General features: G+C 31.2%; 103 protein-coding genes (1 of these 103 running past the window's edge). 75 read left to right on the top strand and 28 right to left on the bottom strand.

The features are described from left to right. From ACJMLB_RS05565 to ACJMLB_RS05555, 3 genes are all read right to left on the bottom strand, one after another. A protein-coding gene (locus tag ACJMLB_RS05565) for an AMP-binding protein (protein WP_405324368.1) crosses the window boundary here: on the bottom strand, positions 1-1,644 show its 5' portion. It extends 21 nt beyond the left edge of the window; 1,644 of the gene's 1,665 nt are visible here — the first part of the coding sequence; the start codon lies at positions 1,642-1,644; its stop codon lies off the left edge, out of view. A 107-nt stretch (positions 1,645-1,751) separates the two neighbouring features. Next, entirely contained in the window at positions 1,752-2,321 is a 570-nt protein-coding gene (locus ACJMLB_RS05560) for a helix-turn-helix domain-containing protein (protein WP_405324366.1), read from the bottom strand. Positions 2,322-2,513: 192 nt separating this feature from the next. Further along, positions 2,514-2,912, bottom strand: a complete 399-nt coding sequence (locus ACJMLB_RS05555; protein WP_405324364.1) for a hypothetical protein — start codon at positions 2,910-2,912, stop codon at positions 2,514-2,516. Positions 2,913-3,508: 596 nt separating this feature from the next. Here ACJMLB_RS05555 and ACJMLB_RS05550 point away from each other — a divergent pair. The 16 genes from ACJMLB_RS05550 to ACJMLB_RS05475 all read left to right on the top strand — a co-directional run bounded on the left by ACJMLB_RS05550 (position 3,509) and on the right by ACJMLB_RS05475 (position 21,906). Continuing rightward, a complete protein-coding gene (locus tag ACJMLB_RS05550; RefSeq protein ID WP_405324362.1) occupies positions 3,509-4,720 on the top strand; it encodes an ammonium transporter in 1,212 nt (403 codons plus the stop codon). Positions 4,721-4,746: 26 nt separating this feature from the next. After that, positions 4,747-5,085, top strand: a complete 339-nt coding sequence (locus ACJMLB_RS05545) for a P-II family nitrogen regulator (protein WP_298536912.1) — start codon at positions 4,747-4,749, stop codon at positions 5,083-5,085. A 249-nt stretch (positions 5,086-5,334) separates the two neighbouring features. Then, the gene (locus tag ACJMLB_RS05540; RefSeq protein ID WP_405324360.1) at positions 5,335-6,462 is read left to right on the top strand and encodes an adenosylcobinamide amidohydrolase; all 1,128 of its coding nucleotides are present in this window, start codon (positions 5,335-5,337) and stop codon (positions 6,460-6,462) included. A 185-nt stretch (positions 6,463-6,647) separates the two neighbouring features. Beyond that, a complete protein-coding gene (locus ACJMLB_RS05535) occupies positions 6,648-7,478 on the top strand; it encodes an ATP-binding cassette domain-containing protein (RefSeq protein ID WP_405324550.1) in 831 nt (276 codons plus the stop codon). A 202-nt stretch (positions 7,479-7,680) separates the two neighbouring features. Beyond that, a complete protein-coding gene (locus ACJMLB_RS05530; RefSeq protein ID WP_405324358.1) occupies positions 7,681-8,877 on the top strand; it encodes a tetratricopeptide repeat protein in 1,197 nt (398 codons plus the stop codon). Between the two features lie 161 nt (positions 8,878-9,038). Then, positions 9,039-9,497 (top strand): riboflavin synthase, encoded by a 459-nt coding sequence (gene ribC, locus ACJMLB_RS05525; protein ID WP_292788836.1) that lies wholly within the window; start codon positions 9,039-9,041, stop codon positions 9,495-9,497. A 60-nt stretch (positions 9,498-9,557) separates the two neighbouring features. Further along, complete coding sequence (locus tag ACJMLB_RS05520) at positions 9,558-10,265, top strand: glycosyltransferase family 2 protein (protein WP_405324356.1); 708 nt, start codon at positions 9,558-9,560, stop codon at positions 10,263-10,265. A 26-nt stretch (positions 10,266-10,291) separates the two neighbouring features. After that, positions 10,292-10,693, top strand: a complete 402-nt coding sequence (locus ACJMLB_RS05515) for a DUF2304 domain-containing protein (protein ID WP_405324548.1) — start codon at positions 10,292-10,294, stop codon at positions 10,691-10,693. Positions 10,694-10,769: 76 nt separating this feature from the next. After that, positions 10,770-11,510 (top strand): (Fe-S)-binding protein, encoded by a 741-nt coding sequence (locus ACJMLB_RS05510; RefSeq protein ID WP_405324354.1) that lies wholly within the window; start codon positions 10,770-10,772, stop codon positions 11,508-11,510. Then, positions 11,507-12,733 (top strand): LUD domain-containing protein, encoded by a 1,227-nt coding sequence (locus ACJMLB_RS05505; RefSeq protein WP_405324352.1) that lies wholly within the window; start codon positions 11,507-11,509, stop codon positions 12,731-12,733. Before ACJMLB_RS05510 ends, ACJMLB_RS05505 begins: the two co-directional genes overlap by 4 nt. Positions 12,734-13,146: 413 nt before the next feature. Then, positions 13,147-16,986: a hypothetical protein gene (locus ACJMLB_RS05500; protein ID WP_405324350.1), complete on the top strand. Its 3,840-nt coding sequence runs from the start codon at positions 13,147-13,149 to the stop codon at positions 16,984-16,986. Positions 16,987-17,329: 343 nt separating this feature from the next. Then, complete coding sequence (locus tag ACJMLB_RS05495) at positions 17,330-18,049, top strand: (5-formylfuran-3-yl)methyl phosphate synthase (protein WP_405324348.1); 720 nt, start codon at positions 17,330-17,332, stop codon at positions 18,047-18,049. A 129-nt stretch (positions 18,050-18,178) separates the two neighbouring features. After that, entirely contained in the window at positions 18,179-19,672 is a 1,494-nt protein-coding gene (gene guaB, locus ACJMLB_RS05490; RefSeq protein WP_405324346.1) for an IMP dehydrogenase, read from the top strand. A 254-nt stretch (positions 19,673-19,926) separates the two neighbouring features. Then, positions 19,927-20,175 (top strand): hypothetical protein, encoded by a 249-nt coding sequence (locus ACJMLB_RS05485; RefSeq protein WP_405324344.1) that lies wholly within the window; start codon positions 19,927-19,929, stop codon positions 20,173-20,175. A gap of 143 nt (positions 20,176-20,318) precedes the next feature. Next, entirely contained in the window at positions 20,319-21,086 is a 768-nt protein-coding gene (locus ACJMLB_RS05480) for a hypothetical protein (RefSeq protein ID WP_405324342.1), read from the top strand. Between the two features lie 79 nt (positions 21,087-21,165). Then, the gene (locus ACJMLB_RS05475) at positions 21,166-21,906 is read left to right on the top strand and encodes a molybdenum cofactor guanylyltransferase (protein WP_405324340.1); all 741 of its coding nucleotides are present in this window, start codon (positions 21,166-21,168) and stop codon (positions 21,904-21,906) included. A gap of 66 nt (positions 21,907-21,972) precedes the next feature. Here the strand turns inward: ACJMLB_RS05475 and ACJMLB_RS05470 are convergent, their stop codons facing one another. From ACJMLB_RS05470 to ACJMLB_RS05460, 3 genes are all read right to left on the bottom strand, one after another. After that, entirely contained in the window at positions 21,973-22,536 is a 564-nt protein-coding gene (locus ACJMLB_RS05470; protein WP_405324338.1) for a methyltransferase domain-containing protein, read from the bottom strand. A gap of 43 nt (positions 22,537-22,579) precedes the next feature. Then, entirely contained in the window at positions 22,580-23,137 is a 558-nt protein-coding gene (locus ACJMLB_RS05465) for a UbiX family flavin prenyltransferase (RefSeq protein WP_405324336.1), read from the bottom strand. An 89-nt stretch (positions 23,138-23,226) separates the two neighbouring features. Then, positions 23,227-24,447, bottom strand: coding sequence for an HD domain-containing protein (locus tag ACJMLB_RS05460; RefSeq protein ID WP_405324546.1), 1,221 nt, complete (start codon positions 24,445-24,447; stop codon positions 23,227-23,229). 480 nt (positions 24,448-24,927) lie between these two features. Between ACJMLB_RS05460 and ACJMLB_RS05455 the strand changes: the two genes are divergently transcribed. Both ACJMLB_RS05455 and ACJMLB_RS05450 read left to right on the top strand, forming a co-directional pair. After that, on the top strand, positions 24,928-25,134 hold the full coding sequence (locus tag ACJMLB_RS05455) for a molybdopterin-binding protein (RefSeq protein WP_405324334.1): 207 nt from the start codon (positions 24,928-24,930) through the stop codon (positions 25,132-25,134). A 55-nt stretch (positions 25,135-25,189) separates the two neighbouring features. Then, a complete protein-coding gene (locus ACJMLB_RS05450) occupies positions 25,190-25,396 on the top strand; it encodes a molybdopterin-binding protein (RefSeq protein ID WP_295607148.1) in 207 nt (68 codons plus the stop codon). A 286-nt stretch (positions 25,397-25,682) separates the two neighbouring features. Here the strand turns inward: ACJMLB_RS05450 and ACJMLB_RS05445 are convergent, their stop codons facing one another. Further along, complete coding sequence (locus ACJMLB_RS05445; protein ID WP_295607150.1) at positions 25,683-26,120, bottom strand: molybdenum cofactor biosynthesis protein MoaE; 438 nt, start codon at positions 26,118-26,120, stop codon at positions 25,683-25,685. Positions 26,121-26,268: 148 nt separating this feature from the next. Continuing rightward, the gene (locus ACJMLB_RS05440) at positions 26,269-26,805 is read right to left on the bottom strand and encodes a nicotinamide-nucleotide adenylyltransferase (protein WP_405324331.1); all 537 of its coding nucleotides are present in this window, start codon (positions 26,803-26,805) and stop codon (positions 26,269-26,271) included. Between the two features lie 339 nt (positions 26,806-27,144). Here ACJMLB_RS05440 and cofH point away from each other — a divergent pair, with 339 nt between their 5' ends. The 7 genes from cofH (at position 27,145) to ACJMLB_RS05405 (ending at position 34,103) form a co-directional block, all read left to right on the top strand. After that, complete coding sequence (cofH, locus tag ACJMLB_RS05435) at positions 27,145-28,266, top strand: 5-amino-6-(D-ribitylamino)uracil--L-tyrosine 4-hydroxyphenyl transferase CofH (RefSeq protein ID WP_405324329.1); 1,122 nt, start codon at positions 27,145-27,147, stop codon at positions 28,264-28,266. Positions 28,267-29,123: 857 nt separating this feature from the next. Continuing rightward, on the top strand, positions 29,124-30,833 hold the full coding sequence (locus tag ACJMLB_RS05430; RefSeq protein ID WP_405324327.1) for an ATP-binding cassette domain-containing protein: 1,710 nt from the start codon (positions 29,124-29,126) through the stop codon (positions 30,831-30,833). Between the two features lie 119 nt (positions 30,834-30,952). Further along, complete coding sequence (locus ACJMLB_RS05425) at positions 30,953-31,363, top strand: universal stress protein (protein ID WP_405324325.1); 411 nt, start codon at positions 30,953-30,955, stop codon at positions 31,361-31,363. A gap of 101 nt (positions 31,364-31,464) precedes the next feature. Next, the gene (locus ACJMLB_RS05420) at positions 31,465-31,623 is read left to right on the top strand and encodes a rubredoxin (RefSeq protein ID WP_405324323.1); all 159 of its coding nucleotides are present in this window, start codon (positions 31,465-31,467) and stop codon (positions 31,621-31,623) included. Positions 31,624-31,678: 55 nt separating this feature from the next. After that, on the top strand, positions 31,679-31,834 hold the full coding sequence (locus tag ACJMLB_RS05415) for a rubredoxin (RefSeq protein ID WP_295607161.1): 156 nt from the start codon (positions 31,679-31,681) through the stop codon (positions 31,832-31,834). Positions 31,835-31,944: 110 nt separating this feature from the next. Next, a complete protein-coding gene (locus ACJMLB_RS05410; RefSeq protein ID WP_405324321.1) occupies positions 31,945-32,442 on the top strand; it encodes a ferritin in 498 nt (165 codons plus the stop codon). Between the two features lie 707 nt (positions 32,443-33,149). Further along, positions 33,150-34,103 (top strand): malate dehydrogenase, encoded by a 954-nt coding sequence (locus ACJMLB_RS05405; RefSeq protein ID WP_405324319.1) that lies wholly within the window; start codon positions 33,150-33,152, stop codon positions 34,101-34,103. 194 nt (positions 34,104-34,297) lie between these two features. Here the strand turns inward: ACJMLB_RS05405 and ACJMLB_RS05400 are convergent, their stop codons facing one another. The 6 genes from ACJMLB_RS05400 to hisS all read right to left on the bottom strand — a co-directional run bounded on the left by ACJMLB_RS05400 (position 34,298) and on the right by hisS (position 41,035). Further along, positions 34,298-34,732 (bottom strand): acetolactate synthase, encoded by a 435-nt coding sequence (locus ACJMLB_RS05400; protein WP_292789127.1) that lies wholly within the window; start codon positions 34,730-34,732, stop codon positions 34,298-34,300. A gap of 15 nt (positions 34,733-34,747) precedes the next feature. Next, the gene (locus ACJMLB_RS05395; RefSeq protein ID WP_405324316.1) at positions 34,748-36,049 is read right to left on the bottom strand and encodes a phenylacetate--CoA ligase family protein; all 1,302 of its coding nucleotides are present in this window, start codon (positions 36,047-36,049) and stop codon (positions 34,748-34,750) included. Between the two features lie 112 nt (positions 36,050-36,161). After that, complete coding sequence (locus ACJMLB_RS05390) at positions 36,162-36,935, bottom strand: sugar phosphate isomerase/epimerase family protein (protein ID WP_405324314.1); 774 nt, start codon at positions 36,933-36,935, stop codon at positions 36,162-36,164. 40 nt (positions 36,936-36,975) lie between these two features. Continuing rightward, on the bottom strand, positions 36,976-39,105 hold the full coding sequence (locus tag ACJMLB_RS05385; protein ID WP_405324312.1) for a PINc/VapC family ATPase: 2,130 nt from the start codon (positions 39,103-39,105) through the stop codon (positions 36,976-36,978). A 111-nt stretch (positions 39,106-39,216) separates the two neighbouring features. After that, a complete protein-coding gene (gene hisI, locus ACJMLB_RS05380) occupies positions 39,217-39,630 on the bottom strand; it encodes a phosphoribosyl-AMP cyclohydrolase (RefSeq protein ID WP_296855182.1) in 414 nt (137 codons plus the stop codon). 100 nt (positions 39,631-39,730) lie between these two features. Then, the gene (gene hisS / locus ACJMLB_RS05375) at positions 39,731-41,035 is read right to left on the bottom strand and encodes a histidine--tRNA ligase (protein ID WP_405324310.1); all 1,305 of its coding nucleotides are present in this window, start codon (positions 41,033-41,035) and stop codon (positions 39,731-39,733) included. Positions 41,036-41,318: 283 nt separating this feature from the next. Between hisS and ACJMLB_RS05370 the strand changes: the two genes are divergently transcribed. The 15 genes from ACJMLB_RS05370 (at position 41,319) to ACJMLB_RS05300 (ending at position 53,319) form a co-directional block, all read left to right on the top strand. Beyond that, positions 41,319-41,882, top strand: a complete 564-nt coding sequence (locus ACJMLB_RS05370; protein ID WP_405324308.1) for a DUF2115 domain-containing protein — start codon at positions 41,319-41,321, stop codon at positions 41,880-41,882. A gap of 90 nt (positions 41,883-41,972) precedes the next feature. Continuing rightward, positions 41,973-42,503, top strand: a complete 531-nt coding sequence (locus ACJMLB_RS05365) for a DUF2115 family protein (protein ID WP_405324306.1) — start codon at positions 41,973-41,975, stop codon at positions 42,501-42,503. A 95-nt stretch (positions 42,504-42,598) separates the two neighbouring features. Beyond that, positions 42,599-43,504, top strand: coding sequence for a shikimate dehydrogenase (aroE, locus tag ACJMLB_RS05360; protein WP_405324304.1), 906 nt, complete (start codon positions 42,599-42,601; stop codon positions 43,502-43,504). A 65-nt stretch (positions 43,505-43,569) separates the two neighbouring features. Next, a complete protein-coding gene (locus ACJMLB_RS05355) occupies positions 43,570-44,328 on the top strand; it encodes an ATPase (protein WP_405324302.1) in 759 nt (252 codons plus the stop codon). A gap of 237 nt (positions 44,329-44,565) precedes the next feature. After that, entirely contained in the window at positions 44,566-44,799 is a 234-nt protein-coding gene (locus ACJMLB_RS05350; RefSeq protein ID WP_295605334.1) for an AbrB/MazE/SpoVT family DNA-binding domain-containing protein, read from the top strand. Further along, complete coding sequence (locus tag ACJMLB_RS05345; protein WP_405324299.1) at positions 44,800-45,183, top strand: type II toxin-antitoxin system VapC family toxin; 384 nt, start codon at positions 44,800-44,802, stop codon at positions 45,181-45,183. It abuts the gene before it with no gap. 129 nt (positions 45,184-45,312) lie between these two features. Further along, positions 45,313-45,726 (top strand): hypothetical protein, encoded by a 414-nt coding sequence (locus ACJMLB_RS05340; protein ID WP_405324297.1) that lies wholly within the window; start codon positions 45,313-45,315, stop codon positions 45,724-45,726. A 286-nt stretch (positions 45,727-46,012) separates the two neighbouring features. Further along, on the top strand, positions 46,013-47,638 hold the full coding sequence (gene pyrG / locus ACJMLB_RS05335; RefSeq protein WP_405324544.1) for a glutamine hydrolyzing CTP synthase: 1,626 nt from the start codon (positions 46,013-46,015) through the stop codon (positions 47,636-47,638). Between the two features lie 202 nt (positions 47,639-47,840). Further along, positions 47,841-48,419, top strand: coding sequence for a ribbon-helix-helix domain-containing protein (locus ACJMLB_RS05330; protein ID WP_405324295.1), 579 nt, complete (start codon positions 47,841-47,843; stop codon positions 48,417-48,419). A gap of 373 nt (positions 48,420-48,792) precedes the next feature. Then, complete coding sequence (locus ACJMLB_RS05325; RefSeq protein ID WP_405324293.1) at positions 48,793-49,653, top strand: prepilin peptidase; 861 nt, start codon at positions 48,793-48,795, stop codon at positions 49,651-49,653. Positions 49,654-49,711: 58 nt separating this feature from the next. Further along, positions 49,712-50,152: a hypothetical protein gene (locus tag ACJMLB_RS05320; protein ID WP_405324291.1), complete on the top strand. Its 441-nt coding sequence runs from the start codon at positions 49,712-49,714 to the stop codon at positions 50,150-50,152. 282 nt (positions 50,153-50,434) lie between these two features. After that, a complete protein-coding gene (locus ACJMLB_RS05315; RefSeq protein WP_405324289.1) occupies positions 50,435-51,253 on the top strand; it encodes a hypothetical protein in 819 nt (272 codons plus the stop codon). A 25-nt stretch (positions 51,254-51,278) separates the two neighbouring features. After that, positions 51,279-51,884 (top strand): hypothetical protein, encoded by a 606-nt coding sequence (locus tag ACJMLB_RS05310; RefSeq protein ID WP_405324287.1) that lies wholly within the window; start codon positions 51,279-51,281, stop codon positions 51,882-51,884. Positions 51,885-51,928: 44 nt separating this feature from the next. Next, the gene (locus ACJMLB_RS05305; RefSeq protein WP_405324286.1) at positions 51,929-52,612 is read left to right on the top strand and encodes a TIGR00289 family protein; all 684 of its coding nucleotides are present in this window, start codon (positions 51,929-51,931) and stop codon (positions 52,610-52,612) included. Between the two features lie 107 nt (positions 52,613-52,719). Beyond that, entirely contained in the window at positions 52,720-53,319 is a 600-nt protein-coding gene (locus tag ACJMLB_RS05300; protein ID WP_405324284.1) for a hypothetical protein, read from the top strand. 76 nt (positions 53,320-53,395) lie between these two features. Here ACJMLB_RS05300 and ACJMLB_RS05295 read toward each other — a convergent pair whose 3' ends face one another. Further along, the gene (locus ACJMLB_RS05295) at positions 53,396-53,968 is read right to left on the bottom strand and encodes a hypothetical protein (RefSeq protein ID WP_405324282.1); all 573 of its coding nucleotides are present in this window, start codon (positions 53,966-53,968) and stop codon (positions 53,396-53,398) included. Between the two features lie 279 nt (positions 53,969-54,247). On the opposite strand from ACJMLB_RS05295, the gene ACJMLB_RS05290 reads away from it, so the two are divergent. The 3 genes from ACJMLB_RS05290 (at position 54,248) to ACJMLB_RS05280 (ending at position 56,870) form a co-directional block, all read left to right on the top strand. Then, positions 54,248-55,114: a DUF1002 domain-containing protein gene (locus tag ACJMLB_RS05290; protein ID WP_405324280.1), complete on the top strand. Its 867-nt coding sequence runs from the start codon at positions 54,248-54,250 to the stop codon at positions 55,112-55,114. A 261-nt stretch (positions 55,115-55,375) separates the two neighbouring features. Further along, on the top strand, positions 55,376-55,903 hold the full coding sequence (locus ACJMLB_RS05285; RefSeq protein WP_405324279.1) for a hypothetical protein: 528 nt from the start codon (positions 55,376-55,378) through the stop codon (positions 55,901-55,903). 346 nt (positions 55,904-56,249) lie between these two features. Continuing rightward, entirely contained in the window at positions 56,250-56,870 is a 621-nt protein-coding gene (locus ACJMLB_RS05280; RefSeq protein WP_405324277.1) for a thymidylate kinase, read from the top strand. A 67-nt stretch (positions 56,871-56,937) separates the two neighbouring features. Here the strand turns inward: ACJMLB_RS05280 and ACJMLB_RS05275 are convergent, their stop codons facing one another. Both ACJMLB_RS05275 and ACJMLB_RS05270 read right to left on the bottom strand, forming a co-directional pair. After that, entirely contained in the window at positions 56,938-57,480 is a 543-nt protein-coding gene (locus tag ACJMLB_RS05275; RefSeq protein WP_295605306.1) for an AAA family ATPase, read from the bottom strand. Positions 57,481-57,639: 159 nt separating this feature from the next. After that, positions 57,640-58,386: a 4-phosphopantoate--beta-alanine ligase gene (locus tag ACJMLB_RS05270; RefSeq protein ID WP_405324275.1), complete on the bottom strand. Its 747-nt coding sequence runs from the start codon at positions 58,384-58,386 to the stop codon at positions 57,640-57,642. A gap of 218 nt (positions 58,387-58,604) precedes the next feature. Between ACJMLB_RS05270 and ACJMLB_RS05265 the strand changes: the two genes are divergently transcribed. Together ACJMLB_RS05265 and ACJMLB_RS05260 are read left to right on the top strand one after the other, a co-directional pair. Beyond that, entirely contained in the window at positions 58,605-59,099 is a 495-nt protein-coding gene (locus ACJMLB_RS05265; RefSeq protein WP_405324273.1) for an SseB family protein, read from the top strand. Positions 59,100-59,153: 54 nt separating this feature from the next. Next, entirely contained in the window at positions 59,154-59,582 is a 429-nt protein-coding gene (locus ACJMLB_RS05260) for a hypothetical protein (protein ID WP_405324271.1), read from the top strand. A 39-nt stretch (positions 59,583-59,621) separates the two neighbouring features. Here the strand turns inward: ACJMLB_RS05260 and uvrC are convergent, their stop codons facing one another. After that, a complete protein-coding gene (gene uvrC / locus ACJMLB_RS05255; protein ID WP_405324269.1) occupies positions 59,622-61,466 on the bottom strand; it encodes an excinuclease ABC subunit UvrC in 1,845 nt (614 codons plus the stop codon). A 240-nt stretch (positions 61,467-61,706) separates the two neighbouring features. Here uvrC and ACJMLB_RS05250 point away from each other — a divergent pair, with 240 nt between their 5' ends. Then, a complete protein-coding gene (locus tag ACJMLB_RS05250; protein WP_405324267.1) occupies positions 61,707-62,717 on the top strand; it encodes a hypothetical protein in 1,011 nt (336 codons plus the stop codon). A 41-nt stretch (positions 62,718-62,758) separates the two neighbouring features. On the opposite strand, the gene ACJMLB_RS05245 is transcribed toward ACJMLB_RS05250, so the two are convergent. After that, positions 62,759-63,613 carry an ion channel gene (locus ACJMLB_RS05245; protein ID WP_405324265.1) on the bottom strand — a complete coding sequence of 285 codons (855 nt, stop codon included), beginning with the start codon at positions 63,611-63,613 and terminating at the stop codon, positions 62,759-62,761. A 328-nt stretch (positions 63,614-63,941) separates the two neighbouring features. Between ACJMLB_RS05245 and ACJMLB_RS05240 the strand changes: the two genes are divergently transcribed. The 3 genes from ACJMLB_RS05240 to ACJMLB_RS05230 all read left to right on the top strand — a co-directional run bounded on the left by ACJMLB_RS05240 (position 63,942) and on the right by ACJMLB_RS05230 (position 66,279). After that, the gene (locus ACJMLB_RS05240; protein WP_405324263.1) at positions 63,942-65,033 is read left to right on the top strand and encodes a hypothetical protein; all 1,092 of its coding nucleotides are present in this window, start codon (positions 63,942-63,944) and stop codon (positions 65,031-65,033) included. Between the two features lie 178 nt (positions 65,034-65,211). After that, positions 65,212-65,571 (top strand): hypothetical protein, encoded by a 360-nt coding sequence (locus ACJMLB_RS05235; protein WP_405324261.1) that lies wholly within the window; start codon positions 65,212-65,214, stop codon positions 65,569-65,571. Positions 65,572-65,805: 234 nt separating this feature from the next. Next, positions 65,806-66,279 carry a tetratricopeptide repeat protein gene (locus ACJMLB_RS05230; protein WP_405324259.1) on the top strand — a complete coding sequence of 158 codons (474 nt, stop codon included), beginning with the start codon at positions 65,806-65,808 and terminating at the stop codon, positions 66,277-66,279. 131 nt (positions 66,280-66,410) lie between these two features. Here ACJMLB_RS05230 and uvrB read toward each other — a convergent pair whose 3' ends face one another. After that, positions 66,411-68,372 (bottom strand): excinuclease ABC subunit UvrB, encoded by a 1,962-nt coding sequence (gene uvrB, locus ACJMLB_RS05225; protein WP_405324257.1) that lies wholly within the window; start codon positions 68,370-68,372, stop codon positions 66,411-66,413. A gap of 327 nt (positions 68,373-68,699) precedes the next feature. Here uvrB and ACJMLB_RS05220 point away from each other — a divergent pair, with 327 nt between their 5' ends. Next, positions 68,700-71,684, top strand: coding sequence for a hypothetical protein (locus tag ACJMLB_RS05220; protein ID WP_405324255.1), 2,985 nt, complete (start codon positions 68,700-68,702; stop codon positions 71,682-71,684). A gap of 208 nt (positions 71,685-71,892) precedes the next feature. Here the strand turns inward: ACJMLB_RS05220 and aroD are convergent, their stop codons facing one another. Further along, positions 71,893-72,576 carry a type I 3-dehydroquinate dehydratase gene (gene aroD, locus ACJMLB_RS05215; RefSeq protein WP_405324253.1) on the bottom strand — a complete coding sequence of 228 codons (684 nt, stop codon included), beginning with the start codon at positions 72,574-72,576 and terminating at the stop codon, positions 71,893-71,895. 267 nt (positions 72,577-72,843) lie between these two features. Here aroD and ACJMLB_RS05210 point away from each other — a divergent pair, with 267 nt between their 5' ends. The 16 genes from ACJMLB_RS05210 to ACJMLB_RS05135 all read left to right on the top strand — a co-directional run bounded on the left by ACJMLB_RS05210 (position 72,844) and on the right by ACJMLB_RS05135 (position 88,629). Further along, on the top strand, positions 72,844-73,569 hold the full coding sequence (locus ACJMLB_RS05210; RefSeq protein ID WP_405324249.1) for a hypothetical protein: 726 nt from the start codon (positions 72,844-72,846) through the stop codon (positions 73,567-73,569). A 290-nt stretch (positions 73,570-73,859) separates the two neighbouring features. Further along, positions 73,860-74,726, top strand: a complete 867-nt coding sequence (sucD, locus tag ACJMLB_RS05205) for a succinate--CoA ligase subunit alpha (RefSeq protein WP_405324247.1) — start codon at positions 73,860-73,862, stop codon at positions 74,724-74,726. Positions 74,727-74,836: 110 nt separating this feature from the next. Next, positions 74,837-76,039 carry a hydroxymethylglutaryl-CoA reductase (NADPH) gene (gene hmgA, locus ACJMLB_RS05200; RefSeq protein ID WP_405324245.1) on the top strand — a complete coding sequence of 401 codons (1,203 nt, stop codon included), beginning with the start codon at positions 74,837-74,839 and terminating at the stop codon, positions 76,037-76,039. Positions 76,040-76,130: 91 nt separating this feature from the next. Further along, positions 76,131-76,499, top strand: coding sequence for a hypothetical protein (locus ACJMLB_RS05195; protein ID WP_405324243.1), 369 nt, complete (start codon positions 76,131-76,133; stop codon positions 76,497-76,499). A 106-nt stretch (positions 76,500-76,605) separates the two neighbouring features. Further along, entirely contained in the window at positions 76,606-76,761 is a 156-nt protein-coding gene (locus ACJMLB_RS05190; protein WP_295618478.1) for a hypothetical protein, read from the top strand. 175 nt (positions 76,762-76,936) lie between these two features. After that, positions 76,937-77,401: a hypothetical protein gene (locus ACJMLB_RS05185; RefSeq protein ID WP_405324241.1), complete on the top strand. Its 465-nt coding sequence runs from the start codon at positions 76,937-76,939 to the stop codon at positions 77,399-77,401. A gap of 220 nt (positions 77,402-77,621) precedes the next feature. Next, a complete protein-coding gene (locus ACJMLB_RS05180; protein ID WP_405324239.1) occupies positions 77,622-78,284 on the top strand; it encodes a DUF116 domain-containing protein in 663 nt (220 codons plus the stop codon). A gap of 59 nt (positions 78,285-78,343) precedes the next feature. After that, positions 78,344-78,736 carry a hypothetical protein gene (locus ACJMLB_RS05175; protein WP_405324237.1) on the top strand — a complete coding sequence of 131 codons (393 nt, stop codon included), beginning with the start codon at positions 78,344-78,346 and terminating at the stop codon, positions 78,734-78,736. Positions 78,737-78,761: 25 nt separating this feature from the next. Further along, the gene (locus ACJMLB_RS05170; protein WP_405324235.1) at positions 78,762-79,457 is read left to right on the top strand and encodes a hypothetical protein; all 696 of its coding nucleotides are present in this window, start codon (positions 78,762-78,764) and stop codon (positions 79,455-79,457) included. A 94-nt stretch (positions 79,458-79,551) separates the two neighbouring features. Beyond that, a complete protein-coding gene (locus tag ACJMLB_RS05165) occupies positions 79,552-80,070 on the top strand; it encodes a DUF367 family protein (protein WP_405324233.1) in 519 nt (172 codons plus the stop codon). Positions 80,071-80,266: 196 nt separating this feature from the next. After that, positions 80,267-80,413, top strand: coding sequence for a 50S ribosomal protein L40e (locus ACJMLB_RS05160; RefSeq protein WP_048812436.1), 147 nt, complete (start codon positions 80,267-80,269; stop codon positions 80,411-80,413). Between the two features lie 315 nt (positions 80,414-80,728). Next, positions 80,729-81,478: a geranylgeranylglyceryl/heptaprenylglyceryl phosphate synthase gene (locus ACJMLB_RS05155; RefSeq protein WP_405324231.1), complete on the top strand. Its 750-nt coding sequence runs from the start codon at positions 80,729-80,731 to the stop codon at positions 81,476-81,478. A gap of 240 nt (positions 81,479-81,718) precedes the next feature. After that, complete coding sequence (locus ACJMLB_RS05150; protein ID WP_405324229.1) at positions 81,719-82,807, top strand: DNA double-strand break repair nuclease NurA; 1,089 nt, start codon at positions 81,719-81,721, stop codon at positions 82,805-82,807. 107 nt (positions 82,808-82,914) lie between these two features. Further along, positions 82,915-84,423, top strand: a complete 1,509-nt coding sequence (locus tag ACJMLB_RS05145) for a helicase HerA-like domain-containing protein (protein ID WP_405324227.1) — start codon at positions 82,915-82,917, stop codon at positions 84,421-84,423. Positions 84,424-84,546: 123 nt separating this feature from the next. Continuing rightward, positions 84,547-85,842, top strand: coding sequence for an exonuclease SbcCD subunit D (locus ACJMLB_RS05140; RefSeq protein WP_405324225.1), 1,296 nt, complete (start codon positions 84,547-84,549; stop codon positions 85,840-85,842). Positions 85,843-85,851: 9 nt separating this feature from the next. Next, positions 85,852-88,629, top strand: a complete 2,778-nt coding sequence (locus tag ACJMLB_RS05135) for an AAA family ATPase (protein ID WP_405324223.1) — start codon at positions 85,852-85,854, stop codon at positions 88,627-88,629. Positions 88,630-88,769: 140 nt separating this feature from the next. Here ACJMLB_RS05135 and ACJMLB_RS05130 read toward each other — a convergent pair whose 3' ends face one another. From ACJMLB_RS05130 to ACJMLB_RS05115, 4 genes are all read right to left on the bottom strand, one after another. After that, positions 88,770-89,189, bottom strand: a complete 420-nt coding sequence (locus tag ACJMLB_RS05130; RefSeq protein ID WP_405324221.1) for a nuclease — start codon at positions 89,187-89,189, stop codon at positions 88,770-88,772. Positions 89,190-89,815: 626 nt separating this feature from the next. Further along, positions 89,816-90,871, bottom strand: coding sequence for a ribonuclease H-like domain-containing protein (locus ACJMLB_RS05125; protein WP_405324219.1), 1,056 nt, complete (start codon positions 90,869-90,871; stop codon positions 89,816-89,818). Positions 90,872-90,878: 7 nt separating this feature from the next. Then, positions 90,879-91,178, bottom strand: a complete 300-nt coding sequence (locus tag ACJMLB_RS05120; protein WP_405324217.1) for a hypothetical protein — start codon at positions 91,176-91,178, stop codon at positions 90,879-90,881. A gap of 71 nt (positions 91,179-91,249) precedes the next feature. Continuing rightward, complete coding sequence (locus ACJMLB_RS05115; protein ID WP_405324215.1) at positions 91,250-93,958, bottom strand: DEAD/DEAH box helicase; 2,709 nt, start codon at positions 93,956-93,958, stop codon at positions 91,250-91,252. A gap of 283 nt (positions 93,959-94,241) precedes the next feature. On the opposite strand from ACJMLB_RS05115, the gene ACJMLB_RS05110 reads away from it, so the two are divergent. Next, entirely contained in the window at positions 94,242-96,755 is a 2,514-nt protein-coding gene (locus tag ACJMLB_RS05110; protein WP_405324213.1) for a UvrD-helicase domain-containing protein, read from the top strand. An 81-nt stretch (positions 96,756-96,836) separates the two neighbouring features. Beyond that, on the top strand, positions 96,837-98,141 hold the full coding sequence (locus ACJMLB_RS05105; protein WP_405324211.1) for a hypothetical protein: 1,305 nt from the start codon (positions 96,837-96,839) through the stop codon (positions 98,139-98,141). Positions 98,142-98,209: 68 nt separating this feature from the next. On the opposite strand, the gene ACJMLB_RS05100 is transcribed toward ACJMLB_RS05105, so the two are convergent. Continuing rightward, entirely contained in the window at positions 98,210-98,887 is a 678-nt protein-coding gene (locus tag ACJMLB_RS05100; protein WP_405324209.1) for a DUF169 domain-containing protein, read from the bottom strand. Positions 98,888-99,202: 315 nt separating this feature from the next. Here ACJMLB_RS05100 and ACJMLB_RS05095 point away from each other — a divergent pair, with 315 nt between their 5' ends. Both ACJMLB_RS05095 and ACJMLB_RS05090 read left to right on the top strand, forming a co-directional pair. Continuing rightward, a complete protein-coding gene (locus ACJMLB_RS05095) occupies positions 99,203-99,955 on the top strand; it encodes an exodeoxyribonuclease III (protein WP_405324207.1) in 753 nt (250 codons plus the stop codon). A 277-nt stretch (positions 99,956-100,232) separates the two neighbouring features. Next, complete coding sequence (locus ACJMLB_RS05090; protein ID WP_405324205.1) at positions 100,233-101,558, top strand: Mur ligase family protein; 1,326 nt, start codon at positions 100,233-100,235, stop codon at positions 101,556-101,558. Between the two features lie 52 nt (positions 101,559-101,610). Here the strand turns inward: ACJMLB_RS05090 and ACJMLB_RS05085 are convergent, their stop codons facing one another. Next, positions 101,611-101,733, bottom strand: coding sequence for a hypothetical protein (locus tag ACJMLB_RS05085; protein ID WP_405324203.1), 123 nt, complete (start codon positions 101,731-101,733; stop codon positions 101,611-101,613). A 22-nt stretch (positions 101,734-101,755) separates the two neighbouring features. Here ACJMLB_RS05085 and ACJMLB_RS05080 point away from each other — a divergent pair, with 22 nt between their 5' ends. The 4 genes from ACJMLB_RS05080 to ACJMLB_RS05065 all read left to right on the top strand — a co-directional run bounded on the left by ACJMLB_RS05080 (position 101,756) and on the right by ACJMLB_RS05065 (position 106,654). Continuing rightward, positions 101,756-102,883 carry a hypothetical protein gene (locus tag ACJMLB_RS05080; RefSeq protein WP_405324201.1) on the top strand — a complete coding sequence of 376 codons (1,128 nt, stop codon included), beginning with the start codon at positions 101,756-101,758 and terminating at the stop codon, positions 102,881-102,883. A gap of 101 nt (positions 102,884-102,984) precedes the next feature. Beyond that, positions 102,985-103,653 (top strand): NTP transferase domain-containing protein, encoded by a 669-nt coding sequence (locus ACJMLB_RS05075; protein WP_405324199.1) that lies wholly within the window; start codon positions 102,985-102,987, stop codon positions 103,651-103,653. A 38-nt stretch (positions 103,654-103,691) separates the two neighbouring features. After that, positions 103,692-104,741, top strand: a complete 1,050-nt coding sequence (locus tag ACJMLB_RS05070; RefSeq protein ID WP_405324197.1) for a M42 family metallopeptidase — start codon at positions 103,692-103,694, stop codon at positions 104,739-104,741. 164 nt (positions 104,742-104,905) lie between these two features. After that, a complete protein-coding gene (locus tag ACJMLB_RS05065) occupies positions 104,906-106,654 on the top strand; it encodes a GIY-YIG nuclease family protein (protein WP_405324196.1) in 1,749 nt (582 codons plus the stop codon). A gap of 17 nt (positions 106,655-106,671) precedes the next feature. Here ACJMLB_RS05065 and ACJMLB_RS05060 read toward each other — a convergent pair whose 3' ends face one another. Next, complete coding sequence (locus ACJMLB_RS05060) at positions 106,672-107,715, bottom strand: aldo/keto reductase (RefSeq protein ID WP_405324194.1); 1,044 nt, start codon at positions 107,713-107,715, stop codon at positions 106,672-106,674. 464 nt (positions 107,716-108,179) lie between these two features. Here ACJMLB_RS05060 and ACJMLB_RS05055 point away from each other — a divergent pair, with 464 nt between their 5' ends. Next, positions 108,180-115,205, top strand: a complete 7,026-nt coding sequence (locus ACJMLB_RS05055) for a DUF3320 domain-containing protein (protein WP_405324192.1) — start codon at positions 108,180-108,182, stop codon at positions 115,203-115,205. The last annotated feature ends 138 nt before the right edge of the window (positions 115,206-115,343 follow it).

Genomic DNA, 115,343 nt, shown 5'->3' with positions numbered 1-115,343 from the left:
TCTTTCATCAAGAAGCTTCAATCCGATCTCACCTAATTTGTATTTTTGGATTTTACCACTTGTGGTAAGTGGGAACTCATCTACAAAGAATACATATTTAGGAACTTTATATCTGGCAATGCTGCCGATACAGAAGTCTCTGATATCCGCTTCAGTAACATCATCGTATCCAGGTTCCTTGATAATGAATGCACCAACGATTTCACCGTATTTCTCATCAGGAATACCTGCTACCTGAACATCCTGTACACATTCATGAGTGAAGAGATACTCTTCGATTTCTCTTGGATAGATGTTTTCTCCACCACGGATAATCATGTCCTTGATTCTCCCTACAATGGAATAGTATCCTTCCTCATCTACAGTAGCTAAGTCTCCAGAGTGTAACCATCCATCTGGCTCAATGGTTTCAGCGGTTTTTTCAGGCATGTTGTAGTAACCTTTCATTACATTGAAACCTCTGCACATGATTTCTCCAGTTTCTCCAGGTCCAAGTTCCTCACCAGTTTCCGGATCTACGATTTTTACTTCAATATTCGGGAATTTTCTTCCTACAGTATTGATTTTTTTCTCAAATGTATCCGCTGCATTGGTTTGAGTAAAACCAGGTCCTGCTTCTGTAAGACCGTATACACTGGTAATTTCTTTCATGTTCATTTTATTGATTGCATCTTTCATTGTCTCAACTGGACAAGTGGAACCTGCCATGATACCTGTTCTAAGTGAGGACATGTCAAACATCTCAAACATTGGATGGTTCATCATACCAATGAACATTGTAGGCACTCCATAAATGGAAGTGCACTTTTCCTTTTGAATGGATGAGATAGCAAGGAGAGGGTCATACTCTTCAAGGACAACCATGGTTGAACCATGGGTAATTACAGCCATTACACCGAGTACAGTTCCAAAACAGTGGAATAATGGCACTTGCAAGAGAAGCTTGTCCTTTTCAGTATAATTCATGTTTTCTCCAATGTAGTAACCGTCATTTAGAATGTTACGGCTTGTAAGCATTACACCTTTAGGGAATCCTTCAGTACCGCTTGTATATTGCATATTGATTACATCATTTTGGGTAACTGCATCCTTGATCTTTTGATACTTTTCCTCATCATAGTTCATACCTAGAAGTAATAATTCGTTAGTGTTAAACATTCCTCTATGCTTTTCTTGTCCTACATGGATAATGTATTTTAAATAAGGGAATTTTTCACTGTTTAAATTGCCTCTTGCACTTGTTAGCATTTCAGGTACAAGTTCATGAATAATGTCGAAGTAGCTTGTATCTCTAAATCCATCAGTCATACCTATCGCTTTCATTTCAGATTGCCCTAATACATATTCAAGCTCATGTGATTGGTAAGCGGTGTTTACAGTTACAATAGCTGCACCGATTTTAGCGCATGCAAACATAAATGTTAACCATTCAGGCACGTTTTTAGCCCAAATACCTACACGGTCTCCCGGTTCAATTCCAATAGAGAGCATTCCTTTTGCAAGGTTGTCCACTCTTTCATCAAATTCTTTATAAGTAAATCTAAGGTTTCTATCTGGATAAATGATAAACTCATGATCCGGCTGCTTTTCAACCATATTTTCGAAGAATTTACCAATAGGAAGTTCAGTAAATAGTTCACTCATATTTTCACCATTTTCAATAATTATTAGTTGTTTTATATTTTGTTTTTAATTTTTTTCTTTTAATTTGCTTTCCGTATAAAGGTTAGATTATTCAAATTCTAATTTATTTAATAAGGAGTGTATAAAACAGCTAATATTTTAGCTTTGTCACCGCTGGAGTGTAAATGATGAGGTACAACTGAATCATAGAATATGCTGTCTCCTGCAGCTACAGTAAATTTATCTTTACCATATTCCACTTCAATTTCTCCTTCTAATACATAAATGAACTCTTCACCTTCGTGGGAAGATAATTTGTAATCTTCTTCATAGGTAATGTCAATTATATATGGATCGATGTTTCTGTCGATTTTACCTGCACCTAAAGAGTGGAATTCTAAGTTACTTGCATTTGTCACATCTTCTCTTCCGGAGAAGTATAATACATTGTTTGGTTTTCCGCCTCTTACTACAACAGGTCCAAGTTGTGGAGTGTCATCAAGGAAAGTTCCAACTCTAACTCCAAGTGCCTTTGCCATTTTAGTAAGTGGAGTGAGGGAAGGGATGATTTCACCATTTTCCATAGCTTGAAGAACTTCTAATTTAACATCACTTTTTTCTGCAAGCTCTTCAATGCTCATATTTTGTCTTTCTCTAATGCTTTTTACCTTTAAAGCAAATTCTTTGTTTTCTTTCATTGTTTCACCTTTATACATAAAATTTTGTTTACAGTTTTTATTAGTTAGTTTTAATTAGTTTTAAAGTTTTAAATTTGAGTTTTGATTATAAATATTTCATTATATTCCCTATAAACGAGTAATTTTACATTAAATGTTTAAAAAAGAGAATTAAGAAGTAAATAAATTTAATAAAAAAAGATTTCAAGGAGATTATTCATCATCACCAGTATCTGTCTGACCTGAACTTGGTTTTGAGTGTGAATTGTCTCCTCCACCATTTTCATTGTTGTTTGAATTTGAGTTACTGTTTTGATTGTTGTTCCTATTGGAACCATCATCAGTATTATCATCAATAGTGGAATTTGAATCAGTTGAATTATCAGTTTCATTAACTTCTTCTACAACTTTTTTTTCTTCATAAACCGCATTTATGGTTGCTGGAGAAAAATTATCGTCATCCAAGGCAATCATTTTATCAGTATCATTGATCCCTGGCAATGATGTGCTGACAAAATCTCCTGTAAATGCAGCTGCAAAATTACTCAATCCCAAGGCAAGGATTGCAATAACAAAAAATATGCAGAATTTAGCTTTTCGATCAACTTTCAAATTCTCACCTCTTCATAATTATAATATTAATATAAACATAAAAGTTAATTTAATAGTATATTTTTAAATTAATATACATTATTAATTTTTCAATTAAATAGTATTTATATATTATGGTAAATTATTTTTTATTTACTTATTTTTCATTTATTCCATTATTTGTTTAACTTAAAGCATTAAATCATTTATCCTTGTTAATTCTTTCGTTTATTTAGTTTATTTTCCTTATTTTTTCCTATATCCACTTTTTATGGGGAATATTTATATACTTGAAAAACATATAGTATTATGTCGGAAGTCGGAAGCCGTCTTCCGATAGGAAATAAATAATTTTTATTTGGAAGATTGAGTTATGTATTATTCAAAATAAAAACTAATTAAAATTAATATAATCCTTAAATTTAATCTAAAATTAGTCTAAAACATCAAATTTCTTAATTAGTTTATAATCAAAAAAATAGCTGAAATTCTATTAAGGTTCTTTATTAAAGTTCTTTATTAAAGTTCTTTATTGAAGTTCTTTATTAAAAAAATTATTTTAAAATTATTTATTTCCTTAAATTTTTATTATTAATTGATTTATGAGAAATGATAATATGGTTATGTTAAGTACAGGAGATACTGCATGGATACTCATCGCTAGTTTATTAGTTCTTTTAATGAGCATCCCAGGAGTAGCTTTCTTTTATAGTGGTTTAACAAAAAGGAAAAATGTATTGAATACAATGTTTTTAACTTTTATAGCATTCTCCATAGCAAGTGTGATATGGGTAGCTTATGGTTATCCTTTTGCTTTTGGAGATGTAAGTATTAATGGATTGATTTCACAACCAGCCCATTTCTTCATGACTGGAATTGGCATAAATGATTTGACTGGTTCCATTCCAACAATATTATTTATTGTATTCCAGTTGACTTTTGCAGGACTTACTGCAGCTCTTGTATCTGGGGCTATTGTAGGAAGAATGAAAACATCCGCCTGGATGATATTCATCATTGCATGGGTGAGCTTGGTTTACATCCCTATTGCCCATTGGGTATGGGGTGGAGGATGGCTGATGCAAATGGGAGCATTGGACTTTGCAGGAGGTACAGTTGTACATATTAACTCTGGAGTAACAGCTTTAGCATTGGCTCTTGTCCTTGGAAAAAGGAAAAATCCTTCATTATTGCCACATAACTTAGGTTATTCAGTTTTAGGTGCAGGGCTCCTATGGTTTGGATGGATGGGATTCAATGGAGGATCCGCTCTTGCAGCTAATGGACTTGCAGCTTCTGCCATTTTAGTTTCAAATGTTGCTGCAGCAACTGCACTTATCACATGGGTATTGATTGATACAGTTAAAGTAGGAAAACCTACTATGTTAGGTGCAATTACTGGTGGTGTTGCAGGTCTTGTAGCGATTACTCCAGCAGCGGGATTCGTTGATGTTCCAGCAGCAATCATTATAGGATTTGTAACTGCATTTGTATCCTACTATGCTATCTATTATTTGAAATCAAGATTCGGTTACGACGATGCATTGGATGTATTTGGAGTTCATGGTCTCTCAGGTGTATGGGGAGCAATAGCTACTGGTATTTTCGCTTCACCAGCAATCAATGGAGCAGCAGGTTTGCTATTTGGAAATCCTAATCAATTAACAATACAAATCATAAGTATTATTGCAACAGCAGTTTATGCATTTGTTATCAGCATAATTCTTGCAAAAATCCTTGATAAGACAATTGGTATCAGAGTTGAAGAAAAAGAGGAAATCGGAGGACTTGATGCAAACTTACACAATGAATCTGGATACAGATTGTAGAATTTGCTTAATGTGGAGTGATATTTATGAAAAGGATAATTGCAGTTATTCGTCAGGAAAAGTTTGAAAGCGTTAAAAAAGCATTGATTGATGCCGGCTGTGAAGGAATGAATGTTTCAGAGGTTAAAGGAAGAGGAAGGCAAATGGGTATCAGGGAATCATACAGAGGTTCCAGTTACTGTATTGATCTTATTCCTAAAACACGTCTAGAGCTCGTTGTTAATGATGAGGACTTAGAACGCATTTTGGATGTTATTGTAGAAAGTGCACACACCGGTGAAGTTGGAGACGGTAAGATTTTCGTTTCTGATGTAGCTGAAGTGATTAGGATTAGAACTGGTGAACGAGGTTCTGATGCTGTTTAACTCAAGCTTTTTGAGGCTTCGCCTCAAAAACCTTGACCAAAACTTTTTCCTTTAGTTTGGAGTAATATTCAAAAGTTTTTTATTTTTTTATTTTTCTTTTTCTATTTTTTCATTTAATCTAATTTTTTAATTTTCATATTTTTAATTTTTTTATATATTTAAATACTATTTTTAATAAATTATAATTTAGAAAAATAAATTAGCATTTAAATTTATTATTTGTATTTTAACTATTTTTAGAGGAATCTTATGTCAATTGATGATAAAAATCAGGAATTTGAATTGATAATCAAAACAAGTGATGGTGATGAAATACTAAAGAATTCAGACACTGTGCTTGTTAAATTTGGCCCTAAAAGAAATGGGATAGTCACTTCTTGGTTAAATGGGGGATACAATGAGGAGTTATCTGCTGTTTTCAATCATCAACTGTCTCAGGAAAATATTGATAAATACGGTGATGGTGGCATATTGGATTTCCTAAAGGATTTGTCATCTGATTTTTATAGCGATTTGGATTTAAGAAGCGAAAAGTTAAGTGGGCTTATAACATCTGCAGACATGAACAGCTATTCAATATCTTGTGAAAAATATAAGGATATTGAAGTAATAGCAATTACAACTGCAGGTGCGAGAGTAAATGCAGTTTCTGCAGGAGACCTTGCTTCCTATTATGAAATCAATGCAGATTATCGTTATGATTTAGATGAAGATTCTGACAATAATCAAAATCCCAATAAGCCTGGAACTATCAATACAATACTTTTAATAAATACAAAACTTGATGAAAGCTCTCTTCTATTGGCAGAAATGATTGCTGTTGAGGCAAAAGCAGTTGCCCTTAGGGATTTAATGGTGTCAAGCAATTATTCAAATGAAATAGCTACAGGTACAGGAACTGATGGAATAGCTATTTTCTCAAATCTGGAAAGTGAGAACTTTACAGATAATGTAAGCAAGCATGCAAAAATAGGGGAACTCATTGGAAAAGTTGTCATCGATTCAATCAAAGATGCTTTGGCAAAATTGCAATGGTTGACTCCAACTTATCAATTGAATGCCTTGGTTAGATTGGATAGGTTCCAATACAATTTGGATGATTTCTATAATGATTATTTGCCAAAACATGTGAAAATGGAAGATGAAGATGATAAAAGGAAATTCATTCTTTCATTAATCCGCATTTCTAAAAATCCGGAACTTGTTTCATATGTTTCATTGATCATTCATCTTTTAGACCAGTACAGATATGGTTTATTAAGCAAAAAAACAGTTCTTAAGGCTTCCAATTCAATTTTGGAAAATCAATTGAACAGAGATGAATGGATTTCAATGAAATTGCTTTTAGATTATATCATCAAGACACAATTAGATTGATTTTCAAATAATTCTATTTTCTCATTTTATTATTTTTTCTATTTTTTATTTTATGATTGATATTATATCAAATAGGCTTTATTTAAAAGTATTACTTTTTTTAAGATTTTATAGTGTTTTTTATTACTTTTTAAACATTTATATACTCTTATTTATATAATAAATAATCAGTTGGAGGTTTTAGTATTTTAGAGGCAAGAAATATAGTTTATGAATATCCTGATGGGACAAGGGCATTGAACAACATTAATTTTAAAGTGGATAAAGGAGAAATGGTGGCTCTTTTAGGAAGAAATGGGGCTGGCAAGTCCACTCTATTCTTGCATTTCAATGGTATTCATATTCCAAAATCCGGTGAAGTTTATATTGATGGGGAGAAGTTGGAATATGATAAGGAAAGCCTTTTTAAAGCCCGTCAAAAGATAGGAATTGTATTTCAAAACCCAGATAATCAACTCTTTGCTCCAACTGTAGAAGAGGATGTGGCCTTCGGACCTATGAATTTAGGACTTCCAATTGAAGAGGTGGAACAAAGGGTTAAGGATTCCCTTGAAAAAGTAGGAATGGCTGGATTTGAAAAGAAATCCCCTCATCATTTAAGTGGCGGACAAAAGAAAAGGGTAGCTATTGCAGGTATTTTGGCTATGAAACCAGAACTGATGATTCTTGATGAACCTACCTCCGGTTTGGATCCGAAAGGGGCTTCCCATATTCTTAAATTATTGTATGAATTGAACAAGGAAGGAATGACTATAGTCATCTCCACTCATGATGTGGATTTGGTTCCTGTCTATTCAAGTGAGATTCATTTGATAAGTGATGGAGAAATCATTGCTGAAGGAAAACCTCATGATGTATTTTCTGATGTGGACACAATTAGGGCGGCTGATTTGCGCCTTCCAAGAATGGCACATCTTGCAGAAATCTTGGAAAAAGAGGATAATATTGATTTCGGTGGAGATTATCCCTTAACTATTGGTCAGGCACGTAAAAAGTTCCTGGATTTATTGGAATAATTGAATTTATTTTCCAATACTAATTTTTACTATTTGCTATTTTTTGATAATTTTTATCCATTTATTTTTATTTTTTAATTTTTATTTTATGTGAGATTGTGCACATTCATTTTTTCTTTTTTTCTACTTATAATATCATTTAAATAGGATTATCAATAAAAAAATTAGTAGAAAACTTTACTGTTTCTTTGTGATGATTTAAATGACTGAAGAGATTATTAACCAAATTAAGAGGAATTTAAGCGGAAATCCAGATTTGGATAGGGATTATTTGGTATCCCAATTGGATTATTATAAAAATCACGAATCCGCTTATGAGATCATTAAAGAGATTTCAGGATTGATTTGGCAATCTTTAGACTTTTATCATGAAGAGAATAATGAGGAATCCAAGAAGACAAATGTATCACGGATTCTTGATGACGTCATTCCACTTATTGAAAATCGTGACAAGAAAACCGCTTTGGAAAAATTAGAGAATTTCATGAGTCATTTTGAGGATAAGTATGAAAATGAGGAAATTCATAAGGAAAGCGATTTCAAATCAAATAGGTCAATCACTGAAATTCAATATATGAGATATGAGTTAAACAAATTGTCAAGAAGTCCAAAGTCATATAATATCAATCAGAAAAAGAGCAATAGGGTTAATTGGCGTAAAGATGTAAAAATCAATAAGATGAATAAGGATAATGAGGAAGAAATTTCTGTTCAAAAGGAGTATCATAGCTTTTTAAATCCTCTTGAAGAAATCTTATTTTATCAATACATAGGCCTAGAGAAGGAATTGGCATATATTCCATTCAATGAGCCATTATTTGATTTGTATTATATATATGGAACATTGCTATTGGAAAATGATGATTTTGCAAAGGCAGAGGAATATCTTCTTAAGGCATTAAGAATCAATCCAGTCTCTTCAAAAACCATACTTTCCCTTGCAGACATTTATAAATCAAAGACACGAACCTACAATAGGTTTTTCCTATACAATGTGGATGCATTAAAGTTTGCATACAAGAATGAGGATATTGCAAGAGCATATAGAAATTTCGGTTTCTTCTATGTTGAGGAAAATCAATTGGATATTGCAGCTGTCTTCTATGATTTCAGCCTAAATTTTGATTTCAATAGGCAGGCATTCAGAGAGTTGGAATATTTGAAATCCAGAGGAATCAATACTGAAATTGATAGAAAGGATGCAGAAAATGTCATTGAATCTAAAAAGATTCAAGTGGGAGTTAATCCATTTATTTTAGACACTTTAAGGATTATTTGTGTTGATTTGGAAATTAGGAAGTATTATAGAGGAGCTTTGTATTTCTATAGAATCCTATATGATTTGACTAAGGATAATCATATCTTAGGCAAGATCAATTCAATTCAGAATAGGATTTAAACAATTTATGAATTTTTATTAAGAAATTTCCATAATTAATTTACTTTATATATAATTAAAAACATATTCTATAATGTATTAAAATATTAAGATTAATTATTAAGATAATTTTATTGGAATAATAAAATACTTTTTAAAATAATGTTTATTTGGTGAGTAAAATGAGAATAGGAATTGCAGATACTACTTTTGCTCGTTATGATATGGGTGCTGCAGCTATTGACGAATTAAAGAAAAACGCTTCAGACTTAAAGATTATTCGTGTTACTGTTCCTGGTGTAAAAGATCTTCCAGTGGCAAGTAAAAAGCTAATTGAAGAGGAAGACTGTGAAATTGTAATGGCACTAGGAATGCCTGGTCCTATGGAAAAGGATAAGATGTGTGCTCATGAGGCATCAACAGGATTGATTCGTGCTCAACTCATGACAAACACTCATATTTTGGAAGTGTTTGTTCATGAAGATGAAGAGGAAGACCCTAAGGAGCTCAAAAAATTAGCAGACAATAGGGCTCGTGAACATGCTCAGAATCTTATCAAGATGATGTTCCATCCTAAACAAATGAGGAAAGAAGCAGGAAAAGGAATGAGAGAAGGTAAAGAGGACGCTGGTCCATTATAATTTTAAATTTAATGTAAGATTTAATTTTAACTTTATAAAGATAATTGAAATTAAGATATCATGTCAGATGAAAATTCAGAAATCACTAAAGATGTTTATTTAGTCGTTCCGGCATTCAATGAAGAGAAAACAGTTTCTCAAATCATTGAGGGAATAGCTGAAAAAGGATATAAAGTGATATTGGTTAATGACGGTTCAAAGGATAAGACCCTTGAATTTGCTATTGAATCTAAAAGGAAATACCCCCATCAGATATTTGTAGTCTCTCATGTAATCAACAGAGGATTAGGGGCTGCATTAAAGACTGGAATGGTTCTTGCACTTGAAAATGGAGCTAAATACATCGTAACATTTGATGCTGATGGACAGCATGAAATAGAGGATATTCCTAAAGTTTGCAAGCCTTTAGTTGATGGGGAGGCAGATGTTGTAATCGGTGCAAGGCCTTTTGAAGACATGCCTCTAAGTAAAAGCTTTGCCAATTACATTATGAATGCTTTAACTCTTATATTCTATGGAAGAAAGGTTAAGGATTCACAATCTGGCCTTAGGGCATTTACAGCCCATGCAGCAGATGTTATAAACATCGTTTCAAGGGGATATGGTGTATCATCTGAATTCATTAAGGAAATAAGTGATAAGAATTTAAGATTAGTGGAAGTAACAATTACTACAATCTATACTCCAGAAACCCAAAACAAGGGGACTGATGCAATTGTAGGTTTAAGGATTTTAACTAAGATGGTAATTGATTTATTCAGAATATAGTTAGATTTGAAAGTATTTTTTAGAAAATTATTATAACTTTTTTAAGAGGAAGTGTTATTATTATAGGTCCATTTCGTACATATCAAGTTTTATTAATCATTGCAACTATAATAGTCATTATATTCTTCTATAGGAGATTAAGAGTTAAGAAAATCACTCCTGCTACATTTGTACTGTGGATTTTAGTCTGTATATTGGTTAATTTCTTTGCTTTTGCTCCTAAATTAAGTGATCCTCTTGCAGGATTCTTTGGTTTTGGTAGAGGATTAGATTTATTGCTTGTTTTAGGATATGCACTTCTAGTTTATGCAATTTTTAGACTATATGTTAAAGTTGATGAATTGAATAGGAATACAACTGAGCTAGTTAGGGAATTAGCCATTAGAGATGAAATAAAATTAGAAGATATTGATAATGAGGACGAATAATTTTTTTAGATTTTTTTATTAATTACTTAAATAATTAAAAGAATTTGCAATATTATGATTTAAGTAAGGTTATATTATGTTATTATATTTTAGAGGATGCACAGCACGTGAAAAATTGAATTCTATCAGCAAGGCTACTGAAAGAATATTAAAAATAGCAAAAATCAATTATGAGACCTTAGAAGATGAAAAATGTTGTGGATCTGTACTCTTGAGAACTGGTTTTGTAGATGATGCAATTGAGCAGATGAAAGGAAATTTAGAGGATTTGGAAGGAAAAACCATTCTAACTTCATGTGCAGGTTGCTATAAGACATTAAAGGAAGATTATAAGGAATACCTTGATGTTGACTTAAAGGTCATTCATATTTCTCAATTATTGGAGCAATTGATTAATGAAAATAAAATCAATCTTAAAGGCAATAAGGACTTAAAGGTCACTTATCATGATTCATGCCATTTAGGAAGACATGCTGGAGAATATGAAGCTCCACGTAATGTAATCAATTCCATTTCCAATTTAGTTGAAATGGAAAACAATAGGGAAAAGGCAAGATGTTGCGGCTCTGGAGGAGGAGTGAAATCCGCTTACGGTGACTTATCCAATTCAATAGCTGATTTGAGAATTCAAGAGGCAAAAGACACTGATGCAGACTTATTGGTTAGTGCATGTCCATTCTGCAAATTGAATTTAAGTCAAAATTCTGATGATTTAGAAATTTTAGACCTGTCTGAATTTGTTTTAGAGCATTTGGATTCAGCAGATGATAATGAAATCACAAGTCGTTCTGATTCCAAAGAGGGGGAAATCCAATGAAGGATGAGGAAATTGAATCAATGAGAAAAGTATTCAATAACCTAAAGGATAGGATAGAGCCCCTTGTGAAATCTCCAAGAATACAAGCTCTCCAAAAAAGGGTCATAGATATTAGAAAGTATGCAATAGACAATAATGAAGAGCTATTAGCTCTTGCCATGAAGAGCTTAAAGGAAAATGATATTGATTGCTTTTATGCAAATGATGATGAAGAGGCAAGAAAGATATTGCTTGATTTAATAAACGAGGAAATTGAAAATAGCAATATTGATAAAAATGAGGTTTTCATTGCAAAATCCAAGTCCAACACTCTACGTGAAATTGATGCAACTCAATTTTTGGAAGATGAGGGCATGACAATTGTCGAAACTGATTTGGGAGACCGTATTCTGCAATTGAAAAAAGATGATAACAGTCCAGTTCATCCTACTGGCCCTGCTTCCCATTTGACTGTTCATGACATTGCAAAGATTGTCAATGAGTCTATGAATTTGGATTTGCCTGCAGAACCAAGGCCAATTATGGAGGCGGTTAGGGAGGATGTTTTAAGCCTTCTAGAGAAATCTTCCATAGGGCTCAGCGGTACCAATTCAATTGCTGCTGAAGATGGGGCTGTTTTAATGGTTCACAATGAAGGAAACATCAGTTTGGTTCAAAACAAAAAGCTTCATATCATTGTTGCAGGAATCGATAAATTGGTTCCATTGCTTGAGGATTGCGTTTCAATAGGTAAGCTCGAAACAGCATTTGCAACTGGAAAGCCTTTGACTTCATATATCAATATTGTGGCAGGCCCTTCAAAAACTGCAGATATTGAGAAAAAACTTCTTAAAAACATGTATGGGGCTGAAAAAGTTGCAGTCATTTTGCTTGATAATGGCAGAAAGGATGCTATTAAGGAATGTCTTTGGTGCATTGGATGTGGAAATTGTGTTGTCAATTGCCCTGTCTATAATGTGGTAGGTAATGAATTCGGTTATCACAGCTATTTAGGTGGCCGTGGTGTTGCATTGAGCAAATACCTTAAGGATAACAAGGGATCAGTTGATTCTGGTTTGTATATGTGTACATTATGTGGTATGTGCACTGAAAATTGTCCAGTTTTAACTCCTACAAATAAGATCATTGAGGATTTAAGAAATACAACTCAAAAAGATGGACTTTCTAGAGAGCAACATAAAAAAATACGGGATAACATTAAAGAAAAAGGATCTCCTTATTAATTTTTGTTTTTCTTACACCTTTATCTCTTCATGAATTCCTATTTTAAGCTTGTTTTTAATATTTTTTTAATATTTTTTTAATATTTTTTTTTTTTAATTGTTATTTTTTAAGTTTATTTTCTTTTTCAAATATTAATTAAAAATTAATTTAATTTAATAAATTTTAATTTTGATATTAAATTTTAGTTATTTTATAAATTAATCTCTATTTTTTATTTTATTTTAATATTAAAACAATATTATTAGTTTAAATCAATTTTTAAGACTAAAAAACTGTTTAATTTATAAATGATTACTTCAAACATATTTTTGAAGAAAAATATTCATTAAGATTAATTTTCTTAATTAGTTTTTTTCTTCAATATTTATGAGGTGTTATGACAGTGAAAATTAAATTAATTTATTTAATTTGTATGATTCTCTGTGTTTTTTTAACATTTTCAACAGTAAGTGCAGCTGATTTAAATGTGGATTCTATATCTGATTCCATTTCAGATTCCATTTTAGAACCTAACATTAATTCAGCTGTAGAAAAATCACAGTCTGAATCTTCTTTAACAAGTTTTAATCAGAATAGAGATTCTATTGATTATAATAATGAGGATAAAGATTGTGTAGATTCTATGAATGAATTATATAATTTAAATTTGGATAAGTCAGATTTAAATTCTATTAATTCAGATGAGAAATCTCTTAAATCTAGTCTTGATTATATTAATTATAGTAGTGTCAATAAAAATTCTAGTGTTTATACTAATTCTTTAAAGGAAAATCCTTTAAAGGCGAATTTATATACTTTTAGTGATTTACAAAGTTTAATAGACAATTCCCGTGAATCTACAGTAATAAATTTAGATGGTAAAACATTTATTGGGAATGGAACTCCAATTACAATTAGAAAATCCATAACCATAAATGGAGGTTCTGAAGGAAATATGGCAACTTTAGATGCAAAAAAATTATCAAGAATACTAATTATAGGGTCTAGTAATGTCCATTTATTAAATTGTAATTTCATTAATGGTATTAATTTTACTGTGGAATTGCGGGGAAATGATTCCTCAGTATCCAATTGTAATTTTAGAAATAATTTTAAACATTTGTACGTTAGATCAGGTTCCGAAAATTTTTATCTTCAAGATAGCAATTTTTCTTTTTCTAATTCAAATGTATCAAGTTCTGTAATGATTATAGCAAAGAATGTTACTGTAAAGAATTCTAATTTCTTTAATAATACTGTATTGGATAACACGGGTCTTCAAGGACATGGTGCTGCTCTGCAAGTGGGAGAAAACAGCAATAGTACTAATATAGGGTATATTATTAATTGTACTTTTAGCAATAATACCGTTATAACTAATGCCAATGATACCCATGCAGGAGCTTTATGTTTCAGGCCTGGAATTAAAGTAATTAATTCTACTTTTATAAATAATTACTGCAATAAGGTTGGTGGTGCCACTACTCTTCATAGTGACGGTGAATTGATAAATTGTATTTTTATCAATAATACTGCTGGAGAGTACGGAGGTGCAATAAGCACTGGCTTTTTAGCTGATGATATTAGTGTAAACATTACTGACTGTGTCTTTATCAATAACTCTGCTCCTATGGGCGGGGCTATTCAAATTAAAGGACATAATGTAAAGGTAACAAATTCCATATTCGAAGGCAATGAAGCGAATGAAAGTGATGGTGGAGCTATTTTCATAGTTGGAAATAATGCTTTAATAATAAACTCCACATTTAATTGCAATTCTGCAAAAAATTTTGGAGCAGGAATATTTATTAATGGGTCTGATGCATCTATTTTAAATTCCAGCTTTGAAAATAATTTTGCGGATTATGGTGCAGCAATTTATGTCTTCGGGGCTAATGCTAATATTTTCAACTCAAATTTTACTAACCATATAATAAAAAATGGTTCTGTATACATTGAGGGCATAAACACATATGTCTATGAAAATATTTTTAAAAATAATGTTGGAGAGTCTGGTGCAGGATTGTATATCAAAGGATCTAACGCTAATTTGATATTAACTAATTTTAGCTATAATGATGTCAGCCAAAAAGGTGGAGCTATTTTCATTGAGGGTTCAAATGCTAAAGTTATCTTATCTAAATTTTTAAATAATAATGCAATTCCTAATCTCACTGAATTGGATAGTGGTTTAGGTGGTGCCATTTATATAAAAGGAGATAATAATACTATTGATTCTTCAATATTTAACTTCAATACAGCTCGTAATGGATCCGCAATTTACACTGATGGTTTAGATATGACTTTATCAAACACTAGTTTTGATAGGAATCAAGCATGGTCTTATTCATTGGATTCAAATGTAAATCCTGATCTAAGCTATTTTAATGAAAGTGATATATTAATTAATTTCACTCTAGTTGGAGGCAATAATATTGCTAATGCTATCTATAATGCTGCTTCAATGGATAAAATATATTTTTATAATGTGAGTTACATATCCTCAAAAGGCAAGAAAATCACATCTGAAGATGAGATTCACCCAGTAGATGGTGCTCAAAACAGTAATGATGGCAGCTTATTGTATCAGGATGATAGGGAAGATAATCAAATAGTCAATGTAATTATTTATAAAGAGTCCCAAAATAGTGATGGTTCTACCAAAATCACTGATATAAATAGTGGTATCAGTAATATAACCGATATTTCAGGAGACATAATCTTTAATCAAACTTTTAAAACAGGTATTTTAGGAGATATTTCTTTTAATTTAAGTGATTATTTCAATGAACCTCTTGAAACAGGTAAATATCTGATTTATGCAAAACATTTTGAAGATGATTATTATAAAGGAATTGATGAAGATAATCAGTTTGAAATTATTCCAATAGTTGACTTATCAGTAAATATTGGATCCAGCAGAGTAAACATTGATTTCAATAAAACTGTAAAGTACACTATTAAAGTCAGTAACAATGGTCCAAATAATGCAAGTGGGGTAAATTTAAGTGCTGTTCTTCCTGAAGGATTAGTGTATTTGTCTGCAACTCCTTCAATAGGCAATTATAATCCTGAAGATGGAATTTGGATTATTGGCAATCTTAGCATTGGAGAAAATCAAACCTTGATTATTAATGCATTAACCAATCAAACTGGTTTAATTGATTTTCCAGTAAATGTATCTTCTATTGAAGAGGATTCAAATTTATCCAATAACTTTAAAAATAAGACTATTAAAGTTTTAAGCGCCGATTTGACTATTGATATTGAGGCTCTACAAGATGTAGTGGATTATGGCGATATTCTCAATTGGACAGTGACCATTAGAAATGAGGGTCCTGATGATGCAAGCAAGTTAATAGTTTCATTTGGTGAATTAGAGGATGATTTGATTTATTTAAACTGTTCTAATGTTGATTTTAATACATCAAGTCTAAAATTGGATATTCCAAGTTTATCAGTTGGTGAAGAGATTAGCTTTGTAATTTCCACTAAAATCAATTCATCAAATAAAGAGATAATCTTACCAACTAATGTCACAGCAGAAACTTATGACCCTGATGAATCTAATAATTTCGATTGGGATTCAGTAACTGTTTCCCCTTTATGTGATTTATTGATTACAATCATTCCGGATAAAGATCCAACAGCTGTTGGTGAAACTGTTAATTGGATAATTAATGTAACTAACATTGGTCCGGACAATGCAAGTGATGTTAATGTCTTTAACAGTATCCCTGAAGGATTGGAATATGTGATTCATGAATCCAGTAAAGGAGAAGTGGTGAATACAGCAGATGATGATGGCAATATTGTTGATTTGACTTGGAAAGTTGGAGATTTGGAAAATAAGGAGTCAGCATTTTTAATCATTTCCACTAAAACTTTAGAGGAAGGCATTGTATTAAATAATGTTACTGCAGATTCTTCAACAAAGGATATAAATGAATCTAATAATTTCGATTCATCAAAGATTGAAGTAGTTCCATTAAATGATGATTCTGATGATGGACAAAATAATGATTCTGATGATTCTCAAGATGATTTTGATGATGATTATCCTTTGGATGATTATAACTTCTTTGACGATGGAAGAAATAATTCTGGGGATGATTTGGAAAATGATCATCCATCAAAAAATAAATCTTTAAGTTCTCCAGTCAAAAAAATCAGTAGCCCTATAAATATTTCTTCTAAAAAGACAGGAAATCCATTAATATTGGCCATATTGTCTCTATTGACTTTATTTTTAGTTAAAGTTAGGAAAAATTAAATTTTCTTTTTATTTGGAGTTATTTTTAACTCCTTTTTCTTTTTTTTTATTTTTCAATTGTCCACTATTTTACTTTTACTCTGATAACTATTTTTTTCTAAAAAAATTTCTAAAAAAATTAAAAGTATTTATATTATTATTTATATAATTATAGATAATCTAAAATATTTATAGAATATTAAATTTATAAGGGTTTGCTTCATGCAAATAATTCTTAAATGGATATTTTATAAAATTTTAAATTATAAATAAACTTATTAGAATTATAAATTAAATTATTAAAGTTATAATTGATAGATATTATGAAGAATATTGTAAAAATATATAATTTGGAGGAATATATTTGCTTTTATTAATTAGTCCTATAAATCATGATGAAGCTATTGAATCCATTGAAGGTGGAGCAGACATAGTTGATGTAAAAAATCCTAAAGAAGGTTCCCTTGGTGCTAATTTCCCTTGGGTAATTAAGGATATCAGAGAACTCACTCCTAGCGACATGCTTGTGAGTGCAACTTTAGGGGATGTTCCATACAAGCCTGGAACTGTTTCTTTAGCTGCTATGGGCGCATTAGTTTCTGGTGCAGATTACATTAAAGTAGGATTATACGGTCCAAGTAACTATGAAGAAGCTTTAGAAGTAATGGAAAATGTAGTAAAAACTGTAAAAGACACTGATCCTAATGCTATTGTTGTTGCTTCAGGTTATGCTGATGCTCATAGAGTTGGAGCTGTAAGTCCATGGGATATTCCTAAAGTAGCAAGAGATGCTGGAGCAGATTTGGCTATGTTAGACACTGCTGTTAAGGATGGACACACCTTATTTGATTATTTGGATATTGATGATTGTAAAAAATTCACAGAAGAAGCTCACAGTTATGGTTTAAATGTTGCTTTAGCAGGGTCTGTTAAAAAAGATCAATTAAAACCATTATATGATATTGGTTGTGATGTAGTTGGTGTTAGAGGAGCTGCATGTGTAGGTGGAGACAGAAACACTGGTCACATTGACCGCACTGCTGTAGCTGAATTAAAAGAATTGGTCAAATCATTTGAAGAATAATTTCAAATATTTCTTAATTGATGCTTATAATTATCTTAATTTTCTTAAATTAGGATAATTTTTTTTAAATCATTTTCATGAATTTTTAATTATAATTTTTATTTTTTACAATTTTTAGGAGGAAAAAAATTGCAATTTTCAGATAAGATATATAATGCAAAACCTGGTTACACTTATGATGATTTTTTATTAGTTCCTAATGCTTCCTGGATTGAAGCAAAAGATGTGGAGACTAAAGTAAACTTAACTAAAGACATCCAATTGAACATCCCTATTATGAGTGCTGCAATGGATACAGTAACTGAAGCTAATTTGGCTATTGCACTTGCTCAAGAAGGAGGAGTCGGTGTAATCCATCGTAACATCACTCAAGAGGCACAAGTGGAAGAGGTTAAAAAAGTAAAAAGTGCTGAAGACATTACAGTACGTGATGTAGTAACAATCAGCCCTGAGTCTTCCATTGAGACTGTTCAAGACATTATGGAAAATGAATCTGTTAGCGGTCTTCCTGTTATTGAAAATGAGAAGATTGTAGGAATTATCTCTAAAAGGGATGTAAGACCATTCTTAAAATCAGATTCTAAAAAATTAGTTAAGGATATAATGACTTCAGATGTGGTCACCATTAAAGAGAACATCTCTTCTGAAGAGGCATTGGATATTGCTTATGAAAACAAGGTTGAAAGATTGCCTGTTGTAAGTGAAGATGGTGAATTAGTAGGTATTCTCACAATTAAAGATATTTTAAATCAAGATCAGCATCCTAACGCTGCAGTTGATAAGAAAGGTAAATATTTAGTTGCAGCAGCTTGTGGTCCTTTTGATTTGGACAGGGCTATGGCATTGGATGAAGCTGGTGCAGACATCATTTCAATCGACTGTGCTCATGCTCATAACATGAATGTAGTTAAATTTGCAGAAACCATTAAGGACAATATTGATGCAGACTTATGTATGGGTAACATTGCAACCCGTGAAGCTGCAGAAGACTTGATTGCTCATGGTGCAGATGGTCTTAAGGTAGGTATTGGTCCTGGTTCAATTTGTACTACCCGTATTGTAGCCGGTATCGGTGTTCCACAAGTGACAGCTATTGCAGAAGTGGCAGATATTGCTAGCGAAGCGGGAGTTCCTGTCATTGCTGATGGGGGACTTAGATACTCTGGTGACATTGCAAAGGCAATTGGTGCTGGTGCAGATGTTGTAATGCTTGGTAACTTGCTTGCGGGAACCTTGGAGGCTCCTGGTGACATTGTGACCATGAATGGTAGAAAATACAAAACCTACCGTGGAATGGGTTCAATTGGAGCTATGACTGGTGGATCTGGTGGTGGAGCTGACAGATACTTCCAAGAAGTTGATAAAGGCACCCATATGAAACATTCAAAATTAGTGGCTGAAGGTGTAGAAGGTGTAGTTCCATATAAGGGAACTGTAGCTGAAGTTGTCTTCCAATTGGTTGGAGGATTAAAGTCTTCTATGGGCTACTGTGGTGCTCGTGACATTCAAACCATGAAGGAAGTTGCTCGTTTCGTTAGAATCACTGCAAGTGGTATTAAGGAATCACATCCTCATGAATTGATGATCACTAACGAAAGTCCAAACTATCCAAATTTTGAATAGTTTGAACTATTGAATTTGAATTTAGAATAATTTATCATTATTCTATTTCAATTATTTTTAAAAATCATTTAAAAAATCATTTTTATTTTAATTTGTTATTTTTCAAATTAAATAATTCTTTTTTTACAATTCTAAATGAATTGCTTTTTAAAGTCTTTAAATAGTAGATACAATATTTTTTTAAAAATTATTTATTCTATTTTTAACAGGTTTTATAAAATATTTAAAAAAATTTACTATAAGGAGATATATGTATGTTAGATTTTATTAAAAGACTTTGGAATCCTGTTGCATTTTGGATTAGTTTTATGATGAGCATTATCATGCCAATTATTTTTGGTGTAATTCCATTTTATTTAACTGGAAATGGAATTTCAATGGAAAACTGTTTAATCTTATGGCCTTTAAGATGGCTTGTAGCTTATTTATTAATAAATACTTTTCTTAGAGATACTGGATTGAAATTAGCTGCTAAAGTTTTTAAATTTGACCCTGGCTATTAATTACTTAACGGATTTAATTTATTTCTCTAAAAACGAATAGTTTATTAAATTAAATGAATAAACTAACTATATAAATTAATAACAAGCATTAATAATAATTTATATTATAGTAATTTGTATAATTTTTTATTGGAGTTTATATAATGAGAGATAACAACGAAAGAAGTTGGAAGATCAGATTTGCAATAATCATGTTTGTCTTGGCTGTTGTCATCTTTTTAGCCAGATATCTTATCTTTGGAGATGGTGAAGAGATTATTGCATATCTTTGGAAACACATAGGTTTCATTCCAATAGACATATTGATTGTTGCATTCCTGCTTGAAGGCATAATGGGTAAAAAGGAACATGAAGCTATTTTAGAGAAAATAGACATGCTTATGGGTACTTTCTTCTCAGAACTTGGAAATGATCTTATAGCTGAACTCAGCAAAGTCAATAAGAACAAGGTCAACACTGAAAACCTTAAGGATATCAGGAACTGGGATGAAAAGGATTTCGATAATAAGATGAAGGAATTGAAAGAAAATGGTCTCGATTTCAAAGCGGATATTTCCCCAGAAGAAAGGGAAGAGTTCTTAACAAACATTCATTCAATTCTTGTTGAAAAAAGGGAATTTTTAGTAAACCTCATCAACAACCCTAATCTTTTAGAGAAAGATGAATTCTCTTCACTCTTGCTTGCTTTATTGCATTTGGATGAAGAGCTTTCCCGCAGAGGTGAATTCTCTGACATCAAGGATGCTGATTTCAATCACTTAAACGGTGACATGAAGAGAGTTTACTCTAAATTGGTTTATGAATGGGTTTATTATTTAAAATACCTTAAAAAATATTACCCTTACATGATTTCTCTTGCTATCCGTACCAATCCATTCGATAGCGAAGCTGATGTTCATGTAAATGAATAGATTATTAAGTGGTTAATTGATATTTTCATTTGACCAACATTTTTCTTTTTTTAATTTGATTTACTTTTATTTTTAACAGATGATGTTTATGAATGGTCAAAAATTGTATTCTTGCATAGTTTTATCAGGAGGGATGAGTAGAAGAATGGGTCAAGATAAAGGATCTATGATTATTCAAGAGAAACCTATGATTTTACACATACTTGAAAGATTAAACTATAAAATAAATGATGCTGTAATTGTTTTAAATGATGCTCAAAGGATAGCTGATTATCAGTCATTACTTAATCAGTATTGTGAAGGTGATATTGAAAGCAATTTTGATTTTTCATTGGAATTTGTTGAAGATGAGATTAAGGAGAAAGGCCCGATATCAGGAATCATGACTGGGCTTAAGAATATAAAAACAGATTATGCACTTGTATTGCCTTGTGATTCTCCTTTTATAAGTGAGGATAATATAGATGCAATGTTTAAGCTATTGGAGGAAAACTTGGAATCTAATATTGATGCAATCATACCATTTCACATAAAATCAAATAAGGACAAGTTCAAGGGTAATGGTGAATTTAACTTCAATGATGCAAGTGAAATGACTACTGATATGAAAATAGCAAACAGTGAGCCATTGCATTCCATTTATAAAAAAGAGAATTTGAATAAGATTGATGAGCTTTTAAAAGAAGATAACTTGTATGTAAAATCATTCATTAAATGCTTGAAAAATCCTTGTTTTATAGAAGTAGACAATAAGGTTCTCTTTGAAAAGGACTTCAGAAACTTTAACAGAAAAGAAGATCTTAAGGATTTGGAAATATAATAATTATATTTTAATGTTATTTTTATCAATTTTTTTAGTAGCTATTTTTTAACTATTTTTTTACAATTATCTTTTTTTAGCAAAAATTATTGTCATTGGGTTTTGACTTTCCATTTTTATTCCCTTATATAATAATTGTCCTTTTGAAATGTTTATTTGTGTGATTTGTGGATTGTAATTCAGTTCATCCAATTTATTGACTACATTCACTTCAATGTCAAGTATATTTGTTAAAATAAGAATTCTACCTTTGGAATTGATTTTTTCATGGATAATATCTATAATTTCATTGTATTTGTCATTTTTAGCATGTAAGATAGCAATATCAAAATTCTCTATTTTTTCAATTGCAGATAATCCATCTTCATTTATCATTTCAACATTATCGATATTTCCATGCTTTTTAATATTATTTTGGCTTATTGTGATGGCTTGTGGACTTTCATCAATTGCATATACCTTTTGAGCAAGATTGGAAAATTCTGAAGATATCTCTCCAACACCACAATTAATGTCTAAAACAATATCTGAATCCTTAACATCAGATTTATAGATTAGGATTGATCTGATTTCCTCTTTAATAAATCCTGAAATGTCACATGTTGTCAATAAATCAAAGTCATTAATCATATTTACAACTCAAAAAAGATTATTTAAGTAGATTATGCCATTATTATGGTTTTTCCCATCTTTTGAACATTTCATTGTCTATTCTTAAAACATCCAAAACCTTACCTACAATAAAGTCAGTCATGTCCTTGATGTCTTTAGGTTCGTGGTAGAAAGCAGGCATTGCAGGTAGGATGATTCCTCCCTCTTTAGAGATTGTAAGCATATTTTCAAGATGAACATCTCGTAGAGGAGTTTCTCTTGGCACTAAAACAAGGTTTCTGCGTTCTTTCAATGCCACATCAGCTACACGGCTAATTGAATTGGATGCATAACCATTAGCTATTGCAGATACTGTTTTCATGGAACATGGGATGATAACCATTGAATCGAATTTAAATGAACCGCTGTTGATGGATGAATCAATCTCGTTTGCTTCGAAATAGTGGTCTGCCAATGATTCAATCTCTTCCAAATTGCAATCATTCAATTCATATTTCATCACTATTTTAGCGGAATCGCTTATCATCAATCCAGTTTCTATATTAAGTTCTTTCAGTGCCTTTAGCAGTTCCACTCCGTAAACCACTCCGCTTGCACCTGTAATAGCTATTACTATCATCTTATCCTCTCTAAAAACAATATTTCTATTTAATCAATATTTCAATTATATAATTATGATTTATTTATTAATTATTTTTAATTATTCTTTTAAAACAATGTTGACTGTTCAAAATGAATTGTATCAAATTTATTCACTCTTTCTGGCAAATCAATGTAATTGTCTAGCTTTAATCTATTTATTTTTCCTAAATCCTCTTTAGGAACATAAAGTGCAATATCTGCTGAATTGAACCTTGCACTGCTTAATGCACCCACTATGCTTGAAATCTCATTTAGATGATATAGGTTTTCTCCAAAGGAAACCCAGGTTTTCATTTCATCGAAACTTGGATATTCTGAGACGTTTAGAATAACATAATTTCTATCCAAACCGAAGTCTTCACTGATTTCCTCTTCAGCCTTAGCCAGTTTTTCCTTTTCAATCTTAAATATTTGTTCGGGGTTTTCAAATCCGTTAACAGGTTCGGATTTAGCTACCTTCAATAGTTGTCTGTTGTCAATACGTTCCATTATGTCTCTTGAAAATCCTTCAGAGCTTCTGCACATGCTTATCATATCAGAATCATCGTATTTGTACATCTCATTAGGATTTACAATGTCTTGGCTAATCATATGTCTTAGACATCTTCTAAACATTGCATTGATGATTCTTGTAGTGTGGTGCTGATAAACACTTGGATACATTAGATAACGTGCTGTTAAAGCAGCTTCTGCAGCTTGAACCCCTTTTATGTCCAATATCAATTCTCTCTTTAACTTCAAATTGCTTATGATACGTTCAGTATCGATTACTCCATAAGCCACTCCAGTGTAATGGGAATCCCTAATGAGGTAATCCATACGATCCATATCCAATTCTCCAGAGATAATTGGACCTAATCTGCCTTTACCGTTAATGATATCGACAATTTCTTGTGTGTTAAATTTCTCAGATAACTTATCTGCCAAGCTGGTTTTTGTCACAATAAATCCAGTTAATTCTTCATGAGGAACATCAAAAACAGCTTCTGAAACATGTGAGAATGGTCCGTGTCCTGCATCGTGCAACAATCCTGCCATTCTAACCAATTCCTTGTCATGTTCATCCAATTCCAATTGTTCAGCAAGCTTTGATGCAAGATGCATTGTTCCAATGCAATGCTCAAAACGTGAGTGGTTAGCTCCAGGATAGATCAATGAAATGAACCCTAATTGCTTTACCCTTCTTAATCTTTGAACTTGTGGGTAGTCCAACACTTCCACTTCAAATTCAGTTAGTGGCAAGTTTCCATGTATGCTGTCTCTGATGAATTTCTGCCGTGACATAATAACACATCTTAAGATATTTTGAATTTTTAAAAATTATTTATTTTTAATTCTCTATTCTTTCATTCTTTCATTTTTGATTTTTAAATCTTAAAATATTCAACAATTATCTAATCATATTTATAAAAGACTTATTTAATAAAGTTTTCTAATATTTGGATTAATTTAAGCTTTTTATTCCCATTTTTTTGATTGTTAAATTAAAATTTTTTAATTTCAATCAATATTTTCCTTTATTTGAAATTTTTAATCTCATTTTAATATTGTTTTCATTGAAATAATTTTTAGTTTCTCTTTATAATATAATATTATTATCGATTAAAAAAATTCAGATTTCCTTTTTCGATATGTAAAAAATACAGTAATCGTAAAAAACTATTTTCATTGCTTTAATAGTAATATTTATATACTATTAAGGCAAATTATATTATATGCAATTATCGAATTGCATAATTATTGATAAATTCATATCGAGGTATTATTATGGAAATTAGTGCAAGAAACGGATTAACCGGAAAAGTCGAAGATGTAAAATTAGGTGAAGTAATGGCAAGTATTAAAATTGAAATAACCGAACCTGGTGTCATCACTGCAGTAATTACCAGAGAATCTGCAGAAGACTTAGACTTAAAAGAAGGAGACGAAGTAAAAGCTATTATCAAATCTACTGAAGTAATGGTAGCTAAATAAGTTTAATAGTTTTGAGATTATAGAATTTAATATTTTATTTTATATTGGTGATAAAATGGAAATTAGTGCAAGAAACGGAATTAAAGGAACTGTTGAAAGTGTAAAATTAGGTGCTGTAATGGCAAGCATTAAAATTAAAGTAGAAGATCCAGCTTTAATTACTGCAGCAATTACCAGAGAATCTGCAGAAGAATTAGAATTAGCTATTGGTGATGAAGTAAAAGCTATTATCAAATCCACTGAAGTAATGGTAGCTAAATAGATTTATTCTATTTACTTTACTTTTAACTTTAATTTTAATAAAATTTAGAAATTTATAATTATAGTGTTTATTTTAGTAGTTAGGTATTTTAATGGATTAATTCTGTTAAAATTAGTTTTAAGGTAATTTTTATAGATTTTTGTAAAATCTATCTCTTTTTAATCTTTTAGATATTTAAAAAAATTTTTAATAATTGATATATCTTTTTTTAATTTTAAAAAAATCGTTTATTTATTTAAAAATAGAATTTTATTTATTTTATAAAAAATAGTTAATGGAAGAAGAATTATCCTCCTGCCATTATAACTTTAGTTCCTTGATTTGAAAGCTCTTCTTTTTTAAAGTCAATTTCATGTTTTACTCTTTCTACAACTTCGGTAAGAGCTTCTAAGGTTTCTCCTCTATGAGGTCCGAGAACAACTACAAGGAACAATTGATCTCCAGTGTAGAACTCTCCAATATAATGGATAACGCTTATTTCAAATACGCCATGCTTTACTTTTGCAGTTTCTACTATGGTTTCAATTTCAGATAATCCCTTTTCCTTATCTGGAAGAGTTAATGTAAGTTTATCTACTGTCTTGTTTTCTTCTGTTCCTCTTACAATTCCTTCAAAACTGTAAATTGCTCCAGCTTCATCAACTCTTTGTGATTTTTTAATGTCTTCAATTAAGTCTCCAATAGTAAAGTATTCTTCATCTTTTTCTACAATTTTTATTACCATTTTATCATCCTAAAAAAATAATGAATAAAAAATTTAAGTTTGATACTTAAAGTTAATTTGTCTTATTCCATTAATATATTTAATTTTTTTATTAATAAATATAACGATTGTTATAAAATTGCTTTAAAAAAATAGAAATTAAATAAGGTTATATTTCACTTAATTCCTTTTTGCTCAATTCCTTGATTCTGCATACTCCGTCTATCTCGTCAATAACATCAGCAGTAGCTTTAGGAACAAGAGATCTCCAATCTCCATCATTTAGGATTCTATCTCTGACTTCAGTTCCAGACAAGACGTCCCTATCAAATAGCTCTGGTTGATAGACTTCGTATCCTTCTTCCTTGAACAATCGTTTTACAAGTGCATTTCCGCTATAGACTTTAGAAAAAGGAGGAGTCAGCATCTTCACTTGAGCAACCCACAATGCATTTCTATTGATGTCTTCAATAGGTATGATGTAATATCTTTTAGGATCGATATCTGCATCATCCAATGCTTGGGTCATCATCATGATTCTTTCACCTGCAGTAAATGGGTCCTTTAGCTCATGGCTTAATTGAGCGCTTCCAATTCCAATTACAACTTCATCAACATAATTCAATGTCTTTTCTATAATTTGGATATGGCCATTATGAACAGGTTGCATTCTTCCAATTAATAAGCCGCGTGTTACTTTATTCATTGTATCTCTTTTTATCATTTATAATATTAATATTTGATTATTTGATTTTTAATAAGGAATAAGTAAATTAGTTAAATTTAAAAATTCATTGATTTTTAATTAGGAATAAGTAAATTAGTTAAATTTAAAAATTGCTAATTTAAATTAAATGTATAAAAATAATCATTTTTACCTTAAAATGTCTGATTTTTAACTTAATTTAATTAATAAATATTTTCTTTTCTTTATTAATAATTTAATCACTTTTTAGTTAAAATATAATCATTTAACCTATTAAAATTAATTATTTTTTTCAATTCATAGAAAACTTTATATGCTATATAAAACTGATTTAAAATTATGTACGATAGAATTAATGTGGCATCCAAAACTAAGAAGATTTTAGATAGCGCTTTTGATGAGCCTATCTCAGTTGAAGATGGGAATTACTTAATGAATCTTAAGGGTTCAGAAATTTATCCTCTTTTAGCTACTGCAGATGCAGTCCGTGAAGAGATTGTTGGTGATAAGGTCACTTTCATCAATAACTGCAATATCAACTTCACAAACATCTGCCATGTACGCTGTGGATTCTGTGCTTTCGGTAAGGATCCTGATGATCCTGAAGCTTATTTATTAGATGATGAGGGCATTTTGAATAAGGCTGAAGGAGGTTATCGTGATGGGGCACGTGAATTCACCTTGATGGGTGGAGTGCTTGAAGATGCAACAATAGAATATTATGAGCATCTTTTGAAATTGCTCAAATCACATTATCCTAAAGTGGAAATCCATGGATTTTCACCAACAATGATTAGAGATGCTGCATTAAATAGTGAAATACCTGTAGATGAGGCATTCAAGATATTGAAAAAGGCAGGTTTGGACACATTGCCTGGAACTGCAGCAGAAATATTGACTGACAGGTCCAGAGAGATAATCTGTCCTAAAAAGGTATCAACTCAAGAATGGATTGATGTAGTGAAGATAGCTCAGGAAGCGGGAATAACCGGATCTGCTACCATGATGTACGGTCATGTAGAGACTATAGAAGAGAGAGTTGAGCATTTGGATATCTTAAGGCAGATTCAACTTGATACCGGTGGATTCAATGAGTTCATTCCAATGACATTCATGCATGAATATTCTCCGATTTTCCTTGAAGGACAAAGGGATTTGGGAGCTACTGGTACTCAAGATCTAAAGCTTTACGCTGTTGCTAGATTAATGTTTAGAGACATCATTCCTAATATTCAAGTCTCTTGGGTAAAAATGGGCTTTAGATTTGCTCAAGTTTCACTATTGGCTGGTGCAAATGACTTAGGTGGAACTTTAGGTGGAGATGAATTGTCTGCAGCTTCTGGAGCTCCAGATGGTGTAAATGCAAGTATTAGAGACTTAACTAAAATAGTCAATGACTTGGGAAGAGTTCCAATAGAAAGAAACTCCACTTACACTGAATTCTATCCAATTGAATTCTAGATTTTTTTTATAATTTTTTTTATAACTTTTTTACATTTTTTATATTTTTTCTATTTTTTAACATCTTTTTATCTATTTTAATAAGGATGAAAGGATATCTAAGGCAAATCAACCTATAAACTTTTTGTAAAATTCGACTATCGTGAAACTATAGTTATTCAATGAAAATTAGGATCATTTGAATTATGAAAAGGATAACAAGTAAAACTTGTCTCAAAGTCACGACCATAATTTCACCTCCCTAAATTGAAAAATCGAGATTTATTTAAGATATCGAAACCTTGATAATAGTCTAAATTAATTATTTATAAATTTAACCAATTTTTTAACTTTTATTTTAATTTTAATTAAAATATTGGTGTTATTTTATTAAAAACAGTGTTTTTAGAACATTTTTGTAAGTTTGCAATATTTGATGAAGTTATAAAATTGATGTTAGGCTGAAATATTGATAGATAATAGTAGAAAATTATTGGATTAAAAATTTTTAAAAAAGTAGATTTAAAAAAAGTAGATTATTATGTTAAAGAATCCAATTAATTGGATTCTCTCACATACCGATTTTTCAACTAGGGAATTTACGTTAAGGTGTAAACCCTTAAAATTAATTTTAAGATTTATATTATTTAAATCTTATCAATAATGTATGAATTAAGTTTATTTTACAGTTAATATTGCTTTAATTTCGTTATTTTCAATTTTTTTAAGAATTTTGAAAAGGTTTTAAATATAGGTAAACTTAATATTATATTATGTATAAATATTTTAATAATATTTAAAATTTATAAAAATTATTAAAATCATTCTTTAATAATTCTAATTATAAATAATCATTTAAAAATTCAAATCGTGGTATAATGATAAGTATTAAAAACCTTTCTAAATCATATAAATTAGATAATGGGGAAGAAGTGAAAGCCCTAAATAACATTAATCTTGAAGTTAAAGAAGGAGAAATCGTAGGTATTTTAGGTACAAGCGGTTCCGGTAAAACTACCCTTTTAAGAATATTAAGAGGAGTGGAAAAATTCGATGAAGGTGAAGTTAGAGTAGAAAGATACACCTTAAAGCCGTATTCCTCTCAATTTTATTTCAATCAAGTCAAAAAGGAAACTGCAATTCACTTGCAAAGGTCTTTTGGTATTTGGCCGGAAACCGTGCTTGACAATGTTGTAAGAAAGCTATACGGTGCAAAATACGGTGATGAGGCAGGAACCGACTTTGAATTGGCTCATGACCAATTCGATAAGGAAGCTTATGAGCTATTGGAGCTTGTAGGACTTAAGGAAAAGTCAGGCCATTTGGCTTCTGTATTGAGTGGTGGTGAAAAGCAAAGACTTATCATGGCAAGACAGCTTGCTAAAAAGCCTAAAGTAATGCTTCTTGATGAGCCTGCTACAATGGCATGTCCTAAAACCAAACAGGAAATCTTGGACGCTGTCAAAAAGATCAATGAAGAATTAAACATCACTATTGTTTTGGTGTCACACTTGCCTGAGATTCATAAATTCTTAGCTGAAAGGCTAATCCTTTTGGAAGATGGTGAAATAGCTAAAGAGGGAGATGTTGATGAAATCATCGATGAGTTTTTATCAGACATTGAAGACCCTGTTGACATTGCGATTGAATCCACAGATGAAACCTTGATTAAAGCATGTGATTTGGATAAAAGGTTCTATTTGCTTAAAGGTAAAGACGTTTTGCACATGAAGGATATCAGCTTTGAAGTAAAGAGAGGTGACATCCTATCTCTAGTAGGTCCAAGTGGAGCAGGTAAGACAATTCTTCTTCGTATGTTAGGTGGTATGGATGTCCCTGACAGCGGCGATGTATTTTTCAAGCTTGAAAAGGATGGAGAAACCAAATGGGTAGACATCAGAAAAGCAAGCCTTGACAGGATGGAAGTTAGAAGAAACATAGGTTTCATGCATCAGGAATTCGCTTTGGTATATTGGGCTACCGTTCAAAGCCAATTGGCTAAGAAACTAGGTTATAAGAGATTTGATATGGTTCAGGAAGCAAAAGAAAGGGCTAGAGAAGAAGGATTGCCTGACATCTTGCTTGATGCATTGTATCAATTGACTGACCTTCCAGAAAGGGAAGCTAAAGCACGTCTTGAGCAAGTAGGACTTGAACCAAGTATTTTAGATGAATTGTTCCCTAAATTCCCTGAAACTGAAATTGCAGAACAGGTTGCAGACCTCTTTGAAGCGCTTGACTTGCCTTTAGACATTTTAGGAAGAAGATCATTTGAATTGTCTGGTGGTCAAAAGGTAAGGGCTATGCTTGCACTTGTGCTTGTATCCAAACCTGATATCTTATTGCTTGACGAACCGTTTGGAGACTTGGATCCAAAAACCTTGAGAACAGTAACCAACTCACTTAAGAGAATCTGCAAGGAGTTCGGAACCACCATTGTAATGGTTTCACACAATACCGACTTCATCAGGGAGTTAAGTAACAGAGCTATCTTCATTGACCAAGGTCTTCTCAAGGATGACACTAAAGATGTTGATAGCTTAGTTGATGACTTCATTGGATTCTGTAAAGCTGATTACTTGATGTAATCACTTTATTGTCCATTATTTTTATTTTTTAAATTATTTTTTATTTTAATTAATATTTTTTTATTCAATAATTATTTTTTCAGATAATTCAATTATTTTATTATTTTAAAGATGATAATATGTTTAAGAATATTTTAGTGGCTAGTGATGGTTCAAAATGTGGAGACAAGGCAGTAGATTTGGCTATTGATTTGGCAAGCAAATACGGTGCAAAGATTTCTGCATTATATGTTATGGACTTTGCTCTTGACTTTTCATATGATGACCTGGATGATGCCGGCGGAGCGGTATTGGATGATATCACAGCAAAAGGAAAGGAAAAGGATGTGGTTGTGGTAGAGCATATCATCACTGCTGATCCGATTCAGGATATGGCAACTATGATTAGAAAGATAAACCCTGACATTGCTGTCTTCGGAGCTTTCGGAAAGTCTATGGACAAGGAAGAAACAATAGATTATTCCAAGATAGGAAGTGTGGCAGAAAATGCATTAAAGGTATCTAAAGTCCCTGTTATTTTAGTTAAATAATCATTGCTTTTTGCTGTTTTTTGAATATGTTGGAATAAAATAAAACAATTTATATATTATTAAAATTAAAGATATTATTATATTTTATTGGAGGTAAAATTATGGCAAAATACAGATGTACTATTTGCGGATATGAATATGACACTGAAGCTGGTGAAGAAAGAAGAGATGTAGCTGCAGGAACTGAATGGGATGACGTACCTGCTGATTTCAAATGCCCATTATGTGGTGCAGTAAAAACTATGTTTAAAGCATTATAATTGATTTAAACTTTTTTTTATACTACTTTCTTTTGATCTGTTGAAGGTGAATAAAATGGTATTTGTATGTGATATTTGCGGATACGAATATAATCCTGATGCTGGTGACCCAGATAATGGTGTAGAACCAGGCACTGCTTTTGCAGACTTACCAGATGACTGGGTTTGCCCATTATGTGGTGCAGAAAAAGGAGATTTCGTAGAAGAATAAATAAATATAACTTATGATTATTAAATTATCATTTCAATATTTAATTTTGAATTATTAAATTATTCCAATGTTTAATTTAATAAAAATTTTTTTAATTTTAAGGTGTTATAATGGTAAATGAAAAAATGGAAGCAGCATTAAATGCTCAATTAAATGCAGAAGTATATTCTGGATACTTATACTTATCTATGGCAGCTTACTTTGAAGACATCGACTTAGCAGGATTTGCTAACTGGATGAGAGTTCAAGCTGCAGAAGAATTAGAACATGGTATGAAATTCTATGATTACATCATTAGAAGAGGGGCAAGCGTAACCCTTACTGCAATTGAAGCTCCACAAACCGAATGGGACTCTCCACTTGCAGCATTCGAGCATGTTTTATCCCACGAACAATTAGTTACCGGATTAATCAATGATTTAGTTGACTTAGCTATTGAAGAAAAAGACCATGCAACCAATAACTTCTTGCAATGGTTCGTTGAAGAACAAGTTGAAGAAGAAGAAAACGCTATGGAAAACTTAGCTAAACTCAAATTAGCTGGCGACGACAACTCTTTATTATATAAACTCAATGAAGAGTTCGCAGGTCGTGGAACTGCAGAATAGATTAGATCTATTCTTTTCTTTTTTTATTTTTTAATTTTATTCTAATTTATATTTTTAACTATTTTTATCAAAAAATCTAATTTTATTTAAATCCCTTATTTTTATGAAATAACATCAATTTTATTGAATAATCATAATTTAACAATTAAAATGAAAGTTAACTGTTAAAAAAACTATAATATTTATTTATAATGAAAATTAAGTATCAATTGAAGGTTTTTTATGCCTGCAGAAAATATACCCAAAACCGGAGGCATAAAATGAAAACTGAAATTGGAGAAATTCTTAAACATTCTTTTGAAGTCTTCAAAGAACATTTTAAAGACATTCTTGGATATTCATTAGAAATCTTGAAAATTTTCATTTTGCTAATGAAATAAATTTGTAACTTGTTGTTGAATTTTAAAAAAATTTTGTTTAATATTTTCATTGGGTAGTTTTTTCCCTTCATAAATAAGTAAAGATTATATATTCTAAAAATATAATATTACTTAGAGTTTATTTCAAACTCCGGTTTATGGGAAAAATTTAAAGTTAAGAATTCTTTTGAATTCTTATACTTTAAGTTTTAAAAACTATCTTTTTTTTATATTATTTTAAAATTAATTTTGTTTTATTTTTAGTAAACTATTTTTATTAGAAATAAAAGAATATAACTATATTAAGTATGTTATTTTAATCAAAAGTAATCTTAAGGAGGCAAAAACGTGGTAAAGGTAAGTGTAATGGGTTCAACCGGTGTAATAGGTAAAAACGTTACTTTCAAATTGGCTAGAGCAGATACAATAAGTGAAGTTGTATTGTTTGCAAGACCTGAAAGCATTGACAAGGCAAAGGGCCAAAGCTATGACATGTATGATGCATTGGCTGCTGAAGATATTGATTGTTTACTCACCCCATCCTGCAATTATGAAGATCTTGCAGATTCCCAAATTGTATTGATTTCTGCAGGTGCTCCAAGGCATGAGGGGATGAGCAGAAGGGATTTGGCTTTTGTAAATGCTAAAATAGTTTCCAATTATGCTAAGCAGATATCCATTCATGCACCAGATGCCATTATTTTGGTTGCTACAAATCCTGTGGATGTAATGACCACAATCGCTTTGGACGCTTCAGGTTTCGATAGGGACAAGGTCATTGGTGTAGGAAACCACTTGGATTCCTTAAGACTCAAAAATTACTTTGCAAGACGTTTGAACATAAACAGCAGTGAAATCCATACAAGGGTTATCGGTGAACATGGAGACAATATGGTTCCTCTTTTAAGTTCAACCACCATTGGGGGTATTCCTTTGAAATACTTTATTAGAGAGGTGGAATTGGACATTAAGGAGATCATTCAGACCCTTAGAAATGCAGGAAACACTATTATTTCCAAAAAGGGAGCTACTGAATATGGCCCTGCATATGCTATTTCTAACTTAATCATAACACTCATTACAAATTCCCATAAGATATTGACTGTAAGCTTGCATTTGGATGGTGAAATTGCAGGTGTCAAGGGAGTTTCATTAGGTGTTCCTTCAGTTTTATCCAAAAAGGGAAATGCAATGATAGTTCCTATTCATATGAATGATTATGAGACTAAAAAGTTCCAATCAGCTGCTGAACAGATTGGAAAGCTTACAGAAGAAGTTAGAGAAAGTCTAAAAGAAGAATAATTTTTTAACTTCTTTATTTTTTTATTTTTTCTTTTTATCTATTCTTTTAAAAAGAGTATTTTATTTATCTTAACTATTTTTATCTATTTTTTTTACTTTTAGACTATTTTTAATCAATTAATATTTTAAAAAAGATTTTTCGTATGGGTTGGTTAATTTGATTTTAAAAAAAGAAAAATAAGTTTATAATTTAATCATAAATTATAAACTTCTTCAGCTGGTACAAGAGGAACCTTATAAGCAGTTAAAATGTTTATAAGATTGTCCAAATCTTCTGCTTGCAATAATAGAATAGCTTTTTCAGTCTTTTCATGAGTGAATGCATAAAGATATTCAAGATCAATCTCTTCATCATTCAATATCTTTAAGACAGAAGACAATCCACCAGGGGTATCATCGAGTTCAGCTCCAACGATTGGAGTGTTTTTAACAATGTACCAGTGTTCTTCAAGTATTTTTTTAGCTTTTATAGGGTCTTGAACAACCAATCTTAAAATACCGAATTCAGTTGTGTCTGCTAATGATAAAGCTCTTATGTTTATGTCATTTGCAGCAAGCAAATCTAATGTGTTATAAAGATTCCCTCTTTTGTTTTCCAAAAATATGGATAATTGTGTTATTTTATACATTTTAAAACTCCCTAATTAATGTAAATTACGTTTATCAATCACTCTTTGTATTTTACCTTTTGTGCTTCTTGGAATGCTCTTAGGTGCTACTAAACTAACATTTACTGCAATTCCAATCTCATTTTGAATGTATTCACCAATTTTACGTTTTACACCCATCATCTCTTTGATGTCGTCTGAGAAAAGAGCTTCTGAAGCTTCTACTTTAATTTCAATTTCATCCATTATATCCGGTCTTGTAACGATGATTTGATAGTGAGGCTCGATGTTACTGACCTTAAGAAGCGCCTTTTCGATTTGTGATGGGAATACAGCAACTCCTTTCACTTTAATCATGTCATCTGATCTGCCGGTAATCCTTTCCATTCTTGCAAGGGTTCTGCCACACTCACAAGTGTCATAGTGAAGTGCAGTGAGGTCCTTGGTTCTGAATCTGATTACAGGCATGCTTTCTCTTTCAAGGTTAGTTAATACCAATTCACCGTGAGTGCCTTCAGGTAATGTGATTCCAGTTTTTGGATCAATGATTTCCGGATAGAAGAAATCTTCAGCAATGTGCAAGCCGTTCTGTGCACAGCATTCCATACCAATACCTGGACCCATCAATTCTGTAAGGCCGTAAATGTTATAAGCTTTGGTCTTAAATGTCTCTTCGATTCTGTCTCTCATTTCAGCTGTCCACATTTCAGCTCCGAAACCTATAGCTTTAAGACCAATTTCATCGAAATCTATTCCCTCTTCCTTAGCAACTTCTCCTAAGTAGATACCATAGGATGGAGTGAAGATAAGACAGGTACTTCCGAAGTCTGCCATGATTTCAACTTGTCTTCTTGTCTGTCCAGTAGAAATAGGGATGATTGTAGCCCCTAATCTGTGAGCTCCATAGTGAACACCGAATCCGCCTGTAAACAATCCGTAACCATGTGTGTTCTGTATGATGTCGTCTTCATCAAGACCCATCATGGTAAGTCCTCTTGCAACGATTTCTCCCCAATTGTCAATGTCCCCTTGGGTGTATCCGCTTACCACTGGCTTTCCAGTAGTTCCGGAAGAGGAGTGCACCTCTATGATTTTCTTTTTATCGACTGCAAACATTCCAAATGGATAACATGCTCTTAAATCATCTTTAGTAAGGAACGGCAACTTTTCAATATCCTTTAAGGTTTCTATGTCTTCAGGGAAAACATTTGCATTGGTATACTTTTCAGTGTAAAATGGGATCTTGTCAAATGCCCTTTTTACAGTAGCCTGCAACTTCTTCAATTGAAGTTCAAAAATGTCTTCTCTTGACATGCATTCAATTTCTTCATTCCACATATTCTAACCTTTTTCTATTTGTGTAATTTTTGAATTTTTGTAATTATTATAATTATAATTAAATCTCTTATTTTTTATATATGTTAATTTTCATAATAAATTTTTTTTAAATTTATTTGATTAATCCTAAATTCTTCATGTATTCCAAACTTTTTTCAATGAAATCTACAGACATTAACTCTAACATGTAGATGCCATCATACTTTTTCTTAGTAAAAACATCAAAGAACCCATTTACATCAAAAGTCCCATCACCTAATGCAAGGTGTGTGTCATCATCGCCAGGATTATCATGCACATGTATGTGTTTAATTGAGTCGAAGTAAATTTCATCTGGAGTGAAGCCATTTGTATGGGCATGGCCTATGTCCATTGTCATTGGAAGGTCAAGCTTGACTAATGTATCATTCAACTGATTCACATCCATGAACATGAAGTCAGTGATGTTAGGGAGATTTTCAATGCATGCATCAACTCCACAATCTTTTGCATAGTTGCCGATGACTTCAAGATGTTCCTCTGATATTTTATTGACCAATTCTTCCTTTCCCCTTCCATGGAATCCAAGAATTCCTGGATGAACAACAACAAGATTGCTGTCAATCATGTTTGCAAGGTCTATTGATCTTTCTATTTCACTTACTGAAAAATCTGCAACTGCAGGATTCAAGGAAGCGATATTAATGTCAATGAATGGAGCGTGAACAGTGTATTTCAAGTCATATGACTTAATGAGGTCTATTAGTTCACTATCATCATTGATTTCTCTATACGGATAATCATGGACTATTTCAACATAATCGATATACTTATTGCTGTCAAAGTATTCCAAAGCTTCTTCTATTGTTCTGTCTTCGGTCGCTAACATTGAAGCTCCTATTTTCATCTAATCTCCTCTATTTAAATAATCATAATTTTATATTATTCTAATCTCTAACTCTTGCAACAACCCTTAAGCCATTATCCAAACCGTCTATGATTTCATCAGTCAAGTCAAGGTTCTTATGAAGCTTTACATAGCCCCTTTTGCCTACGGTTGCTGTAAACATGTACTTGTCCTCTAAAAGAATGTCAAATGAACTTCCTACGAATTTCTTTCCGATAGGCAATACAAGATGGTCCTTTCTTATTTCAGGATAGAGTTCAAAGACTTCATAATAGAATTCAGATGTTTCCCCTTCTTCATAATCATCATTGTAGTCATCTGAATCTTCACCTAAGTCAAAGTAATTATCATTGCTGTAATCCTTCTTGCCTTCATCTATAATGTAGTCATCTATATTATCATTATATTCCTTCAATTGGGACTTTTTTGACTTCTTATGCTTTTCCTTTTTGGATTTGGATTTTTTAGACCTTTTTGAAAGTCTTTTAGCAAAGCTGTCAGGTGCCTTTTCAAGAGGTTCAACATTCATGCTTATTCCAATCTCATTTTCAAGTTCAGCAATTCTTTTTCCGCCTTTTCCAATGATTTTAGGGATGTACTTCTCGCTCATATAGATGTTGACCCTTCTGTCATTTTCCATGCTCACTTCAATGGATGCCTTTGGAGCTATTCTTTTCATGGTTTTAAGGATTTCCCTTTCAGCAATCAATTGGACAGGAGTCTTGTCCTTTTTATTTGCCTTTTTGGACTGTTCAACCATGCCAATATCCATTACAATGGTCTGTTCACCGTAAGTGTAGATTTCATTAACCAAGGTTCCGCTTTCAAAGTCCCTCACTTCAATCACTGGTCTTGCAAGGTCTCTTTCTTCCATTCCACTTGGAACCTTTACTGTAAGCTTGTTTTCATAAATGGCGGATATTTCACCATCTTCAATATAGATAGTAGTGTCTACGATTGATGGGATGGTACCTAAATCCACTCTGCTTGCAATCCTTTGAATTGCATCGATAGGCCTTGTTGCATGAACAACACCAATCATTCCTACACCTGCAAGTCTCATGTCTGCAAATATCTTGAAGTCATGGTTCTTTCTAAGCTCATCGTAAATGGTGAAGTCAGGTCTTACTAATAGCAATATGTCTGCAGTGTTCTCCATATCCCCTTCAAGAGGAGCATATTGGGTGATTGTATCTCCAACCTGCAAGTCTCTTGGAGATTCCATGGTCTTTACAACTTTGTTCAGTTCCTCATCATAGAATTTAGCTATTGCCTGTGCAAATGTACTTTTACCTGCTCCAGGTGAACCTGAAATCAATATTCCCCTTGCACTGTTTGTCAATCTTTCAATCAATTGACTTGACAAGTGGTATTGGTCAAGTGAGACTTCAGCTACAGGTCTTACTGCAGTTATTTCAAGTGCCTCTGAGAAAGGAGGTCTTGCTATTGATATCCTGAGGTCTCTTGATTGCACTACAATAGCACCTTGCTTGTCCACTTCCAAATAGGTTTTTGGATCGTATCTTTCCTTTTCAAGGATTTCCTCTGCAATTGATTCCAATTGCTTGTATGTGAATTTCTCATCTGCGAGCTTTACAAGTTCAATATGTCCTGGCTTTCCCTTTTTAGCCATTGGTACAACATTTTCCTTTAAATGAACGCTCATGGTGTCATCATCAAAGAATTTAGCTATTTTCAAGTCTATTGCACCTTTGTATTCCTGTGCATAGTAAATTGTAGGGATTCCTTGTGCCTCTGCAGTCTTGGCTTGGATCTTATCGCTTGTTAATAGTAGTGCCAGTTCATCCTTAGCCACATCTCTGATTAATCCATCTATTTCTCCAAGCTTTGCATTGTCCTTTTCAAACTTGGTAGGCCTTCTGCCGGTTATTCTGATTGATATTTCGCCGATTTCAGCTAAATCCTGTAGTTTCTTTACATTCTCAAGACCTCTGATTCCTGTAGGCCTTTGATTGTTAGCTTGATGTTCTAGTTCAGCGATTACAGCTTCTGGTATGATGATTTCCGGATAGTTCAATCCCTTTTCTTTTATTATTTTCTCTACATTTCCTTCTATGATTGCACTTGTATCAGGCACGATTCTTTTTATTTCATCGTAATCATCTTCATCATTGTATTCGCTGTTGTACTCATATTCATTAAAATCCATATTTTCACCTCCTTTGAGGTTTAATTAATTTAATAATTCTTAGTTTAATTAAAGAAAATAATTTAAATTCATATTTTAAGAAAAAATTAATTAAAATTTAATTTAAAATATTTATCCGTACATTTCCTTTGGATCAAACAATCTTTCGGAAATGACTTTAACGTCATCATCTGTAAGATTGTCAATGTCAATATTCTCCTTATCAATGTCCAATTGCCTAAAGAAGCAAGACCTGTATCCTTCGTGGCATGCTGCACCAATCTGTTCAACCTTCATTATGATTGCATCTGCATCACAGTCAATGTACATTTCCTTAACGGTTTGAACATTTCCAGAGCTTTCTCCCTTTAGCCATTGCTTTTGTCTTGAAGTGGAGTAGTAATGAGCCTTTTTGGTCTTTAATGTTTGCTCTACAGCTTCCTTATTCATGAAAGCCACCATCAATACGTCATTTGTTTGCCAATCCTGTGCAATTGCAATGACCAAGTCTTCTCCACCCATGTTAAGTCTGAAATTTAATTCCATTGTCACACCTTTATTATAAAATAAAAATTACTGAATATTATCTATTATTGATAATTCATCTTAATTGTATAATTTTCTTAATTGTATAATTTTTTTTTTTTTAATTGTATAATTTATCTTTAATGTAATCAACTACATTATCAATATCAACCAATTCCTGTTCTCCAGAGAGCATGTCCTTAACGGTAACTTTTCCTTCTTCCAAGTCACGTTCTCCAACTAAAACAGTGTATTTGACGTCTATCTTATTTGCATAAGCCAAGATCTTCTTGAATTTCTTTCTGGACAAGTCCACTTCAGTTGGAATGTCTGCTTTTCTAAGAGTCTGAGCAATGTTAAATGCATCATGTCTTGTAGAGTCTGAAATAGCTGCTACATAGGTGCTTACTATAGGTTCGAGTTCTGGCTTCCCATTTAGCTCTTCGATTGCATTTATCAACCTGTCAAATCCTAATGCAAATCCTGTAGAGACAACGTCTTCTCCTCCAAATAATTTAACGAGATTGTAAGTTCCTCCACCACAAACCTGCTTTTGTGCACCAAGTCCTTCCACATATACCTCAAACACTATTCCAGTATAGTAGTCAAGTCCTCTTGCAACTCCAAGATTGAGTTTGTAATTGAACACTTGGAAACTTTCAAGGGTTTTTACAAGTTCCTTGAACTCTTCAAGAGCTTCCTTGGTTTCTTCGTAAGGTGATACGAGCTCTTCAATATCTGCGATAATTGATGAGTCACCAACCATATCCATAAGCTTGAATAACACTTCGTTCAATTCTGGCTTGTCCTTGATGATAGGATTGTCTCCAACAAGGGATTCTTTCAATAATTCCTTATCTCCCTTATCGATAACCACCATGATTTCTCTTTGGGTAGCTGCATCAATATCAAAGTGAGCGAATAATCCTCTAATGATTCCTAAGTGGTTTACATTGAATTCAGCAGTAGTGATTCCAAGCTCTTCAATAGCATTGTTACACATAGCTATTACTTCAGCTTCACCTTCTGGAGTCTTTGCACCAATCAATTCACATCCGAATTGCCAGAATTGTCTGAATCTGCCTTTTTGAGGTCTTTCATATCTGAAACAGCTTCCATAGTAGTAAATCTTGATTGGCTTGGATGTCTTTTGAAGTTCATTCAAGTATAATCTTGCAATAGGGGCAGTGATTTCAGGCCTTAATGCAAGGTCTCTGTCTCCCTTGTCCTTAAAGTTGTATAATTGATCTACAATTTCCTCTCCGGATTTTGTAGTGAATAATTTTAAGTCTTCAAATAAAGGTGTTTGCACTTCACCAAAACCATAATTTTCAAATACATTTCTTAAAATGTCTTCAGCATGTTTTCTTTCTCTCATTTCTTCAAAGAGGAAATCTCTTGTTCCCCTTGGTCTTTCAAATTCCATTATTGTTTCTCCAATGTTTTTAATGATTTAATTAGTATGATTATTATTTTTAATAGTAAATCGTTTAACAATATTATATTTAATATTTATTTATATATAATAGTTGTTAATATTATACAATTTCAATCAGTTTTATTGAAGTTATGATTTAAAAAATATTCATTTTTATCGTTTGAATTATGAATTAAATTGACAAAAATATTTATAATAAATTATTTTTTAATACATAAAATTTTAAATGATAAAATACTATAAATTAATATAAAAAAATTAAGTGTGAATTATGTTTGAAGAATTGCATGAACTGTTAGAGGACAAAAGGATTTCAAAGAATGAGCTCTTGGCTATTTTAAAGGAAAAGGCTCAAAAAATATCTGTTTTTGATTTGATGGAGGCCAATCAGTACATACTTCAGGATGTGGAGTTTGTACAGGATAAATATCAGGATGACTTCCGTCAAGCTTATGTTAAGCAATTCATTGGCCATATAAACAATATAAAAAATGACAATACCGATTATGACAGCAGAGGCAAAAAGGAGAGAATTGATAAGAAACAGTTTGAAAAGTCATTAGAGGATTTGCATAATGTTTATGATGGCGTAGACTTTGACAAGGATAAGGTACAGCTTATTTACTGTTTGGTTTCCTTATATGCCACTTTCATATTGAATGAACCTATTCATTCACTGGACACTCCTTTCCCAGGCAATTTGAAGATTAAAAAGTTAGGTAAGTTTTATTATTGCCCTGTTAAGGCAACTCAAAAGAATACTGAAGGGGCAGTTTGCAATATATGCATTTCACGAGAGATTGATTATGATCCGAAATTAAATGCCAGCAGTTAAGGATTATTTTTTTAAAAAGAATCATTTTATAGAGAATAATAATTAAAAATTTTAAAAAAAATAGTAGTATAAATAACACTTTGTGATAGGATGTTTGAAAAGTTTGATGCATTGATAGGTGAAGATGATAAAATATCAAAGGAAGATCTTATGCTTGTCTTAAAGGAAGAGCTTACTGAGGTGTCTGTTTTTGATATGATGGTCATATCTGCTGAAATCATTGAAAACAACAAGTATGTTCAGGAATCCTATCAGGAAAAAAGCAAAAAGATTTACATCGACTTTTTCTTAAACAGAGTAAAGGAAATAAGAAGCAATGATACGGTTTATAATGATTATTTCGATAGCGATGACTTTGTAGAAAAACTAAACCAATTAAAAGATATTTACAAACATAGTTCCTTAGATAGAAAGAACAAAAGTCCTATTATTAATTTGGTGGTATCCCTTTACACTACATTTGTGCTTGATGAGCCAATTCATCCTATTGGAACTCCTTTCCCAGGCTCTTTAGAGGTTATAATGGAAAATGGGGTTTATTATTGTCCTGTTAAAGAGGCTAATATGGATACTCCAAATTCCGTATGCAGACTTTGTATAGCTGAACAGTTGGAGTTTTAATATAATGGGATTTTTTATAATTATATACAATATTAAATTTTTAAATTATTAAATTATAAATTATTAAATAATTAAATTTTTAAAATAGTGATACTATGGTAAATGGAAAAACACAGGTATTGGGAGTTATTGGAGACCCTATTGAACACACTTTCTCTCCAGCTATGCATAATGCCGGACTTGAAGCCTTAAACTTAAATTACATTTATCTTCCATTTCATGTTAAAGAGGAAAGATTAGGTGAATGCATTCAAGGTGCAAAAGCTATGGGAATACAAGGTTTTAATGTAACCATACCCCATAAAAGCAATGTCATGAAACACCTTGATGATATCGACCAAGTAGCTTCAATGATTGGTGCAGTAAACACAATCCAATTCATTTATGATGAAAATAATGAATCATCTAATCAAGATAATGAAATCAATGTAAGAACTAAAGGATTCAACACTGATGGATATGGATGTGTCCGCGCAATTGAGGAAAAAACTTCAATAAAAAACAAGAAAGTTAGCATCACCGGTGCCGGCGGAGCAGCAAGGGCAGTAGCTTTTCAGATAGCAAACAGTGGAATAAGTGAATTGTCAATATTGAATCGTAATCTAAGTAAAGCTGAATCTCTTGCCGATGATTTAAAGACTAATTTAGAAAGTATTGGCATTGATATAAACATTAATTCATATGATTTGGACAATCTAAAGAAAGAATTGTCAGATTCAGACATATTTATTGATACAACACCGATTGGAATGTATCCTAATGTGGATGATAATCCAATAGCTAGTGCGGATATGCTTCATGAAGATCTTGTTGTAAATGATATTGTTTACACTCCTATGAAAACATCATTGATAAGGGAAGCTGAATTGGCAAATGCTGATGTTGTTTATGGATATAAGATGCTATTGTATCAAGGAATCAGAAGCTTTGAAATCTGGTTAGGTAGAGAAGCTCCTGTAGATATTATGGAAAAGGCATTGTTGGATGTTTTAGGAATTTAATTGTTTTGGAAAATTCATTGTTGGATGTTTTAGGAATTTAATTTTAATTTTAATTTAGTGATATTATGGATGATTTTCTATCAAATTTTATTTTGAAAGAGGATGAAAAGGAACTTTCCGATTCAAAGAAGGATGTTATGAAGTTCTTAAAGCAAATAGGTGTTGACACTCGTTTTGTAAGCTTCTTTGATGATGATGGGGACATTAAGCTTTATATAGAAAATCTTCGTTTTTCAAAGTTTTCCAAAAAAAGAAGAGAAACCTTCAACAGGCATTATTCTGATATAGAAGTGGTAAGGTCATCTCTTTTTCAAAAGATCTGTTCAAGGTCTTCAAAGACATTGGCAGAGTCCTTAAGCCCAAAGGAAAGGATTCTCATTCCAAGAATGGATAATGATTACAACAAGTTTTTATACATAGTAATCGAGCCTTATTCAAGAAAATATGGTATAACTTTCATTGAATATGATGGGAACATAGGTGAAAATGACTTTGATTCTGTCATTTCTCCATTGAACCTTAATCAGGAAGTTAATCATATCTTGAATGATATATTTGATGGAAAGGGAATCGAATGGGACAGGAAATTTGACTTATCCAGCATATATTGTATGGACTTAAGCAATAAGAACATTATATTTCCATTCATCAATGTTCCTCAGGAGTGGATAAATGACTTCTTAGGCATTGAAAAGGAATATGAAATAGACTATGAGAATGATGATATCGGAGAGTCATTCATGGGATTCCTCACTGAAATCAATCCCCAATTCAAGGAAAATGTATTGGCTGCATCTTCATTTTTGGAAACTCATCAAAAATAATTTTTACTTTTTTAATTAATTTTACTTATTTTTTAATATAATCGCTATTTTTCAAAATAAAATCAATATTTTCATTGTATTGAATAAATAAAGATTAAATCTAGTTAAATTTATAAATAACTTAGTTTAAACCTATTTTTAATAATATTTTTAAACCTAATATTAATTTTATCAGATAATTTAAATTTCAGGTAATTATAAATATCTGATATTATATAGTAATATTAGGTGAATAAAATGGTTTGTACAAGGTTGTATAAGGGGTTTCAAACTGTAGTTCCTGCAGAAATCAGGAAAGAGTTGGATTTGAGTTTGGATGATGTATTGGATTGGAGTACAGAAGATGGTAAAATGATTATAGAAATCAAAAGACAAAGACCAATAAGTGATTTATCTAAATTTGTAATCAAGGGAACAGGACCTACAAATGCTGTTGAATTAAAGAAAAAAGCTGGAAGAGGAGAACTATAATTGATTTTTATAGATAGCAGTTATTATATTGCCCGCTTAATTGAAGATGATAAGTTTCATAAAAGGGCCATTGAATTGGAATCACAACTAAATGAAAAAAGGTATATCAATAGCACTGTTTTAAATGAAACTTTAAATGCATTTGGAAGTATGGGAGGTGCAGAAATAAATGAGCTTTTCATTTATTTGAATGAAATGAATGAAATTGTTTATTTGAAAGAAAAGGATTATGATGAATCAGTTAAATTATCCGGATACTATAATTCCTCAATTAACTTTTCCGATTGCACTATTTTAGAATCAATGCAAAAGTTAGGAATCAATAAGATTGTTTCATTCGATAGTGATTTTTCTAAGCTTAAAGGATTAACTGTTATAAAATAAAGTAAATTTTTCATTTTTCTTTTAAAAATAACAGAAAATTATTAAACATAGTTAAATAGAATAAAGTATAAATAATATAATTAATTATTAATTCAAAATATTTTTGTGATTATATTAAGAGGTTTTAACATGGCAAATGAAATTACTTTGGAATTAACTGATGAGCAATTTGAAAGATATCAAATCATGCAAGAAAATGGATTAAGCGTAGGTGAAGCTATTGACTTGATTTTCTATTTACGTGACCATTATGGAGTTCGTAATGATCAGCTTCTTGAAGAAAGGCTTGAACAGTTAGTCATTAAAAAATCAAAATTAGAAGATGAAATGGAAAATACTGACAAGGATTTAACTCCAGAGTTAGAGAAAGTAACTGCAGAAATGGATGTCATTAAAAAATTAAAAAACACTTCATATGACTTTGAAGCTAAAGAGAAAATCTTGGAAAAAGAATATGCTGCTATTGATGACTCCTATGAAATGAAGGTTCAAGCTCATAAGCGTGGAATCAAATGGGGTAAGTTCTTCGATAGCATTTTATGATTTCCATTTTTAACCTTTTTTCTTTTTTTCATTTTATTTTAAATTTTTACTTAAATCCCTTATTTTTCTTTATTTTTAATTTAAACTATTTTAATCTATTTTTACAAAATTTAATCATATGAATTTTTTTATTCGGATTTTTCAAATTTTAGATTCATAAGATAAGTTTTATATAATAAATTAAACTAATATTTTATTGAGTATTCATTATGGATTTTTTTATATGAAAACTATAGAAAAATTCAAAGAAAATCAAAAATATTAAATCAATTAGGAGTGGATTTGTCTGACAAAATATATTATAATTACTGGTGGAGTAGTAAGTTCCATTGGAAAAGGGATTACCTCTGCATCCATTGGTCGTATATTACGTTCTTACGGCTTGAAGGTTGCAGCGATTAAGATTGACCCATACTTAAACTGGGATTCTGGTACTTTAAACCCATACCAACATGGAGAAGTGTTTGTAACTTATGACGGTATGGAAACTGATCTTGACTTAGGTCACTATGAAAGGTTCTTGGACGTAGAGCTTCCAGGAATATCAAACATCACTACCGGAAAAGTCTATCAATCAGTTATCAGCAAAGAAAGAAAAGGTGATTTCCTCGGAGCTTGCGTTCAAATTATCCCACATATCACAAATGAAATCAAAGAGATGGTACGTGAAATCTCTGCTAAAGAGGACTATGATGTCGTTTTGGTAGAGCTTGGAGGTACTGTAGGGGATATTGAAAGCCAACCATTCCTTGAGGCATTAAGACAATTGAGAAACGAGGAAGGCTCTGAAAACGTTATGTTTGTACACGTAACATTCGTTCCTTACTTGGAAGCTGCCGGCGAATTCAAGACAAAACCAACCCAACACTCTTCAAAAGAACTTAGAAGCATGGGTATCAACCCTAATATGATCGTTTTAAGAAGTCAAAAGCCTATTGATGATGACTTGAAGAGAAAAATCGCTCACTTCTGTGATGTCGAATTTGATGCTGTTGTAAACACTCCTGATGCTCAAACAATCTATGAAGTTCCATTAGTGTTGGACAGGGAAAACGCTGGCCAGTACATTTCCAACAGGATTAATTTAGGAATTGATTTTGAAAATGACAAGAATACTCTACATGAATGGGCAGAAATTGTGGATTCCCTTAAGATTCAAGATCCAGTGGTTACCATTGGTATCGTAGGAAAATACGTTGAATTGGAAGACGCTTATATAAGTATCAGAGAATCCTTGCACCACGCAGCAGCGAAAATTGGCGCTAAAATGAAAATAGTATATCTTTCATCTGATGTGGATGTTGAAAATGAGGATGAATTGAATGCTTTCCATGAAGAGCTTTCAAAGCTTGATGGTATTCTCATTCCTGGAGGATTTGGAGACCGTGGTGTAGAAGGTAAGTTAAGTGCTGTTGACTATGCAATTGAAAATGAAGTTCCTATTTTCGGTATCTGCTTAGGTATGCAATGTATGGTAATTCAATTTGCAAGAAGAATCGGCATGGACGGTGCAAACAGCAGTGAATTCAAGGATGACCTCGAATACCCAGTTATTGACATGATGGAAGAGCAAAAGAAAATCAAGAACATGGGCGGAACCATGCGTTTAGGTGCTTATGACTGTAAATTGATTGACGGCACCAAAACCAAAGAGGCGTATGGTGAAGACTTGATTCAAGAAAGACATAGACACAGATATGAATACAACAACGAATATAGGGATGTATTAACTGAAAACGGTCTTGTCATTGCAGGAACCACTCCAGATGACTTCTTGGTTGAAATTGTGGAATTGCCTGACCATCCTTGGTTTATTGGATGTCAATTCCATCCAGAGTTCAAGTCAAGACCAAACAATGCACACCCATTGTTTGCTTCATTTGTAAAGGCATCTTTTGATAATAAGAAATAATATTTTTATTTCTTACTTTTTTTCATTTCTTTTTTTTAACTATTTTTATACATTTTAACTCTTTTTCATGATTTTACACAATTGTGATTTTGTGCAATTGTGCAATTAATATTTTTATTTTTTTCGCATTTCAAATCATTTTATATTGAATCAAGACCTATTTAATAATATATTCAATTAAAAAAATTATTAAAGGGGTAATATGAGCGAAATAAGTAAAAATAATAAAGAAATTGGAAAAACAATAGCTACAAAGGTTCCGATAAATATACATAATAAATTGATTAATCTAATAGAAAACGGCGATTACTTAAGCATTTCAGATTTTTTAAGGGAAGCAATACGAGAGCAGCTTAAGACATATAAGGTGGCCAATTTCAGGGAGATCAATTATTTTGATGCAAAAAAGGAAGTTCTAAGCTATTTTATAAGATATAATGATTGCTTTTTGGATGAGATAACTATTGATTTGGAGCTGGATTTTGAATTGGTTTTAAACATCCTCAATGATCTTATACAGGAAGGTAGAATTGTCAAGATTTCAAATGAGGAACTCTTGGAAAAAAGAGGAATTGACAATCCAGAATCATATCACTCAAAAAATAACAATAGTGTCTATAAGATTGAGGGAAAGCGATTGATTGTTGAATCAAGATCCAAGGATTACGAATTCATCAGCATAAGGCACAATATGGATTACAACTCAATTTTTAAAAATAATGGCGCTGTAGTTGAAAACGCTTCTGTAATCTTGTCTGAAGGATACTCGTTTATTAAATAGCATTTAATTTCTAAATTCTTATTTTTTTTTAAAATTTTTTAATTTTACATTTTGATTAAACTTTTTTAATCAATTTATAACTTCCAATATGATTTTATTTTTTCCATTTAACTTCAATTTACACTTTAAAATAAATTTAACAATTTATTTGTACTTATTTTATTATAAAAACTATTATACTTAAATATAATGAAAAAATAATATTCAATTGTCTTATAAAAGCAATTTAAATAAATTAAATTGCTTTTTAAGATTGGTAGTATAAATTGGAGGTTTCCTCTTGTATGCTTGTATTTTTATTGGGAATATTCTGGATTTATTTAATCATTCTTTTAGCAGTTCTCATCTTTTAATTAAATCATGTCAAGTACATATGTTCGTAATACTGTTAATTCTATTGATTGCTGATTATTATGATTTGAAATTTGGAATAATTCCTAATAAATTAAGCTTAATCCTATTTGTCTATGCTTTGCTCTTTAATTTAATGTTAAGCATATGCTTTAAAAATCCATTCATATTCATGTTTTCAATAGCTTTAACCTCTTTAATCACAGTTATTTCATTTTTCCTATGGCATATTGGATTTTGGGGAGGTGGAGACTTTAAGCTATTCATTGGATTGTCATTAGCATTATCCTTTTTGGACTTGAATCATATCAATCTGAATTATTTCTCAAATCTGAATCTTGCAATCCTTAATCAATTGATTTTATATCCTAAAGTGATTTCCATACTTCTAAATGGCATTTTAATGGCTTTGGCATTGATTTTTATATCAATAGTTTACAAGGCAATAATTGATAAAAAGCTAAAATCTTATACGAAGTTATCCATTTTAAATTTTAGCTTAGCATTAAATCAATTGACATCTAAAACTGTTTCCATCGAGAGTTTAGAAGAGGGTATGGTTTTGAATGAATATTACTTTAAAAATCAGATTGCATACGATAGGATAAATGATGAAAGAAATAAAAGCAATTCAAATATCAATTTAAATGCTATTAAAGATGATGATATCTATTATCTCTCTTCATTGAATGGGATGGGATTGACTAAAGAGGATATAAGATTAATAAATGCATTATATAAGATGGATCTAATCAGGAATCCGGAGTTTAAAATTAAAATTGAAATTCCATTCATGCCTTTCATTACACTCGGATATATTGCTTTTTTAATCTTTGGAGATTTCATATCCATTATTTCAGGATTTATAAAAATAATGCTTTAGTATGAAATAAGTTTTTTGCAGGTTAAACTTTTAAAGAATTTCAGGAAAGGATGAAAATATGATTATAGACAAAAAAGGCCAATTATCACTTGAATACGTTTTAAGTTCCATGATAGTGATCTTAATAATCAGCTTGATTTCTGTTCCAATTCTATTGACTGCAATGGATTATTCAAATGACATTATAGATTCAATCAACGCTAAAAGCGAATTGTCTAAAATAACTGATGCCATTGACTTTTGCTATGCATCTGGAAAGGGATCAAAAAGAATTGTATATGTTGATTTAAATCGAAATGTGTATATTAGACTTTATAATGATGGCAATAAAGGATTTGCATCAATTGATTTGAATCTATCAGATAATTCAAAAGAAATCACCAGCTCTTTTGATTATAATGGTTTTAATGAAAATATTCATTTATCAAAGGGCTTTAATAAAATTACAGTAATATGGGATGAGGATTCGAATATGATTGAAGTGAACAGATTAATTTAATTTCTCTAATTTTTTTCAAATTCTCTTTTTTAATTTTAAAAAATACTCTTTTCATAAAATATATAAATTAAGTTTTTTATATATAATAAGTAGAATAATAATTCTTAATTTTAAAATATTTATAATAAAATTGTTTAAAATCTTAAATAAATTTATTAATTTGCTTTTATTTTAGAAATTAGGACTTATTTCAATGTAATATTTGTTTATAAATTTATTTAACTAATTAAAAACTGAATTAAGATAAATTTATATGGAAAATCGTTAAAAGAGTTGATTATAATGGATTTAATTACTGGAATTATATATATTATCCTATTCCTTATAATTATGGTATTTGCCTTTTCCATGGGTATTCTATCCCCATATGTTGGTAGAAAGGAAATAGTGTCCATAGTTATAATCGGATTTGTTCTTGGCGCTATCGGAGGATACTTCTTCATTGACCCTATTTATGATGAAAGCCCATATATTATCGGTAATGTTCAAGGACTGTTTACATTGGATAGTGAAGTGATTAATCTAAACATTCCATCAACCTCAAACATTAGTGATGTAACCAATAAGATTAGCAATTTAAATGGAGTTAATTCAGTTTCCACAAACGGTTTTGAGCTGAAAACGGGTTTCATTAAGAACAGCACCAAGATTTATGTGGAAAATCATTTAAGGGCTGATCCTGAGATTGAGACCTTTAAGGTAACTAACAATTCCGTTTCAGTAGACTTAAAAAATCCTGCAAGTTCAACCACTACATTAGGATCTCTTGTAAATTGGCTAAGCAATAGGGCAGGAGTAGGCTCTGAATTCGCTTTTGTTCATATTCAAGTGAGTGTAAATGCAAATGATGTGGTAGACGTTAGGGATTATTTAAATGAAAGCAAGTATAATATAATCTCTATAGAAGGGCCTGTACAAAATACAATTCATTATTTTGAAGACCATTTGGCACCAACTTATGTTGTGATGTTTGTAACAGGACTTGTAGGAGTGGCTGTAGCTATTGCAGGAGTATTTGTTGAACCTTTAACCAAATTCACTAGAAGATTTAAAAAAGACCAAACCGAAAGAATTAGGAGTAGAAGAAGAAGGAGACGTTAATTAGTTTTATTTAAAGGGGGATAATATGGCTAAATTCTGTCCAGAATGTGGTTTTAAACAACACAATGACAATAATCGTTATTGTTCAAATTGCGGGTTTGACTTTTCTAAAGTGGAAAGCAATATCAAGTCAGAGGAATCTGACAATTCAAGTATAACTGTACCTATAACTTCTGATGATGAGGTAGTATCTAAGCCTGCAAAGTCCACCGATTCCAAAACTATTGGCTCCAGTTCTAGTGTTTCTTCTTCTGATTCCGGTGTTATAAGTTCTAGTTCTAGTGTTTCTTCTACTGGTTCAAGTGCTAAAAGTTCATCCACTTCAAGTGCAAAGACTACAAAAACTTATACATCCAAATCATCAAATAACGGTTTTTTATCTAATTTATCCTTCAATAAGTGCTTTTTAGCATTTGCAGTTCTAATGATAATATTAGTGATTCTAGGCATGATAGCCCAAACAGATAAAGAGCCTTACTCTGATGATGGATTGACATCATTTATGGAACGTTCAAGTAGTTATGGCTTATCTGATTTTATTGAAGATTCCAATAATTATTACGATGACTACGATTCAGATTATTTAAGTTATGGTGGACATGACGATTCATCATATTTTATTGACAATTGAAATTCAATTACTTTTTTTTATTACTTAATTCAATGGTGTAAATAATGAAATCTGCTGTTTTATTTTCAGGTGGAAAAGATAGTGTAATGGCTTTAAATTATGCTATAAACAATGGAGATGATGTAAAATATCTCCTTTCTATCAAGTCTCAAAATGATGAGTCCTACATGTTTCATGTTCCAAACATTCATTTGACTGACTTGCAGGCAGAAGCTATAGGCATTCCTATCATTGAAGTTAAAACTGCTGGTGTAAAGGAAGAGGAGCTTGAAGACTTAAAGGAAGGATTCAAGCAATTGAAAGACCTTGGAGTTGAAGCCATTTACACAGGTGCATTGTTTTCCACTTATCAAAAATCCAGAATTGAAAAATTGGCAGATGAGATTGGCATTGAAGCCATTTCACCATATTGGCATGCAGATCCAAAGGAATATATGGATTTGGTTATTGATTCTGGCTTTAAGGTCATAATCAGTGGCGTTTTTGCCTATGGGCTTGATGAATCATGGCTAGGCAGGCTCATTGATAAGGAGGCATTGGCAGAGCTTGAGAAAATCAGTGAAAAGACTTATCTTCATCTTGCTTTTGAAGGAGGAGAGGCTGAAACATTAGTTATTGATGGCCCTATATTTAAAAAAAGAATTGAAATATTGGATGCAGATATAGATTGGCATCATGATAGCGGCACATACAATATAACTGATGCCTGTGTGGTTGATAAGGAATAATTGCAAAATAATTGAAAAGCAAATTGTAGTTGATTGATATTGAATAATTGCAAATATTTATATTTAACAATGTTTATCTATGTGTATAGTTAATGGGGGTTATTGATATGGCAAAAGGTTTTAAAAAAAGCATTTTAACTATTTCACTTATTTTAATGATTCTTTTTTCAGCAGTGTTGATTATTGATTCCATTTCAGCTGAAGAAAATGTTCCAAATGGCTTTGAAACTTATTATATGAGAGGATATGGATTTAATGTTCCAAGTTCATACAAATTGGTTAATGAAGGATGGGATGAAGTTAACCATTTGAATTACATGAACTTCCAAAAGGGCAAGAATTTTGTAAACATAAGTTTGGAAATGCATTCATCAAGTTTCAATAAGAATGTAATGGATGGGTTCAGTTCATTCAAGCTGAATGATGAAAAGCTCTATAAAACTTCAATTTCAGGAATCACAGGATTTTACAATAAAAGAAATAAGATTAAAACATTTGTTTTTGCATCAGAAGACGATATGATCTATTTGCACATAAAAGGGCCAAGTGTCACAAATGTCGTATCATCAATTACTCAAAGGGATTATAAGCCTTATCACAGCAATGAATATGATTTCGATGATGATGCTTATTATGAATCAGACGCTTATGATGATTCCTTTGACGATTCCTTTGATGACGCATCATATTATAATTATAGATGGTAATGATTGATTCAATTCAATCATCACCTTTACTATTTTTAAAATACAATCTTATAATCTATTTTATTCTTTTCTTTTTTTAAAATACAATCTTATAATCTATTTTATTCTTTTCCCTTTTTAGAGAATCCATTTTAACAAGGTCAAAGATCAACTTATCTTCTGTCAACCTTTTCCACATTTTATAAATCTTTTTAAGGAAATCCTCATCCAAATCCATTTTTTCAGCTATGATTGGGCATTGGTATGTCATGTCATCCACATCATAGATCAAATGCAGATTGTTGTCCTTATCAAAATGTGGGCTAAGTGGGAAAGACCTGCATTGGATTGGCCTTAATCTTCTATTGCAGTGTGGCGGATTGGTGCATTTGATATAATAGACTTCCCCATCCCAAGAGTCCGGATATTCAATCTCATCAGTTGTTTCATAAAACATCTCAAACCAATCAGACTCGTTTTCAAGCATCTCCTCTTCACCAGGAAGCAAATACAATACCATTTCTTCAAGCACATCATTTCTTTCACCATTTTCAACAGTGCAGCAAATGGAATTGCATAATTCTCCACAATTGAAGTCTCCTAGTGGGGATGCATTATTGGTCAAATTATATATTTTTAAATAATCCTTTTTTCTTATTGAACATTTCATTTTTTTCACATTTTTTCTCTGATTAGATAATATTTATGTGTCTTTTTCTTAAAAACTTATTGATTAAATGTATAATTCGTCATTTCATTCTTTTCTTTAAAAAAACTTTTTTAAATCAATTCTTTCAATGAATCCATGCACCATAGACCTTACACAAATTCTCAATTTTTTAGAAAAAATAACTGTTTTCTTTATAAATCTTTCGATTATGTAAAAAATAGATTACATTTATATACTAGTTTAACAAAATAAGATTATGAATTTATAAGAGGTGATAAAATGCATAAAAGAATTCTAGCTATATGCGTTGCCATATTTTTGGCATTAGCTGTTATTCCAACTGGATTTGCAGACAATTCAGATCAAGTTGTAATAACCTATGGTGAAACTGCATATATGAATCAGCAATACAAATCAATTGTTGACAACTATTTTGCAGGAAAAACTAATGTGAACATAAATGATATAGATTCAAAAGTGATCACTGCTGGAGATGTAAACAAGATTTCCGGTGGTTTCTCAGGAAAGCAATACAATTCAAATCAAATATTTTCCTCTGCACTTCTTGACTTGAATCAAAATGGGGAAATTACTGTAGAGGTGGACAATTCAATTACCACTATCACTCCTGAAATGTACATGTCAGCACTTAAGTCTGCAGGTATTCAAGGAGGACATGTCTATGTAACAAGTCCAGTTAGCGCTACAGGTGAATCTGCTCTTGCAGGTATCATGGATTGTTATGAGGAAGCTACTGATGTGGAAATTCCTGAAAATGTAAAAGAGGCAGCAAATCAAGAGATTGCTACTCAAGCGGAAATCCTAAACAATTCAAATGTTAGTGCAGATGACTTAAATAAATTAGTGGATGATGTAAAGGAAAAGGTAAATGAGGAAGGCATTACAGATCATGCAACCATTGTAAACATTATCAATGATTACAGTACAACCTACAATATCAACATATCTGATAATGATATTGAAAACCTTGCATATACCATTGAACAAGTTCAATCCGTTCAGGATGATGCAAATGCCTACAAAGACCAAATCAGTGATTTTGTAGACAGTTCCTCTTCTGGCAATGGATTTTCCTTGGATGGATTGTTCAATAGCATATTAAGCATTTTTAATTTTAGTATTTAAAATAATTTAGTGGTCTAAATTCACTAAAATTATTTTTCTTTTTTTATTTTTTATTTTAAATTTTTTTTATTTTTTATTTAAATCACTATAATATTTTTAATTATTTTCTCTTTTTTGTTTTTAAATTTGCAGTTTTTATAGAAAATCTTAAAAAAATATCAAAAATTATTTATTGCTAATTTTATAAACCTATTATTAATTAATTCAGATAATCTAATAAATCCTGGATTTATTATTTTATTGAATTAAGGAGGAATTAAAATGAAATTTAATAGGATTGCAATTATAGCTATTTTGGCAATTTTAACTGTTGTTTTAGCAGGTTCTGCATCCGCATTTGATTTAGGTTTTTTAGGCGGCGGTGACAGCGAAGCTCAACAAATAACTGTAGGCGGTATTGACTTTAACATACCTGCTGGTTTTACTGAAAACGAAGATTACAAGATGGATAATGAAAAAAGCAACTCCACCACTGGAGTTGACTATACCATGTCTGCTGCTGGATATGAAGATGATTCAAAACAAAATGCAATTTATGTATTAGTGGGAGATTATGGAGATTATAATGTAACTAATGAAATAGTCGAATATGTTTTAGATGATATGGACTATGAAAAGAAAACCATTAATGGTCATGATGGTTATTTAGTTCAACAAAACACTACCGACAGTTCCGCTTTAATGGAAACTGAACAACCAGTGTACATGTTCGTTTATGAAGAAAATGGTGATCTTGTATTCATTGGTGCAACTGATGAATCCTATTTCGGTGATGTTATAATCGAATAGTTTAATTTACCTTTTCTTTTTTTCATTTTATTTTTTTACTTATTCTTTCTTATTTTTGCTATTTTTACTTTTTTGCTTATTTTTACTTACTTATTTTTAATTTTCTTTTCTTTTTTATGATATTTCAATAATTTTTATAAAACTTTATAATGTATTATCGATATATAATTACTTAATTGGGTTATATATCCATTCTTAATTCAATCTTAATTCTTTAGAAAAAATTGAATTGAAAATACAATTAATTAAAATAAAATAATGTTTAATATTTTTAATAGTTATCATTTTAAAATGCATTTTAAGTAATCATACAATCTTTTATTTTAATTGTCTGTGAGATGTTACAATGAAGAGGTTTATTGCTATAGATGGGCTTGATGGTTCTGGTAAAGATACGCAAGCTAGACTCATTAAAGAGAAATATGAAAAGGAAGGAACTGTCGTCATTCGTTCTCATCCAACATCAGACAACTTTTTTGGCCGTAATTCCAAGGCAGCTCTCGAAAGAGGTGGAAAACTCAATAAAATAATAGCTACCTTATGTTATGGGGCAGATGCAATAAGATCTGTAATCAAGTATTATGGAAAGGCAGATACTGTTATCTTTGTAAGGTATACCTTGGCTGTTTCATACTTGAACAAGGCAATTTCAGTACCTGTATACAAGCTTGTATGCTTTGCGTTGCCTGTTTCTGAATATTTCTTCTATCTGGATGTTTCTCCTGAAAAATTAGTGGAACGTGTTCAAAAGAGAAACGAAAAAGAGGAAATGTTTGAGAATTATGAAGCTTTTGTAAAGGTTAGGCAAATGGCTGAGCCAGTTTTATACAATTGGCATGTAATTCCTGCAGATGGTTCTCCAGAGGAAATATTTGAAAGAATAGAGACTATTTTAGATGATTTGGATTCAAAGCTATTGAATGAACCTAAAAAATTAGAAAAAAGAAAAAATAGTTTAATTAAATAGTCAAAATAGTTAAAAAAAGTTTTTAAAAAAGTTAATAAAAATTTATAAAAAAATGAATAAAATGGATTTAATCCATTTCTTTTTCTACAAATTCAGCAACTTTTTCTTTAAACTCTTCAAGAGAGCATTCATTTTCAATCAAGTAATCGGTAGTGGACACTACATCTCCTATTCCGAAACCTAATTCTCTGTTCTCTCTTACCATGAATTCATCAAAATCAGTTGTGTCGTCTTCTCTTCCTCTTAAAGAGATTCTTTCAAATCTGGTACGAGGGCTTGCATAAATTGAAACAGAGATAAAGTTTTCAAAGTTTTCCTTAAAGAGCTCAATTTCATAAGGGCTTCTGATTCCATCCACTAAAATGGTTTTTATGTCCCCTTCTTTTTCTAAAAGTTCTTTAATTTTTTCAACAGTTAACTCAGCAACAATGTATTGTCCAAATTCCTCTCTTAAGGTTCTGGCAGTTGTACCTGTATCTTCTCCTCTTTCTGCGGCTTTTTCTCTAATGATGTCTCCCATGCTAACTACAAGTGCACCTTTTTCCTTTGCAGTGTCGAAGAAAATGCTTTTTCCAGATCCTTGCAATCCAGTTACTCCTATTACTTTCATTATAATCCCATTTAATTATTATTTTTTTTGATTTGTTGTAAAAATTTGTTATAAGAAAAATATATTTATATTTTTAATTATTATTAAATTTATCTTAGATTTATCTAAATTTAGAAATAAATTAGAATATATTAATAAGACTAAATTAAAATAAAAATATTATTTTAATTTAATCTCTGCCAATGAATCTTTAAGATTTTGTTCATTGGAGAAATTATTCACGATATTTTCTAAAAATTCCTTGTCATCTGCTTTTCCGGATTCCTTAAATTCATTTGCAATTTGAGTCATCAATGGAACTGCCCTGACAATATTGTCTACAATGCTTATTGTGGACATTTTAGCTGTTCTTGAGAGTGGATTCAAGTCAATGCATATGATCTTTTTGCCGTTTTGAACCAATACTTCTGCCCTGTCCCCATCTTCAAGAGGAACAAGCATAACGTCTGCGATGTAACTTCCTTCCTTGCTTGCAGTAGCTCTTGGGCTATTCAAATTGTTTATATACAATAGCTCATCATCATTTGTTCCGAGAATGTCTTCCCACCCTCTTTCCTTGAACATTTTTGTAATTATTTCCACACGTTCAGGAGTTCTATAAAACAGATTTATTTCAATTTTTGAATCTGTTACCTTTGCAAGCTCGATGATTTCATCAATAGCTAATGCAGTTGTATTCCCATTCACTGACAATACAGGGTTTTCAGCAAGCAATATTGTTGCAACAGCCGCTTCACATGCCTTTTTAGCGGTTTCAGTGGTTTTCTCTCCAATCAAGTAATCAAAAGTTTCACCTCTACCATGGGCAATCATACCTGAATCCGCCAAATATCCTTCCTTAAATGCATTTTTAACTTTATCTCTTAATAATAATGATTTATAACGTGGATGAGTTTTAGGTATCATATTTAATATTTTAGTTAAATTGATTAATAAAATTATAGTGTATAAAAAGAGTTTAAGCATCTTATAAAAAAATGTTTTATAAAAATATTATAAAATATTGTTGTATTCTATTTATATGATAAGTAATAAACTATAATTAATTGTTAATTATTTGATAATTTATTTAATTTAATTAAAATTTTTAAAAATTCTTAACAAAATCCTATGGAGAAATATTTATGGATGAAAGAGTTGAAAATCCAGAACTTAAGGAAATTATGAAAACCAGACCTGAAGAAATGACTGAAGATCAATTGGAAGCTTTTGTAGATGCATTTATGGAAGCTACCTTTATCATTCCAGCTGAATTGAATTCAGATGTTGAAGCTCTAGAAGGAAAAACCGATGAGGAAATAGCTTTAGATGAAGAGATTGACCTTGAAATCATGAAACTTGAAGATGAGGATGGAAATGTTCTCTTCCCAATTTACACTGATGATGATGAACTTGAAAAATTAGCTGAAGAAGAGGATTTTGACATTTTTGGTTTAGTTATTTCAGCTGAAGACCTTGCTATGCTACTCTCTGATATTGAGGATGATGATTTTGATGGTGTTGTAATCAATCCATTCCATGAAAATGCTGTAGAGCTTCCTTTAGAAGCTATTATTGAACTTTATGACTTTGAGGAATGTGATGACCCTGATTGTGATGACCCAAGTCATAATCACTAATAAAACATTAAAGAAATGTTATTTAGCAGATTTAGAAGAAAAAACAATGATCTAATGGTTAAGAAACCATCTGAAGAAGCATTAAAAGCCCATAATGATGCTGAAGTCATCATTAAGGAGAATAATATAGACAGATTCCTTTTAAACATGTTTATGGATAAGAAAGGAATCAATAAGTTCTATACCACTCCAGAGCTTGTAAACGAGTTCTTGAATTCAGATTGGTTCTTAAACCTTGAATTAAAGTGCCTTCTTCAAATTAATGATGAATCAAAAAGAGTTCGCACTAATGCTTATTTAACTAAAAAAGAGATTATATTTAAAGAAAAAGCGGATATTGTCATTCATTTTAACAATATCCTTGATTCTAAAATAGATGGAAAAAAAGTAGATGTAATCTGTGATGATGTCTCTTATAAAGTCATGTTTAGCAATAAGAACTTGGCAAGACTTTTCTTTGAGTATATATCTAGTCATTCTTAGTCATTATTTTCATGATTGAAATAAATATAAACATTAAATTTAGTCATTATTTTCATTATGGAAATAGTCATAAACATTAGTTGCTGCTTTTTCACTCATTCCATTAACTTCTTTTATCTCATCTATGCTTGCATTTTTAATGGCTTCTAAATCTCCAAAATGTCTTAAGAGCTCTATTTTTCTTTTTTTGCCTATGCCAACAATATTGTCCAACGGTGATTCCTCAATCTTTTTGGACCTTAATTTCCTATGATATGTAACTGCAAACCTATGAGATTCATCCCTAACTTGCTGGAGCAAATGAAGTGCTTCATTGTCCTGAGGAATTCTTATTGGAAAACTGCTGTTTGGAATATAAATTTCTTCAAATTCCTTTGCAAGACCGATTATAGGTATATGTGTAAGATTATATTCTTTCAATACATCAACAGCCATGCCTAATTGTCCTCTTCCACCATCGATTACGATAAGATTTGGCTCTTCCCCTAATTTTAATGGAACGATTCTTTCAGTTTCTGCCTCGTTCTTTTTCAGGTGTTCTTCATTGATTCTTATCTTTTCGTAATGTTCCTTAAGTGGCTTCAATCTTCTCTCAAGAAGTTCCTGCATCATAGCAAAATCGTTAGGGCCAGGAGTGTTCATCTTGAATTTCTTATATTGCTTCTTATTTGGCTTTCCATCCAAGAATGAAACCTTGGATCCGACAGCCAGTTTTCCTGAAATGTTTGAAATGTCGTATCCTTCAATAACTCTTGGAAGCTTTTCAAGCTTGAGATACTTCTTAAGCTCAATCATGGAGTTTTCCATCTTTTGCTTTTGGTTTTTGATGATGTCTGCATTTTTGCTTGCCATTCTTACCAATCTGAGCTTATTCCCCTTTTGAGGAACTTTTATAGACACCTTATTTCCCCTTAAGTCACTTAGCCATTCTTCAATAAGCTTCTCATCAGGTATCTCCTCTTCAATTAAAATCTCTTTAGGGATGTGCCTGTTAATTCCATAGAATTGCTTGATGAATGCTGAAATTACCTCATCTGAGGTCGTATGCTGGGAACCGTCCATTAGGAAATCGTCTTTTCCGATGATTTTCCCGTTTCTGATATTCATAACCACTACAACTGCATTTTGAGTGGTGTATGAAATGGCTATGATGTCTTGGTCAAGCTCATTGTTCAATTCAACGAATTGCTTGTTCATCACTTCCTCAATTGAACTGATTTGGTCCCTTATGACCGCTGCCTTTTCAAATTCCTGATTTTGAGCAGCTTCCTTCATCTCAGATTCAAGGTCCTTTATGATCTTATTGTACTTTCCTTGGAAGAAAAGGTCAATCTTTTTGATATGCTCATGATATTCCTCTTTGGAGATGCTTCCATTGCATGGAGCGTAACATAAGTCGATCTGGCTATTCAAGCATGGTCCATCCATTCTTTTGCAGGTTCTTATTCTAAATAGTTGCTTTAGGAATTTAACGGTTTGCCTAACAGCAGTGACGTCTGTAAAAGGGCCATAGTATGATCCTTTTTTGCCTATATCCCTTGTAATGACTATTTTAGGGAAATCCTCATCTGTTATCTTTACATAAGGGTACCTTTTGTCATCCTTTAGGTTGATATTGTATCTTGGCTTATGTTTTTTTATAAGATTAGCTTCTAGAATAAGTGCCTCTTTTTCCGTATTTGTTACAATGTATTCGAGGCTATTGAAATGACTCATCAATACTTGAGTCTTTGGTCTATCAAGGTTTTTTTGAAAATAGGATCTCACTCTGCTTCTAAGTGATTTTGACTTTCCTACATAGATGATTTCCTCATTCTTGTCCTTCATTATGTATATTCCAGGCTTGCGAGGAAGTTCATCAGGTGAGTTTACTTTAGTTGACATTTTAAAACCTTGATAATTATTTGTTTTTATTTAATTTCTGTTCTTACTTTAATTTATTTACTAATAATATTTTTAATTATTCTTAACTTATAATGATTTTTATTTTTTATAAAGCTTTTTGTTTCATAATTTTGTAAAAAATTTTTATAAGTTAAAGAACATAATATAATTACAAATATTTTAGGGGGAATTGAAATTACAAAATCAGCATTCAATAGTATAGAAAAAGTTTTATTTGTATTGATTGCATTCGTTCCAATTATAAATGGATTGGGATTTGCCTATATTGGAGCAAAAAAATTCAACAATAATTGGATAAAGGAAGGTTTAATTTATGAAATGCCATGGTTTTTGATGTTCTTATTCTTATATGTGGATGGCATCGCTACTTTTTTTGCAGGTCTCGGCCTATTGATGATGCTTGTATGTATAATCAGAACATTCTGGGTATTATTCAAGGGAGATGAACTCCTTGTTATTGATGGTGAAAACTCCATTGGGAGAAAAACATCAAGTTCATATTGGGTAATCTTTTCATTTATAATGTTTTTAAATGGGATAGGATTGATCATTGTAGGATTGAATAGAAATAGGCAAAGATGGGCTTTGGAAGGAGCTTTCTTTGAGTTGCTATGGGTATTGGTTTTCATATTTGCCGGTTTAGTTAATTTCCTCGGTGAATTTACAATCTCATTAGCAATGATAGGATGGATCTTATCAATTATCATAACATTTGTGGTGTACTTTGAGGAAAAAAGAATGGATAATGGTTTTATTTCACCACCTGAACCTGCTGTATCTGTTCAGCAATCTGAACCAATCGTGGAACCGGTTACAAGCAGTCCTGAAATCATTCCTGAATTCGAGGGTTACAATGTTCAAATAAATGATTTGAAAAACACTTTCGACCACAAAGAGGAAAACATCACTGGCATGATAAATAAAAGATTTGAAAGTCAGGGATTGACTCATAACCGTTTCATATCAGTAATAGACAGTTGCCATAAGATATTCTATCATAATGCAGATTCCGCTACAAGCATTATTGAAATGGCTCCAGAATACAGTGAAAGGTTGGATGAAACCGTTAAAGGTAAAATAAGCGTTATGGAATCAATCAATAATGAGATGAACAATCTTATAGAGGAACTCATTATCCATGATGGCGACAATGAGAAATCTGAAGAGGACCTAAAGGAACCCTTTGCAAATATGGATAATCTGATCAGTTCTGTAAAGGATTACAAATAATAAATCCTTTACTTTCTTTTTTTTTTTAAAAATAGCATTTTTTAATTTTTTAAATTTTCATTTAAATTTTTTATCTCTTCTTTCAATTCCTTATTTATCTCTTTCAATTCATTTAATTCATTTTTAAGTGACTCTACATCACGATCTATTCTATCAACTTTAGTGTGAACCTCATTGAGATTTTTCTTGTTAAAGCTTAAGTCATCCTTTAGAAGTTCAATATTTGTATCGTTTTCTGTAATGTTGAAGTCTTCATTCATCAAAACTCTTCTTGCAAAATATGAAGCCATAGCTCCTGTAACTGTACTGAATATCAATACTCCAACAATCAAGGTAATGAGTCCAATTATCTTTCCAGCACCGGATTGAGGCAATATGTCACCGTAACCGACTGTTGTGATTGTTGAAAGAACAAACCATAAACTGTCAAATAAGCTGTTTATGTTTGGATCAAAGAGATATAATCCAAGTGTGGAACCAAGTACAACAAGTAGTGTTATGCCGAATATCTCATCCAAATGAGTCTTTTTAAGGAAAAAGTCAATTGTTTCAAAAAACTGTGAAAAGAGAGCGATTACCTTAATGAATTTCAAAACCTTGAAGACTCTTAAAAGAGAACCATTCAAGACAAATGGCAACATGATCAAATCAAATGGAATTGCAGCTATCAGTTCTGTCCAGTTTTTGATTAGGAAATGCTTCTTGTCATCGCTATCGGATAATCTTGTAAAGAAGTCAATAAATAGAATTATACATAAAATTGTATCAAAGACAACTATGCTGTAATATAGGTTCTCCCCTACATCTGAAATCAATGTTAGTGTAATCAAGATTAAATCTAATACAATCAATATTGATAAAAAGTAATTAAACTTGCTGTTTTGATAAAAGCTCATGATTTGCCTCTGATATTTTATGCTTATTCGAAAAGATTTAAAAAAATTTTTATTCTTAATTAAAATTATTGTTTTATTTGTTATAAATCTATTTAAAATTTTTAAATATTATTCAAATTCAATAAATTTTACATTATTTTTTTTAAAAATTTCAAAAAAAGTATACATTTTTGAAAAATAAATACAAAACCTTATATACTAAAAATATTAAAGTAACTTTAGGATATGAAAATATCCTAACAAATACATTAGAAACTAATAGAAACTGAATTAATTAAATATTTAATTAAAAAAAATCAATTTTGAAAGAAATTTGTAGGTGGGGGTTATGACACGTACTATTTTTCAAAAGATTACAAGCTCTTTATGGGTATTGATATCCTTTATTCCATTCTTTAATGGTTTAGGATTTGTTTATATTGGAAACAAATATGCAAATGCTCAATGGTTTGCAGAGGGAATACTTTATGAATTGCCTCTTATTTTGGGATTGTTGACTTTGCCAAATCTTACTGTATCAACTCCAATGTTCATATTTGGTACTTTAGCATCAATGGTTTCCATTGTCAGAAGCTTTATGGTAGATTATACCCTTCAAAAGGACTTGGATCAATCCAATATTGTTGAAACAAGCTTGGATGAAAAGATTGATGGCATCATCAATTCCTTATGGGTCTTAATTTCATTCATTCCATTATTCAATGGTCTTGGTTTGGTCTATAAAGGTAAAACTGCACCAAATAAAACCTGGTATCTAGAAGGAATTCTATATGAGATTCCTTGGATAATTGGAATTTTAGGTATAGGCTTTTCACAGGTCAGATTTGTTGCATTTGAAGCTGCAGTTCTTTTCTACTTCGTATCCATATTCAGATCCATAATGGTTGCCACTGAACCTGAGCCATTATATAAATATAGGAAAGCAATCGCTGAAGAGATTAAATCGAATATCAAATCAAATGATGTAAAAGAAGTTAAAATTGAAGAAGAAACAATCAGTGAAAATAGCGAAGGAGTAATTTCAGCATTTAAATTCTATGAGAAACAGTTCAATGAATTGGAAAAAATTTATCCTCAAAAAGAGAAAAATGCAATGGAGTTAATCGAAAAGAGATTTGCTCCTCCTCAATTGACTTACTCAAGATTCAAGAGAGTTGTTGATGATTCTCATGAAACATTGTACAGCCAATTGAATGCAGGATATAATCTTCTTGAATTAAGTACTGAATACAGCTCTAAAGTGGAGGACGAGCTTAAGAATAAGCTTATTGTCTTAAATTCTATTATAAAAGGTTTAGATAAATTGTCTGAAGAATTGGTTCTCAACATTTCTCAAGTTGATACTGAATTTGATGATGAAATAGACCATTTGTTTGATGAATTTAAAAGGGCAACTCGTTCTGTAAGTGCTTATGAATAAATTAATTGATTTTTAATTAATTTATTCTAAATATTTTTTTTATTTTTAATTATTTTTTAATCAATTTAATCTTTTTTTTATTAAATTTCTTTTATTTTTATTTCTTATTTTCTTTAAATTCATAAAAATTTATTAAATATAGTTAATATATTATATATTGAAAGATTTGAGTGATAACATGACTATGAAAACAGGAAGCAATTTAAAGTTTAATGATCAATATGAATACTTAACATTTGATTTAGACCAGGAATTCCTATTGGGAGAATTGAAAGGCGAGGAAATAAGAGATAAAATGATTTCCGCTCAGGAAATATTGGATAATCATTTGGAAAACAACTACAGCCCTGGAGATGAGATAGAAATAGACAATCCCTTTGAAGACCCAAGACTTAGGAAATTCATTAAGATAAATGATGTGACAGATGACATGCTTGATATAATCTACTATCAACATCAAATCAACAAGGATGTTTATAAGTTTGTCACTATGAGTGAACCTCCTGTAAGAGGCCGTATCTTAATTCCAAAGGAATAAATTACTTTTTTTATCACTTTTTCATTTTTATATTTTTTTATATTTTTGACTGCTTTTTTTAGATATTTATTATTATTTAACTATTTTTTGCTCTAATTTTTTTAAATTATTTCAAATTTCAAAAATATTACGCCGTTATGATAAATTTTATTAACACGTGTTAACATATTTTAAAATAAGTATAAATTATGGATGATTAATTTTTATATTTATTATTCTTATCCAGGTGATTCTATGGATTTCGATGAATTGATGGAGAAAGGAAATCAATTAAGAAAAGAAAACAAGTATGAAGAAGCATTAGATGCTTATCAAGCTGCATTGAAAGCAGATAAAAGACGCACTGAAGCTTGGAATATGAAAGCAAGTACTTTAGGTCTTTTAGGAAAAACAGATGAAGCAATTGAATGTTTTGACAGATCATTGGAACTTGACTTTGAAGATGAGCAAACCTGGTTCTTAAAGGGAATGACTTTATTTGCTGTAAACCGTTTCAATGAAGCTAATTCCTGTTTTGATAAGGCAGTGAATGCAGACCCTCACAATCCAGTCTATTGGAAATACAAGGGTATGGTTTTAAGTCAATTGAATCATAATGCAGATGCCTTAAAATGCTTGGATAATGCATTGGAATTAAATCCAGATGATGAAGCGGTTCTTGTATTTAGACATACAGTTATAGAAGCGTTAGAAAAAGAAGAAAATTAAGTCGTAGGATGTTTCCTACAACTCTTTTTTTATTAATTTTTTAGATTATATAATTTAATAACTTATTTTAGACTATTTTTTAAAACCAATATGTTAAATAGACTATTTATTTTTTAAATTATTGACTTATTTTAGAACTTTTTAATACTTTTTAAAGCAACAATTTGATCTCTTAAAACAGCTGCTCTTTCAAAGTCCAAGTCATTAGCGGCCTCTTTCATTTCAGCCTCTAAGTCCTTGATCAATAACTTAAGCTCGTCCTTAGGCATTCCTTTAAGGTCATCTCTTGAAGGAGTTTTCTTAGTTGAGATTTTCTTATCCTTAAGGGTCCTGTATGTTGACTGAGGAGTGATGTTATACTTTTCATTGTATGCCATTTGAAGCTTTCTTCTTTTGTTTGTAATGTCTACAGCATTCCTGACTGAATCAGTCATGTCATCGACATACATGAGAACTTCACCGTCAACATTCCTCGCAGCTCTTCCGATTGTCTGGATAAGGGATGTTTCAGACCTTAGGAATCCTTCCTTATCTGCATCCAAAATAGCTACAAGTCCCACTTCAGGTAGATCAAGTCCTTCTCTAAGCAGGTTTACACCAACAAGAACATCAAACTCTCCACGCCTTAAATCGTCGATGATCTCCACTCTCTCCAATGTATCAATCTCTGAGTGAAGGTATCTTACCTTGATTCCGATTTTAGCATAGTAATCTGTCAAGTCTTCTGCCATTCTTTTGGTAAGTGTAGTGACGAGAATCCTTTGGTCCTTTGCCACTTTCTTCCTAACTTCACCAAGCAAGTCTTCAACTTGGCCTTGAACAGGTCTGATTGTGATTTTAGGGTCAACCAGTCCAGTTGGCCTGATGATTTGCTCTACAACATTCTGGCTTCTGGACATTTCATAAGGTCCTGGAGTAGCTGAAACATAAAGAACCTGATTTTGAATAGCTTCAAACTCATCAAATCTCAGTGGCCTGTTTTCCTTTGCAGAAGGCAATCTGAAACCATATTGTACAAGAGTCTCCTTTCTTGACCTATCCCCATTGTACATTCCTCTAATCTGTGGAACTGTTACGTGGGATTCATCAATGATTGTTAAATAGTCATCTGGGAAGTATTTTAGCAATGAATAAGGCATATCTCCCCAATTTCTACCTGACAAGTGCATGGAATAGTTTTCAATTCCTGGACAGTAACCCATTTCCTGAAGCATTTCTATATCAAAACGGGTTCTTTGCTCCAATCTTTGTGCTTCAACATATTTTCCATTGAGATTCAATTCCCTAAGTCTGCTTTCAAGCTCATCATTGATGTCCTTTAAAGCCTGATCCATTCTGTCAGCACCTACAACGAAGTGCTTTGCTGGAAATATCATGTACCTTTGAAGAGGCTCTTCCTTTTTGCCTGTAACAGGGTCTATTAAACTTATGGCATCTATTTCATCACCAAAGAGTTCAATTCTTATTGGGGGTGTTCCATGAACAGGATTGATTTCAATAACATCTCCCCTTACCCTGAATTGACCTCTTTCAAATGCAATGTCATTTCTCTCATATTGCATGAAAATAAGCTTTCTTAAAATGTCACTGCGTTCATAGATATCTCCTACAGCGATGGAAAATGCAAATTCCCCATAATCTTCAGGTGAACCTATACCATATATGCAACTAACACTGCTAACAACGATTACATCATCTCTGGATAAAAGTGATTGTGTAGCTGAGTGCCTCATTATGTCTATTTCCTCATTGATTGATGCCTCTTTATCAATGAATGTATCTGTTCTTGGCACATAAGCTTCAGGTTGATAATAATCATAATAGCTGACAAAGTATTCTACAGCATTGTCTGGGAAAAACACCTTGAATTCCTCGTATAATTGTGCAGCCAATGTCTTGTTGTGAGATATGATCAATGTTGGCTTTTGAACCTTTTCAATGATGTTAGCCATTGTATATGTCTTTCCAGAACCGGTGACCCCTAATAGTGTCTGTTCATGATATCCCTTCTTAATACCATCTACAAGGGATTCAATGGCTTGTGGTTGGTCACCAAGTGGTTTATATGGAGATTTAAGTTTGAATTCTTTCATTTTTGCACCTATTAATTTAAGTTTTAAAGGTAATTTTCATAATATACTTTTAGCTTTATTTCTTATAATAGTATGTATTTTTTAAAACTATTTTCATTTTAGAATATTAAATAACTTAAGTTTAATTTATATATATTAAAGCAAAAATGATATATATTATTATAAAAATATTATATAATGTATCAATAATAAGTGAGGATTATGGACTAAAACCCAAAAATTAAAATCACTTATTTTATGAATATGAGAAAAAAATATATGAATTAATTCAATATTATAAGAATTTATGTATTTGACTGAAAATATTTTAAGGAGGATACAAAATTTATGAAATTTAAGAAATCACATATCCTTTTGATTTCATTGATATCATTGTTCCTATTATTGGGTATGAGTGCAGTTTCTGCTGCAAGCGATGATGCAAGCATTGCTCAACCTATGGAAATAGATGATGTCGATGCAATTGATGATATGGGTAATGATGATATATTATCTGATGATGATGGAACAGAGGGAGGTAATAACGATCCTGTAGACCCTGGAACAGGTGAAACAACTGATCCACTTCCAGTTTCCAATACTACAATTACATCAGAAAATAAAACATATACATTTGGTTCCAATATCACATTTAAGGTTAATGTAACAGACAATCAAAGTGCAGAAATCACTAATATTGGGCCAGATAATTTTAAAGTGTTTTATCAAACAAATACAACAGATTATAAGGAAATAGATTATAATTATTCCGATTCTATAATACAGTTGGATTTTGATACAAATAAGACATTGCCAGTTCAAAATTACACTATAAAAATCGTATTTGTAAATAGTGTAATCGGTGGAGTTAATTATACAGAATCTGAAACAACTATTGATTTGAATATAACTCAAACCACTACAACTATTACTGCAACTAATGTGAGTTATGAGATAGCAGATGAAATAATCATTCCTGTTACAATGAAAGTTGAATCAGGAAAGACTCTTAACTTTAATATAACTAATATGAAAGTTTATTTAGTGAATGTTGATGGTACTTATAATGAACTAAATTATACTAAGGTAAATGGTAATGATATTAAATTACTTAATTTAACAGGGTTAGGTGAGAATAGAATCCTTTTAAATTATACAGGTAATGAAAATTGCCTTCCAATTAGTTGTACAGTTAAAGTAGAACTTAACAAAACTGTAACTCATATTGATGCAAATGATGTTAAAATTAAAAAAGGTGAAGATGTCATAATTCCTTTTGATGTTAGAATGACTTCCAACAATACAATTAAGGTCAATCAATCAAATATTACAGTTTATTTAAATGGTGATGAAGGTAATCTTATTAATTTCACATTAGTAAATGATGGCATTAAATTACTTAATTTAACTGACGAATTTGGTAACTATAGTGTTTATATTGGATATAAAGGTGTAGATGATTTCACTTATTCATCTAACAAGACAGTTAAAGTTTCTATTCTTGAAAACAACACTATCAATGCTAAGGATACAATCTATGTCTATAATAACACTAAAAATGTTACTATTCCAATCAACATTACAAATGGTAATAGTATTGTAGCTTTAAATAAAACTAATATTACATTAGTGCTTAAGTATCTCGATGGTGAAACAAATGTTACAGAAATTGTTACCGATTTTGATTTAACTGGTGAAAATGGAAATTATGTAATTAATTTCACTACTGATCATTTCAATAACTCTGAATTAACCATTATATATTCAAATGGAACTTTAAATGAGACTGAAAAGACTGTTACTTTGAAATGGTGCATAGATGTTGTTATTAATGCAACATCAACTTCAGCAGATTTCCAACAAGGCGAATTTAATTTTACAGTTTATTATATAAGCGAAGCTGGAGAATATGTTCCTTTACCTAATGCTACCATATCTGTTAATGTTGAAGGAGCAAGTTTCTATACAATTAATGGATATTCAATCTTTATTGGTCCAAGAGACTTCACAACTGATGAAAACGGTACAATAATTATTAAAAATGACAAGTCTTTTAACCTTGTTGGTTTTTCACAAAGTTTCTTACCAGCAGGCAATTATAATGTAACTTTTGATACCAAAGATCACTATGTCGTTAGTGAAAAAAAAGAGATTACAGTTAATAAGGCTCAAGCGAAAATTATAGCATCTCCAATTGTTGTTGAATATGAAAGTGGTAAAAAATTAAACTATACTTTCCAAGTTATCAATTCAAATACAGGAGAGGCAATTGGTTCTGTTCGTGTTCAATTCAGAATTTACTCTCCTTACATTGATACTACTATAAATGGAACCACAAATTCAACTGGACATTTAACAATCCATAATATGTCTTTAATTGGTGGAGTTTATAATTTAACTCTCAAATCAATAGACGGCAGCTTGATTTGCAGTGCTGTAAAACAGAACATAACAATTAAACCAAGGGATGTTGTCATCAGTGCAAACAACAGGACTATTTTATATGGTTCTGACGTTACTGTTGTAGCTACTGTAAAAGATAAGAAAACTGGAAATCCTGTACCAAATGCATATGTATTAGTTAAGGTTTACATCACTTCTACTAAAGTAAGCAACTTCGTGGCTAGAACAGATTCTAAAGGTGTTATCAGATTCAGCACTGGCTTATCCGTTGGAAAACATAAAGTGATCATTTCAATGTATGATACTAGCTATAAGTCTGGTTCTCTTACAAGATATGTCACTGTTAAGAAGGCAACAGGCCAGTTCAGTGCTCCTAGTGTAAGCACTTATTACAAATCTGGCAGATATTATAAGGTTAAATTGACCAATACTAAAAATAAGGCATTGATGTATGGCGCCACAGTGAATATTAAAGTATATGTTTCAAAATACAGATACTATAATTTAACTGGAGTAACTGGTGCAAATGGTTTGGTCCAATTTAAAATAACATTTAAGCCAGGAACTTATAAGGTTGTAGTTAGCTCTGCTGACAAAGGTTACTCTGCAAAGGCGGTAACCAGTCAAATCAAGGTAAGCAAATCACCTATTAAGATTGCTCCTACATCTTTAAAGGTTAAAAGATACAGCTACTTTAAAGTAAAAGTAACTAGCACAAAATCTAAAAAGGTCCTTTCTGGAGTAAAAGTTAAAGTTAGAGTTTATACTGGCAGAAAGTATAAAACATACACTATTAAAACCAATAAGAAAGGAATCGCTAGTTTAAAGATTTCTCAAAAAAGAGGTAAGCATAAGGTAGTCCTTTCACCTGGAAGCCCTACTTATTATTATGCTAAAGCTATTACTAGAACTTTAACAGTAACAAGATAAGATAAATTCAATTTATATTAGTTTAATTAAGAGATTTTTTCTCTTAATTCTTTTTTTGTTTTTTTAAAACAAGTTTTTATATAATTTTAACAATTTAATCTATTTTTTTAAAGAATTATATTAATAATTATTGCATAGATTTCTCTATTTTTAAAAAAAGCATAATGAGAATTTCTTTATTTTTAAGAAAAGCATAAAAGATGATTATTTATTTTAAATCATCTGTATTGATTAAATCACTGTTCATCAATGATTTCATTGTATCAATGTCTATTTGTCCGGGAGCTGTATTGTCATTAACCACAGCAAATGTAAATGGAACATTGAATTTGGATGCAATGACCCTTGTATAGCTTCCCAATTCTCCCATGGAGATTGCCACAACATTGTCAAAGTGGGATAAGATAGGCAATATTGTCAATGTGTCTTCAAGGGTATTAGGCATTACTGCAATCTTTGCAATGTCTCCAATCTCCTTTTCCTGAATGACAATATCCATCAATATGTCTAAATCTGGGGTTTGCTTAAAGTTGTGATAGGAAATGATTGATGTCACTCCAGTTTCTGTGATTGATTCTATAAGATCCCTATCGGTTTGAAGCTCAACATCAACGTAATCTGCCACATCACAGCATTCCCTAAGAATAGCTATTCTATCCTCTTCACCGCCTCTAAAGGATCCGCCTTCTTTAGAGCATCTGTTAGTGGCTATAATTGGGAAGTTAATCTCTTCAATAATTTCCTTTACAATCTTAGGATTAGGATTATCCATTCCATCGATTCTAAGCTCTAGAATATCTGCTCCTTTAATAATACATTCTTCAGCTACCTTTAGGATATCTTCCTTATTCCTTTGGAATATAGGTATAGCTATTTTAGTTTCACTGTACACGTTGTTTCCCCATTTATAAACAAAAATTATTTAAATTTAATAAATTCAATTTTTATTTTGATTTTTATCTATTAATATATTTAACTTATATAATTAAATACTTAATTGATTTTTAGAGCTTTTTTATAATTATTTGGGGTGGCGAATTAAAGAATAAAAGAATTCTTTTTAAATTAAAATAATTAAAGATATTAACTATAAAATCAAAGATTAATTTTAAAATAATTAAAGATATTAACTATAAAATCAAAAGATATAATTGATATTATGAAAGTAGTAGCTATTGGTGCAGATATTTCAAGCAATGATGTTTCTGTTTCTGAGTCATTAGTTGAAAACATTGAAAAGGACATTCCTAAGCTATTGGATTTGGGAGCTAAAAAGGCAGCTTTAACAAATATCACAGGTGATGATGTGGTTATAACCGCATTTGTTGAAGATGAACTTTTGGAAACAGTGAATGCAGGCATTGTAGAGATATTGAGAAATAATGCAGAGGACTTAGGAGATGTGGCTGGAATATCCGAAGACCCTAATAAAGGAGGGGAAGGAGTATCCTATGCAGAAGCGAACCTCGAAGATGGGGAGTATCAGGATGCCATTATTATGGCCTTTGACACTTATGGTGGAGAACCATTTGTGGCGGATGTTGCAAATTCTGTCATAGAAGCTGCAAGCGGTATGAAAGCAGTCACTGGAGTAAGTGATAGGATAGGTGAAAGAACTGATATTCCTGGAGTGGGATATGTGTCTCCAGATGATACCGATGATCCTGTTGTAGTGGTTTCAGTAAATGAACTGGAACAGATTGCCGTTGTTGCAAGTGCAATGATTGGTGCTGCACTTGGAAACAAAAACACTTATCTTGTAAAAAGGCATACCTCATGCAATGTGCTTCCTGGAAGTGTCTTGGTATCTGTAACTGCATTAATGAATGGAAATATGATTGATTTATCTATACCATTTGAAAACAAAACAAGAATTTTAGGTTAAGTATCATTTTAATTAATTTAACATTTAATATTTTTAATATTTTTATTTTTAAAACTAATTTAATTGATTGTTATTTTAATTAAAATTGCATTTATTTTTTTACTATTTTTTTATACAATATTTCAGCATTATTTTACCAATTAAATAATGAATAACTATTTAATATTTAAAGACTAAATATATTATTGATTAATAATTTTATATAAAATTTATATAATTATTATCTAGATTTAAACTTAATTAATTAATTACAATTAAAAAAATTATTTAAAATTTCGATTGTGGTTTATATGATAATATTAAATGAAAATACAAAATGTTTGGTACAGGGAATTACTGGAAAACAAGGTCAATTCCATACTGAACAAATGATAAAATACAATACAAAGATTGTAGCAGGAGTAACTCCCGGCAAAGGCGGTCAGGAAGTTTGTGGAGTTCCTGTTTTTGATTCTATTGAAGAAGCTAAGGAAAATGTTGATGTAAACGCATCAATCATTTTTGTACCTGCACCTTTTGCAAAGGATGCAGCATTTGAATCCATTGATCATTTGGATTTGGTTATTATAATTACTGAACACATACCTATTCATGACACTATGGAAATCATGGCTTATGCAAAGGCAAAAGGCGTTACTGTCATTGGACCAAACACTCCTGGTGTAATCTCTCCTAAAGTGGGAAAACTTGGTATTATGCCAACACATATCTTCTCTGAAGGTGATGTTGGAGTTATTTCCAGAAGCGGTACATTGACTTATGAAATTGCAAGCCAATTGACTCGTGCAGGAATCGGACAAAGCACTTGTGTAGGTATTGGAGGAGACCCTGTAATCGGTACTCCATACATTGATGTATTGGACATGTTCGAAAATGACCCTGATACAAAAGAAATAGTGTTGATTGGTGAAATCGGTGGAGGAGCTGAAGAGGCTGCAGCTGAATACATTAAGGAGAACATTACTAAACCTGTTGTAGCTTATATTGCAGGTCTTTCTGCACCACCTGGAAAAAGAATGGGTCACGCAGGAGCTATCATTGCTGGTAACTCCGGTACTGCAAAAAGTAAAATGGAAGCTTTGGCAGCTGCTGGCGTTAAAGTAGCTAAAAAACCTTCTGAAATTGTAGAATTTATTAAAGAAGCTCGTGGAGAATAATCTCTCCATCTTTTTTTATTTTTTCAATTAGAATTAAAATCATACAAATCTAAAAATTAAAATTTACAAAAACTGCTGTTTTTATTGAAACTATTTTTCTCGGTGATAATATGGATAAAGAAGAAATCATTGAAAAGTTATTGGCTGGTGAAATGAAGCTTTATCAAATTGACAAGTTTACTGAAAATGCAACAGAAGCTTTAGACATTAGAAGGGAGTTTATAGAGAGACGTTCCAATTGCAAGCTTGAAAAAATGGCTGATTATACTTTGGATATGGAACTTGCATTTGCAAAGAACATTGAGAATCCTATAGGAACTGTCCAAATACCTATTGGAGTGGCAGGTCCATTAAAAGTCAATGGGGAATATGCGAAAGATGATTTCTTTGTACCTCTTGCAACTTCTGAAGGTGCATTATTGGCTTCAGTCAATAGGGGCTGTTCAGCTATCACTGCAGCTGGAGGGGCTAATGCAAGAGTTATCGGCGATAAGATGACAAGAGCTCCAGCCATTAAAACAGATTCAGTTGTTGAAGCTGTAAAGGTCAAGCAATGGTTTGAAGACAAGTTTGATGAGCTTAAGGCAATTGCAGAATCAACAACTAGCCATGGAAAATTGGTTAAGATAGACCCTATAATCATTGTAGGAAATTATGTTTATCCTCGTTTCGTTTACTCAACTGGAGACAGTATGGGTATGAATATGGTGACAATTGCAACTGAAAAGGTATTGGCTAAATTGCATGAGGATTTAGGAGTTCACGCTTTGGCTTTAAGCGGAAATCTATGTGTTGACAAAAAGCCTGCAGCAATCAATATAGTAGAGGGAAGAGGAAAGACAGTGGTTGCAGACATATTAATACCAGAAGCTATTGTCAGAGCAAAGCTTAAGACAACTGCAAAGGCAATAGAAGAGGTAAATACAGCTAAAAACTTAATTGGTTCTGCTGCAGCAGGAAGCATGGCTTTCAATGCTCACTTTGCAAACATGATCGGAGCGATATTCTTGGCAACCGGTCAGGATGAAGCGCATGTTGTGGAAGGTTCATTGGGAATTACAACTGCAGAGGATAGGGATGGGGACTTATACTTCTCTGTAAACATGCCTGATTTGCCTATCGCTACAATCGGTGGTGGAACAAGGCTTGAAACTGCAAACGAAGGATTGCAGATAATCGATTGTGCAGGATCCGGCAAGGTAAATAAATTTGCTGAAATTGTCATTTCAACTGTTATGGCAGGTGAATTGTCTTTAATTGCAGCAATATCTGCTGGACACTTGGCAAAAGCTCATCAAGAGCTCGGAAGATAATTGATTTTAATTATCTTTTTTATTTTTTAATTTTTTCAATGTTTAACTATTCACTTTTTACTTTTTACTTATTTTACTTTATTTGATTTTTATGGAAAAAGAGCATATTGATTTCAGGAAAGAATTTGAAGAATTCAAAAAGGAATTGGAAAACAGCAAACCTATCTTTGATGATGATTCCATTGAGTTTAATGATTTTGACAATTTGCTGTCAAATGATGATTTCAATCCTTTAGATGAGCTTGATGAATCTAATGATCAATCTATTTTAAGCATGGATTATCCTAAAATTTCTCTTGAAACTGAAGATATTCTAATGAATTTAACCATTAAAAAGGATTATTCTGCTATCGATGATTTGGAAAAGAGGAAAGAGCAATTCATCAAGGACTTAAAGGAATTCATAGATGAATTTGAATCAACTGAAGAATCAAGTCATTTGATGAAGTACTATGACTAGTTTGATTTCAAATATAAAATAATAAATACTAAAATGAACATATAAACAATTACTTATTAACAATAGTTAAAATTTTAATTTGACTGTTTTAATAAAAGGTGATATTATGTGTAGTTCTGGAGGCCCAATGGCTGATCTTTCAATGAAAAAATTGAAAACAAAGAAATATAAATGCTTAGATTGTGGAAATGATTTTAAAGGATTAGGTAAAAAGGTTATCTGTCCTTCCTGTCAAAGTGACAATGTAGAAGCACAAGAATAAGTATATTGCTATTTTATATGTTAAGAGTGAATGTTTAATTTGCTCTTTAACTTTTTTTATTTTTAATAAATAACTATTTTTTTTAATTTTTATACTTAATATTATAGTCAATTTAATTATGCAATTAATGATATTCTTATCATTTTAAGCTATTGAATCATTTATCGGTGATATCATGGAAACTGAAATCAAATTTACTAAGGATGAAATACTGTTTTTGCTTGGTGAAAGCGGTATGGTTGGAATAGTTAAGGCTGGAGAGGATAAGATGCTATTTATAGGAACTCCTGACAGTGATGAGATAGTCCAATATCTTGAAGAAGATGATTTGATTGCTGTTTCTTCCTTTAATTTAGGTGAAAAATATGAAAAGGGAATAAGGTCTCTTGCTTACCTAACTAGGGATATAGAGTCACCTATACTTGTTCTTCCAAAGGATCACCCATCTTCTAAACGTCTTAAGATGGTATTGTCTGTAGGTGAAAACGTAAGATTGGACTGCGGAATAGTTCCTGGAACACACCCAGAACAGGATATCTTATGTTCCTGTGACAGCTTATCCGGATTGAATATAGTCAAATCCAAAGACGGTGTTGTTATAGAAGGAGAAGTGAAGAATTATAAGATTGAGCCATTTTAAGCATTTTATAATTTATTTTTCTTAAAAAGTTTTATTTTTTTAATCTCTTTTTCATATTCCTTTTAATTTTTTAAATTTCATTTTTAATTTTTTATATTTCCTTTTTAATTTTTTTATTACATTATAATTTTTTTTAAAAAGTTTTATATATATAAAATAAAATAATATAAAATGTTTTATTTAAACAAAATCAAGTATAAAAAATATAGAATTGACGAATATGTTATTGCATGAACAAGCATTCCAATTAATCGGTGAAGGTGTAGTCTTCTTAGTATTCCTGATAGTTATCATACTAATTGTAGGGCTTTTGCTCGGAATAATATTAGTAAGAAGAAACAAATTGTTTCTTCCTTCTGTTATAATCTTTATTGTAAATGTATTTTATTCCCCATTGAAGAGCTTTGCAAATCTTTTAGGCCTTGATGACTCCTTGGTTGACAGTATTGGAATTGAAGTGAGAAACAAGGTCAATAAAGCCAAGTTCGAAAAGATACCTCCTGAAGATAAGATAATTGTATTGCCGCATTGCCTTAGGTCTGCTCAATGTGAAGCAAGCCTAAAGGAAACAGGTGTTCAATGTACATACTGTGGAAAATGTGCAATTGGTGTCATTAAGGAAAAGGCAGAACCAATGGGCTATAGAGTATTTATTGTACCTGGTTCCAGCTTCGTTAAGAAGATCATTCAGCAGAATAAGTTCAAATCCGTTGTAGGGGTGGCTTGCCATGTGGACTTGAATCAAACAATGATGGCTTTGGCAGATTTTGCTCCTCAAGGAGTTCTATTGTCTACATCAGGTTGTTTTGAAACAAAGGTGGATATTTCAAAAGTTCTTGAAACAATAGGTTATTACGATTTTAAGAATGAAGAAGACGTTTAGTTTTTGTAAAGATAGATTATTACGATTTTAAAAAAAGAAAACTAAAATGAGGTGAAAAGATGTCTGGAAATGATATAAATCCATTTTTTACCATTAAGAAAGTAAGAGAAGGGGACGAATTGAAGATGGATCAGAAATTCATTAAGATTAGAATGAATTCCAATAAGGTTATGGCTATCCATTATAAGGCCCCTATGGAAAGAACTATTGAATTGGAGATGTTCTTTGAAGATTTCAATCCTATTGACAGAATAAACTATGATATAGGTGGAACCGGTTGGGTAGGTGCAAATTTCAGAGGTCTTATTGACGGTAAGGACGATTCCCTGCCTGTTGATTACGATTATAAGATTCTAATGTTAAAGGAATACAAATGTCCTACTAAAGTGGAACTTAAGAATTTAAAGAGAAGCTCTAAATTTAGGCCTAATTTTACTTTAGCTGATTCCTAAATTAAATTTCATATGGAGGAAAACCATGAACACTAAAAAAACAGCTATTATTGCATTAGCAGTTCTAGCAATAGTAATAAGTTCAGTTGGCGCTGTTTCAGCATTTGAATTATTTGGCATGAACATATTCGGTTCTTCTACTGATTTTGACAATAAATTCATGTCAGGTACATTCAATGGCGAAGTTATTCAAAATGAAATCAAGGATAATGGGTCAATTAAAGGATGGACTGATTCCTATAGTGACAATGAGAATAATATAACCTATAATATGTCCTGTGTAAAGGATGGAGATTTCATAACTGATGTTTATCAATTGCAGGGATTGGGAGCTCCTGAAGTAAGGAATTACAATGGTCAAGCTTGGAAAATATTCTATTCACAAGCTGTTCCCGACAACAATGTTACTGATAATAAAACACCTGGAAACGATACAAACAATACAATAAATGTCTATATCTGTGAAGCGGATATCAATGGAACTGCTTACACAATCAATGTACTGTCCTATGGTAACAAAACTGAATGTGACGGTACTTTATTCTGTCCATTGTATAAGGATTACATAGGTCCTTTAGTTGAAAGCATCCAATTTAAAGATGCTAAAAAAGCTCCTAAAATGGCTGATTTAATGGGCATGTCAGATGAGGAGTTTAAATTCAATAAGGATTACGTTGATGGAATTTTAAATGGAACCATTGATCCAAGCAAACTTCAATAATAAATAATGAATTAATTACAAAAAAGAACAGAATAATTAAATATTTATTCTGTTGAATTTTCTTTTTTTAAAATGATTAGTATAAGTGATATTTATGAAAGTAACTGTTTTTCATGCTAATGAATGCGATAAAAGGAAATGCACCGCATTTAAAATGGAAAAGCAAGGAAAATGCAAAATAGTCTATAAGATACATCAGATTCCTCGTGGTGCAGTTGTCTTGAATCCATTTTCCGAAAAGGCAGTTTCCTATGAGGATAGGCCTCTTGTTGAAAATAAGGGAGTTGTAGGGCTTGACTGTTCCTGGAATAAGGTGTCAAAGTCTGCAAGTTTCTTTAGCTTATCTAAATATCACAGATCTCTTCCCTTTTTAATTGCTGCAAATCCTGTTAATTTCGGAAAGCCTTGCATATTGTCTACAAATGAAGCGATTGCAGCTACATTTTACATAACCGGATTTAAAGAGGAGGCCCATCATATCATGGATGGTTTCAAATGGGGTCATTCCTTCATTGAAATGAATTATGACTTATTGGAAGCTTACAGTGATGTAAAAACAAGTGAAGAGGTAGTACGAATACAAAATGAGTTCTTAGAGGCTCATGAAAGGTAAAAATAAACCTAACATTTATATAGTATTAAATTAATATATTTTATTAATAGTTATGATTACATGCTGTTGTAATTCATAATTTATTCTTTTAAACTTTAATTATGAATTTAATGAATTATTTCTCTAGAATTTTTTCATGAATTTCTATTTAAGTTATATTGATCAATTAATTTAATAAGATATGGAGGAATTATTAATGGCAAGATTTGAAGAAGCAGAAAACAGAATGTTTAATGTAAAAATCTGTTTAAAATGTAATGCACGTAATCCTGCTGGAGCTACTACTTGTAGAAAATGTGGTTACAAAGGTTTAAGATTCAAAGCAAAAGAACCTAGAGGATAGATCCACTCTATCCCTTTAAACTTAAAAGAGAATTTTTATTCTCTTTAGATTTTTATATTAAATTTCTTATTTTAAAAACTAATTTTAACTAATTTTATAATTTCAACTATTTTTATCAATTTTACTAATTTTAACAAATTTACAAATTTTACTAATTTTATAATAATTTTCAGAAATTTATATTAATTTTAAATACTAATAAGTTAATAAATATATGTAATTAATAGATTATTTAAAAAATTAACTTATATTAATCTAAATAATCTAAATTAATTTACTTTAATTAATTATATTTAAAATTCATTGTGTGATTATATGGAAAATGTTGAAGCTCATTTTAAGGAAATATTGAAAACTCGTAAAATTCATTTAACTTTAATCGATCCTGATGAACAAAGCCCAGAAGAAGCTGTATCTATTGCTAAAGCAGCAATTGAAGGTGGCAGTGATGGTATTATGGTTGGAGGTTCCACCGTAGACACTGCAGCACTTGATGGAACTTGCAAGGCATTGTCTGAAAATATCGAATTGCCTATTGTATTGTTCCCAGGAAATATCAATGGTGCAAGCAAATACGCAGATGCAATCTTCTTTATGAGTTATTTAAATTCAAATAATCCTTATTGGATTATAGGTGCACAAGCATTGGCTGCACCTGCAGTTAACAAAACAGGTATCGAAAAGATTCCTATGGGTTATGTCGTAGCAGAACCTGGTGGAACTGTCGGTTGGGTTGGAGATGCTAAATTAATCCCAAGAAACAAGCCTAAAATCCCAGCTATCTATGCTATGGCGGCTGAAAACTTAGGTATGAGATACTTCTATATTGAAGCAGGTTCCGGTGCAGATCAACCTATTCCTCCTGAAATGGTTGCTTATACAAAAAGAGCTACCCAAGACATTGTTCTTGTAGTAGGTGGAGGAATCCGTGATGCAACAGCAGCTTATACTGCAGCAAAAGCTGGTGCAGACATCATTGTTACTGGTACTGTTGTAGAAGAAACTTCAGATGTTAAAGGTAAAATCCAAGAGATAGTAGCAGGAGTTCGTAAGGCTTCTGAATAATTAAACTATTTCTTTTTTTCTTTTTTTTACTATTTTTATCTATTTTTAACTATTTTTTAACTATTTTATAACTAAATAATTATTTTTCAAATGCTCTTTCTAAAAATTAATTATATATTTAATAAATATAATTAATTATAAAATAATTTTAATAAAATAATTTATAAGATTAAATCAATATTTTAATATATAATAAATATACTCTCAAAATTAAAAAAATTATAATTTTTAGGTTTTATCATGTTAAATTCGTTATATACAGAGGCTATTAGAAAAAAAGGATTAATCAATGAACCTTTGGAGGAATATAAGGAATCTGAAATAGACATTGAATCCAAATGGCATGAAGAGGAGATTATTTCAAGTGATTCAAATCTTATTCTTGCTGCTGGTGATGGAAGCTATAACAAAAAGAAATATCTCAGCTTCAATTTCTATGCAGTGGCTGCACAATCTCTCATTTATAATCCAAATGATACAGAATCAAAACTAAAGGCAATTGAATCTGCAGAGCTTGATATCATACCTCATCAATCATTCTTAGAGGAAAGATTGCGTAATATGATGAGCATATTTGAGATAAAGACAGCAATAAAGACATTCAATGATTTTGATATCGATTATTATATGGATGATGGATCTATTTTAGGCGATTTGATACGTCCTATTCCAGTAGAAAAGAGCATTTCACCAGAATATAAGGCAAATATTATAAATCAAGTCAAGGAAAAGCTGGAAACTGAAATACAATCCAATGAGTTAAATCTATCATCATTTAATTTTAAGGAAGAATTTAAAGACTTGTTTGAGGATGAAAACATTGATGAATATGCTTTAATAACATTCCTGGAGAGCTTGGAAAACCTGATTGCCTTAAAATATCTTTTGGAAAACAAAAAGAAAATAATCGCTATTTCTAAAACTTCATCAAGCAATGAGATATTCCATGCAAATATACCGGATATGGCTATTTTAGATGGAATGACAAGAAAGCAAGGATTCAGTGAACCGTACCATAGAAAGGTAACATACAAGACCAAACATGATTTCCCAATAGAAAATGAGTTCTTTAGAGAGCTTTGGTTTACAATATTCTTTGCAAGACTTGATGACAATAAGAACATTATAAAGATAGAATTGCCTTTTTACACTAAGGATTTGGATGAAATAAGGGAAATCTTAAAGGTTTTGAAATCAAATTCAACTGAAGGATATCCATTTTTACTAAAGAAAGCACATAAGGATGTTGTCATTTCAAATCAGGATATGAATAGCTTGTCTAAAATAATCGGATTTTTAGATAAATCAGGTCGTGAAATGTTAAATTAAGATAAATAATCAATATAAGATAATTATAATCGAAATTAATTTTTTATTGAAGTTTATAATATAAAAAAATAAATATTACTAATATAATTGAGTTTAGAGGTTTAAAAATGATTGGAAGATGCATTGGAGAAACATCTCTTATTGAAGTGAGTTTCATTTCAAAAGAAATGCCGCAAGTATGTGAATACGTAACACTTGAATATGATGGAAAAATCATTCTAGGGATGATAGAATCTATGGTTCGTGGAAGCGTTTCCTTGAATAATGAGATATATGATCCAGATACAATTGCAAAGATAAGGGAAATTGAAGGTGATGACTATTACATTAAGGGCAATATATCCATTCTTGGTGATGTAAATGACAATTTAAAGTTGCCACGTACTCCCGCACCTCCTGGAACACCTATTTATCCTGCTCCTAGTGAAGTTTTGGATAAGATATTCCACATTGAAAACTCTCTTAAGCTTGGTCATCTAATAAACAATGAAGATGTAGAAGTGGGTGTAGACATCAATAAGATGGTTTCTCGTCACTTGGCAATTCTTGCAATGACTGGTGCAGGTAAGTCAAATACAGTTTCTGTAATCATTGATGGTCTTTTAGAGTACAACGGTTGCATGCTTATATTTGATATGCATTCTGAATATGTCGATGCGGAATTTACAAATGGCAATGTAAATGTTATAGAACCTATGATTAACCCACAATATATGGAATTTTCAGAGATTAAAAAATTGGCAAGCATTCCTTCCAACGCTCCTTTGCAAGAGAGATACTTTAGAAGAGCTTTTAACGAAGCTAGAAGATTGGTGAAAGAGGGAACTGCAAGCACTGCTGATTTTATAGAATTATTATACAAAATCCTTGATAACTGGTATAATGATGAGGAGTATGATGCCAGCAATAAGAAAAACATTATGGATGTAATCAATAAAATAGAGGATTTGAATGTAAAATATGATAGATTGTTAAATGTTAATATAGGGGACTTCCTGACTCAAATAAAACCTGGAATGGCTAATGTTCTTGATTTAGGACAAGTCGATGAGAATATGGCTGAAGTATTGGTTGCTCATGTACTTAGAAGATCCCTTAGGAGCAGAAAACAATTTGTCAGACACAACGATAATGACGCATTATCCTATCCATTATTCTTTGTAGTTGAAGAGGCACATATTTTAGCACCTCAAAACAGAAGCAGTAACAGTAAGTATTGGATTACACGTATAGCTAGAGAAGGTCGTAAATTTGGTTTAGGCCTTTGTTTAGTAAGCCAATCCCCTAAATCTGTTGATGCTGAAACATTATCACAAGCTAACAATATGATAATTCTAAGGCTTGTAGAGCCAAAAGACCAAAGGCATGTCCAAACAGCAAGCGAAAGTCTTAGTGAAGACTTGGTAAAGCAATTGCCATCACTTAACATTGGTGAAGCGTTGGTTTTAGGCCTTATGACCAAGTTTCCAACCCTTGTAAAGATCAATGAATTCAAAGGACGCCAACGTGGTGGAGACTTAAATATCATTGAGCAATGGCAATCAAAAAAAGAAGATGAGGAAAAAGCTTTACAAAAGGAATTAGACCAATTTGTTAATTTAGGTGGAGGATATTAGATTTAGAAATCTTTATAAGTTACTAATTTCTTAATATTGTTGAAAAAAATTTAAAAAATCTTATATTTTAATAATTATTTTAAGGTGATTATAAATTAAAAAAAGGAAGGAGGGTGAAATAAAATGCGTTTTGCACATTTATCTGATAGTCATTTAGGTTCAAGACAATTTGGACTATTGGAACGTGAAACCGACTTTTATGACGTATTTGCTAGGAATATAGATAAAATAATAGAAAAAGATGTGGATTTTGTTATCCATAGTGGAGACTTATTTGATAATAACAGACCTTCTACAGAAGCATTGCTTGCATTCCAAAAGGCATTGCTCAGATTGAATGAAGCTAAAATACCTATTTATGCCGTTGCTGGAAACCATGATTCAATCTTAAGGAAAGGAGCATTGCCTCCACAAGTTCTATTTAAAGACATAGGACTTAAATTAATCAGCGATAATCATCCGATGTATACTGAAGGGCCAGTATTAATCTGCGGAGTTCGTTATGTCCCAAGTTCACAAAGCAGAGCTTTAAAAAGTGCTTATGATCAATTATCCAAGATGGCAGACAAGTATCTTAAGTCCATTTTGGTTTCTCACCAAGGGATTGACAAATGGATGCATGAGGATACCCATGAAATAGAGTTATCACAAATGCCTAAAAACTTTGATTACTATGCAATGGGTCATGTTCATAATTATGTTGAAGAGGATTTCGGCAAAGGAAAACTGGTTTATCCCGGATCTATGGAAATATGGAGAACAAGTGAATCCAATGAGAATTTCAGGGAATTCGGTAAGGGATTCGTCGTAGTGGACTTAAGCTATGATAAGCCTCAAGTTGAAAGAGTGAAGATTGACCTTCCAAGAGAGTTCGTTAGGGCTGTAATTGATTACAATAAGTTTGAAGAAGGCCTCCGTGACGTTAAGGAAAAGATTCAATCATTGGATAATAAGCCTATGCTTGACTTGACTGTTGCAGGTGGAGATTTCGATAGTGCAGATATTTATGAAACTATCAAGGAATCCATTGGAGATAATGTATTGAATCTAAGGCCTAGTTTTAAGCCAGACAAGGTTTTGGAAGAGGAAAGGATTATAGATGAAAACAAGATATTGGACCCTAGAACATTGCTGCAAAAAAGAGTAAGAGAAAAATACGGCAAGGAAGAAGTAAATAAATTGTCCATTGACTTGCTAGACAATCTATCTGTTGGAAGAATAGATGATGCTAAATTTATTTCAGACAGATTTTATAGTCAACATTATTTTGATGAAGAAAAATCAAATGTTGAATTAAATGATGCTAATACAAAGAAATCTGATAGTTTAGATGATTATTTGGATAATAATTTAGAGGATTTAACTGAAGGAAATTCCAAAAATGAAAAGTCTAAACAGATAAGTTTTGATGACTTTTAGGGTGATATGATGATATTTACAAGGTTAGAATTGAAAAACTTTAAATCACATGCAGACACTACATTGGATTTCAATCCTGGGATAAGCTTGATTGTAGGTGAAAACGGTGCAGGTAAATCTTCTATTTTTGAAGCAATATCATTTGCATTATTCAAATCATATACTACAAAATCCGTTAATGATTTGGTAAGATCCAATAAGAACACAGGTGATAAGATTCAAATGGTAGTGAAATTGTCATTTGTCTCAAATGGAACTGAGTATATGGTTGAAAGGACTATAACCCTAACAAAATCCGGTTCCAAACCTACTTCAAACCTATATAAGATTGTAGATGGAGAAGAGGAAATCTATGTTTCTGGAAATAAGGAAGTGGATAAGGAAATTGAAGTGATTTTAAGCATGGATTCCTCAACATTCTTAAATGCGATTCATATTAGGCAAGGTGAAATAGCGGAACTTATTGATAAGACACCTGCTAAACGTAAGAAACTAATCGGTAAGCTGTTACGTCTTGAAGAATTGGAGAAGGCTTATGATAATCTTCCTAAAATCAGCGAGGACTATAAGACAAGAAAAGCTGTTTTAGAAGATAGGATACAGCCAGAGTCAGAGCTTAATTTTGAACTTAAAAAGGCAAAAGAAGAGCATTTCACTTTAAATGAAAAGAATAATGCCTTAAAGAAAGATCATGAAGGCCTTAAAAATGACATTGAATTAAAGAACAAGGAAAAAGAGGAATTAGACAAACAAAAGAAAGAGTATGAAGCTCTCAATATGAAATTAGTCCATGAAAATGAAAATTTAAATGGATTAAATAAGTTAAAAGAGGAGTTGTCTAATAAATACAATGAGATTTTAAGAAATGAAGATCAAATGAACCTCTTAAAGCCATATAGTGAAAAGCTTCCAGTCTATAAGGAATTTAAGGGGTCTCTTACTGATTTAAATAATTTTAAAGAGGATGAAAAAAGCAACAAGGAAATCATCACTAATATTGAAGGCTATAAAGCTATTATAGAATCTGAAAAGGAGAATCATGAAAGATTTGTATCTCTTGATGGTGAAACCAAGGCTTTAAATAACAAGAAAGTGGAATTGACTGCTGAACTCAAACGTTTAGATGAATTGGAGAAGGAGAAAAACACATTAATCCATGATATTGATCAATACAACAATGACTTGGAAACTTTCTACAATGATGCAAAAACAGTTTTATCTGAGTTTGAAGAGGAAATCAATCCAATCAAGACCAATGATGACTTGAATAGTTTGGAAAGTCTTGTTGAAACTCTTAGAACCAATCTCAAAAAGGAAATCAATGAGATTGAAGAGGAATTAAAGAAATTGAATAAGGAATCAATAAGCTTAAATCAGGAAATCAAGTCATTGGAAGAACCATTGTCTGACATTAAGAAAGTTGATAATAAATGTCCTGTTTGCCAATCAGATATTAGTGAAGATAAGAAAAATGAACTCATTCATATGTATGAGGAAACTATCAATACTAATAATAAAAAGATTGGTGAAAATAATGAGATTATCACTAAATTAAACAAGGACAAATCATTAAAAGATGCTAATTTATTAAAGCTCGATTCAATTAAAACAAAGATATATCAGAACAAACATATTGTTGGAGATTTGGACAAGTTTACAAAAAGTTTGGAAACTGTAAATTCCAAAATCAATGAGCTTCAAGGCAAAAAGAAGGAACTTGAAGAATTGGATAGGATAATTGAATCCAAGAATAATGAATTCAATGAGCTTGAATCTCATGATAAAAAGTATTTGGAAGCAAATACTCTTCTTAAATCTTCTCCAGATGAATCCAAAATCAAGGATGAACTATATACCCTTGCTGGTAAAATCAATCTTGAAGAAGAGAAACTTAAAGCTTATATCACTTCAGATTCCAATCTTTCATTGGATATGAGTTTTGAAACTTTGGATGAATTGATAAAAGACTTGTCTGAAAAGGATACAAGATATCATGTCCTATTAGGTTCTGTTAAAGCTAAAGAGGAATATGAAGAAAAGCTAAAGATTAAAGCAGATGAAATAACTCAAAAGGAAAATGATATCAAGGAAATCAAGAAAGCAATTGATTCTTCAGAATATAATGAAGAGAATTACAGAAATATGATATTCCTGATTGATAGGTTAAATGATAAGTTCAATGGATACTCTAAAGAGATTGCTGTCAATGACAACAACTTAAAGATCTATGAAACTACAGTGGAAACCATTGAAAAGACCATTGAAGCAAATAGAAAAAATAAAGAGGAATACATTGCTGTTAAGGAATACTATGGATTGCTTGAAGATTTAAGAACTTTATACAGCAAAGACGGCATTCAAAAGGACTTAAGAAGCCAGTCAAGACCATTGATTCAGAAGTATACAAGGGAATTCTTTGAGAAGTTCAACTTCAACTATTCTGACTTGATATTGGATGATGAGTATAATATTTCCATCTATGGACCTGAAGGGGAATCCAATATAGAAATGGTTAGTGGTGGAGAGAAAATAGCCATCGCTCTTGCATTAAGGTTAGGTATTACACAAGCCATGTCTAAGGGAAATATTGAGACAATTCTCTTGGATGAGCCTACCATTCATTTAGACACTATCCGTAAACAGCATTTAATAACTGTTTTGCGTAGCATGTCTGTAATTCCTCAAATGTTGATAGTAACTCATGATGATGAATTGGAGAATGCTGCAGACACTCTTATTAGAGTTGTAAAAGAAGATGGTATTTCTACAGTAAAAATTAACAGTTAAATCTGTTGATTTTAAAAATAGTTTATATAAGTAATTAATTTTTACTTATCTTATTTTATTTTTTATTTTTATTTTTTTTCAATTATTTTATTAATTAAAAAAGACTTTTTTCAGTATTTAAAAAAGAAGGAGATGATTAATTAAAAATCATCACAAAATTCATCATAATCTCCACTTACAATGGATCTTATGTCATCAACAATGCAGTTTGCATTCCATCCAACCACTGCTTTTGCTTTTTTCTCAAGCTCTTCTGGAACTATTTCCATACCATAAGGGCGCACTAGGAGTATAGGAATGTCAAATTCCTCTGCCTTTTCAATTAAAATGTCAATATGCATTTGATTGTAATTATAAATTCCGGATAAAACAACAATAACATCTACTTTTTCAAAGAAGCTTTCTCCAAATGGAGCATAATCCCTTGCCATTGATTCTGTCCATAAGAAGTCAGGTTTAGAGTATAGTTTCTCTGTAAATTGACCATATTCGTTTTCTTGATCAATTCCACGTGTTATAATGAGATTATAGATTTTATTGTCTTGTTCTTCTTCAAACATTTTATCCTTCCTTTTTTATTTTTTATATTTTATTTTTAGTTATTTTTTTGTTTTTTAGTTAATTTAATTTGATAGTTCAATTCTTATATGTTATATTGTTTTCTTAATATTAAAAATTTTATATAAAAATCAAATTAAATAATAATTTTTATCAAAAAAGAATATAGGGTAATCTAGTTATTATTATAAGTTAATTAAGTAAAGTTTATTTGAAAAATAGGATTAAAGTATAAATTGAAATTATGAATAAAATCTAAAAAGAGTTAAAAAGAAAGATAAAAATTAAGTATTTTTAGTTTTTTTATATGGGATAATCATTTTTTTTAAAAATAACTTAATTTTTATTCTTTAACTTAGTTAGAGTCTTACCTTAAAGGTTATCTTCAATTTATTTTTTATAATTCATTTTATATAAATGTAATGTTTATTTAATGAACATTTATCTATTCATTTGGATATCTAGAAACAAATATTAATTATTATTATAATTAAGGCAATATTTTTAAGTTAAATAAAGTTTAAATAACTTTAATACAATTTAAAAGAAATTTATTACTCAATTTTATTTTAGAAATCAATAAATTATATTTTATTAAAAAAGCTAAAAAAGAAGAATCTTTTAAAAATTAAAATGACTCTTCATATATTCTCATTAGGAAATGAGCAAGAGAGACTATATCCATACGGTTATGCTCTATTATAGGAATTAAAGGACCAATATTCTTAGTTGTTAAATAAGTTCTATAGTAATCTGGAATATAAGCTCCAGGTACATCATCATCCCTTTTAATACCGAATAAATGCTCTTCAATAGTGGTTAATTTGCAATTAGGAAGCTTGTCTTTCCATAAATTCCTTGCAGGATAAATTAAGTCAAAATGAGTCTGGTCAAGATTGCAATCTATCCTATATAATCTGGCTCTGTTTTTTATGAAAGGAATATCGAATTTAGCCCCATTATAGGTTACATGAACGCTTGCTTCATCGATATGTGATAAATAGCCTTCAATGAGTGCAGGTTCCTCTTCCTTATTTCTAAGCAAATATTGATTGGATTCAATGTAATTTCCTTTTATCTCAGCAACTCCAACTAGAATAATCGCTGCATTTGATAATCCCAATGTTTCAATATCCATGAACTTGAGATTAAATGGATCAAGAGAACTTAAAGCCTTAATAGTGCTGTTTCTGGAATTAGGATACTTATTTAAGCTTTTCAATAGTTTGAATTCCTTTATGAAACATTCTTTTTCTATTCTTTCAATCATTTCTTCTGCATATTTAGCATAAGTGGGATGGTTTACCAAATCATAAAATGTATTGAAACCATTTTCCTTAAGTTTCATTTCTGTCTGATATCCTATTCCCGGCATTAATTTTAGGTTTGAAGCCAAATCCTCTTTAAGGGATTTATTCTTGTTTTCTAAGGAAAAGTCTATTTTTTCCTTTCTTGTGATTTTAAATGTTTCTCCATAAATATTTTCAATGACTCTGCTTCCTTCAATATCCATGAAATCCCAATCTTTGTATTTATGCATCAATCCAAATTTTAGATTGTTAAAATAAGTTAGAGAGTCTAATCTGGCTCTTTCGTAAGTTTCTTTAGATGGATTTGCAGAAGATAATGAATTTGATAGGATTTTCTCTAGGTATGCTTCATGCTCTTCTCTACGTGATGTCATAGTATCTTTAGAAATTTATATGGAATGTAATGTATGTATATGGCAATTCACAGCAAGGAACAACATCTCTTGAATTGATCACCACTTTTCCAAACTTATCCAAGTAGGATTCAATCTCAGCTCTCACAGCTTTGACCTTGTTTGGATCATGAACCCTTACATTTCCTAAAAAACTGGTTCCTTTAGATGTTTTCATGACTGAAAGTCCGTCCATTCTATAAGGAAGTTCATGTTTTTCAAGGATATTGTTGATGTCTGTATTGATTTGCTCTTTTATTTCATTTTTATTTTCATCAGTGATTTCCATAATATCACCTTTTAACATAATAAATAATTTATTTTTATGATAAATATATTATTTCATTATTTTGATTTTTTTCAATGTTTTAATTCAAGTAAAAATTCATTAGCATCTTCATGGCCTGAATCAATTGAAATGGCTTTTTTAACAAAGGATAAAGCACCTAACTTATCATCCTGTTCATAAAGGATTTTTCCAATGAGATAATAAGCATCTGCACTATCTTCCTTGATGATGATATTGGTTAATATCTCTTTAGCAATGCTGTAATTTCCCTTATTGAATTCCTCTAATGCATCATTATAAGCCTCATCTAGTGGATTAATATCTCCTTCAACTTCAGTTTCTGTCTCTGATTCTATTGTTTCTTCAGAATTTTCCTCATCCATATTCTTCTCTTTTTGATTATAATATGTTTCATCATAGGATATATTGTCCTCTAAATCCTGATTTTCCAATGCAGACAATTCTTCTGGAGATAACTTATTCATTTCTTCCCACATATAGTCCAAAATGAATTCAGTAGCTTTCTTATGCAAAGGCTTGTTATCATTTCCACATTTAGGTGAGTAGATACATGAAGGGCAACCGTTTTCACATTCACAGGTCTTAAGCAAGTTCCTTGTGGAATTGGTTAATTTGCTGAATACATCAATTGCCTTTTCACAAATACCGATTCCGCCTTCATATGCATCATAAATGAAAATTGTAGCTTCTTGGGTGTCTTCATGATAATTGGTTGAAAGTCCGCCAATATCAAATCTATCGCACATCACGTGAAGTGGGAAAAGTCCTATCAAAGCATGTTCTGCACCGTGGAGACCTCCTGCAAAGACTTCACTGTCATTTTTAAACCTTTCTTCCAATGTCTCCTTGACGCTATCTGGAATGGTAAACCATAATCCTTTTGTCTTGAATTTCAAAGGAGGCAAGTCTAGAATGTATGTTCCAATTGTCTTTGAAAACTCCATTCTTTTGTATTTGTAATAGTCTTCCTCTACTTCAAGCTCTCCATAGTGAACAGTAAAATCACCAATTTTAACCTTTTTGATTTTCTTAATGATTTTTGTTTGAGTTCTCTTAAGTGCAATTGTATGGGCATTGACATCCCTTTTGATCACATCAATAATATGTGTGTTGAAGTCAACATCAGTTACAATGTATGTTTGGCCTTTATTGATTAGAATAGCTCCTTCATGAGCTTCCCTATACATTTGAGACCTTTCAATCTTTTCAATCAACTGGTTTCCATTCATTACGCTGAATATTTCATTGGAAATTTGGTCAAGTGAAAATTCAAAGGCAGGATTATCGTCATATGGATAAATATAAAGCCCTGCACTCTTTCTCAAGTCTCTGTTTTGAACAATATTATTTATGAATTCCTCATCTACACCAAACACTTCTTCTATCTCTTCTGGAGCAAGAGGCAATTCATTTGCAGCGCAGATAATATGATTATTCAATAATTTTTCATTATTCAAATCGATTACAACGTTCTCATGAGGCTTGTCAAAGAAGAATTCAGGGTTTTTCATAAAGTATTGGTCCAATTGGTTTTCAAATGCAACCAATATGACAAGGGATTTCTGATTTCCTCTACCTGATCTTCCTCCCTGTTGCCAAGTTGAAATCATGGAGCCCGGAAATCCTGAAATAATTACAGCATCCAAGCTTCCTACATCAATACCTAATTCAAGTGCATTTGTGGAAGTCACTCCCAAATATTTCCTTGATTTAAGACCATCTTCTATTTCTCTTCTATCTTCAGCCAAATAACCTGCCCTATAAGCTGAAATCCTATCCACATACCTTTTTTTAGTATGCTCCATATCCCTTTTTGTCCATAATGCAATCAATTCTGCAATCTTTCTGCTTGATGTGAAGCATAATGTTTGTATGTCTTTGAGTAGCAAATAATGGAAAATCCTTTCAGTTTCCTGGTGAATAGATAGATTTTCATCATCAGAATGGACTGGCAATTTCTTATAAGGATTGTATAGGATAAAGTCTTTCTCACCGCTTGGAGAGCTGTCTTCATCAATCAATTCAAATTCCTCGCCAGTGAGCTTTTTTGCAAGTTCCAAAGGATTTGCAAGTGTTGCTGAGGACAATATGAATTTAGGATCGGAACCATAAAAATTAGCGATTCTCTTTAACCTTCTGATTAGGAATGCAACATTTGAACCGAATATTCCCTTATAGTAATGGGCTTCATCAATTACAATATACTTTAAGTTTGAATAGAAGCGTTCCCATTGGTGATGCCATTGCAAGATCAAATGAATTTGGTATGGATTTGTAAGAATGACCCTTGATTCCTGTCTTATCTTATACCTTTTTGCCTTTGGAGTGTCTCCATCATAAGGATTTGGATTGATATCAAGGTCCAATTTCTCATCGAATTTCCTTAAAACCTTCAATTGATCGTAAGACAATGCCTTTGCAGGATAAATGTATAATGCGCAAGCATCATTATCCTTAATGAGCTCTTCCAGCACTGGCAAATTGAAGGATAATGTCTTTCCGCTTGCAGTTGGTGTTGTAATGATTATATTCTTATCTTCTCTGGATTTTTCAATAGCTAAAGCTTGGTGTTTATATAACTTGATTTCCTTTTCCTCAAGGTAGTCCAATATCTTTTTCTCTAATTTGTCTACCTTTTTATAGCTAGCCTCTTTTGCTGGAATGGTCTCGACATGCTCGATTTTTTTCCTAAAACGAATATCGTTTTTAAACTTGTCGATATTTTCCATCTCATCCTTGTCTTTAGCCATATTTGTCATGATAATCATTAAAAAAGTAATTAATAAATATAATTTGTAAAGCGAATTTAATAAAACTTATCATATATTTCTTTTTGTATTAAATAAAACTTTTCCTATTAGTTTTCATTTGCTCTATGTTTATTTACTTAAATACAAAAATTAAAATATTTTATAAATTAATATAAGTATAGATATGACCATATATTAGAACTTAGATTATGACTAAGAACTATAGATTATGACTAAGAACTATAGATTAAGATATAGATAAAGATTTTAATAAAATGTAAGAGGGGTAAATTTGATAGATTATAATGAATTTGAAGAAATCGTTGTAAATGTTTTAGAAAGAGATATTTCTTCAAATGAAGACCAGAAATTAGCTATTTCATCACCTAAGGATCAATCATTATTCATTGTTGCAGGGCCTGGTTCTGGAAAAACTACAGTTATGGTTCTTAAGATATTGAAGTTTATTTTTGTTGATGATGTTTCACCGAATGAGATTTTGGCAACCACTTTTACAAGAAAGGCAGCAAGTGAGCTCTTATCCCGTATTCTTAGTTGGGGAGACAAGATAAAGTCTAAGCTCATTGCCAGTTATATGGATAAGATGTTCAGCGGTGAAATAAGTGATGATTCCATAATCAAGGAAATCAATAGAATTGATTTCAATCAGATCAATATAGGAACAATAGACAGTATCGCAGATGAATTATTGCGTATTCATCGTCAAGCAGGAACAAGCCAACCTATTTTAATTGAGGATTTTGTTGCAAATTCTGTAATGATAAATGAATGCCTGCTAAAGGAAGACAGATATAAGCATGACTCATTGCAGGAGTATTTGGCAGAGATAACAGGTAAGCAATCCAATACTGATGAGAAGCCTAAAGTAAAGAATCTGACAATGATGGCAAGCATATTGATTGAAATCAAGGAACACATTTACTATAACATGATAGACATCAATAATATTTTAAAAAACATTCAATCTACAGAAATTGGAAAGCAGCTTGCTTTAAAACTAATTTTAGAATATGTTGAAATACTTAAAGGTCAGAACATCTATGATTTTGCAATGCTTGAAACTGAATTCCTAAGGAGATTGGATTCAGATAGCTTAAGTGCATTCTTAAATGATATAAAGATTATTTTAGTGGATGAATATCAGGATACAAACCTATTGCAAGAGAGCATTTACTTTAAAATTGCAGAATCTGCAATTAGAAATGGGGGAAACATCACTGTAGTAGGTGATGATGACCAGTCTTTATATAGGTTTAGAGGAGCTAGTGTAGACTTATTCACTAATTTCATTGAAAGAATAGCTAAAATTGGAATTGAAGCAAGGGAAGTTAACTTAAAAACCAATTACAGATCTACTGAAAACATCATTGACTTATGCAATGACTTTGTTGAACTGGATGATGAATACCAATCTGCAAGGGTTAAGGAAAAGCCAAAGATTGAAGTTCCAAGCTTAAACGCTGATGATTCAAATCAAGTGCCTATTTTAGGAATGTTTAGAAACAATGAACATATTCTATCAAATGATTTGGCTAGATTCATTGATGAATTGAATAGAAATGGAATAGTCAAACGCAAGATTAAGAGAGTTTTAACTAAAGAGGATAATCAGAAATTTAATTCAGACAATAAGACAACCTTAATCAATTATAGGGATAAAGGATTTGATTTGGCTGAAGGTGAAGATGAAATAGTCATTGAACTTGGAGATGAGGGTTCTGCTGAAGACATTGCATTTTTAACATATTCCCCTAAGGAGCTTACTGCTACAGGAAGCCGTACATTCACTTTTGCATTGAAAAAGCAATTGGCAAGACTAAGGCATCCTATTGATGTCTTTAACCCTAGAGGCCAAGATTTGCAAAATATCGATTGTGTAGCTGTCTTTTGCGGTTTGATGTTGGAATGCATTGACCCTAATTCAAGATATCAAAGAACTAATGATAAATTGCCAAATGCCGCAAGCAGGAATATGACCGTTTGGCGTAGAAAGGCAAATTCATATATCAAGGATGTCAATCCGGAACCTCATTCACCGGTTTCATTAGAGAAATTCGTAACTCATTGGCAAATCAGACATCCATTTTCATCTGATGAATCAAAGGATATCAAATGGCCTACAAAAGCTAATCTTATGGAATTGGCTTATAAATTGGTCAGTTGGATACCTGAATTCCAGGAAGATGATGAAGGTGTGGTGTATCTAAAGGCGATTACACAAACAATTACACAAACAAGTTTCTTCAATAAGTATTCCGCTAATATTGATTTCTCTTCCCCAGAGGCTGAAAAGGAATCAATCAATGAAGCATTATTAAACATTTTTGTTCCAATAGCCAGTGGCGGGGTGCAGATTGATGAGAATTATTTTGAAGTCATTCCTTCTAATCGTTTCAATATCATGTCCATTCATCAGGCAAAAGGATTGGAATTTCCTCTCGTAATTGTTGATGTAGGATCAAGATTTAAGAAGAACCTATCAAAAGATGCTAATTTAAGATTCCCTAAAGATGCAGATTCCTCTTCGATTATTCAGGATAGGGTTAAAAAATACAGTTCAATGTCCAATAATAATAGGGATTCTAAAGACATGGCATTTGATGATTTGACAAGATTGTATTTTGTTGCATTCTCCAGAGCAAAAGATGTTTTGCTATTAGTTGGATTAAATCCAAACATTGATGGATATAAACAAAATGAAAAACAAATGAAAATACCTAATGTTGCATTAGGTTGGAATAGGGATGAAGAATTTATAGGGTTTGACAATATATTTTTAATTTAATTAATCGTTATTTTAAGTAAATTATATGAAACTTTATATGGAAATTTATAATTAAAGTTAATTTATTAGATTGGTGTAAAAATGAAATTATCAACTAGATCAAGGGAATATATCATACCGGAATATAGCTTAACTGGTGATTTATTATCATTTTTAACTTGCAATTTACAATACCGTTACCAAAACAAGGGAAATCTTCCACCTTCAATGCCTGTGCAATTATGGTTTGGTGAATTCATTCATGGAGCATTGGAAGAGGCATTTTTAAAATGGAAAAAATATTCAAATACAGAAAGATTAAGGTTCCCTTGGGACTGGGAAGAGGAAATAAAGCCAATTGAGGATACAATTACCGGCAGATTAAAGGTTAAAGGATTGAATCCTCCATATGAATATGTAAACAATTATGGCCCTAAGGATAATATTTATAGTGCGAGATTAGAGCGTTCCATTAACCTCTGGGGACCTCATTTATTCCCTTTAATTGAAGATACAGAAGTATTGATTAAAGGGTTAAGGCATTTGAATGATCAAAATGCCAGGTCTGATTACTACTCAATTAATGGTGTTGTTGATGTATTAAGTTCAAAAATGGTGGATAAGTTTTATCAAAAGACCAATAATAATCCACTTCAACAAACATTGGATGATTATTTCAATCTTTCTCAAACAAACAGCATAATAAGTTACCTGTATAATAATGATGAGTTCAAGAAACTACTGGATGATGAATTGAATGAATATGAAATTATCATAGATTATAAGGGTATGAGAAGGCCAAGTGCACCATCTAAAGAGGAATTATCACAAATTCAATCATTTATGGAAAACGGCGAGCTTTTTGATTCTGAAGAATATGAAAAATATAAGGTATGGATTCAGCATGAATGGCAGATATTAACCTATGCTTGGCTTAGAAAAAATCAGGAAAATTCAGATAAGCCAATCGTAGGAATTATCTTTTACTTGAATGAATTGGTTCCATCAAATGATGACTTAAAGGCAATTAAGGAAGATTTATTGAATAATCAAACTGACATTTCCCTAAATCACATTCTTGATGAGGACTGGGAAAGATTAAGGAATTGGAATGAAGACTCAGAAATAGCTATTCATAGGGACTTGTCAGACAAATTCAAGATGGACAGATCCATTAGAATAATCAATGTTGAAGAGGAATTGATAGATAATTCCCTATATCAATTCGATAATGTTGTAAATGATATTGAATCATCCTTGATAAAGGAAATGAATGGATGTAAAATCAAGGACGCTTGGAAAGCTGAAGCAGAGGATAGAACATGCAGTGCATGTGACTTTAGAACATTCTGCAATAAGAAAAAAGGTCAAGAATCAGAAAATAAGCAAGTGTTTACAATTCCTTAAACAAATAAAAAAAGAATAAAAAGAGTTAGTTATAATTTCTTATAACTACTTTATTAAAATTTTTAAAATTAAATATTTTCAAATGCTTCCAATAATGGTTTTAGGCTATCACAAGGTAAACCTATGATGATTTCCTCATCTACGATTCCTGCATAACCTCTGGAACCATTGCATGCTAAAGTGGTATTAACCTTATTAGTTACATAAGGAGCACTTACTGCATCTGCACATAATGATTGAATACCTGCACAGCTGGATTCCACTTTACCACCATGATTGTAAACAATTCCTTGAGCAATGTACATTCCGAATTTAGGAAGTGTGATGACAATAACTACATCTGGAATAAAGTCAGCTTTTTCCAAAGGCGCATAGATGATTCCTAAGCTTTGTTCATCTTTTCTTGGAATGTTATCTATTACTGATTTAGCGGTTTCAACACTATCAAATCTGCCTAATTTATAATAGAATTCACCAGAAGCAATTTTAGGTGGGAGAGGTTCCAATCCCATTGCACTTGATCCGCCTTTACATTTTTGTTCTGCAGCAGTTGCATAGAAAATAGCTCCATCAGCTGCTTTGGTAACCATTTCACAATGTCTAAGGTTTTCTCCTATTTTTTCAATACCCTCTGGAATTTCACTTTCATCGTTGAAAAACTTGATAGCTACTGGAAGTCTAGTTAGGTTAAGTTTCTCTTTTAAAACTTCTGCAGTTTTTACATTATCTTCCTTTTTATAATCCATATTATCACCAATTAAATTAATTCATAATGATATTTAATTAATTATTTCTATATTGTCATATATTAAGGTTATGAATTATTATTCATTATACTTATTTTTTCTTTGATTTTAAACTAATTTATAAAAATTATTGAATTATTTTATATTATTTTTTTCTAAATTCTACAATAAGTTTATATGATTTAAAAGTTAATATTATATTTGTTTATAGTTTTAATAAACAAGAATATTTTTTAAATTAATTTATTAATAATTTGGGCTTAAATTAATTTATATTGTATTAATTTTATTTATTTAATTTAGGGAAGCAATATAATGAGTGAATTAAAGATTATTTCATGGAATGTAAACGGTATTAGGACTCGTATAAAAAATAAGGATGTAAATCCAGTATTAGAAAAAGAAGCTGATATCATATTATTCCAAGAAACAAAAACAGATTATGAGAAGATGGATAAGAAATTCTTGGATAAATGTGGATATGAATACTACTTCTTAAAAGGAGAAAGCGCTAGAACTGGTGGATTAGCTACATTTACCAAAGAAAAACCTTCTATAGTAAGAAGATTCTTCAGAGAATCTGCTGATGCATTAGGAAGGGCATCTATCTTAAATTATGATAATTTTTCTTTAATTCATGTTTATGCTCCTGTAGGAACTGGTGCTAAAGCTAAATTAAATGAAAAACTTGATTACCTTAATAACCTATTATCCTTTGCAGAATTATCTAAGGATAAGGATCTAATCATTGCAGGTGACTTTAATATTGCTCACAAGGAAGAGGATATTTCTGACTTGGATACTAAAGTTACATTCACTGATGAAGAAAGAGAAGTTTTAGACAAGTTAGAATCCTTAGGTTTCGTTGATGCTTTCAGATTATTCAATAATGAAGAAAAGCAATTCACTTCCTGGAAAAATCAAGAAGCTCGTGAAAACAATGAGGGTGCACGTTTAGATTATTTCTTTGTTTCCAAATCATTAGCAGATAAAGTTAAATCATGCACTATTTTAGATGAAATTGACAGTTCTAAACATGCTCCAATAGAGTTAATTTTAGATATTTAATTATTTTCTAAATTTTATTTATAATTTAACTCTATTTTTTCTTATTTTTTATTCTATTTTTCACTTTTTCTATTTTCTAAATTTTATTCATTTTCTATTTTTTTTGTTAATTTTTTCATTTTTAAAATTTTATCATATTTTTTATTCTTTTTAAAAAATCTTAAGTTCATTTCAGATTATACTAACTTTTATTAATTAGAATATACATATATAAATACATATAATAGATTACTATCGATAATCAACTAAAATATATAAAAAAATCATATGTGAAACTATGAAAGCAGCTGTTATAGGATTAGGTGTAGAAGGCAAAAAAGCTTTAAATTCCTTATTGAAACACAATTGGGAAGTGTATGCTACTGATTTGAATATTAATATAGATTTAGATAATTTGCCTATATCCCTTGCAGGTGTTGATATTTCTCCACAGAAAGATAAAATCAGCTTCATTAAAGATAATTTTTCCATTGATTTAGGATTTAACAATCAGGAAGAAATAGATCTATGTGATGCAGTTGTTTTAAGTCCAAGCATATGGGGAAGCAAAATAGCTGAGCATTATAAGGACTCCCATAAATTGCTTTGTGATGTTATAACAAAACATAAAAACATGTTCACTATTGGAGTAACTGGAACCAATGGAAAAACCACTACAGTAAGCATGATTAAGGAAATCCTTGAAAATGCAGGGAAAAATGTTTTGGTTGGAGGAAATGCTGGTGGTGGATTTGAAGGTTACTATGACCTTATCCTCGAAGCTGAAAATGGAGATTATGATGTTTTGCTTGTTGAAGTCTGCGATATGACAGTTGGCTTCTGCAGCTATTGTTTTGACTTTGATTTAATTGCCCTTACAAATATGGGTAATGATCATATGAATGTTCATGGTTCAATGGAAGGTTATAAAGATTCACTTAAAGGATTTTTCAATGGTAAAACTATATTTATCAATGAAAATCAGGAATATGCTAATGAATTTAAGGAAGTGGCTGAATCAACCATTGAATATGATGAAACAGAATATGATTTAGGCTTGTTTGGTAAATTCAATAAATTGAATGCAGGTCTTAGTGAAGCTATCGCTAATTATATTGATAAAAACTTCTTTAACATTGATGAAAGCATAATAAAGGATAGCTTGGAAAATTTCAAGCCAGTTAAAGGTCGTTTAGAAGTATTGAAATTGAATGATTGCGAGATATACATTGGAAAATCTGACAATTCCGATGCAATTAAGCCAATATTGGAGGAAGTTGATTTCTCAGCTATCTTTGTAGGAACTCCAAGACATAATGAGAATCACAGACTTGATATATTGAATGAAGTCGTAAATGCCAATCCAAAAGCAATTATTCTCTTTCCAGGATTGGAAGATACATTAGATCAAGCTAAATATAGATTAAATTCTCTAAATTATAAAGGAAGAATTGAAATAGCCAATAATCTCGATGAAATAATTGCATTCGTTGCTGAGTTTTCACATGAGAACGCTATTTTGATTGGAGGAAATGGTCAGGAAAACATCATAAAAATACAGGATAGGCTGAAGCAGATTTGTGATTCCTATAATCCTAAGGAAAATAAGTTAATGTTTGAATAAATAAGGAGATATCTAGCATTATTAATTAAATTCATAATCATAAATTTATTAGTTAAGATTTAAATAAAGGAAGTGTAAGTATTAGCTCAAGAAGTTTAACACAAAGAAATTCATTTAAGATATTTATTGCATTAATTGCAATAATCATTGTTCTAATACCTGTCTCCCTTGCCACTACAACCACTCATCATCAGAATATGAGTGAAATAGCTAAGTATGATAACGGAAGCACTGTATTTGCAGGAGATAATGTAATAGATAAAAACAAGATAAATAAATACCCTATAGTCTCTAATTTAGGCTCTCTACTAACCCAAATAGGAGATGGAGAGATTGTGGATGCATTTTTCTCAATTGCCACAGGGGCAGTTCCAACTCCTTCATCTGAATTGCTTTACGGTAATGTAAGTTCAGACGGTATAGTAGATGAATTTGAAGGGCCTGGATATGTGGTTGTAGATAATGATAAGATTACTGTAAATCCTCCTGGAGAGTTTGTTTGGGGATATAATAGCCCATATTTACAAGCTAAAATCGTTCCTGATGGAATAGACATTTTCAATAATAAAACCAATCAAACAGTAGGTCATATTGATCCAAAAACCATGACTAATGATACAATTCCGGGTCAAAGGGTAAATGTGGAAACCTTAAAGTATTGGTACAACCATTATGGTCAAGGCTCTAAATACAATTTAGATTACTGTATTAATGGTTTTAATGATAATAGGTCATACATTACTCCAGATATGTTAAAAGAAAAGTTCCCAGAAGCTTATGAGTATTCTCTCAAATATCCTGGAGGTTCTCCAGTTGTTGTTTATGGTGAAAACTATACAGAAACCAAAGTGGCAAGCACATACACTTATTTGGATTCTCACCCACAATACAATGATAGAAACAGGGAATTCAATGCAAAACAGTTTGTAAAAGCTTGGAACGGTACTATAATCCCTTCAAATGCATATGGATGTGGTAGAGAAGGAGTAGGATTCAGTTCAGTACCTGAAAGTGATGCAGAATCCGGTATGGCTACACATGGAGTATGTCCTCCTGCAAGGTCACTTAGAAATGCTGTTTTATCTTTAGGATTCAGTTTGCCTATTGGTATGGATTCTGGACGTGATGCTGTGCTTTATGGTTTCAGCCCTTCCACTGGAATTAAGATCAATAACACTCTTAAATATCCAATTAAGATTAATATGTGGACTGAAGGTTCCGGTGCGGGAATGAGAATTTACACTGACATATATGAAATGATTCCTAATAGTTATATTGCTAACAATACCAATAGTACAAATTCAACAAACAGCACAAACAATTAATTCATTGATTAGTTCATTATTGAAAATTCATTGATTAATTATTAAATTTATTAAAATTTATTAAAATATATTAAAAATAATTTATTAATTAAGGTAATATTATGCTTACAGTCTCAGCAGTAATAACTGCAGCTGGAAAAAATTCTAGAATGAGAAAAGACCAGGAAAACTTGAATATTCCCCTACAAAACAAACTTACACTTCCATTAAAAAATGGGGAAAATTCCAGTACAATAATTGAAACTACAATTCATAATGTATTGAATACTCAAAATATTGATGAATGTATCGTAGTTCTTGGTCATTACTGTGAAGAAATATTGCCTTTTATTAATAATATTCATGATGATAGATTGAAAATTATTAAAAATGACCCTGTAAATGTAGGTCTATCTGTTTCTTTATTAAATGGTCTTCAAAATATTGATTCAGATATCGCTTTATGTGTTACTGGAGATCAGCCTACAGTGAGTACGGAAACTTTTAATAATATATTAAACACTCTTTTTAACTCAGATAATCCTAGAAAGACCATTTCCATTCTAAGAAGACGGAAGACTGGAAAATTGGATACTGCAGAAGGATTGGGAATGCCTTTTGCTGCAGATAGAATGGAATTGATCAAGTATCTGCATGATAAGGATGATAACTTGAATCCTATTTTAAGAGAGATATTTGCAGATGGATTTGACTTTTATGGTGTTAAGGAGAATCATCCAAATGAATTGATTAATATAAATCATTACAGTGAATACGAAAGTATTTTATAAAATTTTATACTAATTATATAATAATTAAAGGTGAAAATATGTCTTTTGAAAAAGAAATTAAATTAGTTGAAGAACTCTGTATGACTCCAGGTATTTCTGGACATGAAGAAAAGATTGCAGAGATTATTAAAAGAGAATTAAAAGATGTAGCTGATGATATTGAGACAGATTTAATGGGTAATGTAATAGCTACTAAAAAAGGTTCTTCTAAAAAAGGGCCAAAAGTTATGCTTGCAGCTCATATGGACGAAATTGGTTTGATGGTAAGATATATTGATGATAACGGTTACATTAAATTCTCAACCATTGGTGGAATAAATGACCAAATGTTAATGAATCAAACTGTTGTAATTCACTCTAAAAATGGTGATTTGACCGGTGTAATCGGTTCTAAACCACCTCACGTCACCAAACCTGAAGAGCGTAAGAAAGTTGTTCCTTATGATGAAATGTTCATTGATATCGGTGCAAAGGATAAGGAACAAGCTGAAGAAATGGTTTCAATTGGAGATCCAATTACTTTCAAATCATGGTTTGAAGCATTCCCTAATGACTTGGTAATGTGTAAAGCATTGGACAACCGTCTTGGATGTTATGTGATGATGGAAGTTTTAAAGAGAGTAGATTCCAAAGCAACCGTTTATGGTGTTGGAACAACTCAAGAAGAAGTTGGATTAAAAGGAGCTAAAGTAACTTCCTATAAATTAAACCCTGATATGGCATTTGCTCTTGATGTAACATTATCTGGTGACCATCCTGGAATCAAACCTGAAGAAGCTCCTGTAGTCATTGGAAAAGGGCCTGCAGTAATCATGATTGATGCTAGTGGAAGAGGAATCATAACTCCTAAAATCATTAGAGACTTATTGATTGGAACTGGAGAAAAAGAAGAAATTCCATTCCAGCTTGAAGTAAGTGATGGTGGTACAACTGATGGTACAGCTATTCACCTTACTAGAGAAGGTATTCCAACTGGTGTTTTATCTGTTCCAACTAGATACATTCACACTACTGTTAGTGTAGCAAGCATGGAAGATGTTGAAAACACTATCAAATTGATTGTAGCTGCTATTAACAGTTTAGAATAATAAGATAATTCTAATATTAAATTATCAATTTATTCTCTTTTTTTATTTTTTTTAAATTACTTATTAAATTTTTTCCATTTTTTCTAAAAATTTTTTTATTAATTTAAATTTTTGGAATTATATAAAAAAGTGAAAGGTATTTTATATTGTTATAGGTTTTAAATATGAATAGTGGAATTTATTGCATTATAAACAAAATTAATAATAAAATATATATTGGTCAATCCAAAAACCTTTTAAAAAGAAAAAAAGAACATAAAAAAGGTTTAAAATATGGAAAACACCACAATAGTCATTTACAAAATGCTTATGATAATTATGGAAAAGAAAATTTCTTTTTTAAAATCTTAATGTATTGTCCTCAAGAAGAATTAAATAAATATGAAGATTTTTTTATCAATATTTTTGATGCAACAAATCGTAATAAAGGGTATAATATTTTAGAGTTTGCTAATGAGAATCCAGTAAATAAACAAGAAGTTAGAGATAAAATTGGTTTATCTAATACTGGAAAAATCCGTACAGAAGAATGGAAAGCAAAAGCATCATATTGGAATCGTGGAAAAAGAAATGCTATGTACGGAAAACCTGGCACTTGGTTAGGAAAAAAATTTAGTGAAGAACATAAACAAAGGATAAGTAAAGCTCGTTTTAGAGAAGATATTCCTAATGGACATATTTTATACGATGAATGGAAGTCAGGATTAACTACTAGAGAATTAGCTGAGAAATATCATTGTTCTAAGGCAACCATTGAAAATAGGATAAAAGAATTAGGTTACACATTTGAAGGAAATTTGAAAGGAGAAAGACATCCTAGATGGACAGGACTTGCTACTGTTTCAAAAAGCGGTACTCAATCATATAACAATAAACCTAAATATCAATTATCATATCATGGTAAAATCATTAAACAAAGTTTAAATAAATCATTATTAGAAAAACTAGCTAATATGATTAATAATGGAACAGATATGAAAATTATTGATGAAGAGTTTAAAAAAGTATCTGCATTAGATAAAGCCAATGAAAATACTACAACTGGAATTTATATGCTTTCTAAACAAAAAAATGAAGAACTTTACCAAGGTTTTTATTGGAGATATACATATTATGATGAAAATGGTAAGAAAAAGAATATTTCTTCTGTTAATTTAAATAATATTAGAAATAAAGTTATAAGCAATGGATTAGAATGGTTAATAATTGATCAAGAACTGGCAAAACTATCTTTTAATGAAAATTATGAAAATATGCTTAAATATTCTAATTATACTGGAATATATAATGTTATAAAACAAGTGAAAAATGGAGAACAATATTTTGCATATAGATATTATGAAAATAAACGAACTAAATATATTCTTAGTAAAGATTTAAAGATTTTAGAAAAAAAAGTTAGAGATAAAGGGATGAAATGGGAAATCATAGATGATGAATTAGCAAACAAATGTTATTTTAATAATGATAAACGTTATTCTACTGGAATTTATAGACTTACTAAACAAAAGAAAGATGATGTTAAACAAGGATTTGTATGGAGTTATTCCTTTCAAGATGTAGAAAAGAAACAAAAAACAATTAATTATGTTGATTTAAATAATGTAAAAAATTATGTTTTAAACAACGGATTAGAATGGATTATACTTGATGAAAAATTAGCAAAACAATCTTTTGAAGAAAACAATAAAAATATAAAAAATAGTATAAAACCAACTAATACTGGGATATATCGAGTTAACAAAATTTTTATTAATGATAAAATAACTTACAGGTATGAATGTTATACTAATAAAAAAAGAATACGTCTTTCAGATAGAAATATAAATTCTTTAAAACAGAAAGTTAAAGAAAGAAATTTAGAATGGAAAATCATTGATGAGGAATTAGCAAATAAAATCTTAAAAAAATAAAAATTAAAATATGGAGATTAACCATAAGGACTGAATCCTTCTTGGAAATGCTCACATACTTCTTCTAACTTTTCTGGAATGTTTATTTTTTGTGTACAGTAATCAATGCAGGTTTCACATTGGGTGCAATCACTTGCAGGAACCTTTTCTTCACCTAATTTATCATAATATAATCTGTATATATTTGACTGTTTCTGTACACTATGATGATTATATAATCTGAAATACTCTGGAATTGGGATTTCCAATGGGCAAGCTTTAAGGCAATAGCCGCATTCACTGCATGGCACAGCAAGATTTTCCCTTAATTTATCTGCTTCTTCTAATAAGAACTCATGTTCCTCTTCGCTTAATGGCTCAAAGTTTTCAAAGGTATCTATATTATCCAATAGATCTTCCATCTTATTCATTCCACTTAAAACCATTTTTACATGTTCCAATGAAGCGCAGAACCTCATTGCAAAGCTTGCAATAGACTTATCAGGATTAAATGCCTTGAAATCATCATTGATGCTATCCGGTTGATTTACAATGACTCCACCTTTTAGCGGTTCCATAACATAAACGTCAAGTCCGTGCTTTACACATAAATCATAGCATTTGTGAGCTTCAATAGCTGGATCTTCCCAATCCAAGTAATTAAGTTCCAATTGGACTATATCAAGAATATCCGCATACTTATCAAGGAATTTCTCAAGCAAATCAGAGTTGTCATGGAAACTTATACCTATTTTCTTAGCTATTCCTTTTTCTTTCATGTTCTTTACATATTCAAAGGTATTGTGCTCTTCAGCTAACTTTAGCCATGGAACATTGATATTATGTACAAAAAATACGTCAAAATAGTCAATTCCAAGCCTTTCAAGCATGGTATTAACAAATTTATTATTATCCTCTTGGCTTGTCAATGCCCATGTAGGCATTTTATCACATATTTGGTAGGATTCACGAGGATATCTGTCAACAATTGCTTTTTTCATTGCAACTTCGCTTGTTCCATTATGATAAGCAAAAGAGGTGTCAAAGTAATTGAATCCTTTTTCCATATAGAGATCTACCATTTCATTAAATAAGTCCTAATCAATTTTAGTAGGGTCATTTGCATCAGTTTGAGGCAATCTCATGCATCCAAATCCAAATTTTGATTTATAATCCATTTTTTCACTCCAAATATTATTTTTTCACATTTTTAAATCCATAAAGCTTGATTAAATTAATTATTATTGTATATATAAACATGTTTTTATTAATTGTATATATAAATGTTTTTATATGAAAAAACTATTAAATTTAATCAAATAATTTTCTTTTATATCACTAAAAAAGAATAAATAATCCTTATTTTTCAAATTAAATATATTTTAGACATTTAAATAAAAATTGCTATTTACAAAACTTTATAAATTACTATAAATATAAATAATATTGTATAAAAAAATTATTAAGGATTTTATAAAAATATTCTAAAAATCTAATATTTTTTAAAATTTTTCTATATGATTTCACCTAAAAAGGGATTAGTAATATGCAATTCAGAACACCATCAAAAAACAACACTATATCTAATAAGGATATTGAGAAGGAGTTTAAGAATCTAAGAAAAGAACTCTTGGATTTAACCTTAAGAAACCCTCTTCTTAGCTTTAAGGCAAGGAACAGGAATCTCAGTATCATTAACCAAACACCTATGAATGCATATAAGATCCTTGTTTTAGAGAATAAGAAAATGTATTTCTCTCCTAATAAGGCAGAGACAAAGAAATCCAGAGCTCACACTTTCATAGATCAAACCAAGGAATTCTTATCTTCTGAAAGCGATAAAACCTTAAAAGCAGATTTGACACCTAGTGAGCTTCAGAAAAGACTATTTTATATTGACCAGCAATCTAAGACAATGGTTCAGGAACAAGGTTACAATATCTTGTACATTGCTCTTGGTTTTATAGAATGGATTGACAAGAAGAAACCAAGACAAAAGAACTTGGCTCCACTCATTCTTATCCCAGTAGCTATGGAACGTAAAAAGGTTGGAAACTCATTTTCATTATCCTGGACTGGAGAAGACATTCAAAACAACATCTCAATTCAAGCTAAATTGCGTGAAGCAGGAATAGAGCTTCCTAAATTTGAGCAAACATCATACATTGAAGGTGTAAACCAATACTTGGCAGATGTTAAAAAGGCAATCAGACCATTTAGCAAATGGGATGTTAAGGATGATGTGGCTTTAGGATTTTTCTCATTTACTAAATTTGTCATGTATAATGACTTGAATCCTGAAAGTTGGAGCAAAGATGTTGATTTAACTAAAAATGAGCTTATTCAATCAATATTTAATCCAAGCAAAAATGTTTATGAGGATACATTCGAGGAAGAGGATGTGGATGAAAAACTCCATTATAAGACAATGTATCAAGTCTTGGATGCTGATTCCTCACAGATTGCAGTTATAGAAAACGTAAAGGCAGGCCATAATTTAGTTGTAGAAGGGCCTCCAGGAACAGGTAAATCACAAACTATCGTAAACTTAATTGCAGAACTCATTGCAGAAGGAAAAACAGTTCTTTTTGTAAGTGAAAAAATGGCTGCTCTTGAAGTAGTAAAAAGCAGGTTGGATAGTGTTGGCCTTGGAAAATTCGTATTGGAATTGCATTCACACAAGACAAGACGAAAGCAATTCTTGAAAAACCTTAAAAAGGCAACTAATGTAAGGGCTACAAGGGATTTGAAATTGGATCAAACCTTAAGAAAGCTTGAGAATTTGCGTGACCAATTAGATCAATATGCTGAAATCATTCATCATCCAATAGCTAATGTCAATCTTACACCATTTGAATTGTATGGTATGAAAGAGTCCTCAGAAGACTATTTTGCAAGACAAAGCAAATTATTGCCTTTGGTTAGATTCAATAATGCTGAAGATTTAACCATGAAAGAACTGGATGATATTATCATATCATTAGAGAATTTAGCAGAATTATACTCAACTATCTCCAAAAACAATCCATGGAGCTATTGCAATCCAAAGAGTTTGCTTCCTGCGGATTTAAGGGAAATTGAATTATTGATTAGAGATAGCTTAGAGTCATTAAGTGACTTTAGATATGAAATGAATGTTGTTAATGAAGTCTATGGAATAAAAATTCCTAATACCTTAAAAGAGTATGAAGACTCAATTACCGCTTTAAACATTTTAAATAGTGAAAGTGCTAACTTAGTGGACAGTTCAATCTTGCTTAGCAAATATTGGTTTAATAGTCCAGAGAAATCCTTGGAACTCATTAAGCTATTGCAGCATTATCAGCATGCATCAGGATTATTCAATAAATTCTCAGATTACCTGCTTGTAGCAGATTTAGATACAATAATATATGATTTGGAAAAGGAATCCAATAAGAAATTCAAGCTCTTTGGTGGCAATTCCCATAAGGAAGAGCTTTATAAGCTTTATAACGGCAATGTGCCAAGTGATAGGGAAGCTTTAAATGACTTGATTAAAGTGAGAAACCATATCAAAATAAGACAAAGCCTCAAGGATAATGAAGCTCTTGGAAGAGCATACTTCGGTGATTTATGGAGTGAAAATGCAAATGTAAATGAATTGAAGCAAGTGGCAAATTGGATGAATAAATTTGTCTATCTCCTATCTAATGGCACTTTTAGTGAAACTACCGTTAAAATGCTTTCAAATGACCTTTTCCTTCCAGATATGGACTCAAGTATAGATGACTATGTTGAAAAAGGAAACAGATTCTATGAAAACCTTAAAAAACTGGAATCCAAATTAAATCCAAGAAGCAAAATCATCTTTAAAAGAGAAACAGATGATGTTCCATTCGATCAATGGGAAAATCAATTGAATAAATGGAAAGGACAATTATCAAGCTTACATTTATGGTCACAATATTCCAATACCAAAAGGGCATGCAGGAATAGTGAAGCGTCATTATTCATCAAAACCATTGAAAAAAGGAACATTAAGAAAGATGACGTCAAGCCAATGGTTTTAGGTAATTTTGCAGACAGCTTACTTAATATTGTATTTAACGAAAATGACACTTTAGCAACATTCATTGGCGAATTGCATGAAAACAGAATCAAGGAATTCAAGGATTTGGATGTAAAGATAATTAACTTGAATAGAAAAAGGATTTTCAATAAGCTAAATAGCCAAATTCCTAAGATATATGGTGCTGCAAATGACCCTGAAGCTAAGGTATTGGCTGGAGAATTTACAAGAAAAAGTGGCCATTTGCCTGTTAGAACATTGCTTGAAAAGGCAGGAGGAACCATTAAGAAGATTAAACCTGTCTTTATGATGAGTCCATTGTCCATTGCACAGTATCTTGATCCTACCAACCCTAAATTGCAATTTGATGTAGTCATTTTCGACGAAGCAAGTCAAGTTAAACCGGAGGATGCATTAGGTGCATTCATGAGAGGTAAGACTGCAGTTGTAATGGGAGACACTCAACAATTGCCTCCAACAAGCTTCTTTGACCAAATGACTGACAGTGAAAGTGGTGAAGAGGTAGCAACTGCATTGGATATGGAAAGTATTCTTCATTTATGTAAATTGTCATTCCCAGTTAAAATGCTTAAATGGCACTATAGAAGTCGTCATGAGTCTTTAATTAATATTTCAAATAGAGAGTTTTATGATAATGAATTACTTGTTTATCCATCTCCATCTCACACAGATCCTGAATTAGGACTTAAGTTCCATTATAATCCTAATACCCAATATCATAGAGGAGAAGGATCAGCTAACCCTCTTGAGGCAAAGGATGTAGTAAAGGAGATATTCAATCACTTTGCAAAATACGGTGACAAAAAGAGTTTAGGTGTAGGTACTTTCTCTGTAGCTCAAAAGAATGCAATTCTAGAGGAATTGGAAATTGAAAGAAAAGCCCATCCGGAATATGAGGCTCTCTTTTCAGAAAACAAGGAAGAAAGATTCTTTGTTAAAAACCTTGAAACTATCCAAGGAGATGAGAGGGATGTCATATTAATCAGTGTAGGATACGGTTATGACACAGAAGGTAAAATGTCATTGAACTTTGGCCCATTAAACCAGGATGGAGGAGAAAGACGTTTAAATGTACTTGTTACAAGAGCAAGGGAAAAATGTGTAGTATTCACTAACTTCAGGGCTCACGATATTCATTTGACTGCTAATCCGCCATTTGGTGTAAAATCATTGCAGGCATTCTTGGAATATGCTGAAAACTTGCATTATAACCAATCTGTCCAATATGAGGATTATGATGAAGCTCCATTTGAAGATGCAATTTGCAATTTCATAGCTGAAAACGGATATGAAGTGGATAAGAAGGTTGGTTGTGCAGGATTTAGAGTGGATTTAGCTATTAAAGATCCAGATAATCCTGGAAAATACATTTTAGGAATTCAATGTGACGGCCATAATTACGCTTCAAGTAAGGTAGCTAGAGACAGGGATAGATTAAGAGAACAAGTTTTAAATGGTTTAGGTTGGAATATCTATCATATCTGGTCTACTGATTGGTATAGAAACAGAGACTTGGCTAGAGCTAAGTTATTGGAGAATATTGAGTCTACAATTGTCAATACTAAAGTTAAGGACTTGAAGAAAAAGATCAATGATGTTGAATCAATGAAAATCAATCCTGTCACTACTGTCATTCTTGGAAAAGACGATGATGAAGAAGACAATGATGATTTCATAGAGGAGAGTGGAGAAGAGGATATTGGTATTGTAGATAATATTGCGGATAATGATTTGGCAAATATTAAATCCATTAAAGAGGAAATTAATGAAAAGGCCGAAAAGGATAAGGAAAAAGAAGATTTAATCAGTAAATACTTGGAAGGATTAGATGATGAATTAACTAAAAACTCTTCCAAAGAAGAAAAAACTTCTATTGATGATATTCCTGATCTTATCGATGATGAGGAAGAAGATATTGATTTCCAATCTATAGAAAATATTAAAATAGAAGATAAGAAGCCTAATGTTCCTAAAAATAATGGTATTAATAAGAAAATTAATGAGAATTTAAACAAAGAAAAAGATAAAAAAACTGATATTCCTAAAGAGAATATTAGAAAAGAAGAAAAGAATAAAAACAGATCTAATACTCATAAAAATCAAGAAAAAGTGAAAAAAACTAATTCAAAACCTCAAAGAAGTCCTAAATTCAATTCATCTAAAGATGATGTTTCATCTAAATTTGAAGCAAATTCAAAAGAGAAGAAAACTAATGTTAAAGATAATTCTTCAAATAAGAAAGACATTCTTGATGGTGAATTTAAAGTTAAAGAGAATGTAAATGGCTCTAATAAAGCCAAAAATACTTCAAATAGAAATAAGAATAATGGAAATACTGTGGCAAAATCTCTTATGAATAGATTAAGGAATATAGGGGATGAATTAGTAAATAATAGGCAAAACAATGGTTCTCAAAGCATAAAAGAACCTCAAAAAGCTCAGAAACCTAAAAAAGAGCAAATCAAAAAGTCTAATGAATCACAAGCTGAAAAATCTATTCCTCAAAAAGATGAAAATAGAAAAAATGATAAGAAATCTATTGAAAAAGAACCGCTTAAAGAGGAAATTGATGATTTTGATACAAATAACATTCATGATCAAATTGATGATAATGTGAATGAATTTGAAGAAAAGGAAAGTATTATTAGTGATGATGATATAGAATATACTACTGAAGGAAATCTTGAAGTGGATATTAAGGAAAACATTAAAAAGGATAATAAAGAAGACTTTGAAGATGAAATTTCTGAAGATATCAAAGGCGCACCAGTATACAGTTTCGAAGAAGATGAGGATGATGACGTAATTGTATTCAGCATTGAAGAGGATATTAAAGATGATATTGAAGATGATAGTGTAGATGACTTAGAAGACATTACAGAAGATATTATTCAAGAATTAAACGAAGAAGATTTAGAAACTAATGAATCTGAAGGTATTGAAAACATGAGAGAATATACAACTCGTAGAAGAAGGAAAGATGATGATGATGCATTTGATGATGCCCCAGATGTTATTGTTCCTATAAGTGCTGAAATTAGAAACAATAATCAAGATAATTCATATGAAGAAGATGGGGATTATATTTCTCCAATTGATGCAGATGAATTTGAAGAGTTTAATGAGGAATCTGAAGATTCAAGCAATGAAATAGATAATGATTCTCAATCAAATCATCAATCACAGGATAATGATGAGTCTTTCCATGATCCTAATAATCCAGATAGTCCATATTATTATAGTGCGGTAGGAATTGATAATGCTCTTAAAAAGAATGCTGTTCAATATCCTAGAAATAATGATAGGAATAAAACAGGACTTGCTGGAACTGTTAGCAGTCTAAAAAATGAAATGTTATACTTAAAAGCGTCTATGGATGAGATAGAAAATCCTACTGAAAGGGAAACAGTTTATGTAATAGACCGTAATGCTGATGATGAATTCTTTGAGGATCCATATGACCCGTATCAAGAGCCTGCAGTTATCGATAATACTCAAAATCCAAAAGAAGATAGTTATGAATCATTATTTACTTCTAAAAAACATGAATATTTAGATAAAATAGAAGAATACACTAATTCATCCTCTGATGGATATGTTGATGATTCTGCTAATTCATTCTTAGATGAAATTCCAGAATTTGATTATATTGACGATGAAACTGAACCAATTATCCCTATAAGTTCATCAATTAATCAGGAAACCACTACTTATGAAACCAATGCTGAAACTTATCCTTCTACTACTGAGCCTATTGTAGAAGAGTACATCCCAGAGGAATCCATTATTCTAGAAGAATTTGGAGATGAGTTTGATGATTCAGATGATGAGTTTGTGCATATAGATGACATAGAAATAGATGATGATACATTTGAAGATATAATCACTGATGTAGGCCAAGGCTATCAGGATATGGAAGATGAAAGAATTAAGGAAACTAATGTTCTTAGAGCTGTAGATAATACTAGATTAACTCCTACAGGTGAATTAAGCGATTATATTGAAGATTATAAGGAAATTGAAAATTTAATCATCCAATCCCCATCTGAAATCTATGAAGATGAAAAGAAATTGGCTACTGCAGTTATGGATATTGTAGCTGCTGAGGGTCCTGTTCATGTAGATACTGTAATCCGTAGATTAAGAGAAGGATGCGGATTATCCCGTGCAGGTACTAAGTTTAAAAATACCATCTTAGAAGTGATTGACAGAAATGAAAATCATTTACTTTTAATTAGAGAAAACGATTTCTTATTCATTGATTATGACTCTGTAAAGGTTAGAAAGAGAGTTAAACCTAATATTGATTTAATTTCTGAAGTCGAAATCGAAAAAGCAATTGATTTGGTATTAAGTTTTGAAAAATCATTGAAAGTTCAGGAGTTAGCTAAGAGTGTTTCCAGAACTTTTGGTTTCAGATCAACTTCTAAAAAGACTTCAAATAAAATCACTTTAGTCATTGATTCAATGATTGGCAAAGGAATTTTGATTAATAATAATGGTAAAATAGAATTTAGATAATTCATTTTACTATTTATTTTTTATATTAAACTGGTCATAAAATAAATCAATATTTTTATAGTGACTATTAAAATAATTAGGCGTTTCTTTGATAATTTTAATATTCTTGTTATATAATATATTTTATAACTATTGGAT

Origin of the sequence: Methanobrevibacter sp. (genome assembly GCF_045114555.1) — an archaeon.
In the GTDB taxonomy this organism is placed as follows: domain Archaea; phylum Methanobacteriota; class Methanobacteria; order Methanobacteriales; family Methanobacteriaceae; genus Methanobrevibacter.
Note: the sequence above shows the minus strand (reverse complement) of the source record. Positions and strands in the feature narration are given on the sequence as shown.

Bases quoted from the DNA above. Each gene is read 5' to 3' on its own strand.
- ACJMLB_RS05340 (WP_405324297.1), top strand. From the start codon at position 45,313: ATGGCAAATGAAATTACTTTGGAATTAACTGATGAGCAATTTGAAAGA.
- uvrC (WP_405324269.1), bottom strand. From the start codon at position 61,466: ATGTCAACTAAAGTAAACTCACCTGATGAACTTCCTCGCAAGCCTGGA.
- sucD (WP_405324247.1), top strand. From the start codon at position 73,860: ATGATAATATTAAATGAAAATACAAAATGTTTGGTACAGGGAATTACT.
- ACJMLB_RS05355 (WP_405324302.1), top strand. From the start codon at position 43,570: ATGGATGATTTTCTATCAAATTTTATTTTGAAAGAGGATGAAAAGGAA.
- ACJMLB_RS05530 (WP_405324358.1), top strand. From the start codon at position 7,681: ATGACTGAAGAGATTATTAACCAAATTAAGAGGAATTTAAGCGGAAAT.
- ACJMLB_RS05305 (WP_405324286.1), top strand. From the start codon at position 51,929: ATGAAATCTGCTGTTTTATTTTCAGGTGGAAAAGATAGTGTAATGGCT.
- ACJMLB_RS05425 (WP_405324325.1), top strand. From the start codon at position 30,953: ATGTTTAAGAATATTTTAGTGGCTAGTGATGGTTCAAAATGTGGAGAC.
- ACJMLB_RS05550 (WP_405324362.1), top strand. From the start codon at position 3,509: ATGGTTATGTTAAGTACAGGAGATACTGCATGGATACTCATCGCTAGT.
- ACJMLB_RS05125 (WP_405324219.1), bottom strand. From the start codon at position 90,871: ATGACATCACGTAGAGAAGAGCATGAAGCATACCTAGAGAAAATCCTA.
- hmgA (WP_405324245.1), top strand. From the start codon at position 74,837: ATGGATAAAGAAGAAATCATTGAAAAGTTATTGGCTGGTGAAATGAAG.
- ACJMLB_RS05070 (WP_405324197.1), top strand. From the start codon at position 103,692: ATGTCTTTTGAAAAAGAAATTAAATTAGTTGAAGAACTCTGTATGACT.
- hisI (WP_296855182.1), bottom strand. From the start codon at position 39,630: ATGGAATTAAATTTCAGACTTAACATGGGTGGAGAAGACTTGGTCATT.
- ACJMLB_RS05445 (WP_295607150.1), bottom strand. From the start codon at position 26,120: ATGGTAATAAAAATTGTAGAAAAAGATGAAGAATACTTTACTATTGGA.
- ACJMLB_RS05290 (WP_405324280.1), top strand. From the start codon at position 54,248: ATGCATAAAAGAATTCTAGCTATATGCGTTGCCATATTTTTGGCATTA.
- ACJMLB_RS05310 (WP_405324287.1), top strand. From the start codon at position 51,279: ATGGCTAAATTCTGTCCAGAATGTGGTTTTAAACAACACAATGACAAT.
- ACJMLB_RS05235 (WP_405324261.1), top strand. From the start codon at position 65,212: ATGACTATGAAAACAGGAAGCAATTTAAAGTTTAATGATCAATATGAA.
- ACJMLB_RS05385 (WP_405324312.1), bottom strand. From the start codon at position 39,105: ATGGATTTTAATGAATATGAGTACAACAGCGAATACAATGATGAAGAT.
- ACJMLB_RS05170 (WP_405324235.1), top strand. From the start codon at position 78,762: ATGAACACTAAAAAAACAGCTATTATTGCATTAGCAGTTCTAGCAATA.
- cofH (WP_405324329.1), top strand. From the start codon at position 27,145: ATGTACGATAGAATTAATGTGGCATCCAAAACTAAGAAGATTTTAGAT.
- ACJMLB_RS05370 (WP_405324308.1), top strand. From the start codon at position 41,319: ATGTTTGAAGAATTGCATGAACTGTTAGAGGACAAAAGGATTTCAAAG.
- ACJMLB_RS05285 (WP_405324279.1), top strand. From the start codon at position 55,376: ATGAAATTTAATAGGATTGCAATTATAGCTATTTTGGCAATTTTAACT.
- ACJMLB_RS05155 (WP_405324231.1), top strand. From the start codon at position 80,729: ATGGAAAATGTTGAAGCTCATTTTAAGGAAATATTGAAAACTCGTAAA.
- ACJMLB_RS05440 (WP_405324331.1), bottom strand. From the start codon at position 26,805: ATGAATAAAGTAACACGCGGCTTATTAATTGGAAGAATGCAACCTGTT.
- hisS (WP_405324310.1), bottom strand. From the start codon at position 41,035: ATGGAATTTGAAAGACCAAGGGGAACAAGAGATTTCCTCTTTGAAGAA.
- ACJMLB_RS05210 (WP_405324249.1), top strand. From the start codon at position 72,844: ATGAAAGTAGTAGCTATTGGTGCAGATATTTCAAGCAATGATGTTTCT.
- ACJMLB_RS05365 (WP_405324306.1), top strand. From the start codon at position 41,973: ATGTTTGAAAAGTTTGATGCATTGATAGGTGAAGATGATAAAATATCA.
- ACJMLB_RS05260 (WP_405324271.1), top strand. From the start codon at position 59,154: ATGGTTAAGAAACCATCTGAAGAAGCATTAAAAGCCCATAATGATGCT.
- ACJMLB_RS05130 (WP_405324221.1), bottom strand. From the start codon at position 89,189: ATGTTTGAAGAAGAACAAGACAATAAAATCTATAATCTCATTATAACA.
- ACJMLB_RS05150 (WP_405324229.1), top strand. From the start codon at position 81,719: ATGTTAAATTCGTTATATACAGAGGCTATTAGAAAAAAAGGATTAATC.
- ribC (WP_292788836.1), top strand. From the start codon at position 9,039: ATGAGAATAGGAATTGCAGATACTACTTTTGCTCGTTATGATATGGGT.
- ACJMLB_RS05270 (WP_405324275.1), bottom strand. From the start codon at position 58,386: ATGATACCTAAAACTCATCCACGTTATAAATCATTATTATTAAGAGAT.
- ACJMLB_RS05095 (WP_405324207.1), top strand. From the start codon at position 99,203: ATGAGTGAATTAAAGATTATTTCATGGAATGTAAACGGTATTAGGACT.
- ACJMLB_RS05485 (WP_405324344.1), top strand. From the start codon at position 19,927: ATGTTAGATTTTATTAAAAGACTTTGGAATCCTGTTGCATTTTGGATT.
- ACJMLB_RS05420 (WP_405324323.1), top strand. From the start codon at position 31,465: ATGGCAAAATACAGATGTACTATTTGCGGATATGAATATGACACTGAA.
- ACJMLB_RS05240 (WP_405324263.1), top strand. From the start codon at position 63,942: ATGACACGTACTATTTTTCAAAAGATTACAAGCTCTTTATGGGTATTG.
- ACJMLB_RS05430 (WP_405324327.1), top strand. From the start codon at position 29,124: ATGATAAGTATTAAAAACCTTTCTAAATCATATAAATTAGATAATGGG.
- ACJMLB_RS05540 (WP_405324360.1), top strand. From the start codon at position 5,335: ATGTCAATTGATGATAAAAATCAGGAATTTGAATTGATAATCAAAACA.
- ACJMLB_RS05245 (WP_405324265.1), bottom strand. From the start codon at position 63,613: ATGAGCTTTTATCAAAACAGCAAGTTTAATTACTTTTTATCAATATTG.
- ACJMLB_RS05325 (WP_405324293.1), top strand. From the start codon at position 48,793: ATGTTCGTAATACTGTTAATTCTATTGATTGCTGATTATTATGATTTG.
- ACJMLB_RS05165 (WP_405324233.1), top strand. From the start codon at position 79,552: ATGAAAGTAACTGTTTTTCATGCTAATGAATGCGATAAAAGGAAATGC.
- ACJMLB_RS05415 (WP_295607161.1), top strand. From the start codon at position 31,679: ATGGTATTTGTATGTGATATTTGCGGATACGAATATAATCCTGATGCT.
- ACJMLB_RS05115 (WP_405324215.1), bottom strand. From the start codon at position 93,958: ATGACAAATATGGCTAAAGACAAGGATGAGATGGAAAATATCGACAAG.
- ACJMLB_RS05475 (WP_405324340.1), top strand. From the start codon at position 21,166: ATGATGTTTATGAATGGTCAAAAATTGTATTCTTGCATAGTTTTATCA.
- ACJMLB_RS05075 (WP_405324199.1), top strand. From the start codon at position 102,985: ATGCTTACAGTCTCAGCAGTAATAACTGCAGCTGGAAAAAATTCTAGA.
- ACJMLB_RS05280 (WP_405324277.1), top strand. From the start codon at position 56,250: ATGAAGAGGTTTATTGCTATAGATGGGCTTGATGGTTCTGGTAAAGAT.
- ACJMLB_RS05265 (WP_405324273.1), top strand. From the start codon at position 58,605: ATGGATGAAAGAGTTGAAAATCCAGAACTTAAGGAAATTATGAAAACC.
- ACJMLB_RS05455 (WP_405324334.1), top strand. From the start codon at position 24,928: ATGGAAATTAGTGCAAGAAACGGATTAACCGGAAAAGTCGAAGATGTA.
- ACJMLB_RS05520 (WP_405324356.1), top strand. From the start codon at position 9,558: ATGTCAGATGAAAATTCAGAAATCACTAAAGATGTTTATTTAGTCGTT.
- ACJMLB_RS05060 (WP_405324194.1), bottom strand. From the start codon at position 107,715: ATGGTAGATCTCTATATGGAAAAAGGATTCAATTACTTTGACACCTCT.
- aroE (WP_405324304.1), top strand. From the start codon at position 42,599: ATGGTAAATGGAAAAACACAGGTATTGGGAGTTATTGGAGACCCTATT.
- ACJMLB_RS05395 (WP_405324316.1), bottom strand. From the start codon at position 36,049: ATGTGGAATGAAGAAATTGAATGCATGTCAAGAGAAGACATTTTTGAA.
- ACJMLB_RS05450 (WP_295607148.1), top strand. From the start codon at position 25,190: ATGGAAATTAGTGCAAGAAACGGAATTAAAGGAACTGTTGAAAGTGTA.
- ACJMLB_RS05330 (WP_405324295.1), top strand. From the start codon at position 47,841: ATGAGCGAAATAAGTAAAAATAATAAAGAAATTGGAAAAACAATAGCT.
- ACJMLB_RS05180 (WP_405324239.1), top strand. From the start codon at position 77,622: ATGTTATTGCATGAACAAGCATTCCAATTAATCGGTGAAGGTGTAGTC.
- ACJMLB_RS05230 (WP_405324259.1), top strand. From the start codon at position 65,806: ATGGATTTCGATGAATTGATGGAGAAAGGAAATCAATTAAGAAAAGAA.
- ACJMLB_RS05195 (WP_405324243.1), top strand. From the start codon at position 76,131: ATGGAAAAAGAGCATATTGATTTCAGGAAAGAATTTGAAGAATTCAAA.
- ACJMLB_RS05065 (WP_405324196.1), top strand. From the start codon at position 104,906: ATGAATAGTGGAATTTATTGCATTATAAACAAAATTAATAATAAAATA.
- uvrB (WP_405324257.1), bottom strand. From the start codon at position 68,372: ATGAAAGAATTCAAACTTAAATCTCCATATAAACCACTTGGTGACCAA.
- ACJMLB_RS05190 (WP_295618478.1), top strand. From the start codon at position 76,606: ATGTGTAGTTCTGGAGGCCCAATGGCTGATCTTTCAATGAAAAAATTG.
- ACJMLB_RS05315 (WP_405324289.1), top strand. From the start codon at position 50,435: ATGGATTTAATTACTGGAATTATATATATTATCCTATTCCTTATAATT.
- ACJMLB_RS05410 (WP_405324321.1), top strand. From the start codon at position 31,945: ATGGTAAATGAAAAAATGGAAGCAGCATTAAATGCTCAATTAAATGCA.
- ACJMLB_RS05080 (WP_405324201.1), top strand. From the start codon at position 101,756: ATGAGTGAAATAGCTAAGTATGATAACGGAAGCACTGTATTTGCAGGA.
- ACJMLB_RS05560 (WP_405324366.1), bottom strand. From the start codon at position 2,321: ATGAAAGAAAACAAAGAATTTGCTTTAAAGGTAAAAAGCATTAGAGAA.
- ACJMLB_RS05055 (WP_405324192.1), top strand. From the start codon at position 108,180: ATGCAATTCAGAACACCATCAAAAAACAACACTATATCTAATAAGGAT.
- ACJMLB_RS05390 (WP_405324314.1), bottom strand. From the start codon at position 36,935: ATGAAAATAGGAGCTTCAATGTTAGCGACCGAAGACAGAACAATAGAA.
- ACJMLB_RS05140 (WP_405324225.1), top strand. From the start codon at position 84,547: ATGCGTTTTGCACATTTATCTGATAGTCATTTAGGTTCAAGACAATTT.
- ACJMLB_RS05320 (WP_405324291.1), top strand. From the start codon at position 49,712: ATGATTATAGACAAAAAAGGCCAATTATCACTTGAATACGTTTTAAGT.
- ACJMLB_RS05350 (WP_295605334.1), top strand. From the start codon at position 44,566: ATGGTTTGTACAAGGTTGTATAAGGGGTTTCAAACTGTAGTTCCTGCA.
- ACJMLB_RS05105 (WP_405324211.1), top strand. From the start codon at position 96,837: ATGAAATTATCAACTAGATCAAGGGAATATATCATACCGGAATATAGC.
- ACJMLB_RS05220 (WP_405324255.1), top strand. From the start codon at position 68,700: ATGAAATTTAAGAAATCACATATCCTTTTGATTTCATTGATATCATTG.
- ACJMLB_RS05145 (WP_405324227.1), top strand. From the start codon at position 82,915: ATGATTGGAAGATGCATTGGAGAAACATCTCTTATTGAAGTGAGTTTC.
- ACJMLB_RS05175 (WP_405324237.1), top strand. From the start codon at position 78,344: ATGTCTGGAAATGATATAAATCCATTTTTTACCATTAAGAAAGTAAGA.
- ACJMLB_RS05400 (WP_292789127.1), bottom strand. From the start codon at position 34,732: ATGTATAAAATAACACAATTATCCATATTTTTGGAAAACAAAAGAGGG.
- ACJMLB_RS05185 (WP_405324241.1), top strand. From the start codon at position 76,937: ATGGAAACTGAAATCAAATTTACTAAGGATGAAATACTGTTTTTGCTT.
- ACJMLB_RS05160 (WP_048812436.1), top strand. From the start codon at position 80,267: ATGGCAAGATTTGAAGAAGCAGAAAACAGAATGTTTAATGTAAAAATC.
- ACJMLB_RS05505 (WP_405324352.1), top strand. From the start codon at position 11,507: ATGAAGGATGAGGAAATTGAATCAATGAGAAAAGTATTCAATAACCTA.
- ACJMLB_RS05120 (WP_405324217.1), bottom strand. From the start codon at position 91,178: ATGGAAATCACTGATGAAAATAAAAATGAAATAAAAGAGCAAATCAAT.
- ACJMLB_RS05275 (WP_295605306.1), bottom strand. From the start codon at position 57,480: ATGAAAGTAATAGGAGTAACTGGATTGCAAGGATCTGGAAAAAGCATT.
- ACJMLB_RS05480 (WP_405324342.1), top strand. From the start codon at position 20,319: ATGAGAGATAACAACGAAAGAAGTTGGAAGATCAGATTTGCAATAATC.
- ACJMLB_RS05545 (WP_298536912.1), top strand. From the start codon at position 4,747: ATGAAAAGGATAATTGCAGTTATTCGTCAGGAAAAGTTTGAAAGCGTT.
- ACJMLB_RS05465 (WP_405324336.1), bottom strand. From the start codon at position 23,137: ATGATAGTAATAGCTATTACAGGTGCAAGCGGAGTGGTTTACGGAGTG.
- ACJMLB_RS05470 (WP_405324338.1), bottom strand. From the start codon at position 22,536: ATGATTAATGACTTTGATTTATTGACAACATGTGACATTTCAGGATTT.
- ACJMLB_RS05500 (WP_405324350.1), top strand. From the start codon at position 13,147: ATGATTCTCTGTGTTTTTTTAACATTTTCAACAGTAAGTGCAGCTGAT.
- ACJMLB_RS05100 (WP_405324209.1), bottom strand. From the start codon at position 98,887: ATGGATTATAAAAAGGAAGATAATGTAAAAACTGCAGAAGTTTTAAAA.
- ACJMLB_RS05510 (WP_405324354.1), top strand. From the start codon at position 10,770: ATGTTATTATATTTTAGAGGATGCACAGCACGTGAAAAATTGAATTCT.
- ACJMLB_RS05135 (WP_405324223.1), top strand. From the start codon at position 85,852: ATGATATTTACAAGGTTAGAATTGAAAAACTTTAAATCACATGCAGAC.
- ACJMLB_RS05090 (WP_405324205.1), top strand. From the start codon at position 100,233: ATGAAAGCAGCTGTTATAGGATTAGGTGTAGAAGGCAAAAAAGCTTTA.
- ACJMLB_RS05295 (WP_405324282.1), bottom strand. From the start codon at position 53,968: ATGAAATGTTCAATAAGAAAAAAGGATTATTTAAAAATATATAATTTG.
- ACJMLB_RS05300 (WP_405324284.1), top strand. From the start codon at position 52,720: ATGGCAAAAGGTTTTAAAAAAAGCATTTTAACTATTTCACTTATTTTA.